Raw genomic sequence first — 115,343 nt, forward strand, 5'->3', positions numbered from 1 at the left:
CTGTACACGATAGGACGCTTCGAATAAACGTAAGACGGGGTCTTGGTCACTGACTCAACTCCTTTGACCAGTTGATGGCGCGGACATAGACGCCAAGGGGATTCTTGCGCAGGCGTTCGGCATCGCGCGGCATCTCGATCACGACGGTGAGAATTGCGGTCCAACGCTCGGTCGAACTCAGCGAGCCATTATCGTAGGTGCGCTGGATCCATGCGACCCGAAAGCTTTCTGAAGACGCGCGAATGACGCTCGACACGTCGACGGAGATTTGCGCCTTACCCAGTTTGGCAAAAGGGTCATTGTTGCGCGCGTAGTCGTTGAGCGCAGCGGCGCCGCGATCGGTCGCAAAATCGTATGCCCGGAGCCAGTTTTGGCGCAGAACGATGCCGTCGGCCGGAAGGCCCCTGACATCCTCGATAAAGCGCGCCAGATGGTAGGCGATCTGTGCATCAGTGGGTTGATAGTCGATGTTGGCCGGCGCGACCCTTTGGGCCTGGCCAAGATGGTCGACTTCGACCACCCAGGGCGTGATCGAGCCTTGATTCGACTGCCGGACAAGCCCACCAGCGAGACCGGCTGACAACATCAAGCAGCCGAATGCCATCAGGCGCCAGTTCTTGGCTTGCACGCGCGCTGATCCAATGCGTTCGTCCCAAACTTGAGCTGCTTTCTGATACGGCGTGACCGGTGCGGGCATGCGCCCGTAATGAACGGAAGTTCGTTTGAACATCGATGGTTGCCCCTGGTATCGAGTGATCGGTTTCAAGTCGGGCGATGGAAGGGTTGAGGTGCTGCTGTGCGGCGTAGGTACAGTGGTGCGTCTCAGCGCTCTCCTTCGGACAAATCGACGGAGGAGCCGCTGCCACCGTGATCGCCCGAGCGGACCGCGTGGCCGGCAGCCGAAGCACCATGCCGAATAGTCTCGGCACGCTTCATCCGGCGCGCCCAATCAGGCCGCCCCTCGGCCGAGGTGCTCGCCGCCCGTTCGCCCGCTTGCTCACCTCCGACGGCAGCCGCTGCGCGACGCAAAGGACTCATGGCAGCCGAAGCGCCAGCCTCCGCGACGCCGGCAAGGCCGCCGCTTCGATAGGCGGCTGACGCTCCGCTTAGGACAGCGCCGCCACCGCGCGCGGCGCCTGCAATCGCGCCAGTAGCGAGACCAGCACCGGCCGCTACACCAGCACCTGCCGCAACAAGCCCGCCAGCAGCCAAACCCGATCCAATCGCCGCACCGGCGCCGAGCTGCGGTCCCCCAGATACCAGGCCGTTTGCAATACCCGGACCGAAGATGCCGAGGCCCAGCAGGGAGAGCGCCGCGAGCACTAGCGTCATTGCGTCTTCAATGGTCGGCTGAGCGCCTCGGAAACCAGAGGTGAACTGCGAGAACAGGGTCGAACCGATGCCCACGATGACAGCTAGGACCAGAACCTTTATCCCCGAAGATATTACATTGCCCAGGACCCGCTCAGCGGCAAAGGCGGTCTTGCCAAACAGACCAAATGGAATGAGCACGAAGCCGGCCAGCGTCGTAAGCTTGAACTCGATCAGAGTGACGAAAAGTTGGATCGCCAAAATGAAGAAGGCGAGCAGCACCACGACCCATGCGAATAAGAGAACGACGATCTGAACGAAATTCTCGAAAAAGCTGATGTAACCCATCAGGTTCGAGATCGAATCGAGCAGCGGTCGGCCGGCATCGAGTCCGACTTGGGCGATCTTTCCCGGCCTCAGGAAATCGGATGCGGATAGGCTTGCACCCGACGCTTTCAGCCCAAGTCCGGCAAAGCTCTCGAAAACGATGCGCGGCGAAGAGGGTCTTCTTGACGAGCCGCGCGATGATGTCCTCGTCAGTTCCCCAACTCCAGAACAACGCAGCGAGAGTGATGTCGATCGCGGCGAGTGTCGTCGCGAGATATCCAACGTCACTGCCCAGCACCCCGAATCCGTTATCGATATAACGCGTAAACGTTTCCAAGAACTGGTCGATGATCCCGGTACCCATCATGGCTTGCTCGCCTCGGGTGTCGCCGGTTGCGGATATGCTTGCGGGATCCGGCTCTGATCCTTTGGGGCGGGCGCCAGCCCTGCGAAGGAATCATTCTGGCCAGGGTCTGCTGGGCCGATTCTTTTGCCAAAGAAGCGACGCCGGTTTTCGTCCCAAATCTGCTTGCAATGCCGATAACCCACTGTGTCCTCTGGAGTGACACCGCGGCAGCGTGCGAGCTCGGAGCTGGCTGCATCGGTCCCTTGCTCCGCCTTCGGTGCCGACCGAGACTCGTCTGATCCGCGCAGCTGAATCGTGCAGGCAGCGACGGCCACTAGGCCGATTGTCGTAAGCAGCGAAAGCGCCTTGAATGCCTTTACGTCGGTCATCAGTGGAACATCTGTACATTGGAGGATTGATAGCCCTGTCCTGGTGTTAGGAAGCGCTTGAGCTGCTCTCGACCCTGATCCTGGGCCGCGGCGCGCTGCGCCGCTTCGAGGCTCTGCGCCCTGCCCTGCGCCGCCGTGGCCGCCGTGAGATCGGCAAGTTGTTGCGCTTGAAGCGCGAGGATCTGATTGCCAGCCTGCGTTGCCTGCAGCGCGCCGGCGGCCCCCTGGCTTGACGTCACGAGCGCGGATGTCTGGATGCGATTGGTGTCGAGGTTACCAACGATGCCGGCTTGGACGCGAAGCGCGTCTTGCGTCGCGGCATAGGAATTTTGCCATCGCGCTTGAGCGTTGGCGACCAGCAACTGGTTCGACTGGTTGCTGGTGGCTGGCGCGTAGCTGGTCGAGAAGGCACGATCGATTTCCTGGACGTCGTAGGCGATGCGCTGAGCCTGCGCCAGCAACTGTTGGGTCCGCTGAATCGAGGATAGAAATTGCTGCAGCGACGAATACGGAAGGTTCGCCAGATTCTTCGCCTGATTGATCAGCATCTGCGCCTCGTTCTGCAACGAGGTGATCTGGTTGTTGATCTGCTGAAGCTCGCGCGCAGCGGTCAGGACATTCTGAACGTAGTTGTTGGGATCGAAAACGATCAGCGCCCGTGCGGGGATCGCAACGCCAAGCGCCAGCGCAGTGACGCCGGCTGCGGCCAATAGGGCAAGACGCCTCATGGCGATTTCTCCAGATTGACGAGATTGGGAATTAGATCTATGGCCCAGGCGACGCCACGGTGCTGGAGCCAGGCCGGCACGAAGCCGTCAGGTCCATGTTCGGCGAAGAGCTGCGCGATGGCAGCTTGGTCTGTCTTGGAAGAGGCCGCGGTGAATGCGAGCGCAACCTCACCAAGCCCGAGTTCGAACATCCGGTTGCCGCGACGGGACTGGCAGTAATAGTCGCGTTTTGGCGTTGCCCGACTCAATAACTCGATCTGGCGGTCATTGAGGCCGAAGCGGCGGTAGATGGCGGTGATTTGCGGTTCGATCGCCCGTTCGTTCGGCAGCAATAAGCGAGTTGGGCAGCTTTCGATGATCGCCGGCGCGATCGCTGAGCCGTCGACATCCGAGAGCGACTGGGTAGCGAAGATGACGGAGGCATTCTTTTTCCGAAGCGTTTTCAGCCACTCCCGGAGCTGCCCCGCGAAATCCTCATCATCGAGGGCAAGCCAACCCTCATCGACCATAAGGAGCGTCGGCCGACCATCGAGACGGTCCCCAATACGATGGAAGAGGTAAGCCAGCACGGCTGGCGCAGCACTCGTTCCGATCAAGCCTTCGGTCTCAAATGCCTGGACCGACGCTTCGCCAAGGCGCTCGAATTCGGCATCGAGCAGGCGCCCCGAGGGACCACCCACGCAATAGGGTTGCAGTGCACGTTTCAGGGAGTTGGATTGGAGGAGGACTGACAGGCCGGTCAGGGTGCGTTCCTGCATCGGCGCCGAGGCGAGAGATGTCAGCGCCGACCACAGATGATCCTTGACCTCCGGGGTGATCTCGATTTTTTCCCGTGCCAGGATCGCGCAGATCCATTCGGTGGCCCATCCGCGCTCTGAGGGATCATCGATCCAAGCCAGCGGCTGCAGCGCGACGGGCCGATCACTTCCGTCAGACAAAGCACCGCCCAAATCATGCCAGTCGCCGCCCATCCCGAGCGCGGCCGCCCTGATCGAACCACCGAAATCGAACGCAAAGATCTGGGAGTTCGGGTAGCGGCGGAATTGCAGTGCCATCAGAGCGAGCAGTACCGACTTGCCGGCCCCCGTCGGTCCGACCACAAGGGTATGGCCGACGTCGCCAACGTGGAGGGAGAATCGGAACGGGGTCGATCCCTCGGTCTTGCCGAACAGGAGGGGCGGCCCCTTGAAGTGCAGATCCCTCGCCTCGCCGGCCCATATGGCGGAAATCGGAATCATATGGGCGAGGTTGAGGGTCGAAACCGGCGGCTGACGCACGTTGGCGTAGACGTGCCCGGGCAGACTGCCGAGCCAGGCTTCGACGGCGTTCACCGTCTCGATCATGCAGGTGAAATCGCGGCCCTGAACGACCTTCTCGACTAGCCGTAGCTTTTCATCGGCAGCACTAGGATCCCGGTCCCAGACGGTGATGGTCGCCGTGACAAAGGCTTGTCCGATCTGATCGGACCCCAGTTCCTGCAACGCTGCGTCAGCATCGAGCGCCTTGTTGTGGGCGTCGGTATCGAGCAGCGTCGACGCCTCGTTGGTCATGACCTCCTTGAGAATGGCGCCAATCGACTTTCGCTTGGCGAACCACTGCCGCCGAATCTTGGTCAGCAGCTTGGTGGCGTCTGTCTTGTCGAGCATTATCGCCCGGGTCGACCAACGATAAGAGAATGGCAGGCGATTCAGGTCGTCTAGGATTCCCGGAGTGGTGGCGCCCGGAAAGCCGACAATTGTTAGGACCCGAAGATTGGCTGAGCCCAACATCGGCTCTAGCCCGCCGGTCAACGGCTGGTCGGCCAAGAGCGCATCGATGTACATGGGAATTTCGGGCACTCGAACCCGATGACGTTTGGTCGAGATCGTCGAGTGCAGATAGGTCAGCGTGTATTGATCATCGAGCCAGGCGCATTCGGGCATAAATCCTTCAGCGAGTTGAAGCACGCGGTCGGTTTGATCGATAAAACCACGGACTACTTCGTGAGCAGCGGCCCCAAAAGCGCGGTCGCGACCCTCGTAAAGCAGTCGTTCTGCCTTGGCGGCTCCTTCCTCGGGGGGCAGATAGAGAAAGGTGAGGAAATAACTGGACTCATAGTGGGCGCCCGCCTCTTCGAACTGAGCTCTGCGCTCGGCGTCGACCAGTGCGGATGCGACATCCGGAAATGTACTCGGAGGATAGGCCCCGGCAAAATGGCGCTGTGCCTCGACGAATACGGCCCAACCTGATCCGAGGCGGCGCAGGGCGTTGTTCAGACGACCGGCGACGGCGACAAGCTCAGCCGGGACCGCGCTGTCGAGGTCGGGGCCGCGGAATTTCGCCGTCCGTTGAAACGAACCGTCCTTGTTCAGGATGATTCCCTCGTCGACTATGGCGGCCCACGGCAAGAAGTCCGCAAGACGCGCGTTGGAATGGCGGTATTCGGCAAGGTTCATCATGGTAGAGAGCTCAGGCGTTGAGGTGGCCGGGAATGCGAAGATGTCGGCGCACGACGTCGACAAACGCAGGATCGCGCTTGGCTGCCCAGACGGCGGCCATGTGGCCGATGAACCACAGGACAAGGCCCGCGATCCAGAGCCGAAGCCCGAGCCCCAAGGCTGCAGCAAGCGTACCGTTGACGATCGCGACCGACCGTGGCGCGCCGCCCATCAGGATTGGCTCAGTGAGCGCGCGATGAACGAGCACGACAAAGCCTGTGACTGGTTCATCCATCAGATCACCACGCCGCCGCCGAAGGAGAAGAACGAAAGGAAGAAACTCGAGGCGGCAAACGCGATCGACAGACCGAACACGATCTGGATCAGCCTGCGGAAACCACCCGACGAGTCTCCGAACGCGAGCGTGAGCCCGGTTACGACGATGATGATGACGGCAATGATCTTGGCGACCGGCCCCTCGACCGACTGCAGGATCTGATTGAGTGGCTGTTCCCACGGCATGTTCGATCCGGCAGCCCAGGCCGGTGCCGACGCCAAAAGAAGCATCCCGGACATGGCCAGTGAAGCGGCATCTCGAGGAAAGCGAAATTGCGGACGCATGTCAGTCTCCTGTTGATGAAAGGTCGTAGTCGCCGGCGGGCCCTAGCCCGGTGACGAGAGCAAGCTCAACGAGGCGACGGTCAGCGCCGCGCCCCGCAAGCACAGCAACGAGGTTGATGGTCTCAGCGATCAGGGCGCGCGGAACCGTGATGACGGCTTCCTGGATGAGTTGCTCGAGCCGCCGCAGGGCACCGAGCGCAGTGCCCGCATGAATAGTGCCGATGCCGCCGGGGTGGCCGGTGCCCCAGGCCTTGAGCAGATCGAGTGCTTCAGCACCGCGAACTTCGCCGACTGGAATCCGGTCAGGACGCAGTCGCAGCGAGGAGCGAACGAGGTCCGATAACGTGGCCACGCCATCTTTGGTACGCAAAGCGACGAGATTGGGCGCTTTGCACTGAAGTTCGCGGGTATCTTCGATCAGCACGACCCGATCAGAAGTCTTTGCCACCTCGGCTAAGAGCGCATTCGTCAAAGTTGTCTTGCCGGTCGATGTCCCGCCGGCGACGAGGATGTTCTTGCGTGAGGCGACTGCGCTTTTCAGGATGTTGGCCTGTTCCGATGTCATGATCTCTTTGACGACGTAGTCATCCAGCGTAAACACGGCGACGGCGGGCTTGCGGATAGCAAAGGCCGGTGCTGCAACGACTGGGGGCACGAGCCCTTCGAAGCGTTCGCCGGTCTCAGGCAATTCGGCCGAGACCCGTGGCGCGCCGGCATGCACTTCGGCGCCTACATGGTGCGCAACCAGACGAACAATGCGCTCGCCATCCGCTGCGGACAGAGTTTCGCCTGTATCGGTCAGGCCATGCGACAAACGGTCGATCCACAGCCGCCCATCTGGGTTGAGCATTACCTCGATGATCGATTGATCCTCGAGGTATCCGGCGATCGCTGGGCCAAGAGCACTACGCAGCATTCGCGCACCGCGCGAATTCGCCTCCGATTGAAAGGAATGGATTGCCACCGTTGCCCTCCCCGAATGAGGGCGTCCACAGAGGGGCGCCCAGATGGGGACGATTAGAAAAGGCACCAACGGACTTAGCGCAACAAGCGCTTTCGGTGATCGAAGACTGGCGTAGAAAAAGAAAGATTGAGAGGCGATTTTTTTGACACCTACTCAATCGTATCGGTTCGCTGCGAGTTTGTGCTCACCACTCCGCATCGTCATCCGGGGGCAGGAGGATGGCCGAATTCTGGTACAAGCCAACTGACTCGGCAGGTTCGAAGGTGCTAGCCGACATCTCGAGACAGATTGAACCCACCCATGACGCAAAGGACCGAAACCAAGGCAGCGCGAACCAGAGAAACGTCGCGATCTGCAGCGCTACGTTGAAACCGAACGCTGCTTGATAGGCTTGGACGGGCCTATGGCCATCATTCGCAGACCATTGCTCCAGGATAAGACCTGTTGCGTATTGTGCTAGAAACGCCCAACCAAAGTGCAAGACGTTCAAGGCACCGTTGGCACGACCGGCAAGCTCTGGCGGAAAGTAATCCGCCACCACGGCGAAGCTGACCACAGTTGCCGTTCCTACAATTGCGACAACAGACCAGAGCAAGATAGATGGCAGAGACACTCGCAGGATCAAGGCACACTCGGCTGCGATAAATAGTACCGCAGCTATCGCCAATATTGTCTCCGCCCCGATTCCCCTTCGTTTGACGCAATGGACTGTCATACCGAACAACCAGGCACCAGCGCTAAGTACGATCGACATAATGAAGAGCTGTCTGACGAGACTTGCGCGATCAAACCCCTCTACGTCGGTCAGCCATGGCGATGCCCACAATCCCTGCAGAGACCAAGCCGATCCAATGCAAGTCGCCGACAACGGGGCCATTCGCCAAAAGCGCCGATCGCTGAAAACGGAGCTCAGGGTGGCGGAAGCTGTTGATGGGGCTACGCTTCGTTCAGGCACCACAAGATAGATGAGAATGGCCGTCGTACCGGTCGCGACTGCCAGAATCTCAAAGAGCTGCCGCCAGCCCATCGACGTCAGCAGGTGTTCGACGGGAGCCGTCGCGGTCACCGCTCCTAGCGAGCCCAGCATGATCATATAGCCGTTCAGTAAGGCAACTTGTTCCCTAGGGAACCAAAGGATGATCGACTTCAGTCCTGCGGTCAGTGCCGCCGCCACGCCAAGCCCGATCATTGCGCGCGCGATCAAAAGCGACAGGAAGCCAGTCGATACCGCAAACAGTCCGCCGCCGACGGCTGCGAGCAAGAGCAGAACGCTCTGGACGCGACGCGGACCAAAGTGGTCCAACAATATACCGACGGGGATCTGGGCCGCCGCCAGAACAAGAAAATAGATTGACGTAAGCAACCCGAGGTCGGCAGTCCCAAGCCCGGTGTCCGAGCTGAGATGGCTGGCGATCACGGCGTTGATCGTTCGAAACAGATACGAGAGATAGTACCCAGCTGCAAAAGGGAGAAAAACGCGCGCGATTCGACGCCATGCTGTTGAAATTTGCATGCTGGCCCCTTTGCTCTCAGCTCACCCGAGCCGATAGCGCGTCCAGCTTTTGTCAGTTCGGCTAACTCGCGGTGGTAGTAGGCTGGCGTAGAAAAAGAAGGAGCGGCGAAATGGTCTATCGACATAGGTTCAATCAGGCTCTTAGGCCGATTCCTGACGGCGGATATCTTCTGGAATCTCGCGCAGAAAGCTTTGCCCCTTTTGCATACGACGCCCGAGCGCCTCGACAAATCCTTCAAAGCGCTCCCTTCCCTTTGCTTGAGCGGCCGCTTGCGCATCGTTGGGCAACGGTGGCGTGATCGTCAGCCAAAAACGAATGAAGAGGGCCAAGGTCTCGGCTGTCAGACCAACGTCACGTTCCAGCCTCTGCATCTGACGGGAAAGCCGATCCAAACGGCGGGTAAATGCTGCTTCCCGCCTGTCCGCTCCATCCGGTGACAGAAACGAAGCGACGGCCGCTTCCACGATTGCAGACCGCGAAAGCTTTTTGCGATCGGCAAGATCAGAAATCTGTTTCAGAAGCTCGGGCGGGAAATAGACGTTCATCCGGTCGCGCATATCGCCTCAGAGCTCCATACCGTCATTCGGGTCCATAGCGACTTGACGCGCGACGCCACGCATCTGCATAAGTCGAGACTGGCGGACCGCATCCTCGTCGTCGTCAAGAACGGCAGCAAATTCCTCTGCCGGCGTCAGTTCGGTCGTTTCCTTGACGATCGCGACGTGATCGGGGAGTTCCGGCTCACGACGGAGCCCGCTGTTCGCCGTGTCTTTCTCGGTCTCCGCGGCCTTGTCAGTTGGACCTCCCGCCGGCTTTAGCGTTCGGAGCGCTGACCACCCGTCCGTTCGCGATGATCGGCTGGCCCTCGCCGGATCAGGCGGCAGTAGAAGCCGCTCGGCGAATCGCCGATCCTCGTAGTAGCGGACCTTCTTGGCCCGGATCGGCGGCGTGCCCGCCACCATGACGATCTCGTCCATCGACGGAAGCTGCATGACTTCGCCCGGGGTCAAAAGCGGCCTCGCCGTTTCCTGGCGCGAGACCATGAGGTGACCGAGCCAAGGATTCAACCTGTGCCCGGCGTAGTTCTTCATGGCCCGCATCTCGGTCGCCGTACCCAAGGCGTCGGACACACGTTTGGCCGTCCGCTCGTCGTTGGTCGCGAAGCTGACGCGGACGTGGCAGTTGTCTAGGATGGCGTTGTTAGGCCCATAGGCCTTCTCGATCTGATTGAGCGACTGCGCGATCAAGAAGCTCTTGATGCCGTACCCCGCCATGAAGGCGAGCGCGGACTCGAAAAAATCGAGCCGCCCCAGCGCTGGGAACTCGTCGAGCATCATCAGGACTCGATGCCGGCGGTCGCAGGCGTGCAGGTCCTCGGTTAGGCGACGACCAATCTGGTTCAGCACCAGACGAATCAACGGCTTGGTCCGTGAGATATCGGATGGCGGCACTACGAGATACAACGTTGTAGGGTGGCTATCCGCGATCAGATCGGCGATCCGCCAATCGCAACGGCAGGTCACCTGGGCCACCACTGGATCACGGTACAGCCCGAGGAACGACATCGCCGTGGATAGGACACCAGAACGTTCATTTTCCGACTTATTGAGGAGTTCGCGCGCGGTCGATGCGACCACGGGATGAGCGCCCTGCTCGCCGAGGTGCCGAGCAGTCATCATCGCCTTTAGAGTGGCTTCGATCGGCCGCTTCGGGTCGGAAAGAAAAGCTGCGACGCCGGCCAAGGTCTTGTCTGCCTCGGCATAGAGGACATGGAGTATGGCGCCGACCAGAAGCGAATGACTGGTCTTCTCCCAATGGTTCCGCTTGTCGAGCGAGCCTTCGGGGTCGACCAGGACGTCGGCGACGTTCTGGACGTCGCGAACCTCCCATTCCCCGCGCCGGACTTCGAGGAGCGGGTTGTAGGTCGAGGACCTTGGATTGGTGGGGTCGAACAACAGGACGCGGCCATGCCGCGAGCGAAAGCCCGCGGTCAGTTGCCAGTTCTCGCCCTTGATGTCGTGGACGATAGCCGAGCCCGCCCATGCCAGCAATGAGGGAACGACGAGGCCGACACCTTTGCCCGACCGGGTCGGTGCAAAACACAGTACGTGCTCCGGTCCGTCATGGCGGAGGTAGTCGCGGTCGAGTTTGCCAAGCACAACGCCATCCGGGCCGAGAAGACCGGCCGCTCGAACCTCGTCGGCATTAGCCCAGCGCGCCGAACCATAGGTTTCGACGTTCTTGGCTTCACGCGCGCGCCACACCGACATGCCGATCGCCACCGCGATCGAAACGACGGTCCCGGATGCTGCGATGAAGGCGCCCTCGACAAAGATTTGAGGCGCGTAGGCGTCGTAGACGAACCACCACCAGAAGAAGACCGGCGGGTAATAGATCTTGAAGCCTAATAGTTCGAACCAGGGTCGCCCAAGCTCCGGTTGCCAAGCGAGCCGCCAGGCCGTCCACTCGGTGGCTCCCCAGATGGCCAACAAAACGATCAGACCGACAACGATTACCTGTCCCCAGAGGATTTTGGTTCCGGACATCCCGAACGCCCTTCCGCAACTGAATTGGAGAGATTGCTAGAGGCCGAGGTCGCGCTTGCGGCCAAGGCCCCATTCGATGCCGCCGCCGTCCTTCACGACGCCGGTGACGTGCTGGCCGAGCCGCTTTTCGAGTTCACGTGACCAGGGCACGAGCGCGAAGCCGAGCCCATTATCGATCATGGCGAATCGTCCCGAGGTAAGTGTCAGCCGCTGGCGATACGTGCCGGCCACATGCTCCCCGGAAGCGGCGTTCACATGAGGCAAGCCGGTGTCGGCCGAGACCCTTGCGGCCACGTCCTCCAACTCGCGCCGGCGCAACGTATTAAGGAGATCGCGCTGCAGAATGATGCGTTGGCCCTGCCGCCGCGCCAGGCCCTCCTGGATCAGATGCTCGGTTCGGGCTTCCATGGCGTCACGGGTCTCGCGGCCGAATCCGCCCATGGCGAGCGGCATGGGCTCGCGTTCGACGAGCCGGTGGTCGAGCCAGGTCGCGCCCTTGGCGGTGACCTGCGCCCCAAGATCGATATCGGAACGGGGCGCGAGCACCAGGGTGGGACGCGGATCGCCGGCTTGACCGAAGCGTCGGACTTCGACGATGCCGCCGACCGGTGGCGCATGTTCGAAGGCCTCGAGCCCTCGAAAGCGCACGTGGTGAGCGCGTCCGTCTGTTCCATCGATCGTGGCGTAGGCCTCGCCGGTCAGTTGGTCGTGCAATCCACGATCGACCAGTCGTCCGATAATCTGGGATGTCGGCTGTCCGCCGTCGATGACGAAGTCGGCAACGCCGCGCGCTTCCCCGCGCTCGGTAAAGGCACGGTGCATGGTCTTGATGATATCGCCGCGCAGGCCGAGGTCGCGCAAGCTACGCTCGGCCTCGAGCCCTACCATCCATTCCCCAGGTGCGGCGGATGCGGCCAGGCCCATCTTCTCCAGGTGTTGAAGGCGAGCGACCATCAGGCGCCGGATCTCGGGGTCGGACTTGCCGGGCTTCTCTGGGCGAAGATCGATAGTGCCCGTCTCGTCTGCAGTCAGCCGGATCTCCCGATCGAGCCGCGTCCATCGTTCCGCCGTGACTTCCCTCTCCAGCGAATTGCGGATCTCATGCTCCGGTTTTGGCCCCAGTTCGATGGCGACCAGTTCCTCGGCGCGTGAACGCAGTCCCCTGCTGATGTAGTCGCGGGAGATCACCAGATCCGCCCCTTCCTCATCTACTCCCCGAACGAGAATATGAACGTGAGGGTTATCGGTATTCCAATGATCGACAGCCACCCAATCGAGCCGCGTGCCTAGATCGGTCTCCATCTGCGTGGCGAGATCGCGGGTAAAGGCGCGCAGGTCGTTCATGTCGCCGGCATCCTCCGGTGAGACGATGAATCTGAAATGATGCCGGTCGTCCTTGCACCGCTCTGCGAAAGCCGCGCTATCGGCGCGGTCGGTGCCCGCATCGAACATCTCGGCGCGCTCACCACCCCGAGTCACGCCGTCGCGCTTCAGATATGAGAGGTGGGCGGTCAGTGGTGCTGAACGGAAGGCGCGCCCTTTATGCCGAACCACGCGCGCCTTCACCACAGCGCGCCGCCTCGGGCTGAACAATCTGGCGCGGCTGAAGGCGAGGCGCCCGCGGCCAAACGTCGAGCGCCCATAGGCCGCCGAACGCCTGCCGGCCATAGCCTGCGCTGGGGTGTGCCCTGCTTTCTTCGCCGCCCGCAGCACCTGGTTGATGAAACTCTTCGGCTTCGGCGCGCGCGTGCTGCGAATGCGCCCAGGCCGAATACGCAGGTCGCTATCGGCTGCGGTCACAGGCGGCCCTCCAGCTGGGCGAAAGCGCCTACAGTGCCGAGATTGTCCTTGATTGCATTGTTAAAGATGCAAGGCGCGGCACGCGCCGCGACCGACCGGCACGCCAGAACCCAAGCCATGTCAATGGCTTGCGGTTCGACCGGCGAGCCCCTTTTATCTCGCCTTCCTAATCGGGCGTTCAAAGTCAACTCATTCCTACGCTTTTCTCCGACTCTTCGCACTTCAGCCATGACAGGGCTCCCTGCATCGACAACGGACAGACGTCACTACACCGCGCTTGCGATCCCATTCACCGGGCGAGGTCCATGCGTTCCTTCGCGTTCAGCACTTGGACCGTCGCATGCTCTCCATCAGGTTGGTAAACAGGGCTATCCAAGCAGTCCGACGCTCTCGTCCCCGAGCGGAGGGCGCACCAAGCCTGGACGGCTGTGGATGTATGCCCACGATCAACGGAGCTTGGCTGGACCTGAGCCGCCGGCTGCAGTTTATGTGTTCGCGTCCGACCGCAAGGCGGAGCGCCCGGCTACGCATCTGGCGCACTTCAAGGGCCTTCTGCACATCGACGGATACGCGGGATTCGGTCGGCTGACTGACGCCGGAAACGTCATCCTCGCCGCGTGTTGGGCGCACACCGGGCACAAGTTCTACGAAGTTGCGCAGTCCGAGGACATGCCCGTCTCGCACGAGGCCCTGCGGCGCATCGCTAGCCTCTATGCCCTCGAAGCGCAGCTGCGTGGTCAATCGCCGGCGCGTCGGCTGGCGATGCGGCGCGCATTCGCCAAGCCGGTCATTGACAGCCTTCGCTTCTAGCTGGAGGTGCAGCTTCCTCAACTGCCCGGCCGCGGCAATCTCGGAGAAGCGATCGGTTATGCACTGTCGCGCTGGGATAGATTGACCCGCTTCCTCCATGAGTACTGCATCGAACTTGACACGAATCCCGTCGACCGCGCGATTTGACCGGTGGCGTTCGGAGGCAAGAACAATCTCTTCGGCGAGAGCGATGGCGCTGGGGTATGATGGCGTTATAGAGATGACCCAGTCTTCCCGAAACGGGGAAGATATCAAGCTGCTCTGCGAGTCCATTGCGGCTCTTCGTGAGTTGCTTTCACGCACGCAAGACGCGACGGACGAGTCGTTTGACGACGGCCATTCGGTTGATATTTGGAAGAGCGAGGAACTCTGTGCCGCAATAGATCGGGCTGAAGCAGTGATCGCGAAGGCGGAAGCTGCCATGGCTGCGTGCCGCACAGAGTAGGAGTTCTCTGGCTCGGAGCGTTGCCACGTAAGGCCGTTAGGCACGTCAAGACCCGACGTCATGTGCGGCCCCTGGACGCATACCGTCGTGTTGCAACCAGTCCCTGCTCTCGGACTGTTTTCCTCGCTGAACCACGCGATCGCCTCCCATGCTGCACAGCTGATCATCGCGCTGTTCCCGAGTTCGACCGGGCGACAAACACGTCAGTGGCCGTGGGGACCATCTGCAAAACATCTCGCGACGAGATTGCAGTCGTTGCGCCGGTCGAGGACAGGAACGCCGGCTTCCGATCGCCCGCCTTGACTGGGTCAATTCCCCTGACGAACAGCGTCGCAGCTGCTGACGGCTGCTGGCTCGCGGCCCAAGTCGCGGGCAGTTCGATGCCGAGCAGATTTGCAAGCTTGGCCACGTATACTCGCGTTTCGTCTGACAAAGGACCGCCCGCGAGATGCCCGTCGTAGCAAGTTGGGCCCGCGTTGTACGCGGCGAACGCCCCGGGCGAACCATAGCGGTCAAGCAGTTCGGCGAGATACGCCGTGCCGGCCAGAATGTTGTTGCGCGGATCGTAGGGATCGCTTCCGAGATGATAGCGTTCGCGAAGTTCCGCCCAGGTCGCCGGCATAATCTGCATCAGGCCGATTGCGCCCTTTGGGGACTTCGCGTGTACGTCACCAGCGCTTTCGATGCTAATGACTGAACTGATCAAGTTCTCCGGAACCGCAAAGCGTTTTGACGCTTCGTAGACGAAAGCCGCAAACGGGTTGCTCGTCTGAGAGACCGCTCGAACCGCAGTCGATCCATTCTCGGTCTGACCAACACTATGCGACGCAGTCAAAATGAGCAGCAGTGGCACGACAGCCCAAACGCGGATCCCCGGTCGAACCAAAGATGCCATGTTCGCTTCCGTCCAGTGTAAAGCTGCTTCGCGGCGGCCGTTGGACCGCCCTGGACTCCCGCACCCATCGGCTTTGCGGAGATTGACCGGGAGGGAGGAATGGTCCGCCAATCGATCGATCAGAGGAATGGCGTGGCGCCGTGAACCCCGCAAGATCAGTCCTCCCATGTCCACACCGGGATGGCACGGCCGATCACGGCCGAGGCCGGAAGAAGCCCAAAATATCGACCGTCGAGGGAGTCGACCGACTGCCAATTCATGACAAACAGCTCGCCGTCTCTGACGACGCGGCAACCCTGCCATTTCGGCAGCGGCCGGCCGCGTCCGTCGCGATCCCGCGCCTCGCCCACTGCAATGTCGTCGACCGAAATTGCGGATCCGCTTCTGCAGACTGTCTGCCCGGGCAGAGCCAAGACTCGCTTAAGCATAGGGACGCCGAGCGGCAGATAGCCGTTGAAGTCGAGAAAGGTCGCAAGCGGTTCCGGCGGCTGAACGGCGACCAGCTCCGTGACAAAGAAGCGCTTCGCTGGTCGCAAGCCATAGAGACCGATCGGCACGCTTGCCGATGCATTCCAAATGTAGATCGGCAGCGGCTCCAGGGCGATCGTCGCGACGACAGCGGAAGCTACGGCAAACGTCGTGGTCAGCGTCCATAGACGGTCCGTCATCGCATCAGCCTTTGACGATGTAGCCAAGCCTGGTGGCGGCTCTTCGTGTAGGGACGTGGGTTTTCGTTGACGGACAGGCGATTGTGAACGTGATGCCAATGATCGGGCGCTACATCAGCCGGATCGATGCCCAGCGCATCGATCGCGTCGATCATCTGCAGCGCCCGTTCGACTTTAGGCCAGCCGGAGAGCCGCAGCAAAATCTCACCGCCGGGCTTTACATAGGGCACGGTCGAGCAGCGCTGTCCTGCTGCGACCGCGCGCAAGATGTCGATCCGCGAAATGACCGTGCCAAAGTCGTTGGAAGTCCAACGGACGAAGGCAAAGATGCCGCCGGCTGCGAATGACAGGATACGCCGGTGGCGATCAAGCTTCCGTTCCTTGACAATGCGACCGAAACGAACGCGGTTTTCAATACGCTTTTCGAGCCACAGCACTTCCACTTCGGTGAGATCGCTCATGCCGCCGCTCCTTGAATTTCGAACCGGGAATCGTATGCTTTCGGCTGGTTGAAGCGCGTCCGAAGGAGAGCAGAACTGGCCATCCGGCGCGGCGCAAGATCGCCAGGAAGCGTGCGAAACAGGTCGCGCGGCTCACGCTCGGAGCGGCCGTAGTGCGCTGGGGATTTGCTGACGGGCATGGCTTAGCGCCGCTCTTTACCCGCATAGGGAATTGGCGCGTGCCGCTTTGCGGGCAGTACGGTGCCGGCACCGGGATCGGAGGTCGATTTCTTTCTGCCCAGTTTGGCCCAGGCTGTCAGGTCGGCTACTGAGTAGACCACACGCCCGCCGATCTTGTGGTATTCGGGACCGGTTCCGTACGTTCGATGTTTTTCCAACGTGCGGCCGGACAAACTCAGAAAGCGCGCGGCTTCGGACGTGCGAAGGTACCGCGGCGGTTTATCCGTGTTCAGATCGGACATCTGAAAAGCTCCGTGATCGTCTGGAGCGCGAGCGAGGTTCGCCGCGCATCGACGGCCACAATCGCGGAGCAGCAGTGCTTAAGGGGATGCCGAAGATGACGGGGTCGTTTTCGATACCCTCACGGAAGACGTATTGGTTCTCGCGCTCGGACCGCAGAAGCTTGCGACGAGATGCACAATCCAGCCTCGAAATGTCCGCGAGCATATCGCGACATCGCATAGCTATCCGGCGTCTCGACCAAGAAGCAGATCAGCGTCGAATTCAACCAGAAAGAATTCCTCGACATGCGGCGGGCGAAGGACCAGCTTGAGTCGATCAAGGTCTGGGTCCAAGACCGTAGCCGGAGGACGATCAAGCAAATCGGCAACGAGTTCCGGGAGGCGAGGCGCCGGTATGGCCGAAGCAGTTTTGCATCGGACCACTTCAAGCTAGTCGAGCCGGAACGGGAGCATTGGAACGTTGGCCGGACCGTCTAATATGCGTCGGCCTAGGAAGGATCTCGCCAAGGAGCTTGACGGTGTCGTCTGGCAACTTGCGCAGCTTACTCGTGAAGGCCAGCGCGGCGTTGAGACAGACAGGACCGTGTTGCCTCCCAGCTGGAAATTCGGCAGCGGCGATATCTCCGGCGGCGGCCGTCGAGAATAGCGATTTTCGTCATCGGCCTGGCGATCCCCAAGATCTAGGCTCCGCGACAACGAGCCGGAGCCGGCATCGGAAGACAATGCGAAAGGCCGTGAGCAGCGCGATCGCTGGCTGAGGGAACGCAAGATGTTGCGGCGGTTTCGCAAGTCTCACAGTTCAAGGCCACGTTCTGCGAGCACATTGTGCATGACCTCGCGTTTGATCTCGCCGGCGACCTCGTTTCGGACCTGGGCGCCGAGCACGCGCTCGGCATCCGCATCGCCTAGCAGACCATGCTCGGCCAATCGCTGATCGAGCCGGCTCTCAAACTCCTCGCCCATGGCTTCGATCAACCGGTCTTGCATCGCTTCATATTGGTCCGGAGCGATGCGTTTCAGCACCGTCTCCCAGGGTTGCCAGCGGGCTGCTATGTAGTCGGTGAGCTGGTTCGCTTCCTGCTCCCGGACCAGGTCTAGCGCCCGCGCCGCATCGTCCTGGCTTACGTCAGAGACCGCCAGGAAGCTCATGTCGGGCGCGACGTGACTGAGCTCCAGCGGCTCGCGCAGCAGATGTTGGTAGGCCAGGTAGACTTCGACGTCGTCCACATTCGGATGGTCGCCGGCGAGCAGGTTGACCCTATCGCGCGCGATCTGGTCCAGCGCCTCCAAGCGGAACGCAATACGGCCGCGCTGAATCAGTTCGCCAAGCCGATCGTCATATACTCCCTCCTCGACGTCAGCGTTGAGGCGCGCAGTCTGCATGCCGTTCCAGTGCAAGGTAACACGATCGTCGCAAGTCTCGTTGGCCTCGGAAGCCTGTGCAAAAAACTGCTCGCGCAATCTCGGATTGGCTGCCGCCTGCCGCAGATCATCAGCCACTGCCTGCCGAAAGTCGTCATTGCCGTAGTTCACGTTCCCTCGCAGCCTCCCCAGGAACCGTGCGTAGTCCTGGGCGCCTGCTTCATCCGCAAAGTGCTGCCATTCGGCCAGCGTCGCCGGGTCGTCGGCGAGCCAGTGCGCGGCAGCCTCATACAAAGACCGCTGAGCAAGCTGCGGTGGCGTTCCGACCGCCGCCAGATTGGCGAGGACATCGTCCGGCAGTGGGTTATCCTCCAACTCGAGGGTCTCCAAATGCGGGTAATTGAGACTAAGATGCGGTACACGACTCTCGACGAGACCCTCAGGCAGGCTGGTCAGCTGGTTACCGCTAAGATTAAGCGATTCAAGCGTGCTCGGAAGGGTCGCTGGCAGGTTCGCCAATTGATTGCGACTGACATCGAGTTCAATGAGACCCCATGGGAGAGATTCGGAGAGCTCGGTCAGCTGATTTCCACTAACCGCGAGCGAGGTGAGACGGCTCGGGAGAGCGTCGGGCAGGCTACTGAGTCGGTTGTCGTTTGCATTCAGCATCTCGAGCCCAGCCGGAAGGTTGGCGGGCAGACTGGTCAAGCTGTTATCGGCCACCTCTAGCCAGGAGAGGGTTGCCGGAAGAGCGTCGGGCAAACCTGTCAACCGGTTATGGCTAATGAGAAGATGCTGGAGACCGGGTGGGAGCATAGCGGGCAGGCTGCTTAGCTCGTTGTGCCTGGCGTACAGTTCCTGCAACCTTGGCGGCAGGGCAGTGGGCAAAGCGGTCAGGGACAGGGAGGACAAATCTAGCGAATGCGAGCTCGTGTTGTCCGAAGCCCTAATTCGCATGCGCCCCTGTCGTCGGTTCTCGGCATCGCCCTGCCCCTCTTCGGCAACCCAGTTGTCCAGGATCCCCGCGCGCACGGAGGCGGGGGTCCGATACCCCGTCAAGACTTCGAACAAATTTGCCACGGCACGGTTGAAGCCGGCGAGGTAGCTTTCCTGCTCCCCTTCTTCAAAAGTGTCCGGATCTGAACGTGTGCTCCGCTGCGTCTGTCCTGTATCCATCAACTTTCTCCGCCTTTAGAAACTAAAGAGTACGCCTGCCACTTCGTAAGGCTCCGAAGCGGGTCGCTGCGCGCCAACGCAATAATTATTCGGGCGAGTGCCACGTGCGCTGCAGCGCCCACTCCCGGTCGAAGTGGTACAGCTTCACGCGAATCCCACAGCGGCCAATAGATCGAGTGCAGGATCCCTAACGTGGGAGCGTTCCGTCCTTGGCAGGCCTACCTGTCGATCACCTGACGAGTATTGCCGTAGGGGCGACCCGTTCGCTCAACCGTTGTCACCGCTGGTGATCGAAGCCTTGCGATGATGGCCGTTTGCTTAACGGCTGGTCATATGCAACGCCGAATTTGACGCTTGATGGCGATTTCGGGGTAAGGGCAATATGTGACTTTAAATCTGCGTCGGAAACGCCACGATTACAAATGACAGGAGGATCTGGCCGAGCGAGCGAGTTTATGCGCCCGTTACGACGGCAACATCAAACCGCGGCGATGTCTCAGCAAGCGTCGCCATGCTCGGACAATTTGCTGAGCATTGGGATCGAACCGGGAGATCGGCTCGAAAGGCGCCGCGACTTCGTACGCCGCCTCTCGCCAGCCGCGACGCGCCCCGCCGCCGATTCCAGTCAAAAACAACATGCTCTCTAAGCTCAGCCGACGCGTGTTCAATGGGGCGCCGGATAGCAGCCTCTTACTCCCAGGATGCTTCCCCTGTCTCGGGGCTTCAGGAGAAGGCCCCGATTAATGGCAGTGCTGTAAAACACAACGGCAATAACACCGTAGGTGTAGCAGCTTTCGCCGCCGGCTCTTCGGAACGATCAAAGGGCGATGGCCGTGCGGCTCAACGAGGAGCCGCACAGCGACGACGCGCGCAAGTTAATCGGGCCGGTAGCGCTCACCTGCACCGCCCGGAGCCGCGCCAAGCTCGCAAGAGTCGCTGGAGCAAGCTATGGTCCATTAACAAGTCCAATACCGGAGCTGTGTGGACGGGCTCCTAGCGTGCGATTGTCTCTCGGCATCTACATTCTCGGGTGATGAATGAGCCGAACGTCATTGGGGCCTCCTGGCCCCAAGAGGGCGGTGTAACGCTCGCCTCGAATGTCGTAGTCTTTTACCGGCTGCGTCTCGTCCGGCAACAGGCCCCAGCGGCCGAGCCTCGAGAGCATCGTGTCCGGGGCGGGTTGGGTGCCGTGCGAAAAATTCTCGGGAACGGCGAATGATGCAGCATAAATCTCGCGGGCCGCGGGGGGCGTCCTCTCAGCCCTGGAGGACGCCGGAGCGGCATGCTCCATCGAACGTCCAAGCAGCGCTAGTGAGGCTCGATTCGCAGGCTGCGCGCTGGGCTGCGGAACGTGTTCCGGTCGAGATCCGAGAGGAATGGCAGCGCCTGGCGCATTGAGTGGGGTGCTTCGCCTCATCGCCGCCGCGGGCACGAATAGCGCCGTGTAGCGGTCATTGTGAACGATAAAGCTGTTGGGCCGGCTGTCCTGGCTCCGCGGGATGCTGCTACCGTCAAGCGCCGCCGACGCGTGCTGGTCGCCGTGCCGGAAGTTGAAGGGATGAACGACGGTTCCTGAATTCAGGGTCTGCTGATGGCGCGCGGTTGGCTCGAGAGACGATGATGGGCCGGCGTCTTCCACCATCGCCCACAGCTGATCCTGATCGTAACCTTCCTCAGGAAGGACCAATGGCGAGCCGACCGCTGGCCCGAGAGGCGACGGTGCTCCGGCGCTTTCCATCAGCACACGAGCCATTGAAGTGCCCGGCTCGCTCAGCTGGCGCTCAATGGCATCCAGTTCCGCATGGCTTAGCGACCTCTGCCTCTTCGCAGGCCTCAGGTGCCCGCTGTAATCCTCACCCATGAGGGCCGCGTGACTTGAAGGGGGGGCGCTCCCGGTCAGCTCGTTCAGAGCCGGCTGGGATCCGTCGCTCCAGTTGAAGTGACGAACGGCTTGTGCGGGATCCGGTGTTTGGTGATCGTGCGCGGTTGGCTTGAGAGACGATGCTAGGACGGCTTCGCCGATGATCCCTCGCGGCGAATCCTGATCGTGACCTTCCGCAGTCAGCCCGCTCGGCCAAGTCGAAGCTCCCCGCGCGCTGTGCTGCGCAGCGACGTGCCCGACGCCTCTGGTGACTGCGTCTTCGGGATGAGGACCGCTGGCCCCAAGTTCCAACGCCTCGGTGAGTCTACGGTCTTCGCCAGGCAGATGAGGATAGTAGCGATCTGGAGAAACAGGAACCCCTGCGACGGCAGTGGTATCAAGCTGCGGCACTTCATCCAGGTACGGCTCAAACTCCGCTCGCTGCTGTTGCGGTTGTGTCACCGCAGCGTTGTAAGCAGCGAAATCCCGGTCGAACGGGTTGATGCTGTTAAATGGGTCCATATCCCCTCCTTGATTCGGTTCGCAATCCTGAGCAGGTTCACTCTCTGGTTCTCCCTTTATTGGGATCAGCTGTCGACAAGCTGACGCGCTTAGAATTCCGACTTGGCTGTGATCGTCTCTGGAGTGCCGTTTGGACTTAGAGAGCATGTTGTTTTTGACTGGAATCGGGGTTCCCGGAGCGGGCGATTTCTGATTCAAGCTCCATGCTGGAGTGCGGAGGCCAGCGTGGATGATGCGCCCCTATTCGAAAGGCATCCGTGAACGCGCCTTGGCTCGCGCTGACGCGGGCGAGATGGTTCGGTCGATCGCAGAGGCGCTACAGATCAGCCCCTCTACGTACCAGATCACCGTATCTTCTTGCCGCCCTACAGCCCTGACCTCAACCCGATCGAGCACGTCTTCGCCAAACTCAAACACCTCGTGCGAGCCGCAGAGCCTCGTGACGTGGAGGCAACCTGGCGGAAGGTTGGTGAACTCCTCGATCTTCTCCCAGGAGGAGTGCACCAACTACTTCAAAAACCCAGGCTATGCTTCCGTGTAAATACATCATGCTCTAGCCGGCTCGAAGTGAAGGGTCACCGCGAGCAAGCACAGTCAAGCGCGTCCACGTCGTGCCGCCTACGCAAAGCGCGCCGAGGTAAGCGAAGGCCTCACGCCAGGCCAGCGACGGCACTGCGATCTGCGACAGCGCGAGCACCACATTGTAGCCGGTGATGGCAGCTGGGACAGCGAATATGGTCGCGATCATGACGCGCCGGGCCACGGATCGGCTAGCAGCGAAGGTGATCTCACCGACGGCAAATGTCAGCACGCCAGCGGCAATTGCGACGAGCAGCGCGCCGATGACGCCGGCGCCACCATGGAACGCTATCATCCCGAAATTAAGTGCGACGAAAAACGGCAAGGCATACACTGCCAGCGCGAAAACCGCCCAGCAGAACAAACCGATGCCGAGTGCGTTGAGAACAAGCCCAAGGGCGGGCATGGTGGCGGCTCCAATTGCATGGATTTGCAAGTCGCGCCTTCCACCACCACCACGGCGCGACTTCGGATATAAGGTCTGAACGAGGCGGAGTTGCGGCGCGTACAACTCCGCTTTGATGGTTTGGAGGCGAGACGACGGCGCTCACGCGCCGCCGAATCTCCAAACGGGGATGCCGAAACGCCTCGCCTTGTCGGCGAGGTTGTCCTGGATCCCTGTACCCGGAAAGTGCATGACGCCGATCGGCAGCAGTTCGAGCATGGCGTCATTGCGCTTGAAGGGAGCCGCCTTGGCATGCTTTGTCCAGTCGGGCTTGAAGACGATCTGGGGTACCTTGCGGGTGGTCGCCCATTTGGAGGCGATCAATTCGGCGCCTTTGGGCGAGCCGCCATGGAGCAGGACCATGTCGGGATGCTTGGCACGAACCTTGTCGAGGCGATCCCAGATGAGGCGGTGGTCGTTGAAGTCCAGCCCGCCGGTGAGTGCGATCTTCACTCCCGGCGGCAACATGACCTCGGTCTCGGTACGACGCTTGGCGGCGATAAAGTCGCGGGAGTCGATCATCGCTGCGGTGAGCGTGCGGTAGTTGACCAGCGAGCCCGACCGAGGACGCCACGACGAGCCGGTGTGGACCTCAAATCGTTCGATCGCCTGATCGCGAAAGATTTCCAAGCAATTTCGGCGCTCGATCAGCGTGATGCCCTCGGCCGTCAGGCGCTCAAGCTCGACCGATCGCACCTCCGACCCGTTCTGCTCCCGTTGGCTCTTCTGCTGAGCTTGTTCATTGTCGTCGAGCTGACGTTCAATGCGGTCGACGGCACGATGGAACAGGTTGACCGTCGACCAAAGGAGTTCGTCGAGGTCCGGCTCTAGCCGCGTATCGCTCAGCGTGGCGACCAGGGCGTCGAACATATCGACGATGGCACCGGCGATCGTTTTCGCCTCGGGAAGGGGTCTTGGATCTGGCTGGTCTTCGAAGAGACGATAGCCGAAGAGCTGCAATTCGCTCAGGACGTGGTCGGTTGGAGACGCCGCTTGCGCCGGTTCGATGTCGTCGTGGTCAGTCATGGGAAGAGGTCCTTTGCCGGATTGGCCGCGCCCATCGCGGCCTTCGTGGCGATCACTCAGACGGCGGGCGGAACGGGCCAGAACCCGGAGCGGCTTGTCCGCCGAAGCCCGCTAGGGCGCAGGCGGAAGCGGAGGGCCGAAGCGGCAGCGGAGGATGGCGGAGGCCGGCTATTTTGCTTCGCGATGCAAAGCGCGCCGCTCGGATCGCTGGCGTGCCTTCTCATCGCCTGCGCGCGGCGGAAAATAGCCGGACGCAGCCATTGCCGGCCCGAACCGCTTGCCGTCCGATCGCCCTCTAGAAGGCCGTGGTCGCGTGCCCTTCCGGCATTGGCCCAATCTACCACCGATGCATCGCGCTCGATCGAACGATGGCGGCTTTTTCCGCGGCCGGCGGGAGCGAATGCAAGAAGCGAACGACATCTTCTGGTACGAGTTGAAGCCGCAACGCTGCTCGGAGTGCCTCAGGGCCGAAGATGTGCAGATCTTCATTGAAGTCGCCCAACCGAGGGGACAGCGCGATCGCTTCAACGCCGGCATCTTCCGCGCGCTGGGTAAGGTTAGCCTGTACGGCATCTCCGGCGGCATCGGCGTCGCGGGCGATATAGAGCCGACGTAGCCCAGCCGGCAGCAACATGGCCGAGAGGTGATTGGCCGACAGCGCCGCTGTCATCGGCAGGCTCGGCAGTACACAACGCAGCGACAGCATGGTCTCGATACCCTCGCCGGCAGCGAGCACGTCGTCCGCCAGGCCGAAACGAACGGCATTGCCGAGCAGGTCACCCATGGCCCGTCGTGGCGTGTCGACAGGGGCCTTGCCGAGCCGGACGCGATCAAATCCGTCAGGATCGAGCCAGGTGCGATGCACGCCGGAGATCCGCCCGGCGAGGTTCGTGACGCAGGCGATCATCGCTGGCCATGTTTCGGTCGGCAAATGCTCGTCCGGTCGATAGTAGCAACGTGGGTGGAAGCGCAAGCTGCCACCATGGTGGATGCGGGCTATTCCGCGACGTTGCAAATAAGCTTCGACCACAGTCCCGTCGATTGGGCTGGACATGGCAAAAAGGCGACGGGCGGCTTGCTGCGATCCGGCCAGCACGGCTGGACCCACCCCTTCCGGGGTAGGTTGCCGCTCGGAACGAGGTAGCTTCAGAAAGCGTCTCGCCTCCTCGGCCACCTCGCGAAAGTCTCGCAAGGCCAGACTTTCGCGGATGACGTCGAGGAGGTCACCATGTTCTCCGGTCGCGGCATCGGTCCACTTGCCGGCGGGTCCCTTCGGCGATTCCTGGAGCCGTACGAACAACGAACGGCCCGGCGTGTTGCGGACGTCGCCGACCACCCAGTACCGTCCGGCCCGCTTACCATTGGAGAGATAGTGCCTGCATACCGCCTCGGCCTCGCGCGCGAGGCGGCGTGCCAATTCGGAGGCGTCGCGGGGCATCACGCGGCCTCCCGTCCACCGACGCGCGCGACCGGATAGCTGTCGAGCACCTTCGCCAGGACCTCCACACCGCTTGCGTCCGTGGGCACGAACATGCGGAGCTTCCAGGAGATGATCTCCCCGAACAGACCATAAGTCCGCAGGCGATCGCGCATCGTGTCGTTGAGTCCCGACAGTTCGATGCGGGTTGCGCCCATCAATCGGACACGGCGAAGCTGGAGGTCTTCGGCAAGATCGAGGACGATCTGTCCCTCCATCAGCGCGGCAAAGGCAGCGTCCGGCGTCAACGTGGGCGCATCCGCGGCAAGGACGTTCGCGACCCAGGCGGCGGAGACCTTGCGGCCGATGATGCGTTCGCCCGCGTCGGTCTGGAGCCGATAAACTCGGCTTGATTCGTTCGGCAGCCGCTTCCAGATGGGTAACAGCAAGCCGGCCACGACGTGGATCGTACTCTCCGAGAACTCGGGTAGCTCTGCGAGTTCCGCCACCCAGGCGGCGGCAAAGCGTTCGCGATCCGATTCGGCCCAATGGCTTTCCGCCATCATGTTGAGGGAGACGCTGTGCTGCTCCATCGGCCGTATCAAGCGGATGCGCCGCTCGATCTCGCCGTCGTCGAGCATGAAACTTGGCGCCGGGAGCTGCACGGCCGCACGGGCCGAGCGTTCATTGAACAACGGAATCGCGCGATGATCGGAAAGCCGAGCCAGAGCCTCATCGAGACTTAAGGGATGATTGCGCCAGCGCTGGGTCAGCGTAAGCAGGCGGGTCTGCGCCCCCGTGCCCGGATGGGTGTAGACCGTCCGCCGGTCGCAGACGACAAAGCTCTCGGCGCGGAGCGTTTCCAACCCAATGTCATAGGTGCCGGAAGCAACCGCGCCCTCGATCCGAGCCATCAAGAGCTGTTCGAAGACGGTGAACAGGACGTTCTGTAAGTCGATGGTGAGCGCCAGCAAACGATTGAGGAAGGTCGTGATCGGCGGCAGCTCATCCCTCAGCCCATTGGCATCGGTCAGTTGCAGGCCGGTCGCATCCTCGAACCTCTCGAGCGAGCAGCCGTCGATCCTGCCGCGAACGAGCAATGTGTAGAGTTGACGCAAGGCATCACGCCCGTACCGGCTTTCGAGATTGTCCTCCGGCCGAAACAGGCCCTGCCCTGCAGTCTGGCGCTGACCGCGTGTGATCGCGCCCAGCGTGTCGAGCCGCCGCGCAATGGTGCTGAGAAAGCGTTTTTCGGCCTTGACATCCGTCGCGATGGGACGAAACAGCGGCGGCTGCGCCTGATTGGGTCCGGTTGGTCCGGCCAAGCCCCTGGATAGCGGCATCGGCCTTCCAGCCGGGCTCGAGCAGGTAATGGACCCGCAACCGGCGATTTCGGGCCGACAGTTCGGCATGGTAGCTCCGTCCCGTGCCGCCCGCGTCGGAGAACACGAGGACGCGCTTGACGTCATCCATGAAGGCCGAGGTCTCAGCGAGATTCGCCGAGCCCGCTCGGCCCTCGACCACCAATCGGCCATGCTTGCGAACGATGCGGCGCGAACGGCCGGTCACTTCGGCGACCATGTCGGTGCCGAAACGCTGGATGACCTGGTCCAACGCCCCAGGAACAGGCGGCAGCGAGGCGAGCTTTTCGATCAAGCGATCGCGGCGCAAGACAGCCTCCCGGCTCTCGACCGGTTGGCCGTCGCGATAGACAGGCCGCGAGCAAAGATTACCCTCTGAATCAGTGAAGGGCTCGTAGAGCTGCACCGGGAAGGAATAAGCGAGATAGTCGAGGACATACTCCCGCGGGGTGATGTCGACCTGGACGTCGCCCCAGTCTTCGGTCGGGATCTCGGCGAGCCGGCGCTCCATCAGCGCTTCGCCCGTTGAGACAATCTGGATGACAGCGGCATGGCCGGCGTCGAGATCGCGGTCGATCGATCGAATGAGCGACGGCGTCTTCATCGAGGTCAGCAGATGACCGAAGAAGCGCTGTTTGGCGCTCTCGAAGGCGGATCGGGCCGCGGATTTTGCCTGCCCGTTCAGCGTTCCGGTTTCGCCGGTGATGTTGGCGGCCCGCATCGCGGCGTCGAGATTGTTATGGATGATGCTGAACGCGTCAGCATAGGCGTCGTAGATGCGAACCTGCTCGGACGTAAGCTGGTGCTCGACGAGCTCGTACTCGACGCCCTCATAAGACAGCGAGCGGGCGGCATAGAGACCGAGCGCCTTTAGGTCACGAGCCAGGACCTCCATGGCCGCCACCCCACCCTCCTCGATCGCCTCGACGAACTCGGCGCGCGTGGCGAACGGGAAGTCCGCGCCGCCCCAGAGCCCGAGGCGTTGGGCATAGGCGAGGTTGTGGACCGTGGTAGCGCCCGTCGCCGATACGTAAACCACGCGAGCATTGGGCAAGGCGTGCTGGAGCCTCAGGCCCGCGCGCCCCTGCTGAGAGGCCGCCTGGTCGCCGCGCTCGCCCTTGCCCCCGACCGCATTCTGCATGGCGTGGCTCTCGTCGAAGACGATCACTCCGTCGAAGTCGGAGCCCAACCATTCAACGATCTGCATGACGCGCGAAAGCTTCTCGCCGCGCTCGTCGGTGCGTAGCGTGGCGTAGGTGGCAAAAAGGATGCCTTCCGAAAGCCGGATCGCCGTCCCCTGGCGAAACCGGGACAGCGGCGTCACCAGCAGGCGCTCCATGCCGAGCGCCGACCAGTCGCGCTGGGCATCTTCGATCAGCTTGTCGGATTTGCTGATCCAGACCGCACGGCGGCGGCCCTTGAGCCAATTGTCGAGCAGGATTCCACCGACCTGACGTCCCTTGCCCGCGCCGGTGCCATCGCCCAAGAACCAGCCACGGCGAAAGCGGATGGCATTCTGAGCGTCCTCGCACGCGGCGGCCACAACATCAAAGGTCGGATCGACCGTCCAGGAGCCTGCCAGGAATTCGGAATGTGCTCCGCCGGCATAAATGACGCTCTCGAGCTGAGCGTCCGACAGAAGTCCATCTGTCACCACACGTGGCGGCAGATGCGGACGGTAGGTCGGCTTCGGTGGCGCGACGGATGCCATTGCCGCGGACTGCACGAGTTTGGTCGGATGTGGATGCGATCCGGAAATCCGGATCGACTGCAATTCGTACTCCTCATAAAGCGCATCGGTCAGTCGGGCGCTTTCCGGCGGAGACCAATCGACTGTCTCGTAGTTGAGCTCTACGCCTCTTGGCGCCACACGTCCCGACGTGGACGGTAGACACGGTACAGCGGCGGCGGTCGATCTCGCCTTCGCTGCACCACACCGAATAAGGTCGCCCCCAACCGGCGTAGTGACGACGGGTAGCCTCGAAGGCACATGCCGGGCCACCCAGCCAAATAAGGTGGCGACATCGCTCGCCATGCCCGGTGAAGCAGGAAAGATTTTCGGATCAGCCGCAGGCAGCTTGTCGATCACAAGCAGCCTTGTGTCCGTTTGTGTCCCGTGCTTGCCGTAGACGGCGCCGTCAATGGCGGCAGAAAACACAACCCGCCCGCGTTCCTGGAGACGAACAAAGGCTTCCGTCCATGCCGGATTATCCGGCGCAAGGCTCTTGCCAACGATGGCGACAAGACGCCCACCGTCGCAAAGGCGCGCCAAGGATGAGGTGATATGCCGGAGAGCTGCGTCCGGCATCGGTCGTTCGACATTCGCCACAGCCGAGAACGGCGGGTTCATCAAGACGACGCTCGGGGCAACCCTCGCCTCAAGGTGATCATCGATCTGGGCGGCGTCAAAGCGCGTGACCTTAACGTTGGTGAACAGCTGATCGAGCAATGTCGCGCGCGGCTCGGCCAACTCGTTCAACACCAGGGCGCCGCCCGAAAGCTCGGCAAAGATCGCAAGCAAGCCTGTCCCTGCCGAGGGCTCGAGAACGCGATCGGCAGGCGTAACGCCCGCCGCCGCACATGCAACAAGGCCGAGCGGAATTGGCGTCGAGAATTGTTGAAGTGCCTGGCCATCCTCGGAACGCCGCGTATGGGTCGGCAGACAGCTTGCGATCCTTGCGAGCATCGGCAGCATGGCAGCCGTCGAACCCGCCTTGGCGCGCATGGTCGGGCCGAACTTGCGAAGGAATAGAACGGTCGCCGCCTCGCAGGCGTCATAGGCGGTCTTCCAATTCCAGGCACCGGCCGCGTCCGAGCCGGCGAAGGCAGCCTCCATGGCGCTGCGCAGGACAGCGGCATCGATGCGACGACCGCGTTCGAGCTCAATCAAGAGCTGCTGTGCGGCGCGGAGAGCCGCAGAGGTTAGACTTGCAGCGGCACGCATCGAGAGCGGCGCGGCGGCAGCGCCGCCGGTGAGAGATTCGGTCATGGCAGGATGTCTTTCGGAGAGCGGGAACGGGTCGAGCCGGCTGGCGCTCTCTCTGGACCGTGCCGGCTCAAACCCGTCTCGGCCGCTCTCTGCCTCTCAGGAGGCGGCCGCGCGCCCTCACGCCGCGCCACCACATTCGGCCGGGCGACAAGACGAAATCACTGCCGGACACGGCGTGGACGGGCGCGGGATGAGACGTGCGAAGGAAGGCGTACGGGACGGCCGGAGCCGTCCCGCGATGAGGCGTCATTCGGCGGCATCGAGCTGTGGTTCAGCCTCGTCGCCACCCTCCTCCTGCCCTTCGTTGGCGAGGAATTCGGGGAGCGAGCCAGCCTCCCCTTCCTGTTCGACTGGCGAGGCGGTGGCGTCGACCAGGCGCAGCAGCTCCGGCAACCAGCCCGAACCCTCGAGAAGACGCTCGGCCTCGCTGGCCATCTCGGACTTCTTCAGGTGATCGATCAATTGCGCGGACGATTCACCTCGCGCCTCCCGCACCGCCTCCAGGATACGCGGCTTGGTGACGCGGCCGAGATAATTGTCAATGGTCGGTCGCCAGCCGGACTGAACCATGTCGAGGCCGACAGCACGCGCCAGCACATCGGCCTGATCGAACCGAGAGCAGACGCCATGAGCATAGGCACGGCCCTGATTGTAACGGTTGGCCGGCTCATGGACGGCGTTGACCGCAAATGACGCACAGTGAGCGAACAGGGATGCCTGTGCGGCACCGTCAAGGGCCGTGAGCGCATCCCAGAGATCGTTCTCGCTCTTGGGCAGCCGGGCCTTCCAGGACTCGTGCCGGGCCTCAACTGCCTTGGCAGATGCGCTTTCCCTGAGCCCGGGGGCTTGAGCGGGAAAGGTCGGCGTACGAAGTCCGATCTCCAGACATGTGTTGGACGATCCGTACCGGTAAAAGGCCGTCAGCACGAAATTGTGCAGCACCGCCTGGAACGCGATTGCCGGATGTTGTGCCAGCGCGTCCCGTAATGCCAACGTACGATGCGCCGTCAGTTCGGTGATGAGTCGATCCGGCAACGGCCTTGCCGCATCCTCATCATGCTCCTCCGGCTCGGTCGATGCACCGGCGAGCGAAATCGCCGTGCGCTGGACCGAAGCACCGGGCTCCTGCCCTTCAGTCACCGCTACATCGGTGCCTCGCTCGCCTTCGATACCGGCCGCAGGCTCCTCGTCCTCCGGTCGGACATAACCCCGATTGACAGAAAGCCGCCCTTCGCAATCGATGCTGACGAAGACGCCGGCTCTGGCCATCTGGTCCGGCTCGAAGATGTCCGGCCGGTTGTTGAACGCTTCGAGCGCCTGCTCGAGTTCGCCGAGCCGCGCGTCCACCTCACCGGGCAGTTCGTCAGCGCCTTCAAATCTTGCCTCAAGCGCGTCGTATTCCGCCTGGAGAGTATCGAAGCGCGCCTGCTCCTCGGCGGTGAGAGCCGCCGGATCTGCCTCGAGCCGGCGGAGCCCGTGGTCATGGCCGTAGGGAAAGCTGGCGGCGGTCACCTCTATCCACTTCCAGCCTTCGGCGGCGATCGCCTCAGCTTCTGCCCGCAACTTCTCAGCCACGAGACGCTCCAGCAGCGCAACGTCCTCGAGCCAGCCGCCGCCATCTTCTTCGAAGAGATCGCGCAGCACGCCGCCGCCGGCCGCTTCATAGGCGGCGAGGCCGACAAATCGGGCGCGCCTGTCGGACACCCGCACCGCACGCTCGGTCAGGAGGCGCCTGATCTGATACGGCTCGTCATAACCCGACTTGCTGACGGTCTCCCAGACCTGTTCCTGCCGGCCGTGATCGGCGGTAACCGAGAACGCCATCAACTGTTCGAGCGACATGCCGTCGTCGGCGTAAACCTCGAGCAGCTTCGGGGACACCGCCGCAAGCCGCAGCCGCTGCTTCACGACGTTGACGGATACAAAGAAGATGGCCGCGACATCTTCCTCGGACCGCCCTTGCTCGCGCAGGGTCTGGAATGCGCGAAACTGGTCCAGGGGATGAAGCGCGACGCGGTGCACGTTCTCGGCGAGCGAGTCTTCTTCCGCGGTGATCACGTCACCCATGTCACTGACGATGCACTCGACCGGCTCGGCCTTCGCCAGACGCTTCTGCTTGACCAGGAGCTCAAGTGCGCGATAGCGGCGACCTCCGGCCGGCACCTCGAACATGCCGGTTTCCCGGCCTTCGTCGTCGAGGACAGGCCGGACGTTGAGACTTTGCAGCAGGGAGCGCCGGGCGATGTCCTCGGCGAGATCCTCGATCGAGATGCCGGCTTTGAGGCGCCGCACATTATTCTGGCTCAAGATGAGTTTGCTGAAGGGAATGTCGCGCGACGACGACAGCTTGATCTTCTGAACGGCCTTTGCCATGTCAGTTTCTCCGAAACGGGCGGCCGGGAGCCTCTCTCTCGGCCTCCAACCCGTTCACAAACATGCCTGCCCCTCTCTCGCTCTCGCTTTCTTGCTGGCGCAATGGCGGTGGTTGGCGGCTGCCGCGCTATCGGAAAACTGAGTTGCCCGAGCTCGGATGCGATCCAGTTCACCTCTCGTTTCAGAAGTCGAGGTCACGTGGGTCGAAGCTGCAAGCGAGTATCGCGACACTTGGCGTGCATCTTTCGGTGCCGCGCCGATTTTGGCGACGGCGCTACGGTCTCCGAGCCGCCGCGGAATTGCCGGCCCGCGACGGACATCAACGTCTCCCCGAGAGGCAGCGCCATCCCCGAACTGGTGAGCCGGAAGAGCGCAGACGAGCCAAGCCGGAGAACGGAATCCCCGGCTTGGCCGCAATTACGCCACGCGGTCGAGCAACTTCTTGGCCTTGGCCTCCATGTCCAGGCGGACATCCTGATGCGGCCTGTCGCGCGCGACGGCGGTGATGCCCTGCATGAAATCGAAGATGCTTTCAGGCGGGCGGCCTTCCTCCGCCAGCACCGCCTCAATCACCTTGCCTGTCTCGGCCTTGGAGAAGCCGCGGCGGCGCAGAAACTCGGTGCGATCCTCGTCGCTGCGTGCCACGATCCGCTCGCGGGCGGCCTTGATGCCGTTGACAAAGGGCATGGGTGAGGAGTCGGCGAAGTTCAACAGTGCCGGGGCTGCCTCGTGAGCAAAGCGGGAGGCTGCGTATTTGGAATGGCGGATGGTCATCTCCTCGAAATCTTCCACGCCCCACAGATTGCGGTTCTGACAAACCGCACGAAGATAGAAGCTCGCCATGCCGAGCGTCTTCGCGCCAACTTCCGAGTTCCAGCAATAGAAGCCTCGGAAATAAAGGTCGGGCGAGCCGTCCCGGAGACGACCGGCCTCGATCGGATTCAGATCATCGACCAGAAACAGGAAAACGTCCCTGTCCGACGCGTAGAGGGTCGTCGTGTCCTTGGAAATGTCGACGCGGGGATTGTAGATGCCACTTGACCAGTCGAGCGCACCAGGCACCTTCCACCGTGTATCGCCTGTGCCATTGCCAGCGATGCGTTGTACGGCCTCGACCAGCTCGTGGTCGTAGATCCGGCCATAGTCGGGACCGGTGACAGCGCGAAGCTCGATGCGGCTATCCTCGGTCTCGAGCGTTTTGATCTGCTCGACGCGAGTGGCGGTCAGGCCATATTGCAGGTTGATTGCTGCGAGCGCCGCGGGGAGCTGCCGCAGGTAGGTGGCCGGAGCGCCAACCTGGCTTGCAAGCTGGCCGAAGCTCCAGTGGGTCGGGGCGAGCGGCGTGTCCGAGCCGGGCAGCATCAAGGCCAGGCGCTCAGGATCGGCACGGTTTGCCTCGACATGGATGAGCGCGCTTTCGACCACGCGCGTCCGGCTGCGGTCCGCGCGATCGCGCACCGTGCAGGCCAGTTCGTTGAGCGACAGATAGCGCTCATCCGCCGGACGACAGAACCACTCCGAGGACACCCGACCAATGCGCTCGCCGCGGCTCACATCCACTCTGTAACCGAAACTGGCGTTGCGGCTGGCATCAACAATCTGCGTATTCATGGGAGCAATCTCCATGACGGGCGCCGGAAGACTCTCCTCCGACCCTCAACCCGTCATGGCCAAGGCCGCTCCCCTCTGCCTCTCCTGTATCATCGGTCGCCAACGGCAACGTCCAATACGCGCGACCAAGGCCTTCTACCAAGACCCTTGACCAAGACCCTTGACCAAGACCCGCGACGGCGGCATCCGACGCGCCGCAGCTTCCGTCAGGGATGGAAGCCCGAAGGGTGAAAACCCGGCGCAAGCCGGGGTTTCAGCGCCAGCCGACAGCCCGGTCCCGCAGGGAGACGGCAATAAACTCAGCCAACGCTTGACAAGACATTTTGAACATGAGCGGGCAGAAGTCCGACGTCCCTGGCAGATTGTTGCGGACGCGATGCCGTATCGAATTCTGCCCGGAGTTCGCGAACTGGAGTTCGGTATCGACGGCATCGACATAGGAGACCTTGTCCGCCGCGGGCGGATTGAGCTCGTCGTCCCAACAGCCATTCATAGAGAAACCGGATGCGACGCGTGTAGAGCCCGGTCGGCGTCTGCTTCACAAGCTCCGCAATCTCCTCCTTGCCGCACGGCGAGGAAAAGCCGCTTCAGGATGGCGAGCTCTATTGCTTCGTTCTTGAGCGCAAAAGTCAGATTTCTCTCGAGGGTCGCGGCAGGCGCATGACGCGGCGTGTAGATGCGCCATCTTCTCACAGTCGAGCGCGAGCGGCCGGCTGTTTGCGCTTTTGCAATTCGAGGACGAGAAGGTTCTTGCCCAAAGCCAGGCCCGCCTTCGCCGACTCGCTCCGCCTCGCAGAAGGCCGCGCTTATGCGCGCACAGGCGGCGACGAACGCCCCCGTGTTTGAGGCCGCTAAGACGCGCGCAAAACCTGGGCGGGGGGCCGGCGCCGGAGGAGCCGGCCCAGATCGATCCGTGCAACCTATCCAACAGCGAGATATTCTCGCTGGCTCGCGCAGAAAAAAGAACCCCGCCCAATAGTCTGGGCGGGGCTCTGAAGGATCGAGGCTCACTCGCCGTTCTTGCGCGGGCGCGACCACAGCAGCGTGTAGCCCTCGCCGCCTTCGTCGTCGAACAGGTTCGCGTAGATCGGTGCGTTGAACGAGGGGTCGTCGAGCTTGAGCGAGAGGTAATCGCGGCCCTCTTCGGAGCGCTTCGACCAGGCTGCGCCGATCTCGGCCCGGCCTACATAGATGCGGTGGCTCGGAGCGTTGTCGTTGGAGCGGTTGGTCTCGGCGACGATGCGGACGCCCTTGGCTTGCAGGCTCAGGGTGACAATCTCGCCCTGGAAATCGTTGCCCAGCTTCTTGAAAGAACCGATGTTAGCCATGTCACTTCTCCTGTTGTGTTTCGAGCCCGCGACCACCGCGGCCTCGATGGCGATCTAAAGGCCGAGGACGATCGGCGACGCACCCGTTCGGGCCGGAGCGCAGCGGAGGACGTCGTTGTGGCGACTTTCTTGTCTCGCGAGGAATGGGCGAAGCCCAGGGGAAGAAAGTCGCATCAACGGCGTTGCGGCTCAGACGATCGAGGCGAAGCCGGTCTTCGGCCAGATCAAGCCATCAAAGAGGCCACGTGCGTCCGCGTGCTGAAGCGCAATTTCAAGGAGAAGATTGGCCAATCTCGGTTCAGCTGCACAAGATGTTGGAACGATTCAGCGAAGAAAGAGAAACGATCTGCTGCAAAGGACGGTATCGTCCGTGAACGAACATCGAGAGCGCGCAATCCGCCACCGCGACGAGTGGGCTAGGCCGAGATTGCTGCAGCCTGGTCGAAGCGCACCGAAGAGGCGGATTTGCTTCTCGTTCTCGTCATCTTGCCCCCGCATTCAACGAACCGATCTACCCGAACTTGTTCGACGAGGAAGGGGACGAAGGATCATCCCTCGCGTGTGGCGGCCGTGAGAATGATTGAGGCGGCTCCGCCAAGTCTAGCCGGCTCGAACGGGCGGCTCACCGCAAGCAAGCACAGTCAAGCGCCTCCGCGTCCTGCCGCCAACACGAAACGCGCCGAGGCAAGCGAAGGCAGCCCGGCAAGCAATGCGATCTGGGGCAGGCAAAAATCTGCCTCTCCGATGGCCCCATCTTCCGTTGGACGGTTTCGAATTCCGAGCATGAGCAGCTCGCCATTGCCCAGACCAACGAAAATCCACGTTGCCAGAGAAATTAGGCCTATTAGCCAGCGCGCTAAAAGACGCTTTCGTCAAGCTCCTTGAGCGACAGGCCCAGACCTGCACGATCCCGGAAGAGCAGCCTGATACCACATAAAAAACGGCCCCGGGAACGGCGGACTGATAGTCAAACTGCAGAAATCGCTTGAACCTCACGCCACGTCAGGGCGTAGCCTGGAAACCGTCAGCAGATCCTGAAGACGCGAAGCATCGGATCGGGACGTCACACAACCAAATGACAGAGCTGGTTCGGCGTCATCGTGAGTATTGCGCCGTTCGTACCCCTCAACGCGAAGCGAACGGCGCAGCCGCATTAAGCCAAAATCGCTCCCTCGCAAGCAATTCGATCCAGGAGACATGGATGAAATTAGCGAAGACCTCTGTAATCGCATGCGGCATTTCGGCTTTCCTCGCATACTCCGTCATTGCGCAAAGCCTCGCCACCGACGCCAGGGCTCGCAAAGGCATGCAAGACAGGAGCGTACAGAGCGGCATGAGTGATGATGACGATTCTTCGCCCAAACTCAGGACCGCGGGCGGGAAAGTGGGCAGGAAATCGACCAAGAGCGCGAAGCGTGCAGCCGGCGGCAACGCACCGGACAAGGAGACTGATTGATCCGCAACCAGCAGCACACCGGTGGGTGGGAAGCGACTGACGCGAGGCCGTGTCCGGGTACCCCTCCACTCGCACCCTCTGGCCGGAGGTTCGGCCGCACCAAGATGAACTGTGACGGTCGTCGATCTTCAAGGAATACGACAAGGACGAAGGTTCAGCCATTTAACTCGCGCGTTTGCCGTGGCCGCCCGACGGAAGCCATGAAACTAACCCTGATCAATAGCAGCGCAACGGCCGCAATGCTCAACTGCCCGATCGAAGAGGAGCAGTTGCAAAGGCTGAACGGTGACCCGATGCGATCGTTGTGCACGATAGCATTGGGTACTGCCCTCCGATCTCGTACGACCGCGTCAGGTTACCGACATTCATGTTCGGAAGCCGCCCGAGGAGTTGGCTGGCGCGGCGTGAAAAAGCACAACTTTTTGGTCTCTCGTCGGTTCTTCACAGTCTGGCACGCCGGTTGCTGAGTGATGCACGGCTTGGTTGCTCAATCACGACCTCCTGAGGCCCAAGCCGCTTCGTAGCGCAACTCGTGCGGGCGGATCTCCCGCCGCCCGCACGTTTTTCATGGCTTCGACCTGGCGCCGCGCTTCATGAGCTTATGTTTGCCCCGTGAGGACGCTGCGCGCGCCCGTCTGGCACGCGAGTTGCTCGGAGGAATACGGCTTGGCCCTCATGTATCGCGCCCCCCAGAGATGGCCAAGCTTCCACCCAGACTAGCGCGGGTGGTCCCCCAAGCCGCCCGCGCGACTTTCCATTCGTCGCGGGTCTGCCGAGATCGGCCCCGGCGAAACGCTGTGGAGATTATCGGCATGATCCGTGGAGAGCTTTAGAATCGCTAAAGCAAGCGCTCATAGACCAGCCACTCACAGTTGCTCACGCAAACGCGTTGTGATGGAGAACGGAGTGGACGCCCGATGCATCTTGAGTATTCAATACCGTGGGCGCAGCAGCAGCATTAGCGATCGGCGCGCACGATGCTCTCGATGTTGCGCCGAACGTCGGCATCATGCTTGGCGCATTATTGATTGTCGCCTTTCCGGCATCGGTGATCGCTAGCCTTTTAAGTTGCTGTCAAACCGAACGGCGCGATGACAGAACCGGTTGATGATCGCCTATTACTCTTAGATTTCTGCCGGCTCGACCGACATGGCTCCGCCGGCGCAGCGCTATGCCCCCCGGCAGGAGTTTTCGTTCCGAGATCTCACGATGCGCGGCTCTCGTGACTGTCCGACACCAGGGCCATTTGTCGCGGTCTTCCGCTCAGCCGCGACCGAAGGTGGGAGTTTCATCTCCAGGAGCTGCGCGCGCGACATACCAAACCGGCCAGGAGATCCGATGGTGACGCCGAGCGCGGCGAAGCACGGCGGGTCACTCCCGAAAAATGATTCCAGAAGCGCCGTGTCGATCACGTCGTTTTGGACTGCTGCCATGGTCACTTTCGTTGGCGAGTACCTTTGGAGGAACCGGCCGAGGCGCAGCAGGACGGCAGGAAGTTCTTCCACATTCGCCTCAGCCGGATCCGACAAAAACATGGGTGCGGCACTGCCGCTTTCGCAAGTGCCTGGAAGGCCTTGAAACGATACGCCCCCCTTCTAATTTTATGGGTAGCCACGCAGTAATTGCACGGCACAATCGGGCGCCTGCTACGGGGCGCGTGCAGGCACCCGGCAAGTGTCCGGGGTGCTCTTATCCATGTTGCTCAAAGGAGGATATGGCTATGACCACGCTTGATCTCGCTCCCCTGTGGCGATCGACGGTTGGATTCGATCGTCAGTTCGACCTTCTCGCGGACTCCGGCCGATGGACCGGCGCGGACAATTACCCGCCCTACGACATCGAACGTGTCGGTGAGGACCACTACCAAATCACGCTGGCTCTTGCCGGCTTCCCGCCTGACACGGTCTCCATCACGGCCGGGCAGAACACACTGACCGTTGAGGGTCGCAAGGCCGACAAAAGCGGCCATCAATATCTCTATCAAGGCATCTCTGCGCGCCAGTTCCGTCAGATCTTCAATCTGGCCGAGTACGTGCAAGTGAAGAGCGCCTCGTTCGAGAATGGCATGCTCAAGATCGATCTGGTTCGGGAGGTTCCCGAGGCGATGAAGCCGCGCCAGATTGCGATCAACACAGGTGCTGATCACCAGAAAGATGAGAACAAGCATGCGGCGTAACACCGCCTGCTCACGATCGAATTTTGCGGCGAGGCTTTGTCGCGTCGCGATTGGAACAAAGAAAGGAGAAAATCCATGGCTATCCCCGATCTGACCCCCTGGGGCCGCGGTCGTGATCTGACCACCCGTCGCTCCGAAAACTACAATCCGGTTCTAACCCTGCACCGGGAGATGAACCGGCTATTCGATGACGCCTTCCGCGGCTTCGATGTCGCGCCATTTGGCGGCAGCTTTCTCGAGCAGTCGATGAATTGGCCGAGCATCGAGGTCAACGAGAGTAACCAGGACGTGAAAGTCACGGCGGAGTTGCCAGGTCTCGACGAGAAAGACGTCCAGATCGAGCTCGCCAATGGCGTTCTCTCGATCAAGGGAGAGAAGAAGACTGAGACGGAGGACAAGGATCGCAGGTTCAGCGAGCGGTACTACGGCAGATTTGAACGGCGCATCCCGATCGAAGACGTGGACCAGGACAAGATCTCTGCTGCGTTCAAGAACGGAGTTCTGACTGTCACCATGCCAAAGCTGCCGCAAGCAGAATCCAAGGTGAAGCGTATTGCGATCAACTCGAAATGACACAAATCGATGGGAGCGGTCTCCGCTCCCGTCCTATTTCCAATAAGAGCGGGCGGGGGTGTGCCCGACCATGGACACAAAGCGGAAATCCAGTTTTGCAGGCGCTGCGGATGTTGTTGCGCATGCAAAGATCGCGGCTCAACACATCGAGGAACTGAAGGTCGCCTGTGCGAATGGAGATAAGAGCGCGGCCCGCCGTTCGCTGCGCCAGGCTATCAGCGAGCTCGAGCTGGCGCGCGCTATGGTGCGGACCGGTATTGATTGAGTCCGCGCGGATTTGGCGCTGCGTCCGAGTCAAGCAGACGGCTGGTGCGTAGCATCGCTTCCAGCTTGGCTGAGAGTTCCTGGGAGAAAAACTGCTTGCTGAGGAGCAGACTGCCGTTCATGTGTTTGCTAGGCTTTTCGATGAGATCTGGATAGCCACTGCAGTACACGATCGGCAAGCCCGGCTGCTGCCGTTGAAGCTCAAGTCCGACGTTGAGTCCAGAAATGCCGGGCATCGCGAGATCAATAATCGCCACATCGCTTGCTTGATCAGAAAGGGTCGACAGCGCGGCATCCAGATTATCAGCCGCAATCGCCTGGTATCCGAGATCGTCAAGCATGTTCCGTGTCGTTTCGAGCACGCTCGCGTCGTCGTCCACAGCACCGTGCGCCCATGCAAGGAGTGCCCAATTGGCGATCTTCGCCTCATACAACTGCACTGGTCGATCGGGGCAAGAGTATTCGCACGGCAAACCCGTAGACCTGCGACAACCCAAGTTCCGTTCCCTTGCCGGGCTCCTTGGACCGGGCGCTCCTTGGAACAGGTAAAGGCCAGCATAGTTGCCAGCCCATAGTACCGAGATAGGTAGGCCCGGCAGGCGACCGCGGCCGCTCTCGGCTCTGGGCGGTGCTCTCACAAGGCGGTCCGAATTGATGCCAACCCTCCCCATGACTGCGGCCGGTCATGCCACCCTTAACGACGAACTGGCCGACCGCACTAGAATCAAGCGGCCTCATCTTGCCGAGCGCATTCAGCAAGCGATTGCCGACGAGCCCAACCTTATTGAGAATTCGGAATATCAGGCTGCGTTGGGCGAGCAAAGGCTCAACGAAGCTCGCATCGCCGAGTTAGAAAGCAAGCTTGCACGTGCAGAAATCATCGATGTGTCAAAGCTCTCCGGCGAGACCATCAAATTCGGCGCGACGGTCACGCTGACGGACCAGGATACGGGCGAGGAGCGAATTTGCCAAATCGTTGGCGAGCCGGAAGCCGACCCGGCAAAAGGCAAGATCTCGTTCAGTTCCCCGCTCGCACGGGCGTTGATAGGCAGGTCCAAAGGCTCAGTCGTAGCCGTCCAGACCCCAGGCGGTGACAAGAGTTACAAAGTTGAGCAAGTTAGATGGCTGCCCTAAAAGCAGAGGGGCTGGGCTTTTGAGTCAATACGTCTGCCAGAGCATGAATTTGGCAGTCGACTCTTGAACCTTTTACATCAATGCAGCAGGCGAGTGGATGTGCTGCTTGCCTGGACGGGCGGAGCAACTTTCACGACGGCGGAACTGGTTTGACCCCCCCGCACGATGGTGAGCTTCACATCTTGACCGACACGCGCCAGGCCGATCTTGTTACGAAGTTGCGACGCGCTGCGGATCCGACGGTCGTCTGCCATGACAACAATATCGTCCTTCCGCAAGCCGGCCCTTGCAGCCGGAGAGTCTGCCGCGACCTCTGCGATCACCGCGCCTTCGTTGCGCCCTTGTTTGGTCGACGGTTGGAGTTCGCGCAGTGAAACGCCAATGCGGCCTCGCTCAACGTGTCCCTTATCTACAATCTGCTCCATAACGATCCGGGCCATATTCGCGGGAATTGCAAAACCGATCCCGACATTCCCTCCGCCCGGCGAAATGATCGCGGAGTTGATGCCGACCAATTCGCCGCGGAGATTCACCAATGCGCCGCCGGAATTTCCCGGATTGATCGCAGCGTCGGTCTGGATGAAGTCCTCAAAGCCTTCCTTGCTCAAGCCAGTGCGACCCAGCGCACTGACCAGGCCGGACGTGACAGTCTGGCCGAGTCCAAAGGGATTGCCGATCGCGAGCACGAAATCCCCGACCTCAAGCGCATCACTGTCGCCGAAAGGAAGCGCCTGAAGGCCGGCAGGGTCTTGGATCTGCAGCACTGCAACGTCAGTCGGCGGGTCGCGCCCGATTACCTTCGCAGATAGCTGCCGGCCGTCCTTGGTCGTAATCCGAACGACCGAGGCGCCTTCGACAACATGATTGTTGGTCAACACATAGCCGCGCCTGGCATCGACGATGACTCCCGAACCGGTCGAATTGATTTCCTTCTCGACCTGCTTGGGAATGTCGAAAAACTCACGAAAGAACGGGTCGCGGTAAAGCGGATTGTCCTCACGAATACGGCCGTGCACGGAAATATTAACGACCGCGGGTGTCACCTGTCGAACTACCGGCGCCAATGTTGGCACAGAACCACCTGTCTTCAGGTCTGGCACTTGAGCTACTGCCGGATGAGACACGCAGAGCACAACAAGCAGGAGCCATGCCAATATTGTTCGACGTCCTAACATTTCAATTGTCCTTGGAATCGCCAGTCAGCGGCAGACGCGCCCGTTGCAATGCTACGATCGGAATTGCCCACAACGCCGCGGCGTGGCCGAGCAGCACGATGCCTAGGACAGCGCCCGTGATCATCGCAGAGACCTCCGCTGTGCGGCGGCCCAGGGCCGCCGCAGCCGCATGGGGACGCCACCGCCACCGGGCGGATCATCATCGTCGTCTCTGTCGAGTAGCCGCAACGCTGCCAGTATGTCGGCCAACTTCACAGCGTGGCCCATTCCGGGGACCTCCCGCATGCCGGGACAGGATTCCACGGCGTACATATCCGACGCCCACGAGGACAGGATGATTCGCTTCTCAGGCGTCGAGAGCTCCATGTCATTCAGGACTTCCGCCGGAGAAGTGTAGTGAGCGGCGGGGTGGAAGAATGGGTGCAGATCACCGCCGTCGATTTTTACGTTAGTCATGGCTCGCCTCCCTGTTCACTCCTTTCCAGGGGATGGTGCTCGTGATTTGGGTGGCGGCGTAGTCGATGCGCCACCCACGTTGAGATGAGATCGGTCAGGAACGTCCGATGACATCGCCGGTCCACGGATCGAAGCTACCTAAGCTGCCTTCTTCCGCTCAATTTGCGACGAAGCAGCCGTTGCACCGATCTGGATCTTGCGCGGCTTCATCGTCTCCGGAATCTCTCGAACGAGATCAATGGTCAAGAGACCGTCCCGGAAGGATGCCTGCTTGACCTGGACGTACTCGGCCAGACTGAAGACTCTCCGGAACGGTCGCGCCGGAATACCTTGGTAGAGATACCGGCGCGCAGCCCCGTCGGACTTCTTGCCTTCGATCGTGAGCGCATTTTGCTCCGCCATCACGGAGATGTCACTAGCGCCGAAACCTGCTACGGCCAGCGTGATTCGATAGTGATCCTCACCGGCCCGCTCGATATTGTATGGCGGATAGCTATCCTCATTCGGCCGGCGCGACATGCCGTCGATGAGGCCAGCTAAGTGATCGAAGCCGACGCTGGTGCGCCACAGTGGCGTAAAATCAAGTGTCCTCATAGCCAAGTCCTCCAAAGAGCAATATGGATACGAAGCAAGGCAGGATCGGAGTTTCGATAATCGTCGAACACCCCGGTCCAGCCTCGTGCCGAGCCCGGCCTGGCGCTCGACACCCGCAGTCGCGGTCGAGAAACGAATTAGAACTAACGTCCGTGAGTTCAAGAGGAGCATGCGCATTTTTCTTCAAGAGGCTCCCTTGGCGGCTCAGTGACTAGGCGGCCACGCGATCCGCAAGAGCACTCTGGCGTAGATCATCCATTACTTGCTGCTCTCGCTCAATCCGGGCTTGATAGAGCTGGCGCTCTTGCTCGCTCCTCGCGGTTGAGAGCAGGCGCTCGTAGTGACCGATCACCTTCAGACAACCTCGGATGAGGAAGTCGCGGACGGTAAGCTCAACTGTTGCTTGAGGTTGCATCGGAGTTCCCGCGCACGGAATGCCTCGCCGAACTCAGCCCTGACATGAGTGCCGCTCTTGACGAGATTGCGTAAGGTAGGGAGCGGCCTTCGCGGGCCGCTCTCTGAGGTTCAGCTTGTTGCCGCCAGTCCCGCGGGATGGGGCGACGGTTGCGGCCAGATGCCGGTCGGCGCAGAGGTCGGCGGCAGCAAGATGTCGATCTTCATCGTTGCCGCCGCGGGCTGCCACTTCAGCCACGGCATCGTGTCGAGATACGGGATTGGCGGCAGTGGCAATCCAGTGAAGGTACCCTGTGTGGCCTCGGCTCCCCGCGGGCTTTCCACGCCGTAAGCACCGAAGGCCGCCAGGGACATTGCGCCGGCCCCTGCTAAAGCAAGCAGGCCTCGCCGCAGATTGCGGTTGGTCTCCGTCCGGGCGGAGAACGTATGGTGATAGCTCAGCATCTATACTCCTCCCATCGTTCGAAAACAGATCCAGGCAATGGTGACAAAACTCAGGGAGAACATGAACCAATGGATCGTGTCCTGCCTCATCCTGAGCCGACGACGATTAGACTTGTTCATGGGACACTCCATCTTTGGAAGCGGTCTTCTCTCCTCTCATCGGTGGAGCCCGGCCTTGATCGGCCGGGCTCTCTCGTTCAGAAGTCCATGGCGGGAGCGGCCGGAGTTGGTTCAGCCTTCTTCGGCTTCTCGGCCACGAGTGCCTCGGTGGTGATCAGCAGCGAGGCCACCGACGCAGCGTCCTGCAAGGCGGTGCGCACGACCTTTGCGGGATCGATCACACCGGCTTTCACCAGATCCTCGTACTCGCCAGTTGCCGCGTTGAAGCCCCAATTGTAACTCTGGTGCTCCAGAAGCTTGCCAACAACCAGTGAGCCGTCTTCGCCGGCGTTCTGCACGATCTGCCGAGCCGGCATCCGGATGGCGCGACGAACGATGTCGATGCCGGCCTTCTGGTCGGCGTTCGCGGTCTTGATGCCGTTGAGCGCTTCGAGGGCACGCAGGAGGGCAACCCCGCCTCCGGGGAGAATCCCCTCCTCCACCGCCGCTCGAGTAGCATGCATCGCGTCGTCGACACGGTCTTTGCGTTCCTTGACTTCGACCTCCGTCGCACCACCCACACGGATCACTGCGACGCCTCCGGCGAGCTTGGCGAGGCGCTCTTGCAGCTTTTCGCGATCGTAGTCCGATGTCGTTTCCTCGATTTGGAGCCTGATTTGCTGGGCGCGCGCCTCGATATCCTTCTTGGCGCCCGCGCCCTCGACAATGGTGGTGTTGTCCTTGTCAATGACGACCTTCTTGGCGCGCCCGAGCATCTTCACTGTGACGTTTTCCAGCTTGATGCCGAGGTCCTCGCTGATGACATTGCCGCCGGTCAGGATCGCGATGTCCTCCAGCATGGCCTTGCGACGGTCGCCGAAGCCCGGCGCCTTGACGGCCGCGACCTTCAGTCCGCCGCGCAGTCTGTTGACGACCAATGTCGCAAGCGCTTCACCTTCGATGTCCTCCGCGATGATCAGGAGCGGCTTACCGGACTGGACGATCTGCTCCAACAGCGGCAGCATGGTCTGCAAGCCGGACAGCTTCTTCTCGTGAATCAGAACATAGGGATCCTCGAGTTCGACGCGCATCTTCTCGGGGTTCGTGACGAAGTAGGGCGAGATGTAGCCGCGGTCGAACTGCATGCCCTCGACCACTTCGAGCTCGGTGTGCAGGCTCTTGGCCTCCTCGACGGTGATCACGCCTTCATTACCGACCTTGTTCATGGCGTCGGCCAGGAAGCGGCCAATCTCGGTATCACCATTGGCGGAGATTGTGCCGACCTGGGCGATCTCGTCATTGGCGGTGATTTTCTTGGCGTGGGATTTCAGATCGGTCACGATGGCCTCGACGGCGAGGTCAATCCCCCGCTTCAGGTCCATCGGGTTCATGCCAGCGGCGACGGACTTGCTGCCTTCCTTGAAGATGGCCTGGGCAAGCACGGTCGCCGTTGTGGTGCCGTCACCGGCGGCATCGCTCGTCTTCGAGGCGACCTCGCGCACCATCTGCGCACCCATGTTCTCGAACTTGTCCTCCAGTTCGATCTCTTTGGCGACGGTCACGCCATCTTTAGTGATGCGCGGCGCACCGAACGATTTCTCGATCACGACGTTACGCCCCTTCGGACCGAGTGTGACCTTCACCGCGTTTGCCAGTGTGTCGACGCCCCGCAGCATGCGCTCTCGGGCCTCGGTTGCGAACTTCACGTCCTTGGCAGCCATTTTGATCTCTCCTTTCCTCTATGACTGTCAGCTTTCCTCTTATGACTGTCAGCGCCCTACGCTGCCTTCTTGACGGCGCCTGCCTTGTCGATGACACCCAGAAGGTCGCTCTCCTTCATGATCAGGAATTCCTCGCCGTCGATCTTGACCTCTGTACCGGACCACTTTCCGAACAGGACGTGGTCACCGGGCTTGACGTCGAGTTGAATGAGCTGGCCTTGTTCGTTGCGTGCACCGGGGCCAGTGGCGACGATCTCGCCTTGCTGCGGCTTCTCCTTTGCTGTGTCTGGAATGATGATGCCGCCGGCGGTTTTCTCTTCGGCGTCGAGACGTCGCACGAGCACGCGATCGTGCAAGGGACGGAAATGCATGCACATCCTCCTTGGGTAGGTTCAGCGATGTCCAAAACCGGGTCCATAACGGCCCCCGGGCAAAAATCCACCTAGGAGCGAGGGTTCTACTTTCAAGAGGTTGGAAGAAAATTTTTGCGGCGAAAGCCGGATCGTCGATATTGCTCGCGGCTCGTAACCGGAGAGCATTCTCCTGCGTCCGGAAACGCTCAGCGCACCTTGAGAATTGAAACCGTCAAACCGAGACGTTGTCTCGGCTTCAGAACAACTCTGCGCGGCAAATTTGAGCATCGTCGAAAGGAGGGTAACCAGAGATGCGGAGCTTAATGGTACTTGCTGCTCTACTCGGGATGGTGGTCTCGCTGCAGGCGAAAGAAGCGGATTTATCGCGCGCAGTGCGAAGCTCCGACGCCGTCGATAAGCAGCTTGTCAGTGATCAAAGCGGCCAGCCCCCAGGCAAGAACAAAGTCCGGTGGCCGCAAGGACCGTGATTTCTCGGCCGAAGCCATCGTGCTTGACATCTGCACCGGCTGCTGATTCATCGATCAGCAGCCGGCCAGCGGTCTTTTGTGTTCTGCTTCTAGTATGCGCTTGCTGAAGCAGCCTCAAGATCCGGAAGGCGTACGCACATCATCGTCTTGATGCGCTTCAACGCACGCTGTTCGATCTGGCGGATACGCTCACGAGAAATCCCGAAGGTATTGGCAAGATCGTCAAGCGTGCTTTGCTCTTCCGCCATGTAACGGGCCTCGACGATGGTGCGTTCTCGCGGAGAGAGCGCACTCAGCGCCTCCGAGAGTGCGGCCTTCTGCCGTTCACGGTCTCCGGTCTCCACAAGCTGGGTCTCAGGATCAGGAGATGAATCGGCGAGCCTGTCTTGCCATTGCTCGCCTTCTTCGTCACTGAGCTGAACGTTCAGCGTCATATCGCCACGGATCCGCCCGTTCATCTCGACGACGTCACTTTCCCTAACCTGAAGATGTTCAGAGATCTGCTTCACCTGCTCCGGCGAAAGCTCGCCATCATCCGGCGCACCAAGGCGTCTCTTCAACTTTCGAAGGTTGAAGAACAGCTTTTTTTGTGCCGCCGTTGTGCCGAGCTTGATGAGTGACCACGATCTCAGGACGAACTCCTGCACGGACGCCTTGATCCACCAAGCGGCATAGGTCGCCAGGCGAAATCCCTTCTCAGGGTCGAACCGCTTGACGGCCAGCATTAATCCGACGTTGGCTTCCGAGATGAGGTCGGCGATGGGCAATCCATAGCGCCGATATTTCAGCGCGATCTTGGCGGCCAATCGCAGATGGCTCGTCACCAGACGGTAGGCAGCTTCGCGATCCCCAGAATCCCGAAGCCGCCTTGCATACATCACTTCTTCGGATGCATCGAGCAGCGGGAAGCTTCGGATCTCTTGCAGATACCGAGACAACCCGGCTTCCGAATGGATGGCAGGGAGGGCTGACTTGATTGACATGACTTGCCCTCCCTCAGAAGCCATCGCCGCTCTTAAGTTCTAAGGAGCGGCCAGACGGAAGATGCAGCTGCGAGACCCCACCGAGGCGAGTAAGGCTGATCGGCTGCCAAGCGACAATACGGGTCGTTTTCATATCCAAATCCTCCACGGAGCAAAATGGTACGAGCCGCCGTGTCTCCTGGCTTAGCTGGGCCATGAGGCGCCCAGCGACACTCGGGCCGGCGGCGCCAAAAGAACCACGAAACCAACAGGTTGTTCCTCGTATCAGCTAGCCAATTCGTCGGAAGCCAAACTGCCGCTGCCCGATGAGCCGGAGGAGGAGCCCGACGCCTCAGGCGGCTTCCGAGTGCCCAGTCCGTCAAGGGTTTCAAACATCTCGTAGACTTGGGACATTCCGAACCTTGGGCGAGACGTATACCTATCGAAGTCGGGTAGCGGTGCGGCACGGCTAAGTTTAAATGGATTGCGCCGCCGGCGAGGCGCTCATCTGCGAGGCCGACGATCTGCTCTGCCAGAGCTGGAACAAAAAGATCTGCGCCGACGGCGGGCCCGGTCGACGCATCGCCGTCGATCGACCAGGCCATCAAGCCGGCTATCCGTGGCTCGAAATCAATTGCTCGCGGTGCAAGACACCGCGCGCGGTCGCGCCTAGCCGCGCTGCGCCACGTTCCGACAACCAATGTGCGCGATCTCGCCGGTCGCCTGCGCTACGTGAAGTGCAGTACGGCGGGCAAGCGGCCGGCCGCGGAGCTGCTGCAGCTGTGGCGGCGCTTCCCGACCGGAGATGCGACGTGACCGAGCTCACGCGTCGGCGCGACAGAGCCGCAGCCGGGCAGAAATGGAACATCCTCTATAGCGACGTCGTCGTTGGCTCAATCGGGCTGCGCACCGGCGCACCGAACCATGCCGATCAGTGGGAATGGAATGCGGCTTTCATCCGGGCTGCGACCGGTCGAGCGGAGGCCCGGCCGCGACCTTTCAAGAAGCGCGCGCGGCGTTCGAAGTGGCATGGGGCGAGTTGCTGCCGCCCCTAACCAAAGCGAATTTCCAGGCCTGGCGCGATCATCGCGATTGGATCGCGCGCAAGCAGGCCATGTGGGACCGCGGCGAAAAGCTGCCTTCTCAACTGCCGTCGTCGCTGATGCGCTGTCCCTGCGGCGCGACGTTTGATAGCCACCGTCCCGCCGAAAGCCAGATTCACACCCCTCACATCTATGCTGCACAAAGGCGGGATGGAATTCGACGATGAAGATGAAAGGAAGACCGGCGCTGGGCGGACCCGGAGAAAGGCTGCCCGCCGGATCATGGAGCACGCCCGCGCCTTTGAACCGATCCAGGACGACCGGATCTACATTGAGACGATCAACTATCCGATGATCTACCAGGACAAAGGCGACGCCGGCCGAGTACTGGGCCGGCTTACAGTACACCAAGGAGCGGGGACGTTCGTGAGGATGCTGCAGCCGGGCAAAGACCTGTTCGCCTGAGTTGTCGGTTGTGCTGCTGCGCAAGTAGGCTGAGAGGTTCCTTGCAACCTCTAGCTATCCGGAGCATTGTCTAAACATCCCGGCCAAGGCTCTGCCCGTAGGCGCCGGTGGCTGAGAGACCGATCGCGCTCCCCGCCTGCAGGCTTAAGAGAGCGCCATGCTTGAACAGCCCCATTTCGATCCCTATTCGATCCCGGCGCGTGTCTGTCTCGCTATCGCGATTTTCGGCGGTTCCTTGCTTATTGCAGTGCTGTTGCTGACCGCTCTCATTGCGCACTAGGGCCGCGCCTCAAATGTACGTGCGCGGCCTAGTCTTATACCGCTTGGCCGCGCTGTGCGCTAAAGTAGGCGGACCAACTGAGGTAAGGCCGCCTACAAACGCGCGGCATTTGCCGTTTCGACCCAAGCATTAAGTTCAATACGTCCTTAGGTAGTTTACCCTCATCACCGACCGAGGCTCTGCCCGTAGGCGTCGGTGGCTAAGAGACCGATAGCGCTCCCGCCTGCACAACAGGGAGCGCGGCTATGGCCGAACAGCGCAACTATCGTCCTGACCAAATGTGGTTTGAAAAGCTCGCCGGTCAGGCACGCGAGCTAATCGAGCACTCGCTCAAACTCCTCAATGATCCAGTGCCGGATACGTTTGCGGGCCGAAAATCCCATGAGCCCTTTCCCCAAGAGGAAAGCAGATACGGGATCAACGATAGAAAATCGGACGTATCCTAAGACAGGGCCGGAACTTAGGCGCTGTAGTACAGCTTGCCGATGATCGATCCACTGTTCGCGCGCTCCCAGCTTGCTATCGCCGAAAGTCAAGCGTTGCGCATACAACGAAAAACGCTCGCCGATCAGCGGGACGCGCAGCTGGCAGATCTGCGGAAATCCATCCAGGACAGCGCCAGCGCGCGCGCAGAAATCAAGGCACATCGAGAAAATGGGGAGTAAGGCCGCTTCAGTTGTCGACCTTGCTCCTCTAAAGAGACGGCCCCAGCGAGGGGACTGGCTGGGGCCACTACTGATGCCCAGATGCAGTCGGGGGGCAGTGGCGGCATCTGAGCGTCCGATAAACAAGACTCGGCCACGTTCGTTCCTACGCCGTATAGAAAAGGCCCCAGCACCTTGGGTACCGCGAAAGCTGAACTTTCGTGACGATGCTGCAGCCAAGCAAAGACCTTCGCAGAGACAGCGGGGATCCTGCTTGCGAGGTCTAGAAACTTGTAGAATCATTCTGGGGCCAAATCCCGACGCGGGACTGGCAAGTGGCCCCGACATCGGCCTCCGCAGGCCCCCAAGGTTGTCGGGGCCACTCCTATTTCGGACGGCCTGTCTGATGCGCACAAAGAGGCCCCAGCGAGGGATACAAGCTGGGGCAAGGAAACCACTCAAACCAAGCGGTCGCAAAACGCCGCGGTTGCAACTTTGTTCCGAAAAGAAATGGTCCGAGTAATCGCTTCCGCGGTTCTTCGGCCTTAGGGGGTGGTTCGTTTGTTCCAACGCTCGGCCGCCTGCCTAACGGTCGGCGCATTGGGACCGAAAGCTGAACATTCCTTGCAGACTACAAATTTTGGGTCGATGTCGCTATGGATCCAAACTTCCGAACCGCCGCAGAAGGGACAGGGCCGCAACGGTTGTACAGAAATGGGGAATCCGCGCAGCGGATCGATAGCAGGGCTGTCGCTAGTCTTCCTGGGCATTTTAACACGAGCGTTTAGGATGATAGTTCTGGGCCGATGTCGACGACCTCGACGAAATGATGACCGACGTCGCTATTGAAGCCGATGAAGTCCCACTTCACGCCGTCGCCTTGGCAAGTAGCGCAACGCGCCGGCTGCCACTCGGGACGCTTCGTGCTTGAGCGCACAAGGACCCAATAGAAGCCACCTGGAGTCAAATGCGTGACGTCCGTCATCGAATCATTTGCAGCAGCGCAGTGAGGCGCGCGCCGATGCGAGTTGCCATGATTACCTGCACGCCAAAACCCACAGTTGGCCGCCTGGTTCCCGTTTCACGTTGCCCTATTTATTCCCGGCGGCACGCTTCCTTAGCATGGCTAGACGTAGGTTTACGGCCGACTCCGAACGCCCGAGCTTCTGACCAATCTCGCGCTGCGTCAGATCGGTTTCTCGCGCCAACTGCAATAACCTCAGCTCGTCCTCGTGCGACCATACCGGCATGGCTTCTCCGAATCATTTCCTCATCAGATGCCAAAGATGATTGCAGATTCGATTTTGGCCGTCTGTCCAATTTTATGCTCGTATCTCCGATGATCCTGGTCCTCGTTGATAGGAACGCGCTTGGCACCGAGTCGGCTCACCGCCCAGCTTGTTCAGGCGCCCCCCGACTGCTGGAGGAAAAACCCGTATCGCTCGGGTTGGCGGCCCCCTGGTTGAGGCCGTTTTCAGTTCGCCGCGGAAGCCAGGTGGTGCTTGTCCAAAGTTGATCGTCACGATTCACATAGTTCAATGCCGACGCTCCATCCTTCGAGCTAATCGACGAAGCTCGTATTTCGCAGATGGTGGTTGCAGATGGAATTTATTGGACGCCCGATGCGGGGACGTTTCCTCGTTCGGCAGGGTGGCAACGGCTGGATGGTCTACGATAGCGAACTCAAAGGGCCGGCTCAGATAGAAAAGAACGGGGCGTTCGCCGAGAAGCTGACAAAAGAGCAGGCTGAGATTTTGGCGAAGCTGTTTACAACTCGCGAAAACCGTCCCCTGACAAAAAAGGCCCCAGCTTAGACTGCTGAGGCCGGCAAGTAGTCCCACGTGGCTACTCAACGTCGTTGGACTGCTGCTTGTTCCCCGAAGCGAAACGGCCCCAGCGAGGTGCCGGCCGGGACCGCTCCAAACTGATCGAGAATATGCCCCGGGTCTTCGGGAGCAAGAGCCGGGGTCCTGAAGGCGCTGGCGAAGTCTTGCGGCGTTACGAGGCAGGCCGCGAAAAAGCTGGCGCGCAAGCTGCACGGCGGGCTGTCCGGTCGCTGCCTTGCGAAGCGCCTTTATGGCGAGCGCAGCATGGTCGGCGGCTTCGTCGTTTCCGGCCTTTTTAATGGGCTCCAGCGTAGGTAGTCTCACTTGATTTCTGGAGGGCTTGGTTTCGGCAAACCATATTTCGCCGCACGCATCTCTGCCAGATGTCGGTATGCCGAGGCTTGCTTTAACAGCTCTGCCTTGAACGCTCCATTCTGCTCAGTGACCGCTAACTTCTCGAACTCAACGGCGCGTTCCAAGTATTCCGTAAGCATCTTCATGATTGAAAACAATCCCGCGAACGCCCTGACAGCGAGCTTCGCGCTTCTGAACTAGGTAGTCAATCACATCGACGCGGAGAGTAATCGAGCTTCTACCTTCAAATTAGTCAATTTAGCTTTCGTTCCGCGACCCAGTCAGACAGGGCGTTTGCCCGAACTAGCAGCTGGTCCACTTGTGCGTCGGAGAGGCCGACGACCGCGATCATGTGCTGGACCAGAGGATCTGCGCGGCGAATTTCGGTTCGCGAGATCCGAATCGTCCTGGACGTTCGCATTCGCCGCGATCACTACCTTGAGCCGCGGCCCATGTGCCGAGCTCGTCAAAAGGCCCGTTTCAAGCCGAGTTCGGTAGCAGGAGGACGGCACCGGAGCCGGCGGATTAAGAAATCCAATCACCGCCGGGTCGTCGACGATCTGCTCGGTCACCATCGGCGCCGGTTGCTCACAGACAAACCATCCAACCAACGCTGTTTCGTTCTACGAATCCCATCAGCTTTATCCCTCCAACGGATCGAACCATCCGCGCGTAAAGCAGCGGTAAGACGTGCTCGTATTGGATGATCGCGCGGTAACCTGCGCTGATGTATCAATCCAAATGCGCGGATCATTTGCGTTGCCGGAAGTGGTGGTTGATGCTTCCAAACCGGTCCCGCCGACAGAATAGCTAGGTGCGCTGTCGGTAAGGCCGGTTTCGTGCGTTCATCAAACGGTGTTTAACGCCGTCGGACACTGGCGAGCGCAAAGGTCCGCAACGTCGTCCCGACAGTCGCGTTTATATCCAGCGCTGAACCAGGCCAGAAACATTTTCTACTTCGCTGCAAAAGTCGCCGCATGACCGGATGGTCGACATAGCTTTGGAATGCCGCTGCGAACTCGACCGTCTCGCCTTCTTCGATCGTTTTGTGATCTCCGGAAATCGCCCCGAGGGGATTTATGGGGATCTTCCGGTTCAGGTTCAGAGATTAGGTGGTCGCACAGCTGCCAGCGTTGGCCGAGGGCTAGCGCAGTCCCAATCGTTTCGGGACTGGATTTTAGCCCTTGCTAGCAGCTAGGGCTAATCGCCGTTGAGTTTACTTGGCTTTCGTCGACGTCACGACCGGCAGCACGCGCCTCGATCGCCGCGATACCGGCATCGACCGGCAGCTGGATCGGATCCGTGGTGCGCTTGCCGCGGCCATCGCCATTGCGGCGGCCGTTCTCGTCAAGTGCGGTCAATCGCGCCGATCTCCTCGAGCCAGGCAAGCCGCCGGCGGACCGAATCCTGCGATAGGTCGCAATCCGCCGCCGGCGACGGGATACCGACCCAGCACATGCCGTCGCCCTCGACATACCCCGAGCGCGCGAAGCACGCTTTTTGCGGGAGCAAATGAATTCACGCGCGAGAGTTTCCTCTCGCGCAGCGAGCGACGTATCGCGGGAATTGACAGAAGGCCCGGCCGGAACCGCGCCTTCTCCTCGTCACCAGCCGTACCAGTAGGGATAAACCGGCCGATAGTAGCGGACGACCCGATACGGGCGGCCGTAGTAGTAGGGTGGCGGGCCGTAGACCGGTCCATAATAGACCGGGGGTGCGGTGGCGGCCGCTAATGTTCCAGCGAACAGCCCGAGAGCAAGCCCGGGGCCAATACCCGGACCGCCCCAACCATGGTGACGCCAATGGGCCGAAGCCGGCGCAACCGTTCCAATGAGCAGCGTTGCCGCCGCGACGACTGCAAAAGCAAGCTTTCTCATGTCCCTTTCCTCAACTTCTTAAGCGCTTACGCGCTTGCCTCTTATTATGCTCCAATTAGCCGAAGCTCGGTTCGGCCATACATTGAATTAGAACCGTCCGGGCCGAGTTCAAGTAACTCGTTGACCAGAGAGGGTGAGATCCATGCTGACGTGACGCGAAGACGATCTGGCAAGCCTAGAACGGCGGCGCCTATTCGGGAGGGAGAGCGACGTCAGACCACCGGAGGCTTTCCTTCGGCAGCTCCTTGATCGGCAGATCAACATCGCTCTTTCCCAGCATCTCCTTCAGGGAGCTTGCGGCGGAACACCTGATCCAACAATATCCTTTACCTAACGGTCGAAAATTGCGGCGGTCTTCTCCGCGTAGCCGCGCTTGTGGCCCGGGTCAGGCCCGCGGCCATGTTCTCAAGCTCAAGGGACCAAAAGCCGCTCGTACTCACGCATGATGATCTTATAGCAGCTGTATGACGAAGCCCTCTAAACTCTTGCAATCCACAATGGTGATCAAACCTTTGGCCCATCAGCATCGGCTGCAGTTTCGGCGTCTTGTGAGCAATGAAACGAGCGGCTTGACTTCTGCGCTTCCTCCAGTCGGGAAAAGCTTTCCGGCGCCCGCCGTTAATATGGAGCTGGATACGCTAGCCATCGTATTGATCTCGTGCAGGTGGTTCCCCAAGTGAGCCTTGCTCCGCAGGCGCGCGAGCGGGTTTAATGAAGCCCGGCTTCACAGGCGCACTGCTTCCAACTAAAGCGGGCCCCGCCTGGTTCGCGACCTGGCGAGCGGGTCGCCCCTTTATCGAGCGGCGCACCCGCTGAATGGAAGGCCGGGATTGAATGCGCCGTCGATCGTGACCGGCTCAGAAGCGCGTAAGCGGCACCTACTATAAGTCCACGAAGCCGGCAAAGACGTATTGGCTAGTCCTCGAATGGACAACAGAGGGGCTAGAAGATAAGGTCAAACAACAGCACTGCGCCGGCAATGCTGAGAAAAACGATAATGAGGGTCCAATCGCGGCCTTCTTCCGACATGGTCCCACCTTAGAAACGAACGGCCCCGGCGCACTGGGGAGCACCGAAGCCGTTAAGTAGTCCCACTCCATCGTGCAGAGATAACTTCGCGGGCTACTGCTTGTTCCCGGAAGGAAACGGCCCCAGCGAGAAGGTAGCTGAGGCCGATCCGACGCCAAGCGAATCCAAGTCGGCAAAGACCTGTTGGCCGAAAAGAAAGAGCCCCAACTGCGAAGCTGGGGCCAGTGTGAGGCTGGGCGTCTCAGTGCCAGTAGCGGTGCGGCACCGAACAGGCGGCCGATGCCGCGGCATGCGCTTCGTTCCTATTCACAAAAAGGCCCCAGCATCCGGATCATGCTGGCGCCAGGCCGGATCGCCCGAACCGCTGTCCACCGAGAGGCAGCGGTCGTCGTTTTAGGGCTGAAGGAATACGGAATAAAAATTGCCTGCCCTATTGCTCGGATAATGCAAACGACGCCGGTTCCGGAAATAACCCGTGTGAACTTTGGAAAGCAAAAGAGCCGTTTTTCCTGCCCCTTGACGGGATTGCCGAAGACAGTTTCACTTGGGGTCTCAGCTCTCTCCAGGCTGAGAACCCCTACCGTGCAAGGCGAGGCCCCGTAGGACCCCACAACGGGGCCTCGCTGCGGATTGGTTATGCGACGGTGGGCCGGCAAGCTGTAGCAACTCGACTTGACGTACCCAAGCCAAACTTGGCTCTTGGTTTTGCGTGGAGTTGCGTTATGCGCTGGTCCCGTTGGACACCCTCGATAGCGCCAAGCATGGTCGCCAGCACGCACACATCCGTCTCTCTGCCAGTGATGATGACCGTGTCGATGCCATCGCTGCATAGCTGCTGGTGAAGATCGCGGCCTGTCCACGGCGACCAAACATGTTTGTCGAAGTTGCGGGCCGCGGGAGCGAACTTCGCGAGGTCGGGTACCAATTCCACCATCTGGCCCGATGATGTCGATTGTCATCGATCCCCGTAGTAGTGCCGCCACGTACACGCGCCCTGGCCCGGCTTGCGGGCAGGAATAAAGCGAGTGAACAAGCTTTTCTCGGGACGAGCAGCTGTTGCGGCGAGGATATTCGGGAGGACACGCGGGAGCCAGGGCATCTTCCAGTCGGTGGCTTCAGCGAACATTACTGCATATCGACGCAGATATGAACCGCGCTTTCACCGGGCGGCCCGTACCAAAGTTCATCGTCCTTCGCCATTGTCTCAAAATCCCGGAAAGCGAGCCCCAACGGAGCGAGACCCGGTTAGTTCCTGCGTGCTCGAGGGTTGTAGCCAGCGACTCGCCGGGCCCGGTAGCAAGTGGACGTTGCGGGACAGATCTTAGCAAAGATATCGACGTGGTCCGGGCTATCGGAGCGGTCGCGACCATACTTGAGGACGCGAGCAAGGCAACCGATCCGGGTGGGCATGACGACGTTCTCTCCCCTTGATGGCATCCATGCCGCTCTTGAGCGTATCGCCGACAGTGCCGGCGGCCTGCGCCGCCCGCTTGCCAAGATCGTCGGCCAGGCCGGCAGCGGCATCTTGCGCATCGCTGGCCATGTCGCTGGCCTGACTCTGAGCCAAATTCAGCCGATCTCTCATGTCGCTGCTCGGCGCGTCCACTCGGTCGGCGGGCTGATCCAGCGTCTCTCCCGCCTTCTCCATCACCGGTGCGGCAGCTGCTGCGGCCCGCTCGCGCACCGTCTTCGAGGTCAGGGCAAGGCCAGCCCCGATCATCAGGAGTGGTAGTGGAAAATCGCGCGCCAGGCGCATCAGCGGGATTGCGACCGCAGTGCCCGCAGCGACCGCCTGCATCGGATTGTCCATGGCTTGTTGCTTCAGCGCCTCAATCCAACTCTGGGTCTTGTTGCTGATGTAATCGGAGACTTCCGACTTGATGTGTTGGGGCGAGACCTTGTGACGGAGGTCGTCAGCGGTATCCGATATCCGCTCCCTCAACCTATCGACCGTCGCCGCGAACTCGGCACGGCTTCGCTCGCACTCCCCCCTCAGCTCCTCCACTGATCGCGTCATGGAATTACCCTCTTGGATTTTTGTTCGGTTCTTTCGGGACGAACTCACGCTTTGTTGAATCGTTCCTCAGGACCAGAAGAGGGACAGGCTCAGAGCACCTCACTTCGGTTTAGGCTCAGCAGTCCGCGCGCCGGCCGAAGCGCTTGAAGCAAGCGACAGGAACGCGCCGACAAGCCGGTTCGTTGCTTTCCATGGACCGGCTCCTGCTTCGCTTCATGTCCGTCACGCCCAGATACCCCCTGTGGGTGCGGTACCTCTTGAGCCTCGGGCTTGTCGGGTTGGCATTTGTCGCCAAGCTTCTGCTGGACGATCAGTTGAGACCCGATCCGCTGATGCTGTTCATCCCGGCCATTTTCCTGGCCTCAGTCATCTTCGATCGCGGCTCAGGCTTTCTCGCCACCGGCGCGAGCGCGGCACTGGCGGCGCGATACTTTATCCCTCCGCCTCCGAGCGCCGCTATCGCGCCGCTCCTGATCTTTCTCGCAAGCGGGCTATGTCTTGCAGGGGTAACGGAAGCCCTGCGCACGGCACTCCAGAAGCACTCGGAGGCAAAGGCCTACGCGGACGTTCTCATGATGGAGTTGTCGCACCGGACCAGGAACGACCTCGCGACGATCATGTCGATCCTCCGTCTGCAGGCGCGATCGGACCCTAGTCCCGCCGTGCAGGCAGCGATCACCTCCGCGCTGGCGCGGATTGAGGTTGTCGCGAAGGTTCATGATCGCCTGCGCGACACGCCGGTCAACAGCTCGGTCGACCTCCCCGCTTATCTTGAGGCGTTGTGCGGGAGCCTTTCGGATGTGCACCGGGGAGTGCGCCCGATCGCGATACGGGTGTCCTGCGACGAAATCGCCGTCAAGAGCTCGCAGGCCGCATCCGTCGGTTTGATCGTCAACGAGCTGGTGACAAACGCGTTCAAGTACGCGTTTCCGGAGGGGCGCCCGGGCGTCGTGGAAGTCGACGTCCGGAAGAGAAACGAAAAGGTCGTGATCACGGTGAGGGACGATGGAATCGGATGCCCCACCGAGGCGAAGAGCGGTTTGGGAACCCGCCTGATCAATCTGATGGTGGCCCAGATGCAGGGAGGCATGACCAGGGCGCCGATGGCGCAAGGCTGCGAGGTGGAAGTCGTGGTCGTCATTGAAAGCTGATCACGAACGCCTACCCGAAGTTGGGGAATTCAATCGCTGATGCATCCGACTCTCAACATGCGAGAAGCCGCCTTGGCTTCGAGCTTCTGCACATAGTCCGCAAGGCTGAATTGGCGCTTGAAATTGCGGGTTGAAATGCTGCGATGGAGGAACTGGCGCTCGCCTTTTTCAGGCTTACTGCCCTCGATGGTGACTGATCGGCGTGATCGAGATGTTCTCAGGCGCGAAGCCCGCCACGGCCAGCGAAATCTGGTAACGGTCGTCATCCGCTCGATGTTGTGTAGAACCAACGCAGGCCGCTTGACGGCCTCTTCTTTTGGCCTCAAGCAGCTTGATGAGCCGTGTGCCGGTCCTCACGAATGGGTGTGAAACTGTATTGTGGGTGCCGATGAAGCTGCCTATCGTTTGACGAAGTATATCTCACCGGCGAAGGCCTCTTGGTGAAGACGAAGACTGGGTTAGCGACATTGCCATCGAAATGCAGATCGAGGACGGCTTGATCTGGGTCTATGGCGTCGGCGAAGATGGCGTTCAGGCGTTCACCGACTTTGGTATCGAAAACCTGGAGTTCGTCGGGTTACAAGGAAAAGCCCAAGCTGCTCACGGGCTCGCAACGGGAATGATCCACGAGCCTGCGGCGTAACCAGCAAGGGGATTACCCGCCGAGGCCGAGTCGACGTTAAGCCAAAGGATCGCCTTATTGGATGAGAAGGCCGCCGACGGGGAACGACGAACGACATTGCAGCGAAGCTGAGAAAGCCTCACGCCACCTGGTCGATATGGTCGAGCCTGACCGTGTTCGCAGGATGAGCTGGCTCTCTGTGAGCGTATCCTAATTGGCGCACAAGAGGCGGGCCGAGCGAGGGAACCGAGCTTTTCCACTTTTCCCGTATTCTTACGGACGCGTTAACCATTCTTAGGTATGCGCGCGATTTGCATTTTGTGCCAAAGTGTATGCATCAGGATTTTGCCAACAACCTTCCTGGGGCTAGAGCAAGCGCCGCTCGCATGTATTTTAAGCGGGCGGCGTTGCGTTGAATCCTTACAAAAATTGGCTCCGCACTTGGGGTTAATCCGCCCTCTCCGCGGCGCGCTTCCTTATAAGGATCAATCGCCCGCTCACCGCTGCCTCAGTCCGCCCGAGCTTCTGAGCGATCTCGCGCTGCGTGAGGCCTGTTTCTCGAACCAATTGCAGTAGTCGCTGTTCGTCCGCTGCGGACCACGCGGGCATTGGAAACTCCCCAAAATTGTTCCGTCCTGAAATGTCGGAGAGGATCGCAGATATTGGCTCGCCTGTCTGTCCGGTTTTTCACCGGCCTCTAATGTGTCGCAGGGCGTTCCTTACCACAACGAGCACGAGTAGAGCGCTATCCGTATCCAGGCCCCGTGTCCTGGTTTGATTCTTGGCGTGTCCTAGTTCGGATTAGACGAACGGGATGTGCTCAGCCCATCATTTTCCATCGGTCGCCATCTGTTATCCTAGCTTGTTCCCGCCAGGTTCCCCATGAGATGATCCCCGCCTCTTGCGGGGAGGCCTTCCATGAAGGACATGCAGGCGCACTTGGAAAAACTTCGGATCGAGGCGGAAGAGTGTGAGCTAATCAGCAAGCTGGCGACCAGTCCGACTAAGAAAGAGCTATTCGCCAAGCTGGCAGCTCATCATCGGACACTGGCCGATGAGGTCGAGCGGACGATAAGAGCAACAAAGCCTTAGTTCCGTTAACAACATAGGATGCATCGGCGCATTGTACTGCGTCACGCCGTCGGCTGGGAGACCGAGCGCGCGCCCGCTGCCGAAGCAATAAGCGCGGCCATGGCCGACACCGATCGCGCTTCGCGCGTGCACCATGAGGCTTTCCAAGATTACGTAACAGGGCGCGTTTGTGAGCTGATCTCGCGGGCTGCGGAATTACTTAGAGTGTCAGCGCCGGACACCTTCATCGGCCGCAAGACGCGGGAGCCCTTCCTCCCAAGGAGGAGGAGCAACTCACCAATTGGAGCGCTCGTCCGCCCGCTGCTAAATGAGAGCATGGATGACTTATTGAAACCGGCCGATCAGTTGATGCTTGGAAGGCGCCGGTCTGTACAGCTCAAGCTGGCTAAATGATCTCGAAATACCGCCGGCGTTCAAAGTCTGTGACCCGATGTTGAACGGCCTCCCATTCCCAACGGCGGGAGCAAGAAAACGCTTCAACAAACCTTTCACCGAAGACATCATTGGCTGCCGGAGACTGTGCAAACCGATATGTTGCCTCTGCCAGGCTTTGAGGCAGCCTCCCAGATGGAAGGCAGGCCTCCGCACTTGCATCACCGACGATCGAAGCCGGGAGCGCCGCATTTGTCTCGATACCCAATATGCCGGAACCGATGGCACATGCGAGGGCAAGATATGGGTTCAGGTCTGCACCGGGCAGCCTGTATTCGAGACGATGTGCAGACGGGTCTCCCGGAATGACGCGTACCGCGCAGGAGCGGTTGTCGATTCCCCAGCTCGGATAGATTGGTGCCCAACAACCAGGTACCAATCTCTTGTAGCTATTGAAATTCGGCACAGCGAGCACACAGAAATCATTCATGTATTTCAATTGTCCGCCGATGAATTGCCTCATGAGCTTCGAGACGTTGCGAAACGCCTCACTATCGTAAAACACATTCTGACCATCTGCGGACATCGAGACGTGAATATGGCCGGACTGGCCCGGCCAATTCTCTGAAACCTTGGCCATGAATGTAGCCATCATGCCTCGCGTCTGCGCCCAGGCTTTTATCATCGACTTGAATATGATTGCTCGATCGGCCGCTTCCAGGGCATCACAATGACGAAGTGACGCTTCAATCACGCCTGGTCCCGTTTCAAAGTGCAGCCCGCTGAGAGGGATTCTGGACTTTTCACAAAGCGCCAGGATCTCACCGAACAGCTCCCTGTGCGCGACAGACCGCGCAATCGAGTAGCCGAATGGGCCCCGCGTCAAAGGAGCCCATTGGCCGAACGGCTTGTCTTGAATTATGTCGGCGTTCTCCTTGAACAGCATAAACTCAAACTCGAACCCGGCGCTGCAGCTGTATCCGCGGTCGGCAACCCTTTGTAGGACTTTACGCAGAATACCGCGCGGGCAGACGCTCTCATGTGCGCCCGCAAACTCAGCCAGATAGAGATATTGATCGCCGGCATAAGACACCGAACGGCCGGTGCCGGACAGAACGCGCAGATCGGCGTCCCCAAATACTGACTGCGGCTCTTGCGTGAAGCCCGCCGGAATGACGCGGTCCGAACAATCCCACGCGAGCACCGCTTCGGAGAACTTGATGACCTTATTCCCGACGGAAAGATCTTCACCCAGGACGTGTTTGCCTCGAAGGATGCCATCGAAGTCGCTCACACCGATCATCGCCGCAGCGGCTGAATTCGTGCAACTGTCGCAGATGCCGGTCATTGGTTCGCTTCCTGCGGCACCAAATCGAACACTTGGTCCATCCGCATCGCACGCAGTTGGCGATAATCTTCCTCAAGCTGTATCAGATCGTTGTTCACGAGATACACAATGCCTGGCGTCGACGCCAAGTCGATCGTCGGAACCAGGTTTTGCCCTATCGGAACGAACGCAATGGCATCCGCGAAGCTCGGCAGGTTGCCGATCGCATCGAGTCCGGGATAGCCGGCAACAACACCGCCCATGTCGGAAATCAGCGAGACGCACAGTGCATGAGCCTGCCGCTTGTAAACCCCGCGTCGCCTCATATACCCAGCAAAGCCTTTGGGATCTGCGTAACGCCACGCGGTGAGCGTCAAATGGTTATGGCCCAACGCCATCGTCCTGGCTTTTGCCGACATGGTTCCTTGCAGCCTCGCTCCGAAGTCGACCAGAACCGGCCCCCGATCATCGACGATGATCTCGGCATGAGCAGGTCCGTCGGTGATCCGAAGCGCCCGCAGCGCACGTTCAAGGTAGTCGGATAGTTCAAGAACGATTGGCTCCTTACCTCCCAATAACCGCTCGAGTGAGCAGACCGAAGACGCGCCCTCAATAGGAACAGTGTCATAGGTCCAGGCCTCCGTGACGAAGGTCTCGCCGTCGATCGAGACGGCATTTACGGTATATTGCTGGCCGTTGATTTTCTCCTGTCCAAGCGCCAATTGATTGAGCGTCCCGACACGGTTCGTCTTACCGACGATCGCGGTTACAGCGCGCTGAATATCGGCATCCGTCGAGCAAAAGAACACGTCCTCCGTGCCTGTGCTGTTCAGCGGCTTGATCACAAGCTCATCGAAGGTCTCTTGACGCTTCCATCTTGCGATCACTTCAGCATTGTCGGACACCACTTGTCTGATCGATCGCACGCCTGCTGAGGCCAACGCTTCAGACAGGCGCGATTTGTCCCGTCGGGCGGCCGAAAGGGCGGTGCCATTTGAAGGCAAGCCCAGCCGCTCCGAGATCGAATCGGCCAGCTCAACTCCTGTCTCGCACCCCGCTATGACGAACTCCAGCTCCCTGCCCTGGAGAGCCCGAAGATGATATTCAACGATCTCGTCGTACCCCATGCGCTCGGGCGGGCGAATGACTTCATCATACAGATTAGCATTGAAATGCGATTGAAAGATCGACGGAATCTGTGCAGCCGACATCACATGCACTGTTGAAATTCCATACCGCTTGAACTCTTCCGGCAAGAAGCGGCCGGTCGAATATGCGTCGACGATTACACAGTTTCGCTCGTTCATGCGGACCTCCGGTACTGCAAACAGACGTTGCCGACGGCAACAGCCGTGATGAGAACATTTCCAACGAACGTATGCGGCGAAGGCACGATACGAGAATCGAAGTATTGGAACAGAAACGTGATGACAGGAGCGGTGGACAGGACCATGTTGACCGTGAAGGGCTCGACACGGCGGATACCCTCCTGGAACAAGAGCAATGGAACGATGATCGTGGATAGCCCAATCGTCGCGATTGCAAGCCAATGCTGCGAGATCTCGAGCACGATGGAGGAATGGTCGACCAATCCCAGCAGCAAAAGGATCGTTCCGTAAAAACGATGCGCCAGCACCTGTCGACCCGAAAATCCGCGGTCGAATAGCAGCTTGACGAGTATATTTGTAAGAGCGAGCGATAGGCCGGCCACGATTGCCAAGCCGATGCCGAAGGACGATCGAGTTCCCCACTCCACGCCAGCGTTGCCGGTTGCCGAGATCCATATCATGTAACTTCCAACTGCCGCGATCGTCACGCTCACGACGATATCGGATGCTGGAGGGCCGCCCTGGCGCCTGATCAGCGCGTTTAACCACACCGTCGCGGCGGGTCCTAGCGCCACCATGAACGCGACGACGATCGCCGGTTCGGTGTATTTCAGGCCGATAAACAACCCGATCCAACTGATCGCGGTCACGACATTGAGCGACACAAACACCAGGAGCGTCGACTTCGCAACCCGTGCCGTTCCTCTCTCGTGACCTGCCAGCAGATTGAATGTCAGACAGACCGCGGCAAAGGACACGAGGAGAGCGACGAACGCATCCGCCCTCTGAAAATAAGATGCCGCATAAACTTCGCCTGCCGCGCTCAGGACGACATAGAGCGCCACAAAGAGAACTCCCAGAGCGAAGCGTCTTGTCAATCGCCCGCCCGTCCTCTGCGGGCGGGGCGGCGTGGCCCGCCCCCCGGACCACGCTTGTCCATCAGTTCCGGAAGACTCACCTTTCGACCTGGGCGGACCGCGCTTGGTTTGAAACGTCACAATCCGCCTCTAATGTTTCTTTGTTTGGCAGTACGCAACACACGCCTCTCCAAAAGCCGTGAACAGTCGCTGGCTCAGGAGATCAGTTGAGGCGTGCCATTCGGGGTGCCATTGCACACCGATTTGCAACGTCGGCGCGCCGATGACCGAAGCCGCTTCGACCAGTCCGTCAGGCGCCCATGCCTCGCGCCTCAGTGCGGCGGCAAGCAGCTCTATGCCTTGATTATGCAGGGAGTTCACTTGCGCTTCGATGGCGCGCACGATCGGAAAGAGCGCACCATCAGGAGATATCCTCACGCTGTGCGCGGCATCGTACTGACGGTCTCTTGGACGATCTGGTTTCTCGGCATGCATCAGGCCACTTCCCAGTCTCCACTCGGCAAGCGATGGATGGAGAGTGCCGCCGAAATAGACGTTGAGCTCCTGAAGCCCGCGGCAGATGCCCAAGATCGGCATTCCGAGCGCGATGGCGCTCCCAATCGCTACCGCAGAGAGCCGGTCCCGCGGGCGGTCACGGACTCCGCCATCAACGTCCTGTTGGTCAGCCGGCGGAAGTGATGCAGGCGCCTTCAGGACGGCAGGGTCAATATTCGATTCATCCCCTGTCAAAACCAGACCGTCGAGCGCGCCCATGATCGCCAGGCCGACCTCTAGCCTCGCATCTTCCGCGTCGATCGTCGGCAATATGACGCATGCCACGCCCGCATGGTGACGGAGGGCCTTGAGGTATTTTTGCCGTAGCCAGTCGCGATGCACACCATCAACCAAAAGACGGTTTGAGGTGACGCCGACCACGGCGCGAGCTTTGTCTGAGGGTTGCAATGTCACGCCACGTGCCCCTTCGCATGGGCATCGGCGAGCGATTGCTCATACAAGCGTCGATTTCGCTCCTTCAACTGAGTTATGACACTGGGTTGACCTTGCGGCCCCTTGACGAAGAGCCCTCCCCAGCTCGCGGCAACCTTTGCGTAACCCGGATCCTGCATCCGGATCTTCTGGGCCTTGTGCAACAGCCAGAATGGGATACCCGGCGAGAGGTGATGCTCGAGGTGATACTCGTCCAGGTTTTGTCCAAGGATCGCCCGCTCCAGGAAATTGCCTTTCCGATTCCTGGTTAGATAGACGTTCTTCGTTTCGCTCTCGCACATCGGCGAGTGCTCGGCGAGCTCGACAAACCAGCCAAGAACCTGAAACGTTGTGAGATAGGGGACGATCCAAAACAGGATCACGATGTGGAGCAGCCCAAGAGCGTATGATCCGGCCAGGATGCCGATCCAGAAGAGGTAAAAGCCATACTTGTCGACAACTATGCTTGACCGGCTCTGGTCCTCGGAATCTGTGATCGAAAACCGGTTGGTCCAGAGATACTTCAGGTAGGCCAGTGTCGCGCCACCAAATATCGGCTTCCAGATGATATTGAAGGCGTACCGCTCAGGAGGCTGGACGTCGTAAACACCATTGGCCATGAAGAACTTCAGGTCGGGATCCTTCTCCGGGTCGCCGAGATACGGATGATGCAGATAGACGTGCGAGATCCGGTAGGCCCAGTGGCGCTGGAACAGGGGATAGGCCGCGAACAGAATGCCGAGGACGTAGTTCCAGGTCGTGTTCTTCGCGAGCGTACGGTGAGCCGCATCATGAGCGATCGTCGTCAGGCCGCGCTGGTAGGCACCGATCAGAAGAACGGCGAGCGGGTACAGCCACCAGGAGACGCAGAGCGTCGCGAGCGTGCAAGCGGCAATTACAGCGTAATCCTTGGCGATGTAGATCGCTCCCATCACATTGTCCGGCCTCAGCTCGGACAATTGCTTATTGATCTCCCGGCTGAACTGAACAGCCTCATAACGAGACGACCTCAGTTTCCAAGCGTCTGCCTGATTCATGAGAACCTCCTCCTGATCGCCTTACAAGTTGTCAGATTGCGGAAAGCGCCCTGTCCAGATCGCGCACGATGTCGTCGACATCTTCGATGCCCACGCAAAGTCGGATCGAGCCGCCAAATATGCCGGCGGCTTCGCGCTTCTCCCGCGGAACAGTGGTGTGGGTGGTCGAAACAGGATGCGTTACGAGCGTACGGGCGTCCCCGACATTCGAGACGTGATACATCAGGTCGACATTCTGGATGAATTTCCGCCCGGCCTGCTCGTCCTCAACTTCGAACATGACCATCGCGCCGTGTCCGTATGCGGGATTGAGTGTCTGGTCGACAGTTTCCCGATCGGCTCCCTCGAACAGCCCCGGGTAGAAGACGCGGCGCACTTTTGGATGCTCCTTAAGAACGTCGGCCACGATCCTGGCGTTTGCGCAGTGCTGCTTCATGCGAAGGGGCAGCGTTTCAAGGCCTTGGATCAGCTGAAAGCTCGCAAAGGGGCCAATGGCCGCGCCAGTATCGCGCAACCAGGTCATGCGAGCCTTCAAGAGAACCTCGCTTTTTCCGAGATCGTCGACATCTTGCAGCGCGTTGCGCCAGATGATCCCGCCATGCGCCTCGTCAGGACTGTTGAACAAGGGAAAGCGAGAGGCGCCGCGGTAGCTGAACTTGCCGTTGTCAACGATCAGACCGCCCAGCGTTGTGCCATGGCCGCATATGTATTTCGTAGCGGAGTAGGTTGTAATCGCAACACCGAGATCTGACGGCCGACATACCAGCGGGGTCGTCGTATTATCCACCACCAAGGGAACGCCGTGCTTTCGGCCGATCTCAGCCAGCTGTTTGACCGGAAGCGGAATCAGGCAAGGATTTGAAATCACCTCTCCGAACAGGCAGATCGTGCGATCATCGATGGCACGTTCGAAGGTCTCGGGCCTTCGGGGGTCTGCCGTTCTGACGCTGATACCAAGACGCTTCAGCGTGTTATGGAGCAGATTCCACGTGTTGCCATAGAGATACGGTGAGGCGACGATATTGTCCCCCACCTCGCCGCTTGACAGGTTGACGATGGCAAGAAAGGTTGCCGCTTGACCTGATGCGACGGCGAGCGAGTCGCTTCCCATGTCGACCGCGGCATACCTTCTTTCCAGCGCGCGGGTCGTCGGGTTGATGATCCTCGTATAGGTGAATCCATCAGCCTTGACGTTATAGACGTCCGCAATGTGATTCAGATCGCCATCAAGTTCGTAAGCCGTGTTCTGATAGATCGGCACTGCGACAGCTTTCGTCACCGGATCGCGTCGGTAGCCGGCGTGCAGAACAGCAGTTTCGGCAGAGAACGGCAGCTGCGAGTCCTTTGCGAAGGACGATGACATCTCGACCCCACGCTCGCAGGCCTGGCGGGTTGACGGCGTCCCCATGGATGAAGCCGGGCCGGACCGAAAATATGTACGAAAGGCGCACCCCAACTGCTCGATCCAACTGGGCTGGATCTCGCCAATGCAGCCGACCCGAAAACTCCGCGTCGCAAGATGCAGCTTCGAGTAGATATAAAGATTGTGGGCCGCCAAGTGACGATATAGCCCATCGAAGCCTGCCTGATCCGCGATTCCGGACGGCGCGCTGAACGCGACGCAGACCGGAGACTGCAATTCGGCGGATAGCAGCGGAGACACTACCCCTTCGAGTTCTTGGACGAGATCGTCTCTGACCTTCTCATACCTGCGGCGCCTGGCATCAATGCCCTCCCCCTCCAGAATCTCCAAAGCCTTCGTTGTTGCCTGAACGATGTGGGTGGGTGGGGTCGATCGCCACTCTCCGGTACGCTCGAGCGAGAGCCATTGGTCTCTCACGTCGAGCACAAATGACCTTGGTTCTTGAACCGCTTTTTCCAGCAGCTCGCGAGACGCGATGACAAAAGCTACTCCTGGCGGCCCTTCGATGCACTTATTGCTCGATGTGACCAGGACATCCGGTCCACCACGGCTTAGGTCGATGTCAATCGCGCCAAAAGAGCTCATGCCGTCGACGATCGTCTTCACACCACGCCGCCTCGCCTCCTCTATGATCGCGTCAAGCGGATTGACGATTCCGGTTGTTGTCTCGCAATGCACAAGACATAGGTGAGTAACGCCGGGATTTCGGCTCAGCTGCTCGGCAACTTCCTGGGGGTCCAGGGGCTCGGTCGCTCGCTTGACAAGCTTCAGCGCTTCGACGCCCCACAGCCGCAGAATCTTGAAAATGCGCTCGCCATAGATGCCGTTTATGCAAACGAGCGGCTTGTCGTTCCTGGACACGAATGAAGAGAGCGCGGCTTCCATTGCAAAGGACCCGCCCCCCTGAATGGGGACCACCGAATAGTCCTTGGCACCTCCCAGCAGATTGAGCATCAGCCGCCTCATGCGGGCGGTCACTTCCTTGAACTCACCATCGCGCGATGCGAGGTCGAGCAGCATCTGGCTCCTGACCGCCAGCGACAGCGACAATGGACCAGGCGTCAGCAGAGAGCGTTGTCTAGTCACACCAATTCCCCTTAAACCGTATTCGTCGATGGATCTGAAGCGCGATGATGCGACCTCCCCCCCTTGGGCGCAGGCTTTCTCGATTCATCTGCTGCTGGGAGAAACACCATAGGCGCGGGCAAGCATCGCCAGCAGCCCACCACATCATGCATGCAAGGATTTGAGCGCCGTCGCATTGCTAGCTAGGCGTCGATCGGTTTACGCCAAACCCGTGCATTCAAGCGAACGTTGAGGTTCGGACGAACGTGCACATCGGGTCCATCGCGTGCGGATATCGATCCGCGCCTGACGGACATGATGCGTTCCGTTGCTGATGAGCCTGATCCTGCGTGAGCCTGAGACTTGGGACATTCGCATACTGTCACTCGTTGGAGAATTCGGGACGTTGACGACCTTTGCCGTCCATTTTCAGATCGTACAACTTGACGTTAGGTGCGTTTCAACCCTCTCCCGAACTCTTCTCGTGTGAATTTTTTCTGACGTGCACCTCCAAAAGGAGCGATAAGCCAACTCGAGCGGCTGAACGATGTGATTTGCGGCAAGCGAGCTCGGAGTTTTCATCATTTGACATCAGGATCGTCCCGGCAGTCGATCATCCCGGCGGGCGTGCCGTGGTTGATGGCTGATCCAGAGTGCCGCCGCCGGCGGTGCGCCGTCGTGGAGCTCGAATGCTCAATTCGATCGCGGAGCAGCTCAACGGTGTTTCGGCTCGACGAGCCTGGCAGCAGTCATGAGGCTCGACGGATAGCTCCCTCGAGCCATTCTGCTCGGTTGGCTCCTCTGCTAGATCTGCCAAATGTCGAGCGCACTCTCGATCCGGCGTCCGGCTCGAGGCCGGTGTCGCTCAAGCTCAAAACAGAGCGTCGAAAATGCCGGAAATCGAGCCAGCGATAGCCTCGCCCTTAGCGTCTACCCCCTCGCTGGGGCCGTTAGCGGCCTTGGGTCGAGTTTTTCCCCACGAGAACTGACGCCAGCAAGCTGCAGGCTCATTGAGGAGGTGAGCGGTCCGGCATGAATTGGGTGTGGGGGAGACCGGCGTCGCGAGCCTCTCCCGCGGCTTTCTCTTTGCCCCTGCCGGCCCGCCTCGTGCAGACATGTTCACAGCCAGCCCCGCAGACGGCCCTTTGAAGCTCTCGCGCGCACGTGAGGGATACGGCCCAAACTGAAGGCAGTGCGCCGGAGGGTAGGCCTAGCGCCCGAGCGTCGGGACAGGCTGCTCCTGCTTCCCAAGTCAATGTACTGGCAAACAATTGCGCCGGATGCGGCTAGACCCGTAGGAACGAGTTGCCCTTCTTCATCGTGCGCGAGAGATCGAAGCTGGATGTCCGAGACGCCGGCAGCTCGGTTACGAGAGCCCTCGGCATGACGCTAGTCGGACGCGCGGGAAACGGCGTCAAGCGAAACTTCAAGCTACTGGAAGTCGGACTTCCTCTCTGGCCTTTGTCCTGGCGTCATAGATTCTGACCTGGAGCATGGGACGGCGCTTCTTGAGCTCCTGGGCTCCTGCGAAGGCCCCATCCCTGGTCGCGAATTCGGTTTTCAATTGACCGTCGATTTCGAGCACATAACCAGAAGCGGGCAATCGACGTGTGGACGCAACCATTTTGTTCCTTTGGAGCCTGAGTCCGATTGATGCCTGTGCTTAACCCGAGTCGCCGTGGCCGGGCCAGCAGGTTAGTGGGAGGCATCTCCTGCTATCGATGGTGCGATGCGCGGTGACAGGTTTGACGAACACTAACCGCCAAGAATTGCGCGAGCCATCAACACATCGATCACGGCCTGGGCCATTTGCTCAGGTGTCTGCTCCATGGTCCTGAGATGAATTTCGGGTCTTATCGGCGCTTCATAGGACGCATCGATGCCGGTGAAGTTCTTGATCTTACCGGACTTCGCCTTTGAATAAAGACCTTTAGGGTCGCGACGCGCGCATTCTTCGATCGGCGTATCGACAAAGACTTCGACAAACTCCTCCTTGCCGACCAGACTGCGTACCATGTCTCGTTCGGCCCTGTGGGGCGATATGAACGAACAAATTACGATCAAGCCACTGTCCGCCATCAGCTTGGCAGCTTCCCCGGCACGCCGAATGTTTTCCATGCGGTCCGCCTCGGAGAAGCCGAGGTCCGCATTTAATCCGTGCCGCAGGTTGTCCCCATCCAGCAGCATGGCATGCCGGGACATTGCGAACAGCTTTTGATCGACGATGTTGGCAATCGTCGATTTTCCCGCGCCTGACAGGCCGGTGAACCAAATGATGCAAGGCTTCTGGTTCTTGAGGTCGGCCCGCTCCTTGCGTCCCACTGCAACGGGTTGCCAAGCGATGTTGGTCGCCCGCCGCAGTGGGCATGCGATCATCCCGGCCGCGACCGTACGGTTTGTATACCGGTCGATGACGATAAATGATCCGGTCTTGCGATTGGCCTCGTAAGGATCGAACGCCGCAGGCCGGGTGGTTGAGATATTGCAAAAGCCGATCTCGTTAAGGCCAAGAGTCCCGGCTGACAGGTGCTCCCGTGTATTGACGTCGATCCGATGATTGATCGCGCTAATGCTACCGGCTGTGGTCTGCGATCCAATGCGCAGAATGTAATTGCGCCCGACAACGAGCTGGTCCTCATCCATCCAGATCAGATGAGCGGCGAATTGATCGGCGAGCTCCGGCCGCTCGTTCGGACGTGCCAGGAGATCGCCACGGCCGATATCGATTTCGTCTTCAATAGTGATCGTGATTGCATCGCCGGCCTCGGCGCAGGACAGATCGCCGCCCTGCGTCACAATCCGCCTGACGCGCGTGGTCCGTCCAGACGCTGCGACGACGATGTCGTCCCCCACCGAGATGCTTCCCGAGGCCACGGACCCGGCGTAGCCGCGGAAATCCAGGTCCGGCCGGTTTACCCACTGTACCGGAAAGCGGAAGGCCTGCCCGGAGCTGTCGCACCGGATATCAATACTCTCCAACTGGCCGAGCAGGCAGGGACCATCGTACCAGTGGGTGTTGCCGGAGCGGTCGACGACATTGTCGCCGTGCCTGGCAGAGATCGGGATCGGAACGATCGATTCGAAGCCAAGATCGCTGGCAAAGGCCACATAGTCGGCGACGATCCGATCAAAGGTCTCTTTGCTGTAGTGGACGAGGTCGATCTTGTTCACCGCCAGGACGAGATGGCGGATACCAAGGAGCGAACAGATGAACGAGTGGCGCTTGGTTTGGACCAGCACGCCTTTGCGGGCATCGATGAGGATGATAGCGAGCTGGGCATTCGAGGCGCCCGTTGCCATGTTGCGAGTATACTGCTCGTGGCCGGGCGTATCGGCCACCATGAACGAGCGCCGTTCCGTCGCAAAGAAACGATAGGCCACATCGATCGTGATGCCCTGCTCTCGTTCGGCCTCAAGCCCGTCGACGAGCAGCGCGAAATCGATCTCACGGCCGGTCGTGCCGTGCTTGGCGCTGTCCCGTTCCAGCGCCGTCATCTGATCATGGTAGATCATCTTGCTGTCGTGCAGCAGCCGGCCGATCAGCGTCGACTTCCCGTCATCCACCGAACCGCACGTGATGAATCGCAGCTGATCCTTCGGCTTGGCCTGGACAGACTCCGTTATCGCTTTGACAAGCATCAAAAGTAGCCTTCCCGCTTCTTTTTCTCCATCGAAGCGGCTTCATCGGCATCAATCAAGCGCCCCTGGCGCTCCGACACCGTCGCAGTCTGCATCTCCGCGACGATGTCTTCGATCGTCGTCGCGTCGGATTCAATAGCCCCGCTCAACGGATAGCAGCCCAGCGTGCGGAAACGGATCATCCGCATTTGCGGCGTCTCGCCAGACAGAAGCGGCAATCGTTTGTCGTCGATCATGATCGTCGCGCCATTTCGACGCACGATCGGTCTTTGCTTTGCGAAGTAGAGCGGGACGACCGGAATCTTCTCGCACATGATGTATTCCCACACGTCGAGCTCAGTCCAGTTTGACATCGCAAAAACGCGCATGGTTTCGCCTAAGCGAATCCGCGTGTTGAACAGGTTCCAGAGCTCCGGCCGCTGATTGCGGGGGTCCCACACGTGCCCGGACGAACGGAAGGAGAGTATCCGTTCTTTTGCGCGGCTCTTTTCCTCATCACGCCGGGCGCCGCCAAAGGCGGCATCGAATTCGTGGAAGTCGAGCGCCTGCTTCAGGGCGTCGGTCTTCATCACCTGGGTATGAAGCGCGGAGCCGGACTCGATCGGATTGATCCCGCGCGCGATGCCCTCCTCGTTTACATGGACGATCAGATCGAGGCCGAGGCGCTTGGCTGTCGCATCTCGGAAGCTGATCATCTCGCGAAACTTCCAGGTCGTGTCGACGTGAAGCAGGGGAAAAGGCAGTTTTGCGGGATAGAAGGCCTTGATCGCAATGTGCAGCATTACGCTCGAGTCTTTTCCGATCGAGTAGAGCATGACCGGCTTTTTGAACTCGGCGACCACGTCACGCATGATTTCGATCGATTCAGCTTCGAGACGGCGCAGATGTTTCGGCAGCATGTGTCTTCTACGATGCGGGATCTCTAGTTCGTTCAGTACCGCGTTGCCTTGCGATAGGCCCGATAGGCGTTGCAGCGATCGGCGCCTGCCATAGCGCATCGGCGTCCACCGGGTCAAACAGCGGATAGCGCTCCATCCTTCGTCGGCGTCTGCCAGTATCCAATCGAAGCGCGGCCGGACACGCGATCCGGTCGACTTACTTCCGCTTGCTAGCTAGACAACGAGCTCGATAAGGCAGGCAGCACATTTTGACCATAATCCTGAGGGGGTCATCGCTCATGATTGCTGCGCCCCTCCTCGAGCCGTACGATCTCGCCCCGCAGCGCCTCGATAACGGCGTCGCGATCCCGAACGGCCTCTTGCTGGGCACCTCGATCCGATTCCGAGGCCAAGAGTGCCATGCGCAACTGCGCCGCCATCGAACTCGTCAGCTCCTGATTTTGGTCGAAGTCGGTTCCGGATAGATGCTGCGGATCGTGCCCTGTGGATGCATCTGGTGTGAAGCAAGAGTTCTCGATTGGCTGCCGAATGCCAGGGGTCAGCTTACCGGGGTTGGCTGGAATGTTCGACCATGCCCGTTCCCTGCTGAGGCGCAGATCCCACCACAGCGCGCCCTTTATCAACCACTCCGGCTTGTTGTGCGTGCCGCAATTCCGCTCCATATCCGAGCTGTATCATCAACTCGACGCCGATCAGATCGGTTATCGTTTGCATCTCTTCGATGCCCAATTGGACTTGCCACGCGTCGACAGACTTCTCATCGACGGTCCTTCTTTCAAGGATTTTCCGATCTCCAAAGCTGCTGGAGTGAAGATAATCGGCCCGAGCCGTCGACGTAGCTGCAGAGTCTTTTGGATCACAGCCAAGGCCAGCGATGAGACGCTGAATTTCCTCCTCCGGACACGCCGCCAGGCGTTCGTACTGCACCACCATCGTCTGCCGGCGATCGCGGTGCGCAGCGAGCTTGGGCAAGCCGAGAACCAGGTCAGCAAGCGAAGTGGCAATGCTGTCAGGCAGACGGAGCATGAGATCAGCAAGCGAGGACAAGCTGACCGAACGGGAGCTTTCCGCCTGAAGGGGGATTCCCCAAGTCGACTTCAGGGATGCGGCAATGGCGTAGGGATTGCGCATCAGAAGAATATGCGGCGCTTCGGGATAGAGAAGATCCAAATAGTCGAGGACCATCCAGTAGCGTGGTGTCTTGTCCACGATGATGCGCTTGCCCGCCGAGGACAGATACGCACCGTACGCCGCATCCGCAAAGGCACGGCTGACCGCAGCGCGATCGATCCGGCCCAAGAACTCCGAAGTTGCCGTTTCGATCAGAGATGTTCCGGCCGGGTGACGATGGTCCACCCTGCCAAACGCCTCAAGAGCCAGCATGAGCCAAGGCTCTGGTGGAGCTGTAATTTCCGGATGCTGTTGGAGCAGATGCGCCAACAGCGTCGTTCCGGACCGTGGAAGGCCGAGCAGAAAGCAGACCGTGGCCCCGCGGTTTGCATCCTGGCTCAAGATACCGCTCCCGACGTGCTCGAGGAAAGCGAACCCCGGACCACACACCTGTTCGCTCGAGGACGACGGCGGCCGCGCAATTTCCCATCGGCCGATCGCTCGCGACACTTTGCCATACGAGGAGGGAGGCGCCTGCAATTCATGGTCTGAATCCGTCGAAGTGATGAATTGCGCAAGCTTTTTTGGCAATTGCAATCGGCAGCTTGCGACTACTCGCAAGGCTAGTTGTGACCAAAAGACAGCTCAACTATACGAAGGCAAGCCGCCAATATGGAATCGGATGACAAGACTATACTGCGGTTTATCGGGTAACCCCCACACAACACTGTTGGCGAATGCGTGAAGCGACGACACGAGCCCCGGCAACCGAGCGGCAAGGCGTATCGTCTGGCTTCGGATGCAATTTGCATTGGCTTCGATGATAGCCCACCGGCGGACCTCGTTGTTGAACTTGCCTTGTCGCTTATCGATTGCTTTCTGCACAATCGGCCCGATCTCATCGAGGCTGATGGTCTGCGCCCGACAACTCGCGGTGCTGGTCATTGCAGTCCGACCGCGTGTGAAGAGCAAGTCGTCTCCCCTTTAATCAGACGGAAAGCGACGCGTCGAGATCTCGCGACACGCGGCGCAGACGTTCTAACGTTCCTCGCTCGAGACTTTGACGGCTCGATGATACAGCAAAGGAGTGAACAAGCCGGCGAGTAGCCAATGAGGCAGACCATGGACGTCTCGTTGGTAGGAGCATCAATCTTACCGGCGTGGTATCGATCCCGACAAAAGCCGCCCGTGGATAGCCCTGGTTCGTCAAGACAATGAGCGCGGTGTTGCCGAAACTGCTGCGGCCAGCTCATGATTGGCACGCTCCCCTTTCGTCCGTACCGTACCAAGTATTTGATCTACCTGCCCTTACGGCGTTGTTGTCAGTACTCATTCGCGCTAAGGGAAGCTGGTAAAGGATGGAACCAGAGCTTCGATGCCGCCGGATTTGCCTGGCCCAGCAAACGCGCTTGGCAGTATCTCTACTGACGAACTGGAGACGATCCGGCCGTTCATGTGGGAGATCAGATCGATCAGTGCGTGGCTCGAAGAGCTTGCGAGATCCCGAGCCGATGTCCTTGGCATCACCGGGCCACAGTGGATGATCCTGATGGCCGTGGCCTATTTGGGGAAAGAGAATGGTGTCCCCGTCAACATGGTGTCAAAGTTGATGCACGTCGATCCATCCTTCGTCACGACCCATTCAAAGCTGCTCGAGAAAAATGGATTCCTGCGACGCAAGCACTGCGCAAGCGACGCTCGGGTCGTGCAGATGACGCTGACAGCCAAAACTCGTAAACGTCTGGCATCTTTGGCACGGCAGGAAGCACTGAATGAGCTCGCTTCTGATGAATTCGGGGTTAACGGATCAAGCGAGTTCATTGCCGAGCTGGCCGCAGTCAGGCGTCGTCTGGAGAAGGTCTACCGCGAGAGCGGTTCTGGCCTTCCGAAGACCAAACGCACGTCCGTCAGAAATGATGCCACGTAGCCATGTCAACGCTTCCAGTCTTCGAGTTTTCCTTGAAGCAGCGCGAACGAAGGTGGTTGTGGTCCGTGCATACCGACGAGGGCAAGCAGATGATGACGGGCTCAGGGCGCAGCCGCTCGGCCGCCAGATATCAAGCCAACCGAGCGCTGTTTTTATTGCTGCTGAGCGCGCCGTATCGTTCCGACGCTCGAGCTCACCAGCAGGCTGGGCGGGGCACTCTTGCGCCCAAATGATCTTCGAGGAACGCCCCACTCGCAATGTTGTTTCCATCGGCTAACCCGTGGGCCCATGACTGCGCCGCGTCCCACTTTTGCAGAATCCACTCTTAGGCCATAACGACAAACCTTCTTAACTGTGGGCAGCCAAAGGGGCCACCGCAGTAACAACGAGGTAGCTGCGAGCCGCCCCCTGACCAAAGCTCAACATTCTCGAGCAGTTTCGGGCGCGTCCTTCGTACAGACCTCGATGTTGCGGGAGTTGAATCTCGCGCTTAAGCAAATCGCGCAGAGCTGGCGTAGATCTGCAGGCTCATCTGACTTAGCGAGTCACCAGCTTTTTGCCGAGATATAGCCACAAAGCGCTTTCTAAAAATCTCATCGAAGATGCCGGACGCTCGAGGCCGCTCCGCCATCGCCAGGCTCCAACCAGCACGCGGCGTGAAAAGCCTATCTTCATCTGCAAATCGATCGTCGCTCGAACCTGCGAAGATCTTGACGCACCGCCGATCGCGGACACACACGCTCTGCCCTGTGTTGGAGAAGCTCCTTGTCGAGGCAACCCACCGTAACGTCATAGGCGACAAGCTCTCCTCTGATCAGCCAGCTGAGGACTCCGGGACCTCGTCAAAGCTGGCCGGCCGCAGAACCAAGCGGCCAGTCCTCTGGCAGGTACACGCCGAGAAGCAGACCAGACGTTCGTCGTACCAGGAATGCAGACTGTACTCACTGAGCTCGCTGGATTCGATCACCTCACTTTATAAAGGTCCGACAATGCTAAGTTCTTGGACAGCAGCAACAATCGCGGCGCTGAAATCGATAGGAAATTAGCCGGGCTCGAAGTTGGTTGATCAACGGTTGGGCCGAACCACCTGTTGCGACACAATCCAACAGCCAATAAGGGCGGCCCGGGAGCCGCCCTACTGTCGCAATCGACAGCGCAGCCCAATTAGCTACCGCTGATGTCCCAGTCCGATTCCGAGATGTAAGGCCTTCTGGCGTAGCGCACCGACAGAGCGTTTAGTCATTTTTGATATTTTTGTGACCGGGGTCCGAGCCTTTGAATGGACCTTGAGTTCTTTGATATCTGCCTTAGTCCACTCGCGCCGCTTAACGCGTTTCTTGGTTGCTTTTTTCACAATGAATGCTCCTTTTGAGAGGAGCGGCTTCTAACATATTTTTTTCACAGCGACGACCGTAAAAAGGAGGCAAGCATAGAACTCCCGCAAAGGTGCAAGGCTCTGTCATGTGTTCAGAAGCAATAGCTACAGCGCCTTGCCCGTTGTTAGTTTCGTGGAGGTTTTCGTATCGAGAAATTTGGCCACGAATTGGAGTATCCAGTCTCCTAATTGACACATCGTTGTTGGAACCCAGCAGGCTGTTACAAGTCTTTGAAACACCATGAGAAAGCGAATTGCGATTAGCCAGAGGACTTCAGGTAGGGTCGAGATTTGTATCCAGCTCAGAGGGATCAGGCATTGAATCCGGCAGACACCGTCGCGCTCTCATACTATGGTCATCGATAGCGAGTGGGCCACTGAGCAGCCGCGGCTGATCACGGCGCGTTGCCGCCATCAACAGGCTGCTAACCGTCCGACCTTCGCCTGTCCCACAGTTGCGGCGGTGGACCGCCTGGACGGGCGAGGTAGTACTCGCGTCGACGCCCGCTTCCACAAATGCGCTGGTCCATTGGCACTATTTGGATCGGTACTGGAGGCTGATCGGGCTCCTCATCGGCGATGGCGCGCCAGGCCGCGCCGTCGAGATCGTCATATTGGCCGCTCTGCAGCGACCACAGAAAGCCAAGCAGACCGAGGAAGCCGAGTGAAAGGGCGAGCGGAACCAGATAGATCAGCACTTCCATCAGAGGGCCTCGCCCCTTCGCGCCCGCAGCGCGTTAAGCATGACCAGTATCGACGAGCATGACATCGCCGCCGCGGCAATCAGCGGCGTCACCAAGCCGGCGATCGCAACGGGCACAGCCAGGACGTTGTAGACGACAGCAAGACAGAGATTTTGCCGCATCAGCCGCAGCGCCCCGCGCGAGGCAATGACCGCCATCATCACGGGCCCGAGATGCTCACCGAGGAAGATCGCATCAGCGACCGCCTGGCTCATATGGGTGGCGGTGACAGGCGACATCGAGGCATGGGCTGCTGCGAGCGCGGGCGCGTCGTTCAAGCCATCGCCGACCATCAACACCTTGTATCCCCTGCTCGTCAGATCTTCGACCCGGGCGACCTTGTCCGTCGGCGAGACGTTGGCCCGCCACTTGTGAATGCCAAGCGTCTCGGCCGCCCGCCGAACAGCCGGCTCGCGATCCCCGGAAACGATCTCCACCATGATGCCAAGGCGTGCGAGGCTTGTGACGACCTCGACCGCGTCCGGCCGCATCCTTTGCCTGATGGCAAAGACATGCCTCGCCTCGCCGTGGCTGAACGCGACGACGGAGGCCTCGGGATGATGGCACAGGATCTCGTCAGCGAGGCTGTCAGCGCCGCAGAACGCGGGGCGGCCCAGCCGGATCGGCGCGCCCTCATAGTAACCGCGGACGCCCCGTCCCGGCTCCTCTTCGATATCGGCCAACGGCTCGTTTGCGCCGGCAGCACGCGCCAGGGCGGCGGCGACCGGATGGCGGCTCGACAGCGCCAGCCGGCCTGCCAATTTGACGACATCCTCGGGAATGCCGGCGAGATTGGCGACATCGAGTTCAGGCAGCGTCAGCGTCCCGGTTTTGTCGAAGATCACCCGATCCACCTCGGCGATACGCTCGATTGCATCCCCGGCATTGAGCAGCACGCCGGAACGGAACAGTGCGCCAGCGGCCACCGTCTGCACCGCGGGGATAGCCAGACCCAGCGCGCAGGGGCAGGTGATGATCAAGACTGCGATCGCCGTGACCACCGAATCATGAAAGGTGGCGCCAGAGGCAAGCCAACCCAGCATGGTGAGGAAGGCCGTGATGTGAACGATCGGCGCATAGAGCCGCGACGCGCGTTCGGCGAGGCGCAGATAGCGCGAGCGCGCTTGCAGGGCATGATCGAGCAGCCTGGAAATCTCAGCAAGCAGTGTGCCGTCCGAGGTCGCCGCTGCACGGACGCGCAGGGTGCCGGACCGTACCAATGTGCCGGCGAACACCGCGCTGCCGGGCGTCGCGATCGCCGGCAAAGTCTCGCCGGTAATAAGGCTTTGATCGATCTCGGAGCTTCCCTCGATCACGTTGCCGTCGACTGTACAGCATTCGCCGGGGCGCACCAGCACGATGTCCCCCGGTTTGATCGCCGCCACCGGAACGGTTCTGATCTCAGTCGGGCTAATGAACTTCGCCGCGGTCTCCGCCTTGAGTGCTGCAAGGTTGCTGGCGAAGGCGCGTGTGCGTCGCCTCATGTTCTGGTCAAGATAGCGACCTGCGAGCAGAAAGGCGATCAACATGATCGCCGCATCGAAATAGGCGTGCTCGGCATGAGCGATGGTCTCGATCACCGACGTCGCCAGGGCGAGCAGGATGCCGATGCTGATCGGAACGTCCATATTGGTTCCGCGCGCCCGCAGCACGGCAAAAGCGGAAGAGAAGAATGGTTGCGCACAATAAGCCGCGGCCGGCAGGACGATCAGCGCGGAGAGCCAATGAAAGAAGTCGCGCTGTTCCGGCAGCATGTCCGAGACATTTCCGGACCATACCGGGATCGACAGCATCATCACGTTCATCGCGGCAAAGGCGGCGACGCCCAGCCGCCGCAGCAAGTCCTGCGCTCTCTCCGCCTCCAGCGTCTCCGCATTGTCCCGCTGGAACGGATATGCCCTATAGCCTAATTCGGCGAGCCGCTTGACAAATAGAGCTGGATCGAGCGCTCCGGCCTTCCATTCGAGCGCCAGCCGATTATCGGTGAGGTTCACGCGTGCCGAGGTCACATCCGGAATGCTCGACAGATTGCGCTCTATCTTGCCCATGCAGCCCGCGCAACTGATCCCCTCCACCGCAAGGTCAAGCTGGAGGCGGCCCGCGCCTGTCCTCTTCAGAAAGTGAGAAAAATCGATGTCGGACTGCATGTGCACACGCTCTCAGTTCAGGACGATGCGGTTCTTCGACAGAAACATGCGGCGGCCGTCATCGTCGCCCTCGATCACGAGATCCCACTGCCCGACAGCGACGCCCGAGGCGCTGCCGCGGTAGATCCCAGCATTGGCCTGCGAGACATCAATCGCCCGATCGGCCCGGCGGTCGACCGGGCGCTCGAGGCGGGCCACGAAATTCATTCCGGCGAGAGGCGCACCTAGGCGGTCGAGCGCCTCGATCGCAAGCTCAGCTTCACCATCCGACTGCCGGTGGATGTATACCTGCACCTGCCAGTTTCGCTCGTTCTGCTGCCGTGCCGAGATGATCTCGCGCTGATAGGCGAGGCTCGCACGATAGGCGCTGTCAACCTCCGTCCCCGGCAGCGTCACGATGGCAAAGCGCATCATGACCAGATTGGCGCCGATCACGACCGAAAAGAACGCAAGAATCGCGATCAGGACGAAGCGCCCGGTAATGGGCCACGTGACTTGATTTGATGCAGTCATGGTCACATCCCGTCAGTGATCGTCAGGGAAGAACGAAATGATCCGATGCGGAGGCTACCTCGCCGAGGCCAAGGTCGGTGACCCGAATCCTCACCGGCATCGAGCGTTCCGCCATGCCGTCAACCGGCGCTGTCAACAGCACACGCAGTTCTGTCGTCGTATCGCGAGCCAGGACGATCATCGGCCGATCCACGGTCACCGAATCGGAGCCGACGACGTGGACGGACGTCTTGGGCGGCCCATCGATGTCGATGGCGATTACCCGATCGAAGTCGCGCCTGTTGAGCAAACGCACGGTATAGGCGTTGCGAACCGATCCATCGCTGAGCCTGACAGCCATGGGATTACGATCATGCAGAACGCTGAGATCGAGCATCGTTCTCGACAACAACTCGTAAACCATCACCGCGCAGATGACCGTGATCAAAAAGGCATAAACGAGCGTGCGCGGGCGTACCGGCTTGAACAGCTCTGGCTTGCCGTCCATCCGCCGGCGGATATTGATGTCGTTGTCGTAACCGATCAGGCCGCTCTTGCGCCCAATCTTCTTCATGACGGCATCGCAGGCATCGATGCACAGCCCGCACTGGATGCAGCCCAGCTGGGCGCCATTTCGTATATCGATCCCGGTCGGACAGACCGCCGCGCATTGATTACAATCGATGCAGTCTCCGACCCTTTCGCCGCGTGCGCGCAGATCGAATGATTTCTTCAATGAGCAGCGCTGCTCGCCGCGGTCGTATTTGTAGGCGACATTGAGGGCCCATTCGTCGGTGAGCGCGGCCTGGATGCGCGGCCACGGGCACATATAAACGCAAACCTGCTCGCGCATGTAGCCAGCCAGCAGATATGTCGAAGCGGTCAGGATCCCAATCCAGATATAGGCGGTTGCGGGCGCTTGGAACGTTGCCAGATCGTGCACCAAGGTCGGCGCGTCGGCGAAGTAGAGCACCCAGGCGCCGCCGGTCCACCAAGCAATCATCAACCAGATTGCGTGCTTCAGCACGCGCTTTGCCGCGCGCCCTGCTGTCATCGGGCGCGCGGCGGCCTTCAGCCGCTCGCGACGGTCGCCCTCGACCCAGCGCTCGACCGCATAGAACAGGTCGGTCCAGACCGTCTGCGGGCAGAGATAACCGCACCAAATCCGCCCGCCCAGTGCGTTCATCAGGAACAGCACGATGGCAGCAAGCACGAGCAAACCGGTGAAGTAATAGAGCTCTTGCGGCCACAGTTCAATGAAGAAGAAGTAGAATCGCCGGTTTGGAAAATCGAGCAACACCGCCTGGTCGGGAGCGCCGAGGCCACGATGCCAACGCACGAAGGGCAGCAGATAGTAGATGCCCAGACACACCACCATCAGCCGCCATTTGATCGTGCGGAAAGTACCGCGGACGCTCTGCGGATAGACCTTCCTATGGGCTGCATAGAGGGGTCCATCCTCGTCAATCACCGGCGCATCGAGCGAAACCGTCTTGTTTGCGGTAGGCTTCATGACCGACCTTACATCGGGCGCGGATGGCTCGCGATGATCCTGGGTCACCGGCGCGCAGGTTTTGCGGCGCATCTCGCCTATTGTCCGCCGCCGAGCGAATGGACATAGACGGCAAGTGCCCTGACTGTGACGGGATCGAGCCGCCCGCTCCAAGCCGGCATGATGCCGGCGCGGCCATAGCTGATGGTCTCGACCAGCGTGTCCTGGTCCGAGCCGTACAGCCAAATCCGGTCAGTCAGATTCGGTGCGCCGAGCGCCTGATTGCCTTTGGCGTTCTCGCCATGACAGACCGCGCAATTCTCGGCAAAGATCTTGGTGCCGGCCGCAGCATCGAACTTGGCTACCGTGGTCAGGCCTGACAGCGATCGCACGTAGTTTGCTACGGTGACAATCTCGGTTTTCGTGAGGATGCCGTCGCGGCCAAAGGCCAGCATTTGTCCCTCATGCGCCTGGGCATGCCCGGAACGTGCGCCGAACTGAATGGTCTGCAGGATCTGGTCGAGCGATCCGCCCCACAACCAGTCATCGTCATTGAGATTCGGATACCCCTTGGCACCCGCGCCACCGCTCCCATGGCATGGCGCGCAATTGTCCGCGAACACCGTCCTGCCGCGCGCGCGGGCCAATCCCAGCAGTGCCGGATCCTTCTCGATCTCGGTAAGAGACGCTTTGCCCAGCACGGCCATCTTCTCGCCGCGCAGCTTCTCAAGACCTGCAAGGTCGTTGACGACGCTGGCGCGGGTCGAATAATCAAACACGCCTGTCGTGTAGCTTGAGAGGAGCGGCCATGCCGGATAAACGACCCAGTAGCCTATCGCCCAAAGGATTGTGGCATAGAAGCTCAGAATCCACCAGCGCGGCAGCGGCGTGTTGAGTTCCCTTATACCATCCCATTCGTGCCCCGTCGTGGAGCGGCCGGAGATGTGATCGATGTCGTTGTGCTCGGTCATGATCTGTCAATCCCCGCGCAGCGGCATGCGCGCCGCAGAATCAAAACGCCTCTTGTTGCGAGGCCACAGCGCGTAAACGACGATGGCTATGAAGATGCCGACGAACAGCGGCGTCCAGAGCGTCACGACGAAGCTCGATGCCAGGCTCTCGATGGAAATAACCGCTTTCATCAGAGGATCCTTCAGCGCAGATTGGCTTTTTCGTCGTAGAGCTTGAAATCGATCAACGTGCCGAGCATCTGCAGGTAGGCGACGAGCGCATCGAGTTCAGTCGGATTGCCGGCCTTGCCGTCGAAATTGCGCACAGCGGCCTTCGGGTAACGCTTCTGGAACGATTCGACGTTCGCGCTGTCAGGATCGAGCTGCGTCTTCATGTCGGCGACAGCGTTGTTGATCTGGTCCTCGCTATAGGGGACGCCGATCGCCCGATTGGTGCGCAGATGTGCGACCATGTCGGTCAGGTCGACCTCGGTGTTCGCCAGCGACGGATAGCCCGGCATCACCGATTGCGGCACGATCGCGCGCGGATTGGTCAAATGCGTGACGTGCCATTCATCGGAATATTTCCCGCCAACACGTGCGAGGTCCGGGCCAGTCCGCTTCGAGCCCCATTGAAACGGATGGTCATACATGCTCTCAGCGGCCAGCGAGTAATGCCCGTAGCGTTCGACCTCGTCGCGTAACGGCCTGATCATCTGCGAGTGACAGACATAGCATCCCTCGCGTACGTAGATGTTGCGGCCGGCAAGCTCGAGCGGCGTATACGGCCGCACGCCGTCTACGGCCTCGATCGTGCTCTTGAGGTAGAACAACGGCGTGATCTCGACCAGGCCACCGATCGCTATCACGGCAAGGATGCCAGCGATTAAGATGATCGAGTTCTTCTCAAAGATTTTGTGTCGGTTCCAGAGCGACATGCGATGACCTATTCCGCGACCTGGAGCGCTCGAGCGTCCTGGATTTGATCAGCTTCCCGCGCATTCACCGTCATCCAGAGATTGGCGGCCATGATCAGCGCGCCGATCAGGAACAGTGCGCCACCCGCGGCACGGATGATGTAGAAGGGATGCATGGCCTCGACCGACTCGATGAACGAGTACTCGAGGAAACCGAGCGAAGTATAGGCGCGCCACATCAGCCCCTGCAGGATGCCGGACACCCACATCGCGGAGATGTAGAGCACGATCCCGATCGTGGCGATCCAGAAGTGCCAGTTGACGAGCTTGAGGCTATACAGCTGTCGATTCCAAAGCCAGGGAATCAGACAATACAGCGCGCCGAATGATACGAAGCCAACCCAGCCCAGTGCGCCCGAATGCACATGGCCGACCGTCCAGTCCGTGTAATGGCTAAGCGAGTTGACGACCTTGATTGCCATGGTGGGACCTTCAAATGTCGCCATGCCGTAAAAGGCAACCGAGACCACGAGCATACGAAGTACCGGGTCGGTGCGGAGCTTGTCCCAGGCGCCCGAGAGCGTCATCATGCCGTTGATCATGCCGCCCCATGAGGGCATCCACAGCATGATCGAGAACGTCATGCCCAGCGTCTGCGTCCAGTCCGGCAGGGCGGTGTAGTGCAGATGGTGCGGTCCGGCCCAGATGTAGAGGAAGATTAGCGCCCAGAAATGGATGATTGAGAGACGGTAAGAATAGACCGGCCGCTCGGCTCTTTTCGGAATGAAGTAGTACATGATCGCCAGGAAGCCGGCGGTCAGGAAGAAGCCGACCGCGTTATGGCCATACCACCACTGAAACATGGCATCCTGCACGCCGCCCCAGGCAATGTAGGATTTCGAACCGAACACCGATACCGGCAATGCAGGATTGTTGCCAAGGTGGAGCACCGCAATGGTGACGATAAAGGCGAGATAGAACCAGTTGGCGACGAAGATATGCGGCTCCTTCCGTTTCAACAGTGTCGCCACGAACACAATGAGATAAGTGATCCAGACGATGGTGAGCCAGAGATCGGCGTACCACTCCGGCTCGGCATATTCCTTCGACTGGGTGACACCGAACAGATAGCCAGTGCCTGCGATCAGAATGAAGAAATTATAGCCAACGACCACAAACCATGGCGCAAGATCGCCAGCCAGACGGGTGCGGCAGGTCTTCTGCACGACGTAGAACGAGGTCGCGATGAGCACGTTTCCGCCGAACGCAAAGATCACAGCCGATGTGTGCAAGGGCCGGAGCCGACCGAAACTCGCCCAGGGCAGATCAAAATTCAGTGCAGGCCAGGCAAGTTGCGAGGCGATCAGCAGACCGATGGAAAAGCCCGCAATGCCCCAGAACATCGCCAGCACCGAGGCGAATTTGATCGGACCGAGATTGTAGTTCGGTCGGCCATTGATCTGCGCCGGCGGTAATTGCGCCGGCCGTTCATAGTAGCGATTGAGGATGACGCCCGTGGCGGTCAGACTGGCGGCGGAAGCCAGCAATGCGTGGAAGGTAAACGCAGAATCGTGCCCCATCGCTCCGGCGAAAAAGAAGACGTAGGCAGAAACTGCAAATACCGACATCAGGCCTGCCTCACCCATCGTCGTGGATTTCGAGGCAAAGGATGGGCTTGTCATGGCTTGGCCTTCTTGAAAGCGGGATGCTTGGGGAATTATTTCCGGCGAGCTAAGCGATTGGGTTCATCAATCGCAAAAGCGCTGCGGGAGGCCGTCGTCGACCTCACGACCGAGCGCGCGCAGGGTTTGTTCGTTGGGGCAGTCTTTCAGCGGATTTCGATAGTTCCCTGTTTGGAGGTTGGCGACGCAACGGGCTTTGGCCTGACATAGGCCGCATACTCGCTGCAGATCGCGCAGTACGTCGCCATGGCGGGCGGCAAGCGCATGCTCGGAAAAACCGGCAAGTGCGAGGCGCTTGCTCAAGAGTTCGGGAGAGCCCGGACTTTGTGCCAGGGTTCGAAAAGCGGATGTAGACAGATTAAGCTCGCGCGCGATCGCATCGATGTCCTGCGGGCTCAAGCAAGCCAGCTCGGACGTCCGAGACAGGCTCGCTCGCAATCGGCTGAGCAAATTCCTAAACCGCCAAGGACTACCGATATGTGCAGGTTGGCTGACCATGTGTCATGTCCCTCGAAGCAGCCATAGCTGCTGGAGGCAGGTTTGTTTTTGACCTGCATCAAATGTAAGAGCAAATCGTTCGATCCGGATCGCTCTACCCCGGGGCGCCTGCGAGACTGCGCCGAGGCCCATTTCGTGTTGCGGGCAACAGCCCGCCTGCCGCATTAGCGACAGCATCGCGAGCTCCTTCGAATCGACTCGGCGCGATGTTTTAAAAGATCGCGCTTGAACTCGCGGATTGACCATCGCTATGAAATTCGCAAGGACCTGCGCTAGCCGAACTAAGGCTAGCCGCCCCATGCCGGGGGCAACGCAGGCGGGGTTCGAAGCTCCATCGCATCCGCGAAAATGGTCCAATCGCGGACACCTTTTTGCTTGCAAAAGTCGCTCTCCGCTTGCTGTGCAGCAGCACTCAGCGATGCGGCATCGACCTTGAACGCTGCCTGACAGGCACGATGCTCGTGGCCGGTATCGTCACAGACGGTCTTAATGAAGCGAACGTTAAATGAAGGCATGACTACCCTCTTGCGGTGGGTTTGCTTATCCCTGCCTATTCTGCCATTAGCGCGCGGAGAGTATTTGATTTGTCTCAAGCAGCATCCAAAGTAATCGGTCACTTACCGTGACAGAGACTGTTCTGACGCGTGCTGGCGGCCCGGCATGTCGTTAGCCAGACCTGCGTCCCCGTGATCGTGAGCAAATGGGGCGAACCGCCCCTATCTCGCGCCTGACGACCCACCCTGCCGCCGCAATGGCAAAGCCGATGACCAAGCTCGCCGCAGCCAAGGTTTCGATAAGGCCAAGGTTCAGGGCTTCCGCGCCAAAGCCTATGGCTGCGATCAGCGCCGGCAAGACCACCGACAATGCGAGGCGAGCAATCACTAAGGGTCTCCTATGCGCCTCTCGCATCATTGATGACACGTGTGTCATGGTCCGATGCGCGTCCAGTGCGCTTCAACATTCGCATGATTGCATCGCCTCTATTTTGATTTCCATCAATCCGGCCGTTCCAGGGCTTGTCGTGATCAAGGCGCGAGGCGAGCAAATCATCTGAACGGGAACATGTTTGGCCCCTGTCCTGCTCGCGGCAGCCATACGCCGTCGGTCGTTCTAGACGCGCATCGCTTTTTTTGACCTGGATCAATACTTCAGCGGCGGCCGAGCGATAGAAACGATCTCCAGTCAAGGTCAGACATATGGCTCACAGAAAGACTTGGCGCCCCATCATCTTTTCGTGCTCAAATACGGGCGACTGTGTTCAAGCACTGCTGCCGAACGACGCAGTCGAGCCAAGCGCCAACGACCTGCACCCGGTAACCTGCATCGCCTGCGATGGTGTCCACGTCATCGACCCGCGGACCGGCCCGACGCGCGGGGCCGAGCGCAGCTAGCCGATCCGTCCCACGACCGACGCCGTAGCAAGGAGATGTCCCACCAACAAAGGATGCTCGATATGACAGGCCACGGCGAAACTCGCTCGGCGACGGGCCCAATTGTGGGCCGCGGTCCAGTCCAGTTTCTGCAAAAACCCGATCATGACCAACCCGGGAAGGCTTGAGCAGGTCCGGATCAGTTCGACCGAAGGTGGCAAGGTGCTTCGTAGCATCAATCCCGATATTTGGATCGGCGAGAGGGTCATGACCCAGCACGATGGGTTCGACGATGCCTCCGCCGACAGACCCGAGGCGGCGACTGCTGCGATCGAGACCGCGCGCCGCCTGCGCAGTGTTGGGCTGAACCAGGTCGCGGGGCGGACAAACGATGTGGTTCGTACTGTCTGAAAGGTTACTTGAATTTGTCAGTCGGCGGCGATGAACACCGTCCAGGATCTAATGGCAACGTGACGTGGGAGCGGATCGAGACGGCGCCCTTCGATCGCGACCTTGAGATTGGCGTGATCGAGGGCAATACCATTCATCGGCTGGTCTTCCCTTGCCGCCGCATCTTCGGCGGCTGGATCAAGGCGAAGACCGGAGAACACGTCGCTGTGCAGCCCACGCACTGGCGCATTTGGTTCAAATAGCGATGGCTATCCTGCAACAATATAACGGCGAATTGACGCGCGTCTTTACTCCGGTGGCCCTCCCGCGGCCAAACGATGTAGGATCGATCGAATGAGAGGGTCTGCCGGCAAATATGTCCGACCACATCTGGTATCGCTATGGTACTGCCGCGGCAGCCGCCGCGCTCGCCCTCGTGCTCCGCGCGGCGCTCAATCCGTATCTCGATGACCGCTCATTTACGATCATCTACCTTCCGGCGATCGTTTTTGCCGCTTTCGCCGGCGGCCGCGGACCAGCGAGCTTCGCGACCCTGCTCTGCCTCGTCATCAGCGCGGCATTTCTTGGGAAAAGCCTCATCACCGTTTCCGCAAACATGATCGATATTGCCGCATTTGCGGTACTAGGTCCCATGCTTGGCTTCATGGGCGACCGGCTGCGGCAGGAATCGGAGCAGGCGCGGTATCGGCAAGCTCATCTGCAGTCGATCCTGGACACCGTACCGGAAGCCATGATCGTCATTGACGAGAAGGGTATCATTCGCTCGTTCAGCGCCGCGGCAGTGCGTTTATTTGGCTGGTTGCCGGACGAAGTGGTTGGAAAGACTGTATCCAAGTTGATGCCGCAGCCCTACCGGGCCGAGCATGACCGCTACATTGAACGTTATCTGACCACCGGCGAGCGGCGCATCATTGGCATCGGTCGCATCGTGGTGGGCGAGCGGAGCGACGGCTCGACCTTTCCGATGGAACTTTCCGTCGGTGAGGCCAAAGTGCGCGGCGAACGCTTCTTCACCGGCTTTATCCGAGACCTAACCGAACGGCGGGCGCAGGAACGGCGGCTGCAGGAGCTGCAATCTGAACTCGTCCATGTGTCGCGGCTGACCGCCATGGGTGAGATGGCATCGTCTATTGCCCATGAAATCAACCAGCCGCTCTCCGCCATCACAAACTACATGCGCGGCGCAAAGGTCCTGCTGGCGTCAGACAGGCCGAACGCCAATCGCATTGGTGATGCACTCGAACACGCCGTCCAACAGGCTCTGCGCGCCGGCGATATCATCAAGCGTCTGCGGGAGTTCGTTGCCAAAGGCGAGACGCAGCATTCTGTGGAAAATCCGCTCACGCTACTTGAAGAGGCTGTAGCGCTGGCCCTACTCGGCGCCAAGGAACAAGGCGTGCGGGTGACGATGCGCAGCGACCGCGATCTGCCGTCAATGATCGTAGACAAGATCCAGATCCAGCAAGTCGCTCTGAACCTGATACGCAACGCGATCGAGGCGATGGCTTCCTGTCCGCGCCGCGAATTGACCGTCGGAGTCAGCAAGGTTGGTGGTCTCGCCAGGTTTACCGTTGCTGATACGGGTTCCGGCATCAGCCCTGATGTCGCCGACCGCCTGTTCCAGCCCTTTGTCACGACGAAGGAACACGGCATGGGTGTTGGACTATCAATCTGCCGGACAATCGTGGAATCCCATGGCGGCCACATCGTGGCGGAAGCAAATCCGGCTGGCGGCACGATCTTTCAGTTCACGCTGCCATTTGCGGACGTCGGTGAAGAAGCATGACCGGGCGGCGCATTCTTGTGATCGACGATGACGCCGCGATGCGGGATTCGCTGGCGTTTCTGCTTGATATTAGTGGTTTCTGGGTAGCAACCTACGAGACCGCGACCGAGTTTCTCAATGACATTGCAAGCGGTCCGATCGACTGCGTCGTATCAGACATCCGCATGCCAGGAATGAGCGGCCTCGAACTGGTCCGCAAGCTGAAGGCCGATCGCCTCGACTGTCCGGTCGTCCTGATAACCGGCCATGGTGATGTATCACTCGCAGTTGAAGCGATGAAAGCGGGTGCGGTCGATTTCATCGAGAAGCCGTTCGAGGACGAGGTGCTGTTGCGTGCCATCAACGCTGCTTTGGAAGCGCGGCCAACGAAGCCAGACGATGACGCAGCGAAACTGCAGGCAGAAGGGCGCCTTGCCGACCTCTCGTCGCGCGAACGTGACGTCCTGCAGGGACTATTAGCCGGCAAGATCAACAAGGTCATCGCCCATGATCTTGGCATCAGCCCCCGGACGGTCGAGGTTTATCGCGCCAACCTGATGGCCAAGACCAATGTACGCAGCATGTCCGAGTTGATGCGGATTGCCATCGCCGCAGGATTCTAGCAGGGGCGCGAGCGGCACGGTCCAGGCGACAAACAGTGGTTCGAAAGATCTTGCAGAATTCGTCCAGGAATGATCCTCAATCGCGAGCATGGCGCGCCTTAAAAACGTATTGCCCAGCGGAGCCTTGAGCACAGGCCAGGACCACAGACCGGCAATGGAGAAAATCAAGACGAGCCCAGCGAACGATGTACCCGCACGTCGCGCTGCCGCCCGCCCTCCGTCTGCGACAATGTCCTCGCATGCCGCTGATTGATTCCCCGGCAGCCGTTGGAGAGGCTTGAGCATTGGCGTATTCGGCTTCGCCGCGGACTAACCAGCCGCGCATCATCTTCCGTACTGGCCATCCTCTCAGTGTACCTGTTGTCGATGAGGGTGAATGTCGAGCAGGGAACGGGGAGAATCGACGGCATCCGCGATCTCGGGCCGCCCCCGAATCGGTGCAGCAAAAATCGCTGTGCACGAATCGTGCAGGATTCGCAGTTGACATGAGCGATGCAACACATGCCATGCTGCTTCTACTTGGCATCGGACTCTGCGCGAACTGTCCGTGGCCGGTTTGATCCTGCCTAACTAAATCGGCGAGCGTATGAAGCAGATCAACTGTCCGGCCCAGATTTGTGCTCCGATCGGCAGCAATCCTTTAACGCCCGGAGAACGGCAATGTTCGGGAACATATTGGTCCATCTTCCCACGGAGCTCCCGGTGCGGGCTGCGGTGAACGGTTCGATTTCCTTCGCACTGAGCACGGGCGCGCATCTTGACGTTGTGGCAATCGGTTATGAGAGGACCATTATTCCGCTCGCCGCACTCAGCGGGGTGGCCGTCACTTCGGTCTTTGAAATCGAGCAGGCGCGTGCGTTGGAGAGAGCCGAAGCGGCACTTCGTGTCTTTGATCTGCGGGCAAGGAGCTCCGGCATTTCTTATGCGAGCCGCGCGCTCAGCGCGGTTCCAGCGGAGGCGCGTCGAAGCATCTGCGCCAGCGCGCGAGTGCACGACATGACTATCGTCACGCAGCCCCAGAGCGGCTACGAGAGCTATGACAACGTTATTCCCAGGGACATCCTGCTCCAGGCCGGTAAGCCAGTTCTGTATCTGCCAAGCGTCATCCACGGCTCTTTTTCGGCCAGACGAATTGGGATTTGCTGGGACGGCAGCCGCCTTGCTGCCCGCGCGTTGCACGACGCGATGCCGCTGCTGCGCGAAGCGGACGCGCTGACCATCATCGCGATGACTGATGCGCACAAGGTCCCGGCGGAGAGCTCCGCCGACCATTTGGGACGGTATCTTGAAAGGTCGGGCCTTCCTGCAAAGATCGTGTCGCTCCCAGCATCCCGGTCGGTGCACCGCGCCCTCCTGTCGCTTGTGGCGGACGAAAGCCTCGACCTGCTGGTGATGGGCGGATACGTCCGCTCTCGGCTGCAGGAAAGGCTGCTCGGTGGCATTTCGGGAGATCTGCTTCGTGCAAACGTCATTCCGGTTTTGATGTCGCACTGAAGGCAAGAATTATAGATGCGATATGCCGCCAGATGCGCCCCGAACCCAGTCGATGGGCGAAAGGGCGAGGCACCAGCCGCCCGCCGATCTGGAGAACAGGAGCGCCGTTTGTCCCGGCTTTCGCGGGCCCGCCGTCGCTCCATCGACGAGGCGGGGCGAAACCGCTGAACATGCGCCGCGGTTTTCGAACGTTGCACGTACGCTGCCGGTCTAGAGCAGCGGGACAATCTGGTCACCGCCCACCCGAGCTCAACTTCAAGCCGAACGGCCGCCAAGTCAGAATGCAGCTTCCTCATTCAAACGCGGCTGGTCGGCTTTGAGCTGCATTCGAGCTACCGAAAGGCTGCGTCGTCCCATCGAGAGTTCATCTCACGGCTTACGTATAAATACTTAGTGGGTTCTACTTAGGGGAAACATCCAAATTTTCCAGTTCATCAGAAGCGGCCAATCTCCGCTCGATTGACATTTCGAAGATCGAGTCCGCCATGTACGCTCAGGCCACGAGTATTCACGAGATCAGCCATCATGCGAGCAGCGTCTTGTGCAGGCAATCTCGTACCTATGGACCGTTTGGTATGGTCGCGACCCCGATGCGATTCGCTCGCAATAGCGAGATCTACGGCGAGGACGAAGCAGCCGAACACCTATACCAGGTGGTATCGGGTGCTGTACGAACCTACAAGATCATGGAAGATGGGCGTCGTCAGATTGGTGCGTTTTATCTGCCCGGTGACATCTTCGGCTTTGAGGCCGGAGACAGCCATATCGCTTCGGCGGAGACGGTCTGTGAGACGCACCTTTTGATGGTAAAGCGCAGCGCCCTCATCGTTCGCGCCAACCAAGATTGCGAGCTCACAAGGCAGCTCTGGGACGCGATGGCGCTTGAGCTCCGCCGCTTTCAGGAGCATCTGATGCTTTTGATCAGCAGCGCTGAACAGCGGGTCGTGGCATTTCTGCTCGATATGTCTCGTCGTACTACGAAGAACGCTGCGATCGAGCTGCCGATGTCACGGCAGGATGTTGCCGACTACCTTGGCTTGACGATTGAAACAGTCTCGCGCACCCTCACTCAACTCGAGCAGAATGGCGTGATTGCCTTGCCGACCTTGCGCCGAATCGAGTTACGTAACGACAAACTGCCGAGCCGCGTTGCACAGAACTTGGGCTAAGCTCAAGAGGCACTGTGAAATGCGGACTTCCTTGCACCGAGCAGCGCCGACGGATCGCAGCACGTGAAGGACACCCGAACATCGGCTTGGGCGATCGCGCACAGATGGCAGGATCGCTCGCTTACATTGTTCCTCCCTGGAGCACCGCAATGATCATCGATCTTTTGCTTCGAGAGCATCGCAATATTGACCTACTTCTGGTCGCCCTCCAGCGTGAATTGGAGATCTTTGAGCATGGGGCCCGTCCTGACTATGAGGTCATTCGCGCGATTATCAGCTACTTCGAGGTTTACCCAGAGGTGTACCATCATCCTCAGGAAGACCTGATTTTCTCCAAGCTTAGAACTCGCGATCCGGATGCGGCTGCACTCATCGGCGATCTCGCGCATGAACACCAGGAAGTCATCGACCGCCTGCACCATTTTGCTCAAGCTATCGATGCTATCCTCGCGGATCGTGAAATCCTTCGGCAAGACGTCGGTAACATCGTACGCGACTTTGTATTGCGGGAGCGGCACCACATGATGTGGGAAGAGCGAGATTTCTTCCCCGCCGCCGTCAAGACTCTATCGGCTGAGGATTGGACGGAAATCGCTTCCGCCCGCACTGATCATGGGGATCTGCTGTTCAGCGAGACGGCGGAAGCGACTTCCGATGCACTAAGAGCGCATATTCTGCAATTAGAGCAAGAAGCTGAAGCCGAACGGAGTTCGGTGGCGTTTTCGTCCGCAATGGCCGGCAAGCCGCCAGATGGCGCCAAAGCCGATGGACCGTAATTGATCACTGACTCTGCACGCCGGGCCGTGCAGGTCATGCTCATCTCCTTGAAATGAAGACATCCTTCTGGCGCTTACGCTGCGCGGCTAGGACGACATCCGCGCCCGAAGATCGCTTGCAGCCCGTTCCTTCGCAAAACACGGCCGGGGTCCGGCAGGTCCCGTAACGTGAGCGTCGCGGGCAATTGGCAATGCGGCTCGACCAGCGCCCGACTGAGATTTTGTGATATGAGTGCCCCTTACGTCCACCGACCGACTGCGATCGATCGTTGCGGCACTGCTGGGCCTCTTCTTGCCCGGAACAGCGCAGGACCTTTATCGCGATCCAAAGTGCGATGCGTACATTGCGGGCATGCCCTACCAATTTTGGCTTTAGGGCCGCTATGGCCATCAACAACGCGGATATTTTGAGCCAGCGCAAAGCCAATCCGCCGCGTGTCCGCTAATCGGTTGGCGAGGGAAGAAAGGCACTCCGAATGCGACCGGACTTGGCACAAGCCTACGGGCAGCAACGGCTGCCGCGCTACACCAGCTATCCGACGGCCCCCCATTTCTCAGCTTCGATTTGCGAATCCGACTATCAAACGTGGCTCAAGTCGTTGGGCGCGCAGCAATCCGCCTCGATCTACGTGCACGTGCCGTTTTGTCGACGCATGTGCTGGTATTGTGGCTGCCACACGGCTGTCACGAAGCGCCAGGAGCCGATCTCGTTCTATGCAGCGGGACTGCGGACCGAAGCTTACCTCGTTGCAGAAACCCTTGGCCGACGGCAACCGATCTCTCATATCCACTTCGGGGGCGGCACCCCGACGATCATGACACCTGAAACGTTCGCTGATCTGGTCGGTTCGTTGCGCCATTCATTCGCGGTCCTGCCTGATGCCGAGATCGCCGTAGAGATCGATCCACGCATGTTGAGCGAGCCGATGGCCGAGGCTCTCGGCTATTGCGGGGTCAACCGGGCGAGCCTTGGTGTCCAGAGCTTCGATCCAGTTGTTCAGCAGGGCATCAACCGTCTGCAGAGCTTCGGACAGACCGCGACCTCGGTCGATCGGCTGCGCCGTGCCGGCGTCGAACGTATCAATTTCGACCTGCTCTATGGCCTGCCCCGGCAGACGGTCGCTTCGTGCCTGGATACCGTCGCCAGATGCCTCGAGCTTCATCCGGACCGGTTTTCGGCCTTTGGCTACGCGCATATTCCTTCCTTCAAGAAGCATCAACGTCTGATCGATGCGTCCACCCTGCCCGATAGCGTCGCGCGCCACGTCCAATCCGAAACGATCACGGAAGCTTTGGTTGATGCGGGATATGTCCGCGTCGGAATCGATCACTTCGCCCTACCGGACGACAATCTCGCCCTGGCGAGCCAGGAAGGCAGGTTGAGGCGCAATTTCCAGGGCTATACTGACGATAGCGCGGACACCTTGATTGGGCTGGGCGCCAGCGCCATCGGCCGTATGCAACAGGGCTTTGTCGCGAACGCCGTCCAGACGAAGGACTTCCTCGCTCGCATCAGCGAGGATCGGCTCGCCATCGCAAAGGGCTATCTACTGACTGACGACGATCGCTTCCACGCCGAGATCATCGAACGAATCATGTGCGATTTGACAGTCGATCTCTGGGAGACATCCCGTCGTTATGGCCGGGATCCAAGCTTGGCCGTCGTCGATCGTTCTCGTCTCGACGGCCTTATCGCCGATGGCGTCGTGGTGATGGATGATGGCCGGCTTTCCATAGCCGGTGGCGCAGAGTTCCTGGCCCGGAACGTCGCATCGATCTTCGACGCTCACCTTACCCGGACCGGGGCTACCCATAGTCTGGCGGTCTAAACCGACTAAGCCGAACCGAGCCGTTTCAGATCCCAACGCGACATCACTTAACTGGCCTATGCTTTGGATCGCAAGCAGTCGCCGCGATCAGGAGCACGCTGATCGGCATCCCATTTGCCGGCCCCTCTGCGTCGAGCCGCACAAGATTCCCAACAGAGGTTGGAACAAAAACTTGACTAGACCAATGACTAGCTAAAGCCAGATCAATAGCAAGCCGCAGATTGCATTGGTCACCACGATAAGATCCTTGCTGTACGCGTTATCGTATGGTCCCGTTGATCGAGTCCAACGTTTCCGGCAGAAAGGCGTACCAACGTGCGCTTGATGCCCGTCCGTGATCGGCCGGCACGACCGCCCCACATTGCTCAGCCCCGCAACGTTGCGAAAGTACTCATCAGCGACAAACCCTGGTGTAGATTTCTAATCCCAAGCTATAGGGGCCGCATACCAGGGCATGATTGAGCTACGCTGAGCTTGCGCCTTAACTGGGGTCAGATTTCGGCGGATGTCCCCGCCGTAATCGAACCATCGGCTGCCCTCCTTCCGCCGATGGAAGTCAGCACGTTGCCTAGCAGCGTCGCTCCTCCCGGACACACTTCCGCCCGGCCGCTAAAGGCGGCCGGGCCTTTTTCCCGATCACCAACGCTTTTCACGATTATCGAGCCCGCAAATCGTTGACACGCGATCGGCCTTCTCGACGAAAGACCAGGCCCAGATCAACGGTCGGCCGGAGTGGATGCAGCGCGTAGTTCGCGGGCAGCGGACACCATGTTGACCAACGCCGGGCGAACCTCCTCCCATTTGCGCGTCTTCAGGCCGCAGTCCGGATTGATCCAAAGTTGCGAATCCTGCAGCCGCTTCCGAGCCAAAGCGACGAGCTCTTTCATCTCGCCCGCCTCGGGCACGCGCGGAGAATGGATATCGTACACACCCGGCCCGATTTGATTCGGATATTTATAGCTCCGGAAAGCGTCGAGCAGCTCCATTTTCGAGCGCGAAGTCTCGATCGAGATGACATCCGCGTCCATTGCAGCAATCGCATCGATGATGTCGTTGAATTCCGAGTAGCACATGTGGGTATGGATCTGGGTTTGATCGGCGACGCCCGATGAGCAGATGCGGAAGCAATCCCCGGCCCACTCGAGATAAGCCGTCCACTCCGATCGGCGCGGCGGCAATCCTTCGCGCAGCGCAGCCTCGTCGATCTGGATCATGGCTGCACCAGCATTTTCGAGATCGCCGACTTCGTCTCGGATCGCGAGCGCAATTTGACGACAGACGTCGGCTCGGGGAATATCATCGCGAACAAACGACCAGTTCAAGATCGTCACTGGTCCGGTCAACATCGCCTTCATCGGCTTCTCGGTTAGTGATTGCGCGTACCGCCACCACCCCACGGTGATCGGTTTCGGCCGTGAAACATCGCCAAACAAGATCGGCGGCCGGACACAGCGCGAGCCATAGGATTGTACCCAGCCGTTTTTGGTAAATGCGAAGCCTGCGAGTTGTTCGCCGAAGTACTGCACCATGTCATTGCGCTCGAACTCGCCGTGCACGAGCACGTCGAGGCCGATGTCCTCCTGCCAACGTACGGCACGCGCAGTCTCCTCCTTGAGGAACTCGTCGTATTGCCCGTCGTTCATCGCGCCTCGCGCGTGTGCTGCCCGGGCATTACGGACCTCTGCAGTCTGCGGAAACGATCCGATCGTCGTGGTAGGAAACGCCGGTAGTTTGAAGCGCTTGCGTTGAATCTCGGCACGACTGGCAAATGGACTGGCGCGCCGGCGCGTGGTCTGGTTGATCGCTCTCATCCGGATGGCGACATCGGCATCTCGGATCTTTGGCGAAGTTCCACGATCGGTGGTGACGCGCTCCGACTGCGCAAGAGCGCCAGCAACATCCTGATCGCCTGCAAGAGCGCGCGCCAAGGTCGCAAGCTCGCGTATCTTCTGAACGGAGAATGCTAGCCAACCCTTGATGTCTGAAGCGAGCTCCGTCTCGAGTTCAACATCGACCGGCACGTGAAGCAGCGAACAGGATGGAGCGATTTGTATGCGATCTTTGCCCAGCTTCGCGATAGCGGGATCGAGCCGTTGGCGCAGTGCCGACAAATTCGTCCGCCACACATTGCGGCCGTCTATCGCGCCGAGTGACACCACGAGATCACTTCGCTTGGCGGTAATGATCTGGTCCAATAACGCTGGCGCCCGAACCAGGTCGACGTGCAGCCCGGCGACAGGTAGGCGCAAGGCGGTGGGAAGATTGTCGCCGAGGCCACCGAAATAGCTGGCGACCATGATCTTGATGGCCGGCCCTTCCTTGGCGAGCCGGTCATAGGCATGTAGCAAGGATTGTCTTGATTCCGCATCCAGATCAAGAACCAGGCAGGGCTCGTCGAACTGAACCCAATTTGCCCCGCGTTTGGCCAATTCCTGCAGAACCTCGATATAGACCTGTATCAGGTCATCCAGGAGTGACAGTGGCTGCAACGCAGGATCAGCACTCTTGCCTAGCTTTAGGAATGTGACCGGGCCGATCAGGACAGGGCGAGTCTGAAAGCCAAGGGCCTTGGCTTCCTCATACTCGTCGATAGGCTTGCGAGAGGACAGCCTGAAAGTCTGTCCGCGATGAAATTCCGGGACCATGTAATGGTAGTTGGTGTCGAACCACTTGGTCATCTCCTGCGCGGGTGCGCCATCGCCGCGATGTCCGTGGCCGCAACTCGCACCGCGGCCGTCGTATTGTGAACCGCGTGCCATGGCGAAATACGTCTTGAGGGAAACGGGCTCGGCTTTCGAGGCGTAGACTTCCGGGATGGCGCCGACCATGACACTGGTGTCGAGCACCTGATCGTACAGCGAGAAGTCGTTCGACGGAATGACGGTGACACCGAGGGACTTCTGGCGCGCCCAGTTCGCGGCACGTAGGCCGGCTGCGTCCTCAAGCAACTGCTGTTCGCTAATTCTCCCGGCCCAGTAGCCTTCGAGTGCGACTTTGAGCTCGCGTCTTGGACCGATGCGCGGCGTTCCGAGCGTGGCAACCGGAAGTGAGAGAAGAGACATAGCGCTAACCCCGTGTTGGGGGCAAAGGCCGGGGCGGACGCAGGCAGGAGAAGTCGCCCGAGCGACGGCTGCTTGGCGCACCACCGGGACACCCCGCCCGTGGATGAACATATTGTCGGGGCAGGTCTCCTGGCTCGCGGGTCATTGCTGCTGTCCGGCCTTCCCGAAGCCGCGCGGGCTTCAGTGACTTTGTTGGACAGTAGCTCGCCGCTCACAGTTGCGGGGGCAGCGCCGGAATTGGCACCGGCTTCCCTCTTAGCTCCGGATCAAACGGAAACCGGAGAACCTCGACGACTTGGATTATCGGCAAGAGAACTCGGCCGTCAACCTCTCAAATTGGTGCTGCGACCTCTCTTACGCGAATGCCCCTCCGAGGCCACGCTTGATCGCGACGTAGAAGCCATCTCCAGTCATAGGATATCGGAATGACCATCTCGGAGGCGCATTGGTGTCGGGCGGCGTGTCAGATCTGTGCACGAGACGAATGCGCCCAGCACGAAGAAGCTCACGGCGCCGCGCAAGACGCTTTGCGGCCCGGCTTTTGAACGATTCATCGAGCACGCTTCGACGCGCCCTTTCTTTTCCACCAATAACCATGGATCAGTGGCGAATAGGCGCAAGAGGTATTCGCTAATTCCAGCAGCGTGCTCAGCGGTGATGTGCCACCAGCCAATCCTGGTAGGCGTCACGCCGACGTTTTGGTGATACTGGCCAAAGCAAGCATATTGAATCACCACAACCAAAAGAGACCCTCGCAATGAAAATGGCTGTTTGGAGCGTCCTCGGCGTCTTTGCTGCTGCCGTCTTTACTGTCGGTCTGTTCGGCTGGATGGCAAGGCCTTTTATGAGCCGCCCCGTCAGACAGATGCTCTCGGATGTGTTGAGTAGTTCAAGCCGAAGCTAGCAGACCTGAGGCTTCCCTCTTGCCGGTCGACACGGCTGCGTGGACGCGCAGCTCCTCGAATGTTGACTGCAATGACGAGCAGGTAGACGACGGCCCCTAACGTTGCGCGAGCGGAGAATGCCACGTCTCGTACCGCCTGCTTGATCCGTGACGTTCCTTAACGTCGATTCTATATCGCTCGCCGCTGAAGGGCGGCTCCGCGTTGGTGCAGGCCGCAAAGTGCCAAGCACAACAGGCGGGGACGCCCTCGACATTCGTAGTAGCGGCAACGCCCCCGGATCACACGGATCGATGGCGGCATACCTGCTCCCAATTGTCGTCAAGACTCCGGCAGCGAGGCATTCGCCCGCTGTCGAAGATTCAATGCGTGACAAGAATCATTCACGGAAGTCGTGGCGAATAGGCTGAATGGTAACATTAGAACGTGCTGTACGTCGGCAAGTCGACAAAGACAGCACAAATCTGCCGCGAACTGCCGGTTATTGCCTGGCACGAACAATGCAAGTCCTCATCATGTCCAGGCTTCTCCTCCTGGGCAGGTTCAGCATTGCAAATTGAGGCTTTGGCTGACCACTGAAGTTAGCGGCGCGTGACATCGAGGGACGGCGCCTGCTCGCGCGGGACATCGGCAGGCGCCTGCGTCACGTTGCCGCTAACTTCTTGCGATCTGCGCATAGCACGCTGAGGAAGACGTGCCGCTTTGGATTGACGTGTGGATGATAACCAGATGAGCCGGAAGCAATGAAGAAAAATTCTGGAAGGCGCGTGCTTTGGTTCTGTATCGCGCGGTCGCTGATCTGCCTGGCCGGGCTGGCGGTGACGAGCAACAATGTTCGCGCCAACGACCACACGCTTGTCGAAAGGGTCAAGTCAACGTGGCGAGCGCAAGATGGTGAGACTATAGAACAAATCATTTCCAAGGTCTCGAAGGTGGCTCACTTTGTGCCTCGATCGTGGGGAGTCGCTGAAGGAATTGACCGAACAGAGTATGTTTATTTTTCATGGACCAGGCACCCGGACAATAGATCAGACGAACAGTACGCTATCACTTGGAAGATCGCGACTGACGGGACGATTAAACTTGCGTCGACATATGCAAAGCCGATTGAATTGGGCTGGCGCGCTTTGGCGCTCTCGTTGATCGCCAGTGAAGTCACAGATGGCGAAACGGATGCAAATCTTCACTTTCTGCATGATCCGGCCAACTTCAACTTCGTGACGACTGCACAAGGCAAGCTCGGCAATCTTCTGCGGCACGGCCGCTGCCATATCATTGAACCCGTTGCAGTGGATTACGTGTCGAAACCCAATGCCAAGCCGACCGAGAAGGGCGATCTGTGGCGTGTTCTGCTTTTGGTGAACTGTAAGATCCCAGGCCCCCATTATTTTACCCACAACGGCGTCATCACTTTCGAGAAGAGCGAGGGACAAGATTGGGAGCCGCAATCTTTCTTCGCCAAGCGAATCGCGGCTTATCCTCCAGGCTCCTGGTTCGATCGGATAGAGCCAAGTGAACGGGAAGCAATAGAGAGGGCGCGAAAGGCCTCGGCCAATGGTCACACAAGACAAGATCGCGGCGCAGCTCCTTGACGCTGAGGCGCCTCGGAGCAGCAGCAAAGCACACGCGTTCGGAAGCGCTGACTTGTCCTGTTTCGTTTTTGCGACAAACCGCGAGCCTCTCGCAGCTCGTCATAGGGCAGCACCGTTGCTCTCGGCCCATTCCGCGAAGCAATCGATGCCGTGACCAGGCGCCCACGTGCCAGCTTACGAGAGCCGGTTTAGCCCTCCCCAGTCGCATGCAGCGAGCGGACGCCAATCTGCGACGCGGCCAGCTCTAGATCCATTCTTCGGGGGAGTTGGCCTAGCGATGCTTGCGGCCCCTGCTCTGACCAGGCGTGCGCGCAGCGCATCGCTTCAACAGACAATGGCACCCGCAGGAGCGTGACGCCGAAGGCGGCACGCGGGAGCGCGTGCAGCGACGAGACCGGTTAAAAGGGTACCCGGGAACGGGGCAGTGATAGCGACGCCGGCATACTTCATGGCGGCGGGCCCCTCTCCCGAGCACCCCCGGCGAGGAGCTCTGCAGCCATGCACTGCGTCGGATCGACCGCAGAATTGGGACGGAAGATCTAGATTTCCTCACGCGCATCGTTTGCGCGTCGTAAATCCTGATCTGAAGCATGCTTCTTTCGCTCTTCCCCACCCGCCCGGGCGCCGTCTCTTAAAGTCACATAAAGTCATCCTCGTATGCGTATCCGGAGCTTGCTACATGGGTATTACGGCGCTCGCCGTCGTCTACTTTAGCGAGATATCGTTCAGGTTTGTTGGCGCGCTGCCATTCACCTGCGCTATTCGTTGTCCATTTGTCAGGATGCTGAGTAGGATCAAGTACCATATTGCAATCGTCGACCTCTACGAAACCTAACTTCGCCGCGCGAGCTTTCGATTCTTCGTTAAGTGGATACCATTTGAGCAACGGTTGCTCGCCCTCTCGCGCATCTCGCCGAAGCTGATACTCGAGCAGAATATCGCCTGCGTTCTCCACCAAGGGATGGGCAAGCTGAAGATCGACGACGGAGGTGATGTGTTCTCGCCCGGGAAACAGTTCTCGCCACCTGTCGTCGTGGAATTCGTTCATGCTGTATCCGCCTTCCGTCCGCAGCAGTGCGACAGTTTTGTTTCCAAGAGTATAGCTGTAGTATCGCGCTTCCTCCGAATCTCTGGTCGAGCCGTAGTCCTCCGCAGCCTCTCTGACGTTCTTGGCTCGTGTCGATACGAAACGCGAGTACTCCCGCGGATTCTCGGCGATGCGCATTATTTCATGATCATTTTGGAAGATCTTTGCTTCTCTGCGAAACGTATCCTTGTCGATCGGCTCTATCGGAGGTTTGGTCACGAGGGAATACGTTGGCGCAGCAGAAGAGGAGGTCGGCTCCGTTGCGGACAGGTGCATGTTAGCGAACCTGTCCTCGAAATCTCTTTCATCCGCGTGTTCGTCGTGGGATGCCCACGTAACTGCTTCATAATACCCACCAATTCGACCGTACATGAGGATCCGTACTCCTAAGGCAAGAGGGTTTCTTATTGATTTGAGGCGCATTGGGCCACGCCAAAGTAGCCAGCCGAAACTGACGGTAAGCTGACTAGGAGCTTGTTGTTTTCTGGATTCGGGATTCCCCTCGGGTGGGATTTCTGATTCGAGCTCCATGCTGGAGGCGGAGGCCAGCATGGATGACGCGCCCCCATTCGGAAGACCTCCGCGAATGAGCCATGGCGCGGGCGAGACGGTTCGTTCGATCGCAGAGGCGCTACAGCTCAGCCGTCCCTCCGTGACGAATTGGAAGAATCTGAGACGGGATATCGGGGGCCTGGCCCCGGTTAGATCGGCGGTCATAAGAAGCGGGTTCTGTCGGATACCAACGCCGACTGGCTGCGCGAACGCATTCGCTCGGGGCCATTCACCTTGCGCAAGCTGGGAGCTGACTGCACGGGGGATCAAAACAGGCGTGCGGGTGTGGACTGTTGTTCACGCCGAGGAGCTCAGCTTCAAAAAACGCTTCTACCAGCCGAGCAGGATCGCCCAGACGTCGCCCGTAAGCGGACCTGCTGGAAAGCGCACCAAGGCAGGATCAATGTCGCGCGGCTGGTTTTCATCGACAAGACGTGGATCAAGACCAATATGGCGCCGCTACGCGGCTGGAGGCCTTGTGGGCAGCGCCTCCAAGCATCTGCACGTTTCGGCCATTGGAAGACCATGACCTTCATCGCGGGGCGCTGCGTCACGATCAGATCAGCGCGCCTTGGATGATTGATGGCCCCATCAATGGTGAGCTCTTCACGCTGTACGTCGAGAAATGTGTTGGCCCCTACCCTCGCACCTGGCGAGATCGTGGTTCTCGACAATCTTGGCAGCCACGAAGGAAAGCGGCTTGCCAAGCTATCGGCGCCAGAGGTGCCCACCGCATCTTCCTGCCGCCCTATAGCCCTGACCTCAATCCGATCGAGCAGGTCTTCACCAAACTCAAACGCCTCATGCGAGCTGCGCCTCGTGATGTCGAGGCCGCCTGGCGAAAGCTTGGCCAACTCCTCAATCTCTTCCGAGGAAGAGTGCACCAACCACCTCAAAACTTCGGGCTACGCTCTGTGTAAAGACAGCATGCTCTAACGGTTGCGCCCGATGTCTGGCACATCGACGAATCTACATCGAAAGATCGTGCGCCGTACGATGGCGCTCGCGAACGCGTTGCAAGCCATGTTCATTTACTTTGATTGCTTTCTCTTTCCGGGAGCACTCGGTTGTTTTTTATGCACCGAGTTCGACGCTGTGCCCGATGATCTTAAGCACGGTGCGGTGTGCGCCAACTGAGAGAGACGATCGAGGTCGGAAGCCCATCGCAACTCACACAAGAAATCGCTTGAATCTCACGTTACGTCAGGCCGTAGGTTGGCAATCACAATCGAGCTTCCACCAACCAAACATCGAATGATGCAGCACAGGCCAAACCCGACATGGTGCGATCAAGCAGTCGAATGCGGCGACGCCGGATTGCACGTGTTTCTGAGCGCATGGACCAAAAGCGAAAGGCTGTCGGGATGAAACATCGCGCGATGATAACCGCATTGCTCGCCATCATCACGTCTCCGGCTTGCGCAGCGAAACTCAGCGGCCCTCCGCGCATCGTCGATGGCAATACCATTGAGATCGAGCAAACCAAAATTCGGCTTTCGGGTATCGAGGCGCCAGAGACGGATCAGATCTGCCTCGACGCCCACGGCCAGAAATGGGCTTGCGGCATAGCTGCTCGCGATGAGCTTATCAGGCATTCGAATGGACGAACGTGGGATTGTCATACCACAGGGGTGGATAAGTACGGCCGGTCACTCGGCAGCTGCTTCATCGCGGGCGAGGACGTGAACGCATGGATGATAAGCTCGGGCTGGGCACTATCATCCGATCCTCACACCTACATTATCTATGAGGTTGTAGCGAGCAATGCCTATGCGGGCCTATGGTCGGGGGCGTTCATCGCTCCTTGGGACTGGCGTCGCCGCAACAAGGGGACGATCGTTGTCGGCGCGAGCTCGATACCGATCGACACTCAGGAACTCCTGCTCGGATCCGCTTTGCTATCCGACCCGCCCTCGCCCGAATGTCTGATAAAGGGCACGCTGGGCCGCGGGGGCGAGCGCACTTATCACATGCCCGGGCAACTTGGTTACGGACAAATCGATATGACGAAGAAGCTGGGTGATCGATGGTTCTGCAGCGAAGCGGAGGCTGAAGCCAATGGATGGCGTAAAGCGGCGCGATGAGGCGACACATGCACGCAGACCGTTCCCCTAATATGTCATGCTCGCCGATGATCAAGCCGTCGCGCCGGTCGCTATTGCTGTCGCTGTTCGCGTTTTCGGCGGTTGGCATGCGGCTCGGCGACAACATCGTTAATGCGAAGGAAGCAAAACAGCTGCCCAAGCCGGTCAATCTGCTCTCGCCGGATGCTGCGCTCAGGCGGCTGATTGAAGGTAATGACCGATTTGTACAGGGCGCATCACGAGGCGACGATTTCAAGCGCGAGCGTCAGGTTTTAGTCGATGGACAAAATCCATATGCGGCGGTTCTGAGCTGCGCCGATTCTCGCATAGCGCCTGAACTTGCTTTTGACAGCGGACTTGGTGACCTGTTTGTCTGCCGCCTCGCCGGCAATTTTGCTAACGATGTCACGATCGCGAGCATGGAATACGCAGTCGCCGTGCTAAATACACCGTTGATTATAGTACTCGGTCACGATCATTGTGGCGCGATAGACGCCACGATCAAGTCGCTCAACGACGACAAGCCGGCGCCGGGGCATATTCCATCCCTCGTCACTGCGCTTGCGCCTGCCGTTCGGAAATCGCGCCAGCAAACCGGTGATGCGTTCGCCAATGCCACCCGGCAAAACGTAATCGATAACGTCGAGAAACTTAAATCGGCGGGCCCGGTTCTGAACGCGGCAGTTGAGCAGAACAGACTTAAGGTCGTCGGGGGTCTGTACCGGCTCGACACCGGCAGGGTCGATCTACTGAACTGACCTGCACTTTCGCAGTCGTTTGAACCGCCCAGCACGGCTTCGGTTGAGTTCCGCAAAACTCACCCGTCCATCGGTAAAATGCACCGGATGTGATCCGCTGCACAATTGACATACAGCTTCGGGACAGGACACCACTTTGTATGCGCGGGCTCTTTATCCTCCTCTTACTTTACGTACTTGTGTTGGCAACGCGCGGCCAGCACCCACACAATTCCTGCCGCGACCGAACATGGTCCATGCCTTCCGTCAATGCACTGGTCAACACAGTTGGCTGAAGCCGCAGAAATGCGCTGCGATGGATGTCGGGATCGAAGCGGGGCTCGGCGACACCGGACAAATTTCATATCCTCGCCGGATCATCCGTTTTGGAACCGATAGAGATCGTTCCGTTAAGCCCCCCGACTCAGATCGGGCTGAAGATCACATACAGCAGAATTAGGATCACGACGGCGGTCCAGCCTGCTGATGTGAGGAACACTGTTGCTCGCGACGGCATCTGACGGTCTCTCCTGCATCAGCCAACGAAGCGACCTTCAATCTCGGAAACGCAGCATCGCTGAAACTGTAAGACCATACTTTGGATCCGCAATAAACCGGCAATTTTCGCGCGCGCGACAGTTGCGATCACGGGCTGGGACGCAGAACATTCTTCTGCGCGTCGCCTACACCCGTCGAGCCTGGCACAAAAGGATTGATGGACGTCCTGAGAACTTGTCCAACGCGCTGTGGTAGCTCTGCGTGGGCGCGCCTTGTCGATTTGAATTCCGAAGCGGGTGCGTCGGCAAGCACCTTTGAAGACCGTTTTGCCGATCCCGACATCAGCCTGATCATCCTGCGCGGCCTCACTGCACGTCGCCCCAGGTCTCCTCGACCAACGCATCGATTTAAGCGGCGTATTCATTGATCGAATTTCCTACCGCCCGCAGCAGCGCGCGACCGACCGCGTCTTCGTGGCATGGATCTCGGCCTGTGTCATGTCATCGACGCACAACAATTTGCAAGCAAATCGAAGCCGCTGGCCGAGAAGCACGGCACCTAAAGTCCATCGGTAATGGACTGCCCTCCGGCGAACAAGCCTCCTGCTCGGCTGAATCCCGCTTTTGGCCGTCGCGACCAAGCGCACCAGGATCGCTCAGCGGCACGACTAATCGTACACCTTAGACTTGCAAGCAGGCTCCCTCACCGAACGCCCGCCGAGAGAGTGAACCAGTGGCGCGGGCCATTCCGCCCTCATCTAGCTATGTGGCAGATTGTGCGTCCTCATGCGCTCGCAAACTTTGTACAAAACGGACAAGAGGAGCGCGTTTGCTCGGCGAGCATGATCTGATCGTATCAGAAGCGCACGTTCCGTACCCGAGCGCTCGCGACACCATTAGTGTCGGGTGTGCATCGACCTCAAAACCGGCACGGGTTTCGTACGAACGGGCGTCCGCGCTATCATCGTCGACGCGCACCACAAGGGCACGTTCTGAACCGTCCGCGCCATGATAATCGAACGCAACGGTCGAGCCGTGCCGCAATGGCTGGCGCAAGCAGTGACAATTGCTAGTGCTCGATGCCGTTGGACGGTACAATGGGCTCTTACCTAGGGACCGCCCCGGACACAGGGGACCGGCGACATGTACCGGTACGTCGCGCGTGCCAACATCGATCGCTATCTCAGCGTGCTCTACAGCGCGGATCTCACCAGGCATGAGCGACAAACGGTCACGAAGTTGCTGCTCGGCGAGTTGGACAAGCTCCGTCATGATCCCACGCAGCTTGAGTTTGCCGAAAAGCGAGCCGCAAACGGCCGCGAACGGGTCAACCACGCTAGGCGACTTTGCGCATCTATGCGCTCGGCACAACAGAACGCGAAGAATCGGATAGGTTGTTAGTATACGTTGAAAGTCTTCAAAGCCTGCTAGATGCTTTTATGGCGGCTTGCACGAGTTCTCGCGGCATCTAGGACGGCGATTTGATCGTAGAATGACGCTAATTGCTGCACGACATCGACTTGATCTTCGTCGTCAAGACTCACTCATAGCTCAAGCTTGAATCACCATGGCGGAGATCAAATTTGCTTACTGCGGCTTTATCTCGTGAACCACGATCCGGGCGATGAAAATTCATCAAAAGAGGCACTCCAAGGCCGGTTTCAGGCGCAACCTCGGCGCAAATTGCATTCAAACGTCGCGCTAAGTGAAGACAATGATGGCATGGAAAGCCTCTCGTTGGCGAAATGGACCAGGAGCAGGATATGGCCAGTCATTTCTACCGACTGCTTTACCGATTCCGCATGCGGGCATATGCTGAAACATTGTTTCGGCGTAGCACGCACGAGAAGCAGGAAGGGCTGTGGCTGCGGTGCAGCCTGATGCGGCTTGGGAGCGAACTACGACAATCCAACCACCGGTCCAGCGCACCGTGTCAGCCGGTGCGAGATGCGGCCGAAGCTATCGTCAGACCCACCTGAGGACGCCGGACGTCGCGCTGCCGAGAGCGCACCGCGTTACAAGCAACAAGCGCTGTTGGAGCCGACCGTTGCGAGAGAGGATGGCATCGGCGTCTAGAACAGCATGACAGGCGCGAGACGCCCCTGGCGGGAGCAAGCCATCATGTGATGGTCGTGCTGTCGGATGGCGCCGGCGGGCTGCCGGGTATCATGGCCACTTGTCGTCCCCGCATCACCATATGCGCTATTCCGCGCTGGCGGACTCTCGCTTGCCAGCACCCGTCGCGGGCCCGAGCCGTTCGGTCGGATCGCGGCCCAATTTCGGCTTCAACTGTGCTAGTTCAATAAAGTCGTCCGCCTGCCGCCGAAGCTCGTCTGCGATCATCGGCGGCTGGATCGTATTGGTGGAGATGACGGTGACACTGACGCCGCGGCGCTGCACGGCCTCGACCAAGGAACGGAGGTCGCCGTCACCAGAGAACAGGATCATCTGGTCGATATGCCTCGCGAGTTCCATGGCATCGACCGCAAGCTCGATGTTCATGTTACGCTTCACTTTACGCCGACCGCTGGCGTCAAGGAATTCCTTGGTTGCCTTCGTGACGACGGTGTAGCCGTTATAGTCGAGCCAATCGATGAGCGGCCGGATCGACGAATACTCCTGATCCTCGGCAGTCGCCGTGTAGTAGAATGCCCGCAGCAACCGGCCCTCCCTCCGATACTCCTCAAGCAGGCGCTTGTAGTCGATCTCGAAACCAAGCGCCTTGGAGGTAGCGTGGAGGTTGGGACCGTCGATAAAGATGGCGAATTTTTCGAATCGGGACATCACTGCTCCAGCTTGCAAAATGGTTGCGCGGGGCGGCGCAGGCTGTGAACTAGCCGCTTACGAGGACGAGCTGGAGGGTCGGCAGCGAAGGGGCCTCTTCCAATGACATGGGACGAGATTTTCATCGAGCTCATAACACCGATCGCGTCTCCTATTCCATCGACTTCACATCATCGGCCCAAGGATCCAGCGGAGGCCTTTTCGAAGTTCTGTTGCTTGCCTGTGCCGGGTTCGCGTGCGAGATCCATCTTGTCGAACTCGCCGGTCGAAACGCTGCGCGCAGGCGCAGCACTGCAATCAGCGTTATGGTTTGCACCGAAGACCGTTGAGCGCAAGGATAAGCGGAACGGAAACCGCCACCGCGATCAGACCGTACTCGACGGAGGTCGCCCCAGTCTTGTTCGGCCAAAACCGCTGAAAAGCGAATGATCTCACCGGCCTAGAATTCTGCTGTAGCAATTCCGGTCACTCTCAGCCCTCGTTGCTATGTCACGTGACGTTGTCTTAGATCTTCACGACATGCGCTTTGAGGCACACAGTCTCCTGCTTGCAGCACAGCTCTTCCACCGCTCACCTGTCGTCCCCAATGATCTAGAGCGGCCTGCTATGTCCGTCTGCCATGCCGGCAATGAATACCTTGATTTCCCTTCGACTCCGCTCGGGCGAACTCAGTACGCAAGGGACGAACCAGTTCGTTTCCCACCCGAGCGCCTCACGTGCACCTTCACGCGAGAATCGACCATCCCGAGCAGGTTTTGACATCATGACCCAGCCAAAGATCCCGCGCCTGGTCTAAATGCCGCCGTGGCACACTAGCGCAGCAATGCGGTCATCAGACCCTCGCGAAAGCGGATGCAGCTGCCGCAATGAACTCGGCATTTCGCGCCTAAATCATCCGGGCGCACCTCTCTTAGAGGCTGACGGATGCGCCGCCCCAAAGAATCCCGCGAGATGGAGTTGCGGTTCCTGAAAGCTAGTTCAGCTTCTCGCAATGCAAACCGTGTCCCGCTTAGAGGTCTCGCGCATTGTCCGCCCCGTACAAAACTGTGCATCCGCCAGCGAGCACAATCTCTCAACAAGAGCATGCAACCAGCGCGCTGGAGCCAATAGGTATGAGGCGGGCTTTAAGTCATCCGATCGCTAGCGTTCCCTTCGCCACGACTAGAAGACGATCCTACTGCGATAGGAGATTGCAGCACCGGTGATGGTGACTGTTTCTGCTTTCTGCGCCGCTGCCTTTGCTATGAGGCGCAAGGCGACAGAAGCAGTAGATCACTGCCAACCAAACGCGATCAAAGCATTTCATTTCACGACCATGCCAGGAGCTGACGCGATATCGCGCCAGGAACATCCTTGTGATCCCCTGCAAGATCAAATCATGGTAGATTATCGTGAGCGGATATGACCGATTCACCTCAAACCCAGACGCGTAGCGCCGACGGCATCACGGCGCCGCTGCGGCACGCGACCTTCCGGCGCATCTGGCTCGCGAGCCTCCTCTCCAATATCGGTATCCTGATTCAAGGTGTTGGTGCAGCCTGGGCCATGACGCAGATGACGTCGTCGGCCGACAAAGTCGCGTTGGTGCAGACCGCGCTGTTACTGCCAGTGATGCTGATTTCGATGCCAGCCGGGGCGATCGCGGATATGTATGACCGCCGCATCGTGGCGCTGGTCTCTCTTGGATTGGCGCTCGCCGGAGCGACCGGGTTGACGGTGATCGCCTGGCTTGGCTTGGCCACCCCAAACCTCTTGCTCATGCTATGCCTCGTTGTCGGCAGTGGCATGGCGATGATGGGACCGGCCTGGCAATCGTCAGTTAGTGAACAAGTTCCCCTGGAAGCACAGCTGCCTGCGGCGATCGCTCTGAACGGCATCAGCTACAATATCGCGCGGAGCATAGGCCCGGCAATCGGCGGAGTCGTGGTGGCAACCGCGGGTGCAGTGGCCGCATTCGCGCTCAACACGTTGCTGTATGTGCCGCTGATTATCGCTTTGTTGCTTTGGAAACGCATCAGCGCACCCTCACGCCTGCCGCCCGAAAGATTGAGCCGCGCGATGGTTTCTGGCGTACGCTATATCAGCAATTCGCCGTCGATCAAGATTGTGCTGACCCGCAGCCTGGTGACCGGCATTATTGGCGGTGCGATCACCGCTCTGATGCCGCTGGTGGCGCGCGATCTCTTGCATGGCGACGCGCAGACCTACGGCATCATGCTTGGCGCTTTTGGCCTGGGTGCGGTGGTCGGTGCACTGAATATCACCGAGCTGCGCAAGCGATTGAGCGGCGAGGCCGCGATCCGCGCCTGTGCGCTATCTATGGGCGCGGCGATGGCCGCGGTTGCGCTCAGTCGCGAGCCCGTATTGACCGCGGCGGCGCTCGTCCTGGCGGGAGCCGTATGGATGATGGTGTGGGCGGTATTCAACATTGGGGTGCAGCTATCGGCGCCGCGCTGGGTGGCCGGACGCTCGCTTGCGGCCTATCAGGCGGCGAGCTCAGGCGGGATTGCCGTCGGCAGCTGGGGTTGGGGCCGCCTGACCGACGCGGCCGGCGTCGAAACTGCGCTGCTGGTGTCGGCCGCCCTGATGCTTGCCTCACCGCTCATCGGCCGTTGGCTGCCCATGCCCCGCATCGGCGCGCGGGGTGAGGAGCCTGAACCGCTCGCCGATCCCGAGGTACGGCTCGCCTTGACCGGACGCAGCGGCCCGCTCGTCGTCGAGATCGAATACCGCGTTGCACAGGAGAATGCCAGAGCGTTTCATAGTGTTATGCAAGATGTGCAATTGTCCCGCCAGCGCAACGGCGCCTACGGCTGGTCGATCGCCCGGGACATTGCCGATCCGGAAATGTGGACCGAGCGCTATCACTGCCCGACCTGGCTCGACTACTTGCGTTGGCGGAACCGCTCGACGCGGTCGGAACGTATAATAGAGCAGCGGGCAATTCATTTCCACGTCGGCCCAGCGCCGGTACGGGTCCGTCGCATGCTGGAAAGGCCGTTCGGCTCGGTACACTCGAACGACGATACGACCGAGTACGCAGCTGGCGAAATGCGAGGGGAGATCGCAAGCCCGACGAAGGCATTACGTAGCCGGCCACTCCGCCCAATCAAGTGACCCAGCCTGCTGGCAGGGGCCGGAACGCAGCAATCGACACTTCATCATACGAAAGGCGCCTAGCTGGACGCTCTTTGCGTTGCCCTCGCGAAAGTCGACGAAGGCGTCAGGCCGACTAAGCGATAATCGCGCGACGATTTCCGTCGAGTGCGCTGAAACGTTCGGCCTTTGTAAGTCTTGTCCGATAGCGTACGGTGGCTTTGCTGTTGGCCAGCCGTACATCTCCCGCACTTTGGTCGCGTCACCAAACTAGTCTAGCAATACGTTGTGCTCGCCTGCCGTCGGCGGCGCTTCCTTGGATGGCGGGCCCTCAGCTTCGCCCCGGGCGCCAAATCACCATTCGAGGCTCACCGCATAAGAGCTGTCTATTTCTGACGTTTCGAGCGCCACCATTCGCTCCACTTCTTACGCCGAACTTCAACAGAATACCGCTGAATAATGCCGCAAAAATGCAGCATCACCCGAACGACGCGGAAACAGCGCGACCAGAATCGCATAATTTGCTGTCGAAGCTCAAAGAGACGAGCTGCTGCTGCGCGTCTCTCCTTAGCTGCAATCGAGGGTGTGCTTCATGGGCAATCATGATCTTGTCTCCGGTAGCCTCCTTGTGCTGACCGCGACCAGCTTCGCACTACTCTGCTCGAGCCTGCTCGTCTTTGCCTTCATTTGAAACCGCGCTGGTTGCCTTGCGCGTGTTATCAAGGCGATCACGCCGTCGAGCATCAAGTGTTTCTGCGTCTCGAAAGACGATGATCGCGCACGAGCTGAACGACCGTCTCTCGTTTCGGCTCGATCGACCGCGTGGCTCAAGTGACGACGCTTCTGACGCGACGAGCTTGTACGTTACGGACTGATCTATTTCTTTCATAAACACCCGATTCAGCTAGTCTCCAACTAAGATAGCCCTGTTCGTTGAGCTGGCGGGCGGTATGAGATTGGACGCGCAGCGATGGGCTGTCTGCCGATGGCTACCGAACCCTTGTATATTCCTGCAGTACGAACCGTTGTCTCATCAATGCTCTCACGTAGCAGCGCAATCGAACGGTTCGATGCGCGACCGTCACTTTATCTCGGGCTGCTTCCTGGCACTGACCGCCGCGGGGTCGCCTTGCTCTGCTCAAGCTTGCTCGCCGCCGCGTTCACCCCTGTGAGGACTCCCCCATGAAATCACTCAAGCTAATCGGCTTTGCACTTGGAGCATCGATTGTGCTGTCCGCCGCGGCATTGGCTGAGGAAATCACCATCGCCGTCGCTGGACCGATAACCGGGGGCGAGTCCGCCTTCGGTCGGCAAATGAAGAACGGCGCCGAGATGGCGGTGGAGCAGATCAACGCTTCCGGCGGCGTACTCGGCAAGAAGCTAGCCCTCGACATAGAGGACGATGCCTGCGATCCAAAGCAGGCGAGGTCGGTAGCGGAAAAGGTCGCTGCTGCCAAGATCCCATTCGTTGCAGGGCACTTTTGCTCTTCGTCATCGATCCCAGCCTCGGAAGCCTATGCGGATGGCGGAGTGTTGCAGATCACGCCGGCTTCGACCAACCCGCTATTCACCGAACGCAAACTATGGAACGTGGCGCGCGTCTGCGGCCGTGACGACCAGCAGGGCCAGGTTGCCGCCCAGTATATCGCGAAGCAATTCAACGGCAAAAACATCGCAATTCTGAATGACAAGACGACGTATGGAAAGGGACTTGCCGACGAGACGAAGAAGGCACTCAATAAGGCCGGCGTCATTGAAAAGATGTATGAGTCCTATAATAAGGGCGACAAGGATTTCAATGCGATTGTCTCGCGACTGAAGCGTGACAATATCGACCTCGTCTATGTCGGCGGCTATCACCAAGAAGCGGGCCTTATCTTGCGCCAGATGCGCGATCAGGGCCTCAAGACCGTCCTGATGTCGGGTGACGCGTTGGCTGACAAGGAATATGCTTCGATTACCGGCGCAGCTGGAGCAGGTACGCTCTTCACTTTCGGGCCCGACCCACGCAAGAAGACGACGGCGGCTGCGATCGTCGATAAGTTCAGAGCCAAGAATATCGACCCCGAGGGCTACACGCTATATACCTACGCTGCGGTGCAGGTCTGGACGCAAGCCGCAACGAAGGCTGGTACCATAGACCCGAAAAAGGTGATGGGTACGATCAAAGCGGGCTCTTGGGACACTGTGATCGGCACACTGCAATACGACGCCAAGGGCGACATCAAGCAGCTCGACTACGTCGTTTATAGGTGGGACGACAAAGGTGGCTATAGCGAGACTAACCCGACCGCGTTCTGACTTATCTAAGTACCAGACATCAAAGTTAGCGTCCCCATGGAGGCAGGACGGGGATCAGTGTCGATCGATCGATTGCTCCAAGGCAGCAAGCTGCCGCCGGAACAAATTGAATGTCTGAGGTCAGCGTATGCTCGGACAATGCGCTCGCTCCGCTTGGTTGATCGAGACGACCCTATCGCCGAAATCGTCGCAAAAAAGGTCATCGAGATTGGCGCACGGGGAGTTGGCGATCCAGTAGAGATATCAAAGCGCGTCATCGAGCAGCTTGGTGTCCGCAGACCACCATCGGTCTAAAGCGGGCGCCGCGCATATGGGAAGTCTGGATCCAATTTCCGATCGATGCACAGCCTGCACCGGTTCGACGCCTCACGGGGCCAGACTCATTTGGAGCTGATAACTTGGCCCAACGCAGACGCTTAAGCGGCGGGCACGAGCGAGGCGTCCCTTCGCCTGACTGCAATCACCGGTTTCGGCTTATGGAGAGTTTCGACTATCGGGCCGCGCGACGCGCATTAGCTCGGGCGCTTCGTTCCACGAAAAAGGTCGACCGGAAATTGAGCGGCCCCGCCTCGGGGAAACAAGGCGGGGCCGCTCCCCCTCCCCCTGGGGCCGCCGCGCTGCGGGTCACAACGGAAATCGTCTAATTGCCGTCCTCTGTCATATATGATCACACGCCCAAGCGATTCACCTGGATTGCGGCTTCCGGTTCTCGCTACTTTCCGCGACATGCCGCAAGACGAGCTGAGAAAGCTGCACAACCAGATTCTTGAGACGCGCTATTTCCTGCCTGCACCGCGCCAACTCTCGTTCTTCTTCTGTCACTATCGACACTTCAGAGCGGTCCCCGGCCGCATGGCTCATGCTGGACCTCATTTCGAGCAGGTAATCACGAGCGACGGCTTAAGCACATCCTTTGCTTGGATAGTACTGGAGTCCCGTATTTTTACGCCGGTAAACACGGTACGCTGCGGTCGGACGATCTCGCTACCTCGGCTCAGTGTGCCATTGCGGTCACAGATCCGAGCGTCCCGTACAGAATCTTGGCAGGCATGACGACCAACATGATTGAGCAGAAGCGCCGACTCCCTTTCTCATCTGCGCGGCTTGAGCTCGTGGGGCTGCTGGACAATTGTCCATGCCCCTTTCATGCAGCAAGACGTCGCCGATGCGTGCGGCCTCTCGGCTGTGCAAGGGAATCGGACGATCCAGGAGCTTATGCTTAGGAAGCTCATTGAATGGAACGCCATGCTGTTGATTTTCAGCGAGATCAGTTCGAATTACTGGGGGAATTCCGCCCTCATATTTCCTGCGCTGACTTTTTTTCGGCCGCCGCTTCGTACTCTTCTTACAAGCAAATCAACAAGCGCACGCCAATTCCGATCCGTACCGACGCTATTCGACCTGCAGCCGCGTTCGCTCGGCTGTGCTTTCTGGAACTATTTGAGCGAGATTACAGCCTGCGCGACCTAACCTGAGGTTACGG

The 115,343-nt window shown here is 59.7% G+C and carries 97 protein-coding genes, 7 pseudogenes and 1 riboswitch (1 of these 105 only partly in view); of the genes and pseudogenes, 38 read left to right on the forward strand and 66 right to left on the reverse strand.

Features of this window, described 5'->3' with window-relative positions:
* The 13 genes and pseudogenes from trbG to I6F38_RS04755 form a co-directional block, all read right to left on the reverse strand.
* A protein-coding gene (gene trbG, locus I6F38_RS04695) for a P-type conjugative transfer protein TrbG (RefSeq protein WP_198964450.1) crosses the window boundary here: on the reverse strand, positions 1–50 show its beginning. It extends 985 nt beyond the left edge of the window; only the first 50 of its 1,035 coding nucleotides appear in the window; the start codon lies at positions 48–50; its stop codon lies beyond the left edge, outside the window.
* Positions 47–730, reverse strand: a complete 684-nt coding sequence (trbF, locus tag I6F38_RS04700) for a conjugal transfer protein TrbF (RefSeq protein ID WP_097670118.1) — start codon at positions 728–730, stop codon at positions 47–49. The genes trbG and trbF overlap by 4 nt, the downstream gene beginning before the upstream one ends.
* 92 nt (positions 731–822) lie before the next feature.
* Positions 823–2,005, reverse strand: a pseudogene (gene trbL / locus I6F38_RS04705) (P-type conjugative transfer protein TrbL).
* The gene (gene trbK-alt / locus I6F38_RS04710; protein WP_225159256.1) at positions 2,002–2,373 is read right to left on the reverse strand and encodes a putative entry exclusion protein TrbK-alt; all 372 of its coding nucleotides are present in this window, start codon (positions 2,371–2,373) and stop codon (positions 2,002–2,004) included. Before trbK-alt ends, trbL begins: the two are co-directional and overlap by 4 nt.
* Positions 2,373–3,101: a P-type conjugative transfer protein TrbJ gene (trbJ, locus tag I6F38_RS04715; RefSeq protein WP_026192416.1), complete on the reverse strand. Its 729-nt coding sequence runs from the start codon at positions 3,099–3,101 to the stop codon at positions 2,373–2,375. The genes trbK-alt and trbJ overlap by 1 nt, the downstream gene beginning before the upstream one ends.
* Positions 3,098–5,539, reverse strand: a complete 2,442-nt coding sequence (gene trbE, locus I6F38_RS04720; RefSeq protein ID WP_225159257.1) for a conjugal transfer protein TrbE — start codon at positions 5,537–5,539, stop codon at positions 3,098–3,100. Before trbE ends, trbJ begins: the two co-directional genes overlap by 4 nt.
* Before the next feature lie 10 nt (positions 5,540–5,549).
* Complete coding sequence (locus tag I6F38_RS04725; protein WP_018270310.1) at positions 5,550–5,813, reverse strand: VirB3 family type IV secretion system protein; 264 nt, start codon at positions 5,811–5,813, stop codon at positions 5,550–5,552.
* Positions 5,813–6,094: a TrbC/VirB2 family protein gene (locus I6F38_RS04730; RefSeq protein WP_018270309.1), complete on the reverse strand. Its 282-nt coding sequence runs from the start codon at positions 6,092–6,094 to the stop codon at positions 5,813–5,815. The genes I6F38_RS04725 and I6F38_RS04730 overlap by 1 nt, the downstream gene beginning before the upstream one ends.
* A gap of 46 nt (positions 6,095–6,140) precedes the next feature.
* Positions 6,141–7,055, reverse strand: coding sequence for a P-type conjugative transfer ATPase TrbB (trbB, locus tag I6F38_RS04735; protein WP_198964477.1), 915 nt, complete (start codon positions 7,053–7,055; stop codon positions 6,141–6,143).
* Positions 7,056–7,287: 232 nt separating this feature from the next.
* Positions 7,288–8,616 (reverse strand): MFS transporter, encoded by a 1,329-nt coding sequence (locus I6F38_RS04740; RefSeq protein ID WP_097670113.1) that lies wholly within the window; start codon positions 8,614–8,616, stop codon positions 7,288–7,290.
* Between the two features lie 141 nt (positions 8,617–8,757).
* Positions 8,758–9,174 (reverse strand): CopG family transcriptional regulator, encoded by a 417-nt coding sequence (locus I6F38_RS04745; RefSeq protein WP_018270307.1) that lies wholly within the window; start codon positions 9,172–9,174, stop codon positions 8,758–8,760.
* A 6-nt stretch (positions 9,175–9,180) separates the two neighbouring features.
* Entirely contained in the window at positions 9,181–11,163 is a 1,983-nt protein-coding gene (locus I6F38_RS04750) for a conjugal transfer protein TraG (RefSeq protein WP_097670112.1), read from the reverse strand.
* A 36-nt stretch (positions 11,164–11,199) separates the two neighbouring features.
* The gene (locus I6F38_RS04755) at positions 11,200–12,963 is read right to left on the reverse strand and encodes a DUF3363 domain-containing protein (protein WP_097670111.1); all 1,764 of its coding nucleotides are present in this window, start codon (positions 12,961–12,963) and stop codon (positions 11,200–11,202) included.
* 228 nt (positions 12,964–13,191) lie between these two features.
* On the opposite strand from I6F38_RS04755, the pseudogene I6F38_RS04760 reads away from it, so the two are divergent.
* Positions 13,192–13,920: pseudogene (locus I6F38_RS04760) on the forward strand (transposase).
* A 43-nt stretch (positions 13,921–13,963) separates the two neighbouring features.
* On the forward strand, positions 13,964–14,218 hold the full coding sequence (locus I6F38_RS04765) for a hypothetical protein (RefSeq protein ID WP_018270301.1): 255 nt from the start codon (positions 13,964–13,966) through the stop codon (positions 14,216–14,218).
* Between the two features lie 163 nt (positions 14,219–14,381).
* Here I6F38_RS04765 and I6F38_RS04770 read toward each other — a convergent pair whose 3' ends face one another.
* The 6 genes from I6F38_RS04770 to I6F38_RS04795 all read right to left on the reverse strand — a co-directional run bounded on the left by I6F38_RS04770 (position 14,382) and on the right by I6F38_RS04795 (position 21,624).
* Positions 14,382–15,113, reverse strand: a complete 732-nt coding sequence (locus tag I6F38_RS04770) for a lytic transglycosylase domain-containing protein (RefSeq protein WP_225159258.1) — start codon at positions 15,111–15,113, stop codon at positions 14,382–14,384.
* A 155-nt stretch (positions 15,114–15,268) separates the two neighbouring features.
* Entirely contained in the window at positions 15,269–15,781 is a 513-nt protein-coding gene (locus tag I6F38_RS04775; RefSeq protein WP_018270299.1) for a S26 family signal peptidase, read from the reverse strand.
* On the reverse strand, positions 15,778–16,242 hold the full coding sequence (locus tag I6F38_RS04780; RefSeq protein ID WP_018270298.1) for a DUF2840 domain-containing protein: 465 nt from the start codon (positions 16,240–16,242) through the stop codon (positions 15,778–15,780). The genes I6F38_RS04775 and I6F38_RS04780 overlap by 4 nt, the downstream gene beginning before the upstream one ends.
* Before the next feature lie 182 nt (positions 16,243–16,424).
* Positions 16,425–16,703 (reverse strand): helix-turn-helix domain-containing protein, encoded by a 279-nt coding sequence (locus I6F38_RS04785; protein WP_075968518.1) that lies wholly within the window; start codon positions 16,701–16,703, stop codon positions 16,425–16,427.
* Between the two features lie 792 nt (positions 16,704–17,495).
* The gene (locus I6F38_RS04790) at positions 17,496–19,241 is read right to left on the reverse strand and encodes an NEL-type E3 ubiquitin ligase domain-containing protein (protein WP_225159259.1); all 1,746 of its coding nucleotides are present in this window, start codon (positions 19,239–19,241) and stop codon (positions 17,496–17,498) included.
* Positions 19,242–20,259: 1,018 nt separating this feature from the next.
* Positions 20,260–21,624: a hypothetical protein gene (locus I6F38_RS04795; protein WP_225159260.1), complete on the reverse strand. Its 1,365-nt coding sequence runs from the start codon at positions 21,622–21,624 to the stop codon at positions 20,260–20,262.
* 351 nt (positions 21,625–21,975) lie between these two features.
* Here I6F38_RS04795 and I6F38_RS04800 point away from each other — a divergent pair.
* Positions 21,976–22,165 (forward strand): annotated as a pseudogene (locus I6F38_RS04800) (transposase); the annotation flags it as partial.
* 12 nt (positions 22,166–22,177) lie between these two features.
* Here the strand turns inward: I6F38_RS04800 and I6F38_RS04805 are convergent.
* From I6F38_RS04805 to I6F38_RS04840, 8 genes and pseudogenes are all read right to left on the reverse strand, one after another.
* Positions 22,178–22,609, reverse strand: coding sequence for a hypothetical protein (locus tag I6F38_RS04805; protein WP_097670106.1), 432 nt, complete (start codon positions 22,607–22,609; stop codon positions 22,178–22,180).
* Between the two features lie 141 nt (positions 22,610–22,750).
* Positions 22,751–23,674, reverse strand: a complete 924-nt coding sequence (locus I6F38_RS04810) for a DUF2493 domain-containing protein (protein WP_225159261.1) — start codon at positions 23,672–23,674, stop codon at positions 22,751–22,753.
* Positions 23,675–24,011: 337 nt separating this feature from the next.
* Positions 24,012–25,112 (reverse strand): toprim domain-containing protein, encoded by a 1,101-nt coding sequence (locus I6F38_RS04815; protein ID WP_225159262.1) that lies wholly within the window; start codon positions 25,110–25,112, stop codon positions 24,012–24,014.
* A pseudogene (locus I6F38_RS04820) lies at positions 25,112–29,441 on the reverse strand (strawberry notch-like NTP hydrolase domain-containing protein). The gene I6F38_RS04815 and the pseudogene I6F38_RS04820 overlap by 1 nt, the downstream one beginning before the upstream one ends.
* 246 nt (positions 29,442–29,687) lie before the next feature.
* Complete coding sequence (locus I6F38_RS04825) at positions 29,688–31,814, reverse strand: ParB/RepB/Spo0J family partition protein (RefSeq protein ID WP_225159263.1); 2,127 nt, start codon at positions 31,812–31,814, stop codon at positions 29,688–29,690.
* A 417-nt stretch (positions 31,815–32,231) separates the two neighbouring features.
* A complete protein-coding gene (locus I6F38_RS04830; RefSeq protein WP_225159264.1) occupies positions 32,232–33,425 on the reverse strand; it encodes a DUF932 domain-containing protein in 1,194 nt (397 codons plus the stop codon).
* A gap of 253 nt (positions 33,426–33,678) precedes the next feature.
* Positions 33,679–33,918: a hypothetical protein gene (locus tag I6F38_RS04835; RefSeq protein ID WP_225159265.1), complete on the reverse strand. Its 240-nt coding sequence runs from the start codon at positions 33,916–33,918 to the stop codon at positions 33,679–33,681.
* Between the two features lie 514 nt (positions 33,919–34,432).
* Positions 34,433–34,753, reverse strand: coding sequence for a DUF736 domain-containing protein (locus I6F38_RS04840; protein ID WP_018270286.1), 321 nt, complete (start codon positions 34,751–34,753; stop codon positions 34,433–34,435).
* Between the two features lie 1,201 nt (positions 34,754–35,954).
* Here I6F38_RS04840 and I6F38_RS04845 point away from each other — a divergent pair.
* From I6F38_RS04845 to I6F38_RS04865, 5 genes are all read left to right on the forward strand, one after another.
* Complete coding sequence (locus I6F38_RS04845) at positions 35,955–36,209, forward strand: hypothetical protein (protein WP_225159266.1); 255 nt, start codon at positions 35,955–35,957, stop codon at positions 36,207–36,209.
* A 940-nt stretch (positions 36,210–37,149) separates the two neighbouring features.
* Complete coding sequence (locus I6F38_RS04850; RefSeq protein WP_155258730.1) at positions 37,150–37,317, forward strand: hypothetical protein; 168 nt, start codon at positions 37,150–37,152, stop codon at positions 37,315–37,317.
* Positions 37,318–37,929: 612 nt separating this feature from the next.
* The gene (locus tag I6F38_RS04855) at positions 37,930–38,385 is read left to right on the forward strand and encodes an Hsp20 family protein (RefSeq protein WP_225159267.1); all 456 of its coding nucleotides are present in this window, start codon (positions 37,930–37,932) and stop codon (positions 38,383–38,385) included.
* A gap of 75 nt (positions 38,386–38,460) precedes the next feature.
* Positions 38,461–38,958 carry an Hsp20/alpha crystallin family protein gene (locus I6F38_RS04860; protein WP_225159341.1) on the forward strand — a complete coding sequence of 166 codons (498 nt, stop codon included), beginning with the start codon at positions 38,461–38,463 and terminating at the stop codon, positions 38,956–38,958.
* Positions 38,959–39,028: 70 nt separating this feature from the next.
* Entirely contained in the window at positions 39,029–39,223 is a 195-nt protein-coding gene (locus tag I6F38_RS04865; RefSeq protein ID WP_035633041.1) for a hypothetical protein, read from the forward strand.
* Here the strand turns inward: I6F38_RS04865 and I6F38_RS04870 are convergent.
* Positions 39,198–39,662, reverse strand: coding sequence for a response regulator (locus tag I6F38_RS04870; protein ID WP_225159268.1), 465 nt, complete (start codon positions 39,660–39,662; stop codon positions 39,198–39,200). The genes I6F38_RS04865 and I6F38_RS04870 overlap by 26 nt on opposite strands.
* A gap of 214 nt (positions 39,663–39,876) precedes the next feature.
* Here I6F38_RS04870 and greA point away from each other — a divergent pair, with 214 nt between their 5' ends.
* Entirely contained in the window at positions 39,877–40,356 is a 480-nt protein-coding gene (greA, locus tag I6F38_RS04875) for a transcription elongation factor GreA (RefSeq protein ID WP_225159269.1), read from the forward strand.
* A 77-nt stretch (positions 40,357–40,433) separates the two neighbouring features.
* On the opposite strand, the gene I6F38_RS04880 is transcribed toward greA, so the two are convergent.
* The 9 genes from I6F38_RS04880 to rpoH all read right to left on the reverse strand — a co-directional run bounded on the left by I6F38_RS04880 (position 40,434) and on the right by rpoH (position 47,083).
* A complete protein-coding gene (locus I6F38_RS04880; RefSeq protein ID WP_225159270.1) occupies positions 40,434–41,531 on the reverse strand; it encodes a trypsin-like peptidase domain-containing protein in 1,098 nt (365 codons plus the stop codon).
* Between the two features lies 1 nt (position 41,532).
* Positions 41,533–41,655, reverse strand: coding sequence for a hypothetical protein (locus I6F38_RS43930; RefSeq protein ID WP_259171304.1), 123 nt, complete (start codon positions 41,653–41,655; stop codon positions 41,533–41,535).
* Positions 41,652–41,987, reverse strand: coding sequence for a hypothetical protein (locus tag I6F38_RS04885; RefSeq protein ID WP_225159271.1), 336 nt, complete (start codon positions 41,985–41,987; stop codon positions 41,652–41,654). The genes I6F38_RS43930 and I6F38_RS04885 overlap by 4 nt, the downstream gene beginning before the upstream one ends.
* 138 nt (positions 41,988–42,125) lie before the next feature.
* Positions 42,126–42,581, reverse strand: coding sequence for an Hsp20 family protein (locus tag I6F38_RS04890; protein WP_097670833.1), 456 nt, complete (start codon positions 42,579–42,581; stop codon positions 42,126–42,128).
* A gap of 211 nt (positions 42,582–42,792) precedes the next feature.
* The gene (locus I6F38_RS04895) at positions 42,793–42,996 is read right to left on the reverse strand and encodes a hypothetical protein (RefSeq protein WP_225159272.1); all 204 of its coding nucleotides are present in this window, start codon (positions 42,994–42,996) and stop codon (positions 42,793–42,795) included.
* Between the two features lie 110 nt (positions 42,997–43,106).
* The gene (locus I6F38_RS04900; protein WP_225159273.1) at positions 43,107–43,439 is read right to left on the reverse strand and encodes a hypothetical protein; all 333 of its coding nucleotides are present in this window, start codon (positions 43,437–43,439) and stop codon (positions 43,107–43,109) included.
* Between the two features lie 197 nt (positions 43,440–43,636).
* The gene (gene groL, locus I6F38_RS04905) at positions 43,637–45,259 is read right to left on the reverse strand and encodes a chaperonin GroEL (RefSeq protein ID WP_018270274.1); all 1,623 of its coding nucleotides are present in this window, start codon (positions 45,257–45,259) and stop codon (positions 43,637–43,639) included.
* 56 nt (positions 45,260–45,315) lie between these two features.
* The gene (gene groES, locus I6F38_RS04910) at positions 45,316–45,630 is read right to left on the reverse strand and encodes a co-chaperone GroES (protein WP_194456115.1); all 315 of its coding nucleotides are present in this window, start codon (positions 45,628–45,630) and stop codon (positions 45,316–45,318) included.
* 559 nt (positions 45,631–46,189) lie between these two features.
* Positions 46,190–47,083, reverse strand: coding sequence for an RNA polymerase sigma factor RpoH (rpoH, locus tag I6F38_RS04915; RefSeq protein ID WP_225159274.1), 894 nt, complete (start codon positions 47,081–47,083; stop codon positions 46,190–46,192).
* Positions 47,084–48,002: 919 nt separating this feature from the next.
* On the opposite strand from rpoH, the gene I6F38_RS04925 reads away from it, so the two are divergent.
* The 5 genes from I6F38_RS04925 to I6F38_RS04940 all read left to right on the forward strand — a co-directional run bounded on the left by I6F38_RS04925 (position 48,003) and on the right by I6F38_RS04940 (position 49,515).
* Positions 48,003–48,332, forward strand: a complete 330-nt coding sequence (locus I6F38_RS04925) for a hypothetical protein (RefSeq protein ID WP_225159275.1) — start codon at positions 48,003–48,005, stop codon at positions 48,330–48,332.
* Positions 48,316–48,570: a hypothetical protein gene (locus tag I6F38_RS04930; RefSeq protein WP_225159276.1), complete on the forward strand. Its 255-nt coding sequence runs from the start codon at positions 48,316–48,318 to the stop codon at positions 48,568–48,570. The genes I6F38_RS04925 and I6F38_RS04930 overlap by 17 nt, the downstream gene beginning before the upstream one ends.
* A 157-nt stretch (positions 48,571–48,727) precedes the next feature.
* Positions 48,728–48,850, forward strand: coding sequence for a hypothetical protein (locus tag I6F38_RS43935; protein WP_018270270.1), 123 nt, complete (start codon positions 48,728–48,730; stop codon positions 48,848–48,850).
* Positions 48,851–49,095: 245 nt separating this feature from the next.
* The gene (locus I6F38_RS04935; RefSeq protein ID WP_194461709.1) at positions 49,096–49,296 is read left to right on the forward strand and encodes a hypothetical protein; all 201 of its coding nucleotides are present in this window, start codon (positions 49,096–49,098) and stop codon (positions 49,294–49,296) included.
* 39 nt (positions 49,297–49,335) lie between these two features.
* Positions 49,336–49,515 (forward strand): hypothetical protein, encoded by a 180-nt coding sequence (locus I6F38_RS04940; RefSeq protein WP_080650328.1) that lies wholly within the window; start codon positions 49,336–49,338, stop codon positions 49,513–49,515.
* Between the two features lie 1,070 nt (positions 49,516–50,585).
* Here the strand turns inward: I6F38_RS04940 and I6F38_RS04950 are convergent.
* On the reverse strand, positions 50,586–50,744 hold the full coding sequence (locus tag I6F38_RS04950) for a sigma factor-like helix-turn-helix DNA-binding protein (protein WP_018270267.1): 159 nt from the start codon (positions 50,742–50,744) through the stop codon (positions 50,586–50,588).
* A gap of 351 nt (positions 50,745–51,095) precedes the next feature.
* Here I6F38_RS04950 and I6F38_RS04955 point away from each other — a divergent pair, with 351 nt between their 5' ends.
* Positions 51,096–51,308: a hypothetical protein gene (locus tag I6F38_RS04955; RefSeq protein WP_018270266.1), complete on the forward strand. Its 213-nt coding sequence runs from the start codon at positions 51,096–51,098 to the stop codon at positions 51,306–51,308.
* Between the two features lie 332 nt (positions 51,309–51,640).
* Here I6F38_RS04955 and I6F38_RS04960 read toward each other — a convergent pair whose 3' ends face one another.
* The 5 genes from I6F38_RS04960 to I6F38_RS04980 form a co-directional block, all read right to left on the reverse strand.
* A complete protein-coding gene (locus I6F38_RS04960; protein WP_016843164.1) occupies positions 51,641–51,820 on the reverse strand; it encodes a hypothetical protein in 180 nt (59 codons plus the stop codon).
* 1,041 nt (positions 51,821–52,861) lie between these two features.
* Positions 52,862–53,035: a hypothetical protein gene (locus I6F38_RS04965; protein WP_018270264.1), complete on the reverse strand. Its 174-nt coding sequence runs from the start codon at positions 53,033–53,035 to the stop codon at positions 52,862–52,864.
* A 243-nt stretch (positions 53,036–53,278) separates the two neighbouring features.
* Positions 53,279–53,551, reverse strand: a complete 273-nt coding sequence (locus I6F38_RS04970; RefSeq protein WP_075969288.1) for a hypothetical protein — start codon at positions 53,549–53,551, stop codon at positions 53,279–53,281.
* 1,663 nt (positions 53,552–55,214) lie between these two features.
* Positions 55,215–55,514, reverse strand: a complete 300-nt coding sequence (locus tag I6F38_RS04975) for an isochorismatase family protein (protein WP_225159277.1) — start codon at positions 55,512–55,514, stop codon at positions 55,215–55,217.
* Between the two features lie 414 nt (positions 55,515–55,928).
* Positions 55,929–56,597 (reverse strand): hypothetical protein, encoded by a 669-nt coding sequence (locus tag I6F38_RS04980; protein ID WP_225159278.1) that lies wholly within the window; start codon positions 56,595–56,597, stop codon positions 55,929–55,931.
* Positions 56,598–56,788: 191 nt separating this feature from the next.
* On the opposite strand from I6F38_RS04980, the gene I6F38_RS04985 reads away from it, so the two are divergent.
* The 3 genes and pseudogenes from I6F38_RS04985 to I6F38_RS04995 all read left to right on the forward strand — a co-directional run bounded on the left by I6F38_RS04985 (position 56,789) and on the right by I6F38_RS04995 (position 59,462).
* Positions 56,789–57,748, forward strand: a complete 960-nt coding sequence (locus tag I6F38_RS04985; protein ID WP_225159279.1) for a sensor histidine kinase — start codon at positions 56,789–56,791, stop codon at positions 57,746–57,748.
* Between the two features lie 415 nt (positions 57,749–58,163).
* Positions 58,164–58,371: pseudogene (locus I6F38_RS04990) on the forward strand (hypothetical protein).
* Between the two features lie 917 nt (positions 58,372–59,288).
* Complete coding sequence (locus I6F38_RS04995) at positions 59,289–59,462, forward strand: hypothetical protein (protein WP_170991777.1); 174 nt, start codon at positions 59,289–59,291, stop codon at positions 59,460–59,462.
* Between the two features lie 385 nt (positions 59,463–59,847).
* On the opposite strand, the gene I6F38_RS05000 is transcribed toward I6F38_RS04995, so the two are convergent.
* The 8 genes from I6F38_RS05000 to cysD all read right to left on the reverse strand — a co-directional run bounded on the left by I6F38_RS05000 (position 59,848) and on the right by cysD (position 72,396).
* On the reverse strand, positions 59,848–61,182 hold the full coding sequence (locus tag I6F38_RS05000) for a glutamine synthetase (RefSeq protein WP_225159280.1): 1,335 nt from the start codon (positions 61,180–61,182) through the stop codon (positions 59,848–59,850).
* Positions 61,179–62,468, reverse strand: a complete 1,290-nt coding sequence (locus tag I6F38_RS05005) for an ATP-grasp domain-containing protein (RefSeq protein ID WP_225159281.1) — start codon at positions 62,466–62,468, stop codon at positions 61,179–61,181. The genes I6F38_RS05000 and I6F38_RS05005 overlap by 4 nt, the downstream gene beginning before the upstream one ends.
* Positions 62,465–63,334: an EamA family transporter gene (locus I6F38_RS05010; protein WP_225159282.1), complete on the reverse strand. Its 870-nt coding sequence runs from the start codon at positions 63,332–63,334 to the stop codon at positions 62,465–62,467. The genes I6F38_RS05005 and I6F38_RS05010 overlap by 4 nt, the downstream gene beginning before the upstream one ends.
* 162 nt (positions 63,335–63,496) lie before the next feature.
* Entirely contained in the window at positions 63,497–64,315 is an 819-nt protein-coding gene (locus tag I6F38_RS05015) for a gamma-glutamyl-gamma-aminobutyrate hydrolase family protein (RefSeq protein WP_225159283.1), read from the reverse strand.
* The gene (gene rtxC, locus I6F38_RS05020; RefSeq protein ID WP_225159284.1) at positions 64,312–65,370 is read right to left on the reverse strand and encodes a dhydrorhizobitoxine desaturase; all 1,059 of its coding nucleotides are present in this window, start codon (positions 65,368–65,370) and stop codon (positions 64,312–64,314) included. The genes I6F38_RS05015 and rtxC overlap by 4 nt, the downstream gene beginning before the upstream one ends.
* A 31-nt stretch (positions 65,371–65,401) precedes the next feature.
* Positions 65,402–67,813 carry a 2-aminoethylphosphonate--pyruvate transaminase gene (locus I6F38_RS05025; protein WP_249794056.1) on the reverse strand — a complete coding sequence of 804 codons (2,412 nt, stop codon included), beginning with the start codon at positions 67,811–67,813 and terminating at the stop codon, positions 65,402–65,404.
* Positions 67,814–69,613: 1,800 nt separating this feature from the next.
* Positions 69,614–71,497, reverse strand: coding sequence for a sulfate adenylyltransferase subunit CysN (cysN, locus tag I6F38_RS05030; RefSeq protein WP_225159286.1), 1,884 nt, complete (start codon positions 71,495–71,497; stop codon positions 69,614–69,616).
* Positions 71,497–72,396, reverse strand: coding sequence for a sulfate adenylyltransferase subunit CysD (gene cysD, locus I6F38_RS05035; protein WP_225159287.1), 900 nt, complete (start codon positions 72,394–72,396; stop codon positions 71,497–71,499). Before cysD ends, cysN begins: the two co-directional genes overlap by 1 nt.
* A gap of 278 nt (positions 72,397–72,674) precedes the next feature.
* On the opposite strand from cysD, the gene I6F38_RS43940 reads away from it, so the two are divergent.
* Positions 72,675–72,860: a hypothetical protein gene (locus tag I6F38_RS43940; RefSeq protein WP_276573469.1), complete on the forward strand. Its 186-nt coding sequence runs from the start codon at positions 72,675–72,677 to the stop codon at positions 72,858–72,860.
* 79 nt (positions 72,861–72,939) lie between these two features.
* On the opposite strand, the gene I6F38_RS05040 is transcribed toward I6F38_RS43940, so the two are convergent.
* On the reverse strand, positions 72,940–73,908 hold the full coding sequence (locus I6F38_RS05040; RefSeq protein WP_276573470.1) for a sulfotransferase: 969 nt from the start codon (positions 73,906–73,908) through the stop codon (positions 72,940–72,942).
* A gap of 973 nt (positions 73,909–74,881) precedes the next feature.
* Between I6F38_RS05040 and I6F38_RS05045 the strand changes: the two genes are divergently transcribed.
* Positions 74,882–75,433, forward strand: coding sequence for a MarR family transcriptional regulator (locus I6F38_RS05045; RefSeq protein WP_225159288.1), 552 nt, complete (start codon positions 74,882–74,884; stop codon positions 75,431–75,433).
* Positions 75,434–77,365: 1,932 nt separating this feature from the next.
* On the opposite strand, the pseudogene ccoS reads toward I6F38_RS05045, so the two are convergent.
* The 10 genes and pseudogenes from ccoS to I6F38_RS05095 form a co-directional block, all read right to left on the reverse strand.
* Positions 77,366–77,512: pseudogene (ccoS, locus tag I6F38_RS05050) on the reverse strand (cbb3-type cytochrome oxidase assembly protein CcoS); the annotation flags it as partial.
* Positions 77,512–79,698: a heavy metal translocating P-type ATPase gene (locus tag I6F38_RS05055; RefSeq protein ID WP_225159289.1), complete on the reverse strand. Its 2,187-nt coding sequence runs from the start codon at positions 79,696–79,698 to the stop codon at positions 77,512–77,514. The gene I6F38_RS05055 and the pseudogene ccoS, both read right to left, overlap by 1 nt.
* Before the next feature lie 12 nt (positions 79,699–79,710).
* A complete protein-coding gene (locus tag I6F38_RS05060) occupies positions 79,711–80,211 on the reverse strand; it encodes a FixH family protein (RefSeq protein WP_225159290.1) in 501 nt (166 codons plus the stop codon).
* A gap of 22 nt (positions 80,212–80,233) precedes the next feature.
* Entirely contained in the window at positions 80,234–81,703 is a 1,470-nt protein-coding gene (gene ccoG / locus I6F38_RS05065) for a cytochrome c oxidase accessory protein CcoG (protein WP_225159342.1), read from the reverse strand.
* Between the two features lie 77 nt (positions 81,704–81,780).
* Entirely contained in the window at positions 81,781–82,653 is an 873-nt protein-coding gene (gene ccoP, locus I6F38_RS05070; protein WP_225159291.1) for a cytochrome-c oxidase, cbb3-type subunit III, read from the reverse strand.
* Positions 82,654–82,659: 6 nt separating this feature from the next.
* Positions 82,660–82,824, reverse strand: coding sequence for a cbb3-type cytochrome c oxidase subunit 3 (locus tag I6F38_RS05075; RefSeq protein ID WP_225159292.1), 165 nt, complete (start codon positions 82,822–82,824; stop codon positions 82,660–82,662).
* Between the two features lie 11 nt (positions 82,825–82,835).
* Positions 82,836–83,570 (reverse strand): cytochrome-c oxidase, cbb3-type subunit II, encoded by a 735-nt coding sequence (ccoO, locus tag I6F38_RS05080; RefSeq protein WP_225159293.1) that lies wholly within the window; start codon positions 83,568–83,570, stop codon positions 82,836–82,838.
* An 8-nt stretch (positions 83,571–83,578) separates the two neighbouring features.
* A complete protein-coding gene (gene ccoN / locus I6F38_RS05085) occupies positions 83,579–85,231 on the reverse strand; it encodes a cytochrome-c oxidase, cbb3-type subunit I (RefSeq protein ID WP_026192393.1) in 1,653 nt (550 codons plus the stop codon).
* Positions 85,232–85,297: 66 nt separating this feature from the next.
* Positions 85,298–85,630: a hypothetical protein gene (locus I6F38_RS05090; RefSeq protein ID WP_125459132.1), complete on the reverse strand. Its 333-nt coding sequence runs from the start codon at positions 85,628–85,630 to the stop codon at positions 85,298–85,300.
* 386 nt (positions 85,631–86,016) lie between these two features.
* Entirely contained in the window at positions 86,017–86,244 is a 228-nt protein-coding gene (locus I6F38_RS05095; protein ID WP_075968369.1) for a hypothetical protein, read from the reverse strand.
* Between the two features lie 248 nt (positions 86,245–86,492).
* Between I6F38_RS05095 and I6F38_RS05100 the strand changes: the two genes are divergently transcribed.
* The 9 genes from I6F38_RS05100 to hemN all read left to right on the forward strand — a co-directional run bounded on the left by I6F38_RS05100 (position 86,493) and on the right by hemN (position 95,166).
* Complete coding sequence (locus tag I6F38_RS05100; protein WP_225159294.1) at positions 86,493–86,783, forward strand: hypothetical protein; 291 nt, start codon at positions 86,493–86,495, stop codon at positions 86,781–86,783.
* A gap of 481 nt (positions 86,784–87,264) precedes the next feature.
* Positions 87,265–87,510, forward strand: a complete 246-nt coding sequence (locus tag I6F38_RS05105; protein ID WP_225159295.1) for a hypothetical protein — start codon at positions 87,265–87,267, stop codon at positions 87,508–87,510.
* 8 nt (positions 87,511–87,518) lie between these two features.
* A complete protein-coding gene (locus I6F38_RS05110) occupies positions 87,519–87,752 on the forward strand; it encodes a hypothetical protein (RefSeq protein ID WP_311990172.1) in 234 nt (77 codons plus the stop codon).
* 113 nt (positions 87,753–87,865) lie between these two features.
* On the forward strand, positions 87,866–89,296 hold the full coding sequence (locus tag I6F38_RS05115) for a PAS domain S-box protein (RefSeq protein WP_225159296.1): 1,431 nt from the start codon (positions 87,866–87,868) through the stop codon (positions 89,294–89,296).
* The gene (gene fixJ, locus I6F38_RS05120; RefSeq protein ID WP_225159297.1) at positions 89,293–89,898 is read left to right on the forward strand and encodes a response regulator FixJ; all 606 of its coding nucleotides are present in this window, start codon (positions 89,293–89,295) and stop codon (positions 89,896–89,898) included. The genes I6F38_RS05115 and fixJ overlap by 4 nt, the downstream gene beginning before the upstream one ends.
* Before the next feature lie 660 nt (positions 89,899–90,558).
* The gene (locus I6F38_RS05125) at positions 90,559–91,392 is read left to right on the forward strand and encodes a universal stress protein (protein ID WP_225159298.1); all 834 of its coding nucleotides are present in this window, start codon (positions 90,559–90,561) and stop codon (positions 91,390–91,392) included.
* Between the two features lie 485 nt (positions 91,393–91,877).
* Entirely contained in the window at positions 91,878–92,561 is a 684-nt protein-coding gene (locus I6F38_RS05130) for a helix-turn-helix domain-containing protein (RefSeq protein ID WP_225159299.1), read from the forward strand.
* 149 nt (positions 92,562–92,710) lie between these two features.
* The gene (locus I6F38_RS05135; protein ID WP_225159300.1) at positions 92,711–93,337 is read left to right on the forward strand and encodes a hemerythrin domain-containing protein; all 627 of its coding nucleotides are present in this window, start codon (positions 92,711–92,713) and stop codon (positions 93,335–93,337) included.
* 476 nt (positions 93,338–93,813) lie between these two features.
* Positions 93,814–95,166, forward strand: a complete 1,353-nt coding sequence (hemN, locus tag I6F38_RS05140) for an oxygen-independent coproporphyrinogen III oxidase (protein WP_225159301.1) — start codon at positions 93,814–93,816, stop codon at positions 95,164–95,166.
* Between the two features lie 716 nt (positions 95,167–95,882).
* Here the strand turns inward: hemN and metE are convergent.
* Together metE and I6F38_RS05150 are read right to left on the reverse strand one after the other, a co-directional pair.
* On the reverse strand, positions 95,883–98,228 hold the full coding sequence (gene metE, locus I6F38_RS05145; protein ID WP_225159302.1) for a 5-methyltetrahydropteroyltriglutamate--homocysteine S-methyltransferase: 2,346 nt from the start codon (positions 98,226–98,228) through the stop codon (positions 95,883–95,885).
* A 101-nt stretch (positions 98,229–98,329) separates the two neighbouring features.
* A riboswitch (cobalamin riboswitch) is annotated at positions 98,330–98,533 on the reverse strand.
* Positions 98,534–98,638: 105 nt separating this feature from the next.
* Positions 98,639–98,971, reverse strand: a complete 333-nt coding sequence (locus I6F38_RS05150) for a hypothetical protein (RefSeq protein WP_225159303.1) — start codon at positions 98,969–98,971, stop codon at positions 98,639–98,641.
* A gap of 902 nt (positions 98,972–99,873) precedes the next feature.
* Here I6F38_RS05150 and I6F38_RS05155 point away from each other — a divergent pair.
* Positions 99,874–100,722 (forward strand): nodulate formation efficiency C protein, encoded by an 849-nt coding sequence (locus tag I6F38_RS05155; RefSeq protein ID WP_225159304.1) that lies wholly within the window; start codon positions 99,874–99,876, stop codon positions 100,720–100,722.
* A gap of 637 nt (positions 100,723–101,359) precedes the next feature.
* Here the strand turns inward: I6F38_RS05155 and I6F38_RS05160 are convergent.
* On the reverse strand, positions 101,360–102,361 hold the full coding sequence (locus tag I6F38_RS05160; protein ID WP_276573471.1) for an effector protein NopP: 1,002 nt from the start codon (positions 102,359–102,361) through the stop codon (positions 101,360–101,362).
* Positions 102,362–102,505: 144 nt separating this feature from the next.
* Here I6F38_RS05160 and I6F38_RS43715 point away from each other — a divergent pair.
* The 4 genes and pseudogenes from I6F38_RS43715 to I6F38_RS05180 all read left to right on the forward strand — a co-directional run.
* A pseudogene (locus I6F38_RS43715) lies at positions 102,506–103,281 on the forward strand (IS630 family transposase); the annotation flags it as partial.
* A gap of 444 nt (positions 103,282–103,725) precedes the next feature.
* A complete protein-coding gene (locus I6F38_RS05170; RefSeq protein WP_225159306.1) occupies positions 103,726–104,445 on the forward strand; it encodes a thermonuclease family protein in 720 nt (239 codons plus the stop codon).
* 8 nt (positions 104,446–104,453) lie between these two features.
* Positions 104,454–105,203, forward strand: coding sequence for a carbonic anhydrase (locus I6F38_RS05175; protein WP_225159307.1), 750 nt, complete (start codon positions 104,454–104,456; stop codon positions 105,201–105,203).
* Between the two features lie 1,619 nt (positions 105,204–106,822).
* Entirely contained in the window at positions 106,823–107,080 is a 258-nt protein-coding gene (locus tag I6F38_RS05180) for a hypothetical protein (protein WP_225159308.1), read from the forward strand.
* 801 nt (positions 107,081–107,881) lie between these two features.
* Here I6F38_RS05180 and I6F38_RS05185 read toward each other — a convergent pair.
* A complete protein-coding gene (locus I6F38_RS05185; RefSeq protein WP_225159309.1) occupies positions 107,882–108,463 on the reverse strand; it encodes an NYN domain-containing protein in 582 nt (193 codons plus the stop codon).
* A 1,201-nt stretch (positions 108,464–109,664) separates the two neighbouring features.
* Between I6F38_RS05185 and I6F38_RS05195 the strand changes: the two genes are divergently transcribed.
* The 4 genes from I6F38_RS05195 to I6F38_RS05210 all read left to right on the forward strand — a co-directional run bounded on the left by I6F38_RS05195 (position 109,665) and on the right by I6F38_RS05210 (position 115,335).
* The gene (locus tag I6F38_RS05195) at positions 109,665–109,868 is read left to right on the forward strand and encodes a hypothetical protein (protein ID WP_225159310.1); all 204 of its coding nucleotides are present in this window, start codon (positions 109,665–109,667) and stop codon (positions 109,866–109,868) included.
* A complete protein-coding gene (locus I6F38_RS05200; RefSeq protein ID WP_225159311.1) occupies positions 109,865–111,580 on the forward strand; it encodes an MFS transporter in 1,716 nt (571 codons plus the stop codon). The genes I6F38_RS05195 and I6F38_RS05200 overlap by 4 nt, the downstream gene beginning before the upstream one ends.
* A gap of 1,161 nt (positions 111,581–112,741) precedes the next feature.
* A complete protein-coding gene (locus I6F38_RS05205) occupies positions 112,742–113,860 on the forward strand; it encodes a branched-chain amino acid ABC transporter substrate-binding protein (RefSeq protein WP_225159312.1) in 1,119 nt (372 codons plus the stop codon).
* A 1,235-nt stretch (positions 113,861–115,095) separates the two neighbouring features.
* Positions 115,096–115,335, forward strand: a complete 240-nt coding sequence (locus tag I6F38_RS05210; protein WP_225159313.1) for a hypothetical protein — start codon at positions 115,096–115,098, stop codon at positions 115,333–115,335.
* The last annotated feature ends 8 nt before the right edge of the window (positions 115,336–115,343 follow it).

Source organism: Bradyrhizobium sp. BRP56, from assembly GCF_020194035.1.
Classification (GTDB): domain Bacteria; phylum Pseudomonadota; class Alphaproteobacteria; order Rhizobiales; family Xanthobacteraceae; genus Bradyrhizobium; species Bradyrhizobium australafricanum.

Bases quoted from the DNA above. Each gene is read 5' to 3' on its own strand.
- I6F38_RS04900 (WP_225159273.1), bottom strand. From the start codon at position 43,439: ATGCTGAGCTATCACCATACGTTCTCCGCCCGGACGGAGACCAACCGC.
- I6F38_RS04740 (WP_097670113.1), bottom strand. From the start codon at position 8,616: ATGCAAATTTCAACAGCATGGCGTCGAATCGCGCGCGTTTTTCTCCCT.
- I6F38_RS04745 (WP_018270307.1), bottom strand. From the start codon at position 9,174: ATGCGCGACCGGATGAACGTCTATTTCCCGCCCGAGCTTCTGAAACAG.
- I6F38_RS04880 (WP_225159270.1), bottom strand. From the start codon at position 41,531: ATGTTAGGACGTCGAACAATATTGGCATGGCTCCTGCTTGTTGTGCTC.
- I6F38_RS05055 (WP_225159289.1), bottom strand. From the start codon at position 79,698: ATGCAGTCCGACATCGATTTTTCTCACTTTCTGAAGAGGACAGGCGCG.
- I6F38_RS05210 (WP_225159313.1), top strand. From the start codon at position 115,096: ATGGAACGCCATGCTGTTGATTTTCAGCGAGATCAGTTCGAATTACTG.
- I6F38_RS05160 (WP_276573471.1), bottom strand. From the start codon at position 102,361: ATGCTGGCCTCCGCCTCCAGCATGGAGCTCGAATCAGAAATCCCACCC.
- I6F38_RS04765 (WP_018270301.1), top strand. From the start codon at position 13,964: ATGGCGCTGGGGTATGATGGCGTTATAGAGATGACCCAGTCTTCCCGA.
- fixJ (WP_225159297.1), top strand. From the start codon at position 89,293: ATGACCGGGCGGCGCATTCTTGTGATCGACGATGACGCCGCGATGCGG.
- cysD (WP_225159287.1), bottom strand. From the start codon at position 72,396: ATGCTGCCGAAACATCTGCGCCGTCTCGAAGCTGAATCGATCGAAATC.
- I6F38_RS04975 (WP_225159277.1), bottom strand. From the start codon at position 55,514: ATGGTGGAATTGGTACCCGACCTCGCGAAGTTCGCTCCCGCGGCCCGC.
- I6F38_RS04825 (WP_225159263.1), bottom strand. From the start codon at position 31,814: ATGGCAAAGGCCGTTCAGAAGATCAAGCTGTCGTCGTCGCGCGACATT.
- I6F38_RS04885 (WP_225159271.1), bottom strand. From the start codon at position 41,987: ATGACTAACGTAAAAATCGACGGCGGTGATCTGCACCCATTCTTCCAC.
- I6F38_RS04730 (WP_018270309.1), bottom strand. From the start codon at position 6,094: ATGTCCGGGATGCTTCTTTTGGCGTCGGCACCGGCCTGGGCTGCCGGA.
- I6F38_RS04815 (WP_225159262.1), bottom strand. From the start codon at position 25,112: ATGCCCCGCGACGCCTCCGAATTGGCACGCCGCCTCGCGCGCGAGGCC.
- rpoH (WP_225159274.1), bottom strand. From the start codon at position 47,083: ATGTCAATCAAGTCAGCCCTCCCTGCCATCCATTCGGAAGCCGGGTTG.
- I6F38_RS05130 (WP_225159299.1), top strand. From the start codon at position 91,878: ATGTACGCTCAGGCCACGAGTATTCACGAGATCAGCCATCATGCGAGC.
- trbB (WP_198964477.1), bottom strand. From the start codon at position 7,055: ATGCTGCGTAGTGCTCTTGGCCCAGCGATCGCCGGATACCTCGAGGAT.
- I6F38_RS43930 (WP_259171304.1), bottom strand. From the start codon at position 41,655: ATGATCACGGGCGCTGTCCTAGGCATCGTGCTGCTCGGCCACGCCGCG.
- I6F38_RS04985 (WP_225159279.1), top strand. From the start codon at position 56,789: ATGGACCGGCTCCTGCTTCGCTTCATGTCCGTCACGCCCAGATACCCC.
- ccoP (WP_225159291.1), bottom strand. From the start codon at position 82,653: ATGACCGAGCACAACGACATCGATCACATCTCCGGCCGCTCCACGACG.
- I6F38_RS04855 (WP_225159267.1), top strand. From the start codon at position 37,930: ATGACCACGCTTGATCTCGCTCCCCTGTGGCGATCGACGGTTGGATTC.
- trbJ (WP_026192416.1), bottom strand. From the start codon at position 3,101: ATGAGGCGTCTTGCCCTATTGGCCGCAGCCGGCGTCACTGCGCTGGCG.
- trbK-alt (WP_225159256.1), bottom strand. From the start codon at position 2,373: ATGACCGACGTAAAGGCATTCAAGGCGCTTTCGCTGCTTACGACAATC.
- ccoO (WP_225159293.1), bottom strand. From the start codon at position 83,570: ATGTCGCTCTGGAACCGACACAAAATCTTTGAGAAGAACTCGATCATC.
- I6F38_RS04950 (WP_018270267.1), bottom strand. From the start codon at position 50,744: ATGCCGGTATGGTCGCACGAGGACGAGCTGAGGTTATTGCAGTTGGCG.
- I6F38_RS04810 (WP_225159261.1), bottom strand. From the start codon at position 23,674: ATGACTGACCACGACGACATCGAACCGGCGCAAGCGGCGTCTCCAACC.
- I6F38_RS05000 (WP_225159280.1), bottom strand. From the start codon at position 61,182: ATGACCGGCATCTGCGACAGTTGCACGAATTCAGCCGCTGCGGCGATG.
- I6F38_RS04845 (WP_225159266.1), top strand. From the start codon at position 35,955: ATGAAATTAGCGAAGACCTCTGTAATCGCATGCGGCATTTCGGCTTTC.
- I6F38_RS04970 (WP_075969288.1), bottom strand. From the start codon at position 53,551: ATGAGAAAGCTTGCTTTTGCAGTCGTCGCGGCGGCAACGCTGCTCATT.
- I6F38_RS05155 (WP_225159304.1), top strand. From the start codon at position 99,874: ATGAAGAAAAATTCTGGAAGGCGCGTGCTTTGGTTCTGTATCGCGCGG.
- I6F38_RS05095 (WP_075968369.1), bottom strand. From the start codon at position 86,244: ATGCCTTCATTTAACGTTCGCTTCATTAAGACCGTCTGTGACGATACC.
- I6F38_RS05115 (WP_225159296.1), top strand. From the start codon at position 87,866: ATGTCCGACCACATCTGGTATCGCTATGGTACTGCCGCGGCAGCCGCC.
- ccoN (WP_026192393.1), bottom strand. From the start codon at position 85,231: ATGACAAGCCCATCCTTTGCCTCGAAATCCACGACGATGGGTGAGGCA.
- I6F38_RS05105 (WP_225159295.1), top strand. From the start codon at position 87,265: ATGACCAACCCGGGAAGGCTTGAGCAGGTCCGGATCAGTTCGACCGAA.
- I6F38_RS43940 (WP_276573469.1), top strand. From the start codon at position 72,675: ATGATTGCTGCGCCCCTCCTCGAGCCGTACGATCTCGCCCCGCAGCGC.
- I6F38_RS04750 (WP_097670112.1), bottom strand. From the start codon at position 11,163: ATGTCCGGAACCAAAATCCTCTGGGGACAGGTAATCGTTGTCGGTCTG.
- I6F38_RS05005 (WP_225159281.1), bottom strand. From the start codon at position 62,468: ATGAACGAGCGAAACTGTGTAATCGTCGACGCATATTCGACCGGCCGC.
- I6F38_RS05045 (WP_225159288.1), top strand. From the start codon at position 74,882: ATGCCGCCGGATTTGCCTGGCCCAGCAAACGCGCTTGGCAGTATCTCT.
- rtxC (WP_225159284.1), bottom strand. From the start codon at position 65,370: ATGAATCAGGCAGACGCTTGGAAACTGAGGTCGTCTCGTTATGAGGCT.
- I6F38_RS04725 (WP_018270310.1), bottom strand. From the start codon at position 5,813: ATGGATGAACCAGTCACAGGCTTTGTCGTGCTCGTTCATCGCGCGCTC.
- I6F38_RS04895 (WP_225159272.1), bottom strand. From the start codon at position 42,996: ATGCAACCTCAAGCAACAGTTGAGCTTACCGTCCGCGACTTCCTCATC.
- I6F38_RS43935 (WP_018270270.1), top strand. From the start codon at position 48,728: ATGCTTGAACAGCCCCATTTCGATCCCTATTCGATCCCGGCGCGTGTC.
- I6F38_RS05175 (WP_225159307.1), top strand. From the start codon at position 104,454: ATGCACGCAGACCGTTCCCCTAATATGTCATGCTCGCCGATGATCAAG.
- groES (WP_194456115.1), bottom strand. From the start codon at position 45,630: ATGCATTTCCGTCCCTTGCACGATCGCGTGCTCGTGCGACGTCTCGAC.
- trbF (WP_097670118.1), bottom strand. From the start codon at position 730: ATGTTCAAACGAACTTCCGTTCATTACGGGCGCATGCCCGCACCGGTC.
- trbE (WP_225159257.1), bottom strand. From the start codon at position 5,539: ATGATGAACCTTGCCGAATACCGCCATTCCAACGCGCGTCTTGCGGAC.
- I6F38_RS04785 (WP_075968518.1), bottom strand. From the start codon at position 16,703: ATGTCCGATCTGAACACGGATAAACCGCCGCGGTACCTTCGCACGTCC.
- I6F38_RS04890 (WP_097670833.1), bottom strand. From the start codon at position 42,581: ATGAGGACACTTGATTTTACGCCACTGTGGCGCACCAGCGTCGGCTTC.
- I6F38_RS05125 (WP_225159298.1), top strand. From the start codon at position 90,559: ATGTTCGGGAACATATTGGTCCATCTTCCCACGGAGCTCCCGGTGCGG.
- I6F38_RS04865 (WP_035633041.1), top strand. From the start codon at position 39,029: ATGGACACAAAGCGGAAATCCAGTTTTGCAGGCGCTGCGGATGTTGTT.
- I6F38_RS04835 (WP_225159265.1), bottom strand. From the start codon at position 33,918: ATGAATGGCTGTTGGGACGACGAGCTCAATCCGCCCGCGGCGGACAAG.
- greA (WP_225159269.1), top strand. From the start codon at position 39,877: ATGCCAACCCTCCCCATGACTGCGGCCGGTCATGCCACCCTTAACGAC.
- I6F38_RS05100 (WP_225159294.1), top strand. From the start codon at position 86,493: ATGACCAAGCTCGCCGCAGCCAAGGTTTCGATAAGGCCAAGGTTCAGG.
- I6F38_RS04830 (WP_225159264.1), bottom strand. From the start codon at position 33,425: ATGAATACGCAGATTGTTGATGCCAGCCGCAACGCCAGTTTCGGTTAC.
- I6F38_RS05200 (WP_225159311.1), top strand. From the start codon at position 109,865: ATGACCGATTCACCTCAAACCCAGACGCGTAGCGCCGACGGCATCACG.
- I6F38_RS05170 (WP_225159306.1), top strand. From the start codon at position 103,726: ATGAAACATCGCGCGATGATAACCGCATTGCTCGCCATCATCACGTCT.
- I6F38_RS04940 (WP_080650328.1), top strand. From the start codon at position 49,336: ATGATCGATCCACTGTTCGCGCGCTCCCAGCTTGCTATCGCCGAAAGT.
- I6F38_RS04995 (WP_170991777.1), top strand. From the start codon at position 59,289: ATGAAGGACATGCAGGCGCACTTGGAAAAACTTCGGATCGAGGCGGAA.
- I6F38_RS05075 (WP_225159292.1), bottom strand. From the start codon at position 82,824: ATGAAAGCGGTTATTTCCATCGAGAGCCTGGCATCGAGCTTCGTCGTG.
- I6F38_RS05025 (WP_249794056.1), bottom strand. From the start codon at position 67,813: ATGCTGCTCGACCTCGCATCGCGCGATGGTGAGTTCAAGGAAGTGACC.
- I6F38_RS04805 (WP_097670106.1), bottom strand. From the start codon at position 22,609: ATGCCCGCCCTTGGGCTTGTTCTCAACGCACTCGGCATCGGTTTGTTC.
- I6F38_RS04795 (WP_225159260.1), bottom strand. From the start codon at position 21,624: ATGGACCCATTTAACAGCATCAACCCGTTCGACCGGGATTTCGCTGCT.
- cysN (WP_225159286.1), bottom strand. From the start codon at position 71,497: ATGCTTGTCAAAGCGATAACGGAGTCTGTCCAGGCCAAGCCGAAGGAT.
- hemN (WP_225159301.1), top strand. From the start codon at position 93,814: ATGCGACCGGACTTGGCACAAGCCTACGGGCAGCAACGGCTGCCGCGC.
- I6F38_RS04860 (WP_225159341.1), top strand. From the start codon at position 38,461: ATGGCTATCCCCGATCTGACCCCCTGGGGCCGCGGTCGTGATCTGACC.
- metE (WP_225159302.1), bottom strand. From the start codon at position 98,228: ATGTCTCTTCTCTCACTTCCGGTTGCCACGCTCGGAACGCCGCGCATC.
- I6F38_RS05135 (WP_225159300.1), top strand. From the start codon at position 92,711: ATGATCATCGATCTTTTGCTTCGAGAGCATCGCAATATTGACCTACTT.
- I6F38_RS04980 (WP_225159278.1), bottom strand. From the start codon at position 56,597: ATGACGCGATCAGTGGAGGAGCTGAGGGGGGAGTGCGAGCGAAGCCGT.
- I6F38_RS05205 (WP_225159312.1), top strand. From the start codon at position 112,742: ATGAAATCACTCAAGCTAATCGGCTTTGCACTTGGAGCATCGATTGTG.
- ccoG (WP_225159342.1), bottom strand. From the start codon at position 81,703: ATGAAGCCTACCGCAAACAAGACGGTTTCGCTCGATGCGCCGGTGATT.
- I6F38_RS04780 (WP_018270298.1), bottom strand. From the start codon at position 16,242: ATGAGCGATCTCACCGAAGTGGAAGTGCTGTGGCTCGAAAAGCGTATT.
- I6F38_RS04790 (WP_225159259.1), bottom strand. From the start codon at position 19,241: ATGGATACAGGACAGACGCAGCGGAGCACACGTTCAGATCCGGACACT.
- I6F38_RS05185 (WP_225159309.1), bottom strand. From the start codon at position 108,463: ATGTCCCGATTCGAAAAATTCGCCATCTTTATCGACGGTCCCAACCTC.
- I6F38_RS04770 (WP_225159258.1), bottom strand. From the start codon at position 15,113: ATGGCATCTTTGGTTCGACCGGGGATCCGCGTTTGGGCTGTCGTGCCA.
- groL (WP_018270274.1), bottom strand. From the start codon at position 45,259: ATGGCTGCCAAGGACGTGAAGTTCGCAACCGAGGCCCGAGAGCGCATG.
- I6F38_RS04925 (WP_225159275.1), top strand. From the start codon at position 48,003: ATGGAATGCGGCTTTCATCCGGGCTGCGACCGGTCGAGCGGAGGCCCG.
- I6F38_RS04960 (WP_016843164.1), bottom strand. From the start codon at position 51,820: ATGAAGATGCTTACGGAATACTTGGAACGCGCCGTTGAGTTCGAGAAG.
- I6F38_RS05180 (WP_225159308.1), top strand. From the start codon at position 106,823: ATGTACCGGTACGTCGCGCGTGCCAACATCGATCGCTATCTCAGCGTG.
- I6F38_RS04955 (WP_018270266.1), top strand. From the start codon at position 51,096: ATGGAATTTATTGGACGCCCGATGCGGGGACGTTTCCTCGTTCGGCAG.
- I6F38_RS05060 (WP_225159290.1), bottom strand. From the start codon at position 80,211: ATGACTGCATCAAATCAAGTCACGTGGCCCATTACCGGGCGCTTCGTC.
- I6F38_RS04775 (WP_018270299.1), bottom strand. From the start codon at position 15,781: ATGACGGACCGTCTATGGACGCTGACCACGACGTTTGCCGTAGCTTCC.
- I6F38_RS04935 (WP_194461709.1), top strand. From the start codon at position 49,096: ATGGCCGAACAGCGCAACTATCGTCCTGACCAAATGTGGTTTGAAAAG.
- I6F38_RS04930 (WP_225159276.1), top strand. From the start codon at position 48,316: ATGGAATTCGACGATGAAGATGAAAGGAAGACCGGCGCTGGGCGGACC.
- I6F38_RS04840 (WP_018270286.1), bottom strand. From the start codon at position 34,753: ATGGCTAACATCGGTTCTTTCAAGAAGCTGGGCAACGATTTCCAGGGC.